Below are 115,343 nucleotides of genomic sequence, written 5' to 3' on the forward strand. Positions count from 1 at the left end.
CCTCGCTTTTTTTCCAAAGTTTGGAAAAGAAATCCAACTCTTGGTAGTAGCAAATTTTTTGTTTATTCTGTAACTTAAATAAGTTAATCGCTAAGGCTTTATTCCACAAGAATCGACAATTCCCCGCATATTGCGCCATTTTAGCGTTAATATAGGGTGTTGTTTTTAAACGAAATTTATAAGCTTTGCGAATAACCATACTGTTATTATATACAGTTAATCAAAAAGGAACAACCCACTTAGTCGCTTCGCGACTATTGCCTTATATCACCGACCTAAAGGAACGGTGTTTTACGGCAAAAGTTGATAAANACTATTGCCTTATATCACCGACCTAAAGGAACGGTGTTTTACGGCAAAAGTTGATAAAAGAGAGTTTATAATTGCTGTAATAATAAATCCCTTAACCAGAGTTCAAATTAAATAATTTAAAGGACTTATAAATAGTTACAGTCCATAATGGTTTTTCTGTTACGTTATAGTTACGTTAAAGCTAAGTGATTGAAGTAAGGAAGGTCATAATGCAAGTAAAGCAACTCCCAAGTATAACTTTAACTGGTTTAAAGGTAAGAACGTGTAACGCCGATGAAATGAACTCTGGCACTGCAAAAATAACGGAGCTTTGGCAAAAATTTGGTGAAAAGCATGGACAACAGCTAACAAAAAATACAAAAACGTATGGTGTTTACACTAACTATGAAAGCGATGTAACCGGTGAATTTGATGTAATAGCCTGTTGCGACGACTTATCGATTGGAGATCAAAAGTCAGTAAAAGTAACTACCGAGGCAGGGAGTTATTTAGTATTTAACGGGACAGGTGAAATGCCCGATGCGGTAATCGACCTGTGGGGCGAAATTTGGCAATACTTTAGCTCAGACGACTGTCGTTTTACCCGTACCTACAGCAGCGACTACGAATATTACAAAAGTGCTGATGAAGTAGAAATAGCCATAGCGGTTAAAGAATAAAGCTTTAGGCTTTAGGCTTTAGGCTTTAGGCTTTAGGCTTTAGGCTTTAGGCTTTAGGCATAATTAAAAACGCTAGCTTAACTTGCTAGCGTTTTTTTATGCGCGTAAATATTAATTTTAGCGACTAGCACTTTTAAAGCCCTATATTACTAAGCTTCTAGCGCCATTGCTGCCATTTTCATCGCACTTGCAAACGACTTTACGCCAGCAATAAATAAACCGTTATGACAAAAAACAGCATCTTCAAGCCCAGTTTCGTCCTGAAATTCTTTATCAGATAAACCAGCCCACGGTTTTGGGAGTGACTTGCGGTCTTCAAACGATCCTGGCTCAACCGGTACAGTTTGCACAATCCACTGGCCAGAGTGCGAAGGATAAACCATATATAATGCTTTATCAGAAAGCGCATGCACGGTTTTTTTCCACGGTGTGTATTGCTCTAACACAATTACGCGTGGATCAGCTGCATTTTCAATCGCTTTAGCAACAATTGCTTTTGCATTAATGCCACCGTTAGCCGCAGCTATAAAGCGAGTTAAAATGCGCGATGCAAACTCAACCGCTTCATCAAAACAGGCATCAAAGTTACTCTCTTCTTGCCACGTTGGGTTAAACATTGAAATAGTTTGGCTAAGGCTAATGCCTTTAGCAACGCCTTCAACATGGCCGCAGTCAATTGCATCAATAGTAGAGACTAAACCAGAGTCAATTGCATTGGCTGTTTCTTGGCTTCCTTGGCATATTTCAAGGCCATATTTTTGCCAAATTAAACCAAATGAAGAAAAAGGAATACCATTTTCACGCGCCCCGGCACCGCCACGTTGGTGGTGATCAAAACGGCCTGTCTCTGGGTTATGCTCGCCACCTACATCAATCACAACATCGGCTTTGCTTATAAGCTCCATATCGCGGGTGCGTATAAGTTTAAAAGAAGGATAAATATACTTAAGTGCAGCTACACTAAAAACATCATCTGCATGAAAAGTACCGTTGTGGGTTGCTATCGTTATATCATTCATTGGTTTTGTATCATTTTCTAAAAGGATAAGAAGGTCTCGCTATTTAAACGTTACGGTTTTGAAAATACTTAACAAGTAAAAATCATAAGGCGGATTCTATCTGATGAACGCTAACAAAAACAGTAAACTGTTTTTTATCCTTGTTAAAGCAATTAAGCTCGCATGCAATAGCCTACTAATTATAGAGAGATGCAAAGCCACACGTTATTATTTTGCTGCGTTATTTTTGTATCAATAACCAAACTTTAGTTAAATTATCAGCTAAAGCATGGCTAAATGCCCTATTTTCTTAAACAACATAATATAAATGCAGATAAAATTATTTTAATTTTTATTATTGCTGTAAGTGCTAAAAAACAACGCATTGCACTTTAACCTTTATAAAAATAAGCTAACCATCTGTTTAAAAACAATAAAAATCACATTTAACATCAAATACTACATTCAGCTATAGGTATATAAATGTTACTAAATAGTTTCATACAAGACCTTTGACTAATCGTAATCTGTTGCTAGCTGCTTTATCCTGCCGCCTCAATTTTTATTTGCTTTAAACAAAGCTGTATTTTTATTTTGAGTGAGCAACTATGTTGCAGGAGAAGCCATGAATACCACGCCGCAAGATGATATTTCATCTGATGCCAAACCAGGAGCGGATACTCAAACCGCTACCAATAGCTATAAAAATCTACACAAGCCTAGCTCTGAGTTTAATAGCCGAGACGAATACCTAGAACACGAGCTGCAAATTATGCAGCCTAAACGCTGGCGCCCAAACTTACCCTTTAGAGACTACAGATTCGAATTTGAAGACGCTATTCCTGCAATGGCTGCCACCATAGGTAAAGTGGTTATGGTTGCCGCTATTGCCGCAACGTTTGCAAGCCCACTGGGTTTAAGCGACGCTTTTGTTTTAGAAAACGTGCGTTACGAATTACTTATCGTCGCCTTTTTTATTATTTTGTTTTCAGGCTTTATTTTACCTACCGCTAACTTAGCCGGTACTCATGGTCCTTTAATTCCGTTAATTCCAATTGTAGTTGCAGCAGGGGGCCACCCTATGGCATTTGGCTTGCTCATAGCAGCCTTTGGTTTAATTTTGGCAATAAGTAAAGGCGGAACCCTACTGGCTAAACTAACCAGTAAAGGCGTATGTGGCGGGCTTTTACTCTACCTAGGGTTTATAGGCATAACCTCGCAAGTTAAAAAGCTGTTTGCATGGGCCGAAGCCATCGATATGACCCACATTGCCTTTATTGTTATTTTTTCCACTATAATTTTATATGCCATGTTAGAGCATTTTAAAAAGCGTTGGTTAGCCGTACCACTTAGCTGTATTTTAGGCGGCGCAATAGCCTTTGCATTAGGCGCACCGTTTGAGTTTCATACTGCACCGGGCCTGCCAAACATGAACCCTATGTACTGGTGGGGCGAAGACACCGGCTGGATGTTAGGCCTACCTACTCTAGAAAGCTTTGTAGTAGTACTGCCATTTGCAGTGCTTGCTGTTGCTATGTGGTCGCCGGACTTTTTAGGCCATCAGGTATTTCAAAAAATAAGCTACCCAAAACGTACCGAAAAAGTACAAATGAACATAGACGACACCATGCTTAGCGCATCAGTTAGGCAAACCTTTGGCTCGCTACTGGGCGGCGCTAACTTTGCATCATCGTGGGGCACTTACATAGTGCCAGCAGCCATTGCTAAACGCCCAATACCAGCAGGCGCTATTTTAACCGCACTATTTTGTATTATTGCCGGCGTATGGGGCTACCCTATGGACCTTGCAATTTGGCAACCAGTGCTATGTGTAGCGCTAATAGTAGGGGTATTTATTCCACTACTAGAAGCCGGCATGGAAATGACCCGCGTAGGTAAAACCACCCAATCAGCTGCTATTGTAGTATTTGCTTCAAGCTTAGTTAACCCAGCATTTGGTTGGTCACTCACCATATTGCTAGACAACTTAGGCTTTATTGGCTGTAAAGAAAGAAGTAAAGAACTCACCCGCATGAGCCGCTGGATCATTCCACTGGTCATGTTTGTACTACTAACCAGCGTAATGGCCATGGTAGGCATGCTGCCAGGTATACCCGCGTTAGTATCAAGCTTTAGGCACTAACTTTAAAAGTTAGCTTAAAGTAAATTACTCCCAGTAAGCGCATTTTATATGCGCTTACTGCGTTTTAAAGCTTAATTTTTTAGGTGGCAGCATAGAGCGATAAGCGGTCAGTCGTATTTTTTACATTGTATGACTGCTTCAAGCTCATAGCTGCCGTTGAACTTTCATTACTTGATGTGAAATTTGAGCCTAAAACTGCAATTTTCACTTAAAAAATTACATCCATTTACAACTGAAGTTTTACCTAACACTTTTGCATGGAGCTAGATCTCAAATTCCCAAAGCGGACATTTCCATTATTCAAGTTTCAAACGAATTTAGAGTATTAAGTCTAAGGCGCTTTCGCCCCCCAAGAGAGTTAGCGCCCCCTTCAAGCTCAGGCTGTGTGAAAACTATTTTGGACTTGCGTAATTTGGAAATAGCAACGGAAAAGGCTCTGTAGATTTAAATCTGTAGTAAGTTTGGTGTCAAACTAGAGGTTTGTTGCCCATCCCCTCGAAATTAACCTTAAGCCTGTTTTTTAAACAGTAATTTGAGGGGTAAACAATTATTAAAAGGTTTACTTAATGATGTTGGCAATAAATATGTATCAAAAGTGCTCTCATAATTAAATTATCAAAATGCTATAAGAGTTTTGACTAAACTAGCTAATTTCATATTAAACCCAAGGTCACTAGGTTTTTCAGTACCTTACCGCAAGTAAGGTTAATATCGAGGGGATGGTCACAAAACCCCTATCTTCTCTGGCAATATGGTTGGAGTACCTATTTATTCTACTTTGGCATAAGTTTAATGATTGTAATGTCAGTATTAGATATTGTAAAACCTATAAAGGTGCGAGTATGCAAAGTATAAAATTAAACTCAACAATAACTTGTCCTGAGTGTGGTCATAGTAAAACAGAAAAAATGCCAACCAATGCCTGTCAGTGGTTCTATAAATGTGAATCATGCAAAGTATTATTAAAGCCTTTAAAAGGTGATTGCTGCGTTTTCTGTTCTTTTGGAACTGTTAAATGCCCACCAATTCAAGAAGGACAAGATTGCTGTAATAGCTAATCATCATAGTCATCCGTCAGATTTGGGTTTACGTAAAATAAATCTGTCAGCATTCCGCTGTAGTAACACTAAAGGCTTCCGCACTAGTAAGAGAAATGGGGTCTCTCAAAAAAACGAGCCTGCAACAGGTTTGGTTAAAATGTCTTTTCATCTTTGAAAGTATTTCTAATTGTTTTTTGAATCTCTACATATTTCGTTTACAAACTCAAATTCCAACGTTGTATGTTCAAGATGAAACGGGCTTAGTCGTGTTGATATTTCATGCTTTATTGCAATATATTCCTGTTGATCAAAATAATGGTTCACTACTAAATGAGCAGTAAGTACATGCCTTTCACCATCAAGGGACCACAAATGAAAATGATGAATATCTTCAATAAATTTCAATGTTGATAATTCAATTTTTATTTTTTCTTGAATGGCTTGCTCTGGTGTTGCCTGCAAAAACAGACGTATTGCAGTACGGAGGTTTTTTAAGACATTAAAAAGAATAAATAAGGTAAATCCGATTGAAAGTATGGGATCAAGTATTGGCAGTTCGACAAACATTAAGACGATAGCAACAATTAGCACAGCTACCCAACCTAAAACGTCTTCCAGTAAATGCCAATTAAGTACACGTTCGTTTAATGTTTTCCCGTCACTTAATTTGAAGGCAGCATAACCATTAACAATCACCCCTAATATCGCTAACCATAACATGCCTTGAGCATCAGGCATCTCTGGCGATAACAATCGAGGGAATGAAATGGTTAACACATAAATTGACCCCGCTATTAAGACAACGCCGTTAATAAGCGCACCAAGTAAAGAAAAACGGTGGTAGCCGTAACTAAACGTTTCATCATGGTTTTTCTTGCTGAGTTTATTTAATACCCATGAGAGACCGATGGATAAACTATCTCCTAAATCGTGAACCGCATCCGCCATGATTGCGGTACTGTTGGTTAACCAGCCGCCAATAAATTCGATAATAGTAAAACAAACATTTAGTATAAATGCCCAGCCAATACGACTTGAAGACATATCTTTAGGAATATGACTGTGTCCATCGCTAGTTGGATGTTGATGTAATTTGTCGGACATTACTTTCTCCTATAAATTGATATCCCGCAGCGAATACCTACGGGATATCGAGTTAAAGCAAACCGTCATATTTGCTTTAGCCAAACAGCACTACCTTCTCATTTCTTCAATCCGACCTTTAGAAAACCAACCATAAAGTACGGGGAGGACAAATAAAGTAAGGAACGTTGCTGTAACCAAACCACCAACAATTACAGTGGCTAATGGTCGTTGTATCTCAGAGCCTACACCATTTGACATGATAATAGGTATCAAACCAAGAGCGGAGGTAATCGCTGTCATCAATACAGGGCGAAGCCTTGATATAGCGCCTTCGTAAACGGCTTCGGCAATACTTTCCATACCTGTTTCAATGCGTAGATTAATCGCTTCAACCATAACCACACCATTGAGAACAGCGACACCAAATAAGGTAATAAAACCAATTGAACTTGGGACAGATAAGTATTGACCAGAAATATACAAGGCGACAACTCCACCAATCATAGCTAAGGGTAAATTGACGAGTATGAGCATAGCTTGACCAACACTAGTAAAAGCAAAATATAGTAGCAACGCAATAATACCAATAGAAAGTGGAACAACGATAGCAAGTCTTTGCTGTGCTCTTTGTTGATTTTCAAATTGGCCACCGATATCAACAGAATAACCGGGAGGTAAATCAACCTTACTTGCAATTGCTGCTCTAATATCTTTAACGACACTCCCCATGTCTCGTCCTTGTACGTTGGCTTGAATAACGACGCGTCGCTGGACATCATCTCGGCGTACCTGAGGGGGACCCGATTCAATGGCAATATCTGCAACATCACCTAACCGTACCCATGCACCTGTTGGAGCTTGTAGCCGTAAGTCAGCAATAGTTTGTTGCTGATCTCTAAACTCTTTGTCTATCCGTAGATAAATATCATAACGTTCATTACCATTAATGACTTGTCCTACTTCCTGACCACCGATACCATTTCGCACAAGTCTCATTACATCACCAACCGATAAGCCGTATCGAGATAATTGACGACGGTTTGGTCTAACGACTAACTGAGATTCACCTGCGATTGGCTCCATAGCGACATCCCTTGCACCATCAACACCTTGAATAGCATTAACTATAGCCTGACCTTGCTGAGCAAGGACATCGAGATCAGCACCAAATAGTTTTATGGCTAACTGCGCTTTAACACCAGAAAGTAATTCATCTACTCTTGTTGCGATAGGTTGAGAAAAATTCAGTAGTAAACCGGGGAATTTCTCAAGTTTTACTTCCATTAAACCTTGTAGTTCATGGCGTGTTTTAGCGCTGGTCCACTCTACAACTGGTTTGAGACCAATATAGATTTCAATGTTACTCACTGGCTCAGGATCACCACCAATTTCTGCTCGGCCAATACGACTGGTAGCATAAGTTACTTCAGGAAATTCAAGTAATATTTTTTCCAATTTAGGGGATACTAAAAGGGCAGTCGCTAAGCTGGTTGATGGGGCCATGGTTACACGTAAATTAATAGTGCCTTCTTCAAGCTCTGGCACAAATTCAGTGCCTAAATTTGGCACTAAAAATAACGTACCAACAAGCAAGGCTCCAGCCCCGATAAGAACTACTTTTTTAGCGTTCATCGCTTTTGTTAAACTACTACGGTAAAGCTTTTCTAGCACACTAACGAAAGGGCTGGTTCGAGCTTTAAAACCTCGTTGAAACAGGTAACTGGCTAACGCAGGTACAACAATGAGTGATACGGCTAAAGACGCAACCATTGCAATCATAATACTAATAGCCATCGGCTGAAATAGTTTGCCTTCAACCCCTTCTAAGCTAAATAAAGGGGCAAAAACCACCATAATAATTGTTACTGCAAAAAATACTGGCTTAGCTACTTCTCTAGCGGCAATTTGTATGCGTAAACTAACATCGACATCTTTTTCGACATCAAAAGGATTCTCACTGTCATGCATTCCTTCATGACTATGTTCGTGACGACGATCGGGCTGACTGAGATGTTTGAAAATATTTTCCATCATCACCACTGCACCATCGACCATCATTCCAATCGCAACCGCTAAACCACCCAGAGACATTAAATTCGCAGACAAGCCATTGTAAGCCATGATCATTAATGCCATACCAACAGAAAGTGGAATAGAAATAAGAACCAGTAAAACTGCGCGTACATTGAGTAAGAAAAGTACCAATACAATAACAATAAAGATAAAAGCCATTGTCAATGCTTGAGCGACTGTGCTAACTGCTTTTTCAATTAAATCTGCTTGGTCATAAATAGGTTCAAACGTTACACCTTTTGGCAGGGCTTGTTGAATGAGCGGGATTCTGTCTTTTATGCCATCAATGGCAACTTTAGTATTTGCGCCCATACGTTTTAAAACAATACCGGAAACAACTTCACCTAGGAATTTACTACCATTAGCACCGACACGTTTAGTCATTGTGACAGCGCCTTGTCTAATTTCGCTTCCAAACTCAACAGTTGCCACATCAGAAAGGTAGACAACAGTACCTTCAATTGTTTTAACAGGGATTTGTTTTAGTTCTTCAATACCTTTTTCATCACTACTTAGCCAACCGACACCGCGTATAATTAGTTGCTCTTGGCCTCTATCCATATACCAACCACCCGCATTATCATTATTGTCTTCTAATGCGTTAGCGATATCTTCTTGGGTCAATTGGTAAGCAAGTAAACGAGAAGGGTTGATATTTACTTGGTATTGTTTAACATTTCCGCCGAATGCTAAGACATCTGTAACACCATCTACAGGCATTAACAATAATTTAACCACCCAATCGTTTAGACTTCGAAGTGACGTACTGTCATAACCAGAATCTTCATCAGCGAGTAGTAAGTATTGATATACCTGCCCCAAACCAGAGGTGTTTGGACCAATTTCAGGTGTTCCAACACCTTCTGGTATTAATTCTTTTGCTGATTGCAATCGCTCAAAAACCAATTGACGAGCAAAATAAATATCGGTGCCTTCTTTGAAGACAACCGTAATACCAGACAGCCCTGTTTTAGAAATAGATCGTACTTCTTCAACATCAGGTAATGCATACATTACCGCTTCAATGGGGAAAGTAATTAGTTGCTCTACTTCTTCCGAAGCTAAACCAGGTGCTTCAGTATTTATGGCAACTTGCACGTTGGTAACATCTGGAAATGCATCCAAATTCAAACGTGGAATAGTAAAAATGGCCGTAGCCGTTAACGCAACCAAGGCAAGTATCACCAATAATCGGTTAGCGACAGACCAGTCAATCAAACGATTTAACATGTGTTAGTTCTCCAATTATCAATAAATTAATGGTTATGTGCGTCAAAACTGCCTTTGGCAATTTCCGCGGCAACATAAAAAGCACCAGTTGTGACAATTTTTGAGCCTGCTGGCAAACCATGAATTTCACGTAATATTCCCAGTTGTCGTCCCAATTCGATTTCAACACCTTTAAATTCGCCATTTTCTTCAACAAACACCATCCAATCACCATCACTACCTCGCATTAATGCTTCTTCAGGTACAGCCAGGACCTTTTTGTCAGTTTCAAGGGAAAAATAGACATCGGCAAATAATCCTGGATGAAGCTTATGGCCGTCATTTTGAACCTGTAAACGTATAATGCGTGTGCGAGTTACTGGGTCTATGGTATGAGCTTTTTGAGTGACCGTAGCTATGTATGTATTGTTACCTACATTTACTTGCGCCTTTGAATTTTTGGGTAAGTCCAATTCCATTGATGGCGCTAAACGTGCTTCAACCCATAACGTATCCTCATCAGCCAGATCAAATAAAGTACCGCCGGATTCTATGCGTTGTCCTTGACGGAAATTATCAGATAATACAGCGCCAGAAGTCTCTGCGTTTAGGGTGTATTGTCCAAGTTTTTTAGTGTTGGTAGCCAAAGAGGTAATAGCGTCAGCAGATAAGCCATACGCATATAATCGTCCTAAGTCAGCCTCAAAATCGGTCTGAGCTTCTATAAAGCGTTTATCACCTACTGCTTTTCGACCAAGTTTTTGAACCCTTTTCCATTCTGAATCAGCGAGCCTATAGCTGGCTTGTGCTTCAGCCATTGACTCACTAAATAGGGTGACTAACGGTTGATTGATTTCAACATGATCACCTAAAGCAACATGGCGTTTTAGTATCACCGAATCTACTCTTGGCGAGACCAAATAACTGGTATAGTCATTCGCTTTTATCTCTCCTTGAGCATAAATACTGTAAGTCATCGCCTGAGGCTCTAGTACGGTTATGTTAATTTCAGCTAAATTTAATTGTTCCTTTGAAAGTTTAACTCCCGCACCTTCTTCTTCGTGTTCATTTTTACCTCCATGTCCATGCCCATCGTCTTTTTCTTCTTCGTGTTCATTTTTACCTTCATGTCCATGCCCATCGTCTTTTTCTTCTTCGTGTTCATTTTTACCTTCATGGCCATGCCCATCGTCTTTTTCTTCTTCGTGTTCATTTTTACCTTCATGTACATGCCCATCGTCTTTTTCTTCTTCGTGCTCATTTTTATCTTCATGCCCATGTCCATCATCTTTTGCTTCAACATGCTTTTCGGTTTTTTCTGCTGATTGAACATTTGCAAATGTCGAAGTACTTATGGTTGTTATTCCACAAAATAGTGCGGCAAGTGTTATTAATTTAATTTGCTTATTCATATGTTTTTCCAAAATTGGTTCATTGACTATTAATTGATTCTTGATAATGCCTTTAATATTCAAAGCTGAGATAATTGCAGAGTCGCGGCCTTAATTTGGCCTACCTGTAATAGCCAGTCGATTTGGCTTAATTGAAATTGACTTTGTAATTCAATACCAGCATTAAGACCTTCAGCACGTTGTTGTAATGCAAGTAAATATTCGGTAGTACTTACATCACCGCTTTGCCATTGCTTTTGCAGTAAATCGCCACTACGTTTTCCTCTTCCATCCATCAATTGTTGCCATCGTTGATAGTTTTTTTGATAAGTGATTAAGGTGTCAGTGCTTGATTGGATAGCAAATCTCTGTTTGCGCATAACGGAGCGAAAATTTGCTTCAGCAGCTATTGCTTGTTGATTCGCAGCTCTTGCTTGTGCTGAATAATTGTTACGGATATTCAAAGGCATTGAAAAAGTTACGCCTAACACGTTTTCCCTATCATTTTTTCCTGCGTTAAAACCTATAGTTGGGTCAGCTTTAGTTTCTAACAAAGCTAGTTGAGCATCACTTCTAGTTATTTGCCACTGTGCTTTTGCCGCTAAGACTAAGGGATGTTGTTCAAGCCATTGAGGTGAAAGTTGATAATTAGTGATAGTTAAACCTTGCGCAGGTATAACCTCTTTATCTGGCGTCCAATCTCGTAATAGCTCTTTGGTTTGGGCTTCGGCTTGTTTTAATTGAACTTGTACCTTTGCGGTAACATTCAACATTTGGGATAAACTTAAAAAAGTAAGTTCGGCATCTACTTGCCCTAGATCTCCTGCTTTTTGACGGTCTTTAACGATATCAAGTAAGGTTTCTAACTGCTTTTCTTGCTCTTGGGCAATAACCGCTTGTTTTTTAGCTGCTTGCCAAGTAATTAACGCTTGTAAAGCTTGCGCTGTCTTTTCTTGAACAAGAAAGTCAAAGTGTTTGCTTGCTTGGGTTAAACTAAAGTTAGCTTGTTGCTCTTTCGTTTCTCGCTTATCCCACCAATCAATCGTTTGATTAATACCAATAGAATAATTATTAGCGTCACCTTCTCGTTCATAACCTGTCTCTAATTCAGGATTATAAAGTGGTTGCTTGTTTCCTTCAGCATTTGAAAAAACAGCATTCATTTCTTCTTTGGCGGCAATAATATCGGGATGTTTGTTTATTTGCATCGATAACCAAGATGTCGATGTTGTTTGTGCATTTACGCTTTGTATATTAATTAAAATAGCCAAAGACATACTGACGCATAGCACAGCGCCAATATTTTTTTGAAAAAATATTTTCATAAATTAAACTCATATTTATTTAAATAGTGTTAACTAACGACAGTGAAATCGTAGTAGACACGAATATAAAGATGCTCAGCTAAACTGAGCTATTCTAATAGAGTTAACTTATAGGGGGGATTATTGGGTTATCGTGAGGAGGGCTTGAATATTGAAATAAATACCCATACTGATGTCCTATTTGATTTGGACGCTCAGTAAAGGTTTGAGCTTGAACGAGCCACTGAATATGAGATCCATGGCAATGACCACAATGATGACAATCTTTAGCATTATGTTCATTGTCTGTTGGTAATTCTTTGTCAGCTACAAAGCGATCAGATTCATGTGAATGTTCAATTTGGATATGCTGAATATCAATTTCATGAATTTCTTGTGAATTTGCAATAGCTACAAATGATTGTAATACAATCAAAATGACTAAAGTAAAATTCAAAAGCACATTTTTCACAGCAAAGACCTTTAAGGATACATAACACAAATTTATTGAGAAGGTATTTAGAAAATAATTAAATTTAAGAATATTCAAAATAACCGCACAACAATAACATCTATAGTAGCTATAGAGTCAAGAAATATTTTCAGAATTAGCTAGATAACCCTTTTTTCATTTTATAATGATTATTTAATTAGTTTTCTAATGCTTTCTACATTTTTATTGATTAGATGTCGAATGACATTTTTATATAGCCAATTTTTAATGCCAGACAAATTAGTGCCATATTTCTCATAGAATTCATCTGGGGTGTTAAAAATACCAAAGTCATCATGTATACCTTCTTTTTGAATAAACGTATCTTTGCCTGACCATTCCACTTGTGGATCTAATAAACACTTTGTTGCAATACCATATCCGCAAAAATTATTTTTCACATTTTTAAACTTAGATTGAATAGATTTTAGATATGGGTCATCAATAATAAAGCCTTCTAGATTGATCCAATTATCTTCAAAAAGCACTTCAACCCAGCTATGAATAATGAATTCTGGAGCAAGCCACATAATGTAATTGGGTATAGCACCTTTTTGTAAGCTTTTCTCAATAGTAAATCCGTGAAATCTACAAGGAATATCCAATGCTCTTAATAAAGCCATTAAAAGAGTTCCTTTAGTATTGCATTGACCATACCCATCAGCTAAAACAAAGCTCGCACTTATATCATCACGACTGTTATACCCAAACTTTATTTCATCTTTAACAAAACTGTAAGCAGCCCCTATTTTTTCAAAATCATCAAGAGAATTCCAGCCTCTATTTTTAATCAAGTCTGTAATTAGAGGGGTATCGTAATCTAGAATATTCGATTTCTTTAAATATATATGTGATTTCATAGGATTCTGCTTTACTAATTCAGTTGCTGGCTAAAACGAGCAATAGTCATTAATATATGCTCGTTATTTATCTTGTTATTAACAGCTTATAGGTCAACACATCAACACTATAATCTCTATAGTAACTATAGGGTCAAGGATGAATTGACAGAATTAGCTAGATAGATATTTTCAATGTTCATTTTAAAACCATTAGTCAGCGATTTTTCTAATGTTCTCTACATTTTCATTGATAACACCCAGTTATAAAAATATTTTTTAATACTTTACTCTATAGTAACTACAGGTATTGCAATTGATAATAATTATCATTTAGGCTGTAATATTTAAGGTTCATAGTATGCAATTTTTTTGGAACGTGCGATTAATAAGTCAAAAACATATAGGAATAAAATCATCATTCTATTTAGTGTTGATGGCGACTATTTTATTTTCGACATTGAGTATAGCGTCAACGGTTGATGAGGTTGCTCAACTACGCCAGATAGCACAGTTGGCAGAATATGTGGGGGTCGATTACGCATCAGCGGTTGATAATGGCCAAGTAATTAACGATGATGAATATCAGGAAATGCTTGAATTCTCTCAATTGATAGTTGATAAAACGTCAAGTGATAATTATGTTATGCACTCTCTCAATGAGAAAGCATCGGCCTTACAAAAGGCTATTTCAACTAAAGAAAATGTAAATATTGTCAGGCAATTTACTTCTGAACTGCGAATTTCATTATTGGCTATGATGCCTGAGTTACCTCTCCCTAAAAGATTACTGTCTAAAGAGGCGACGTTTTCTTTATTTGAAAATAACTGTGCGAGTTGCCACGGTCTTTCAGGTCAAGGAAATGGTGTTTTAGCATCGGGATTAGAGCCTGCACCTACCGATTTTACCGATAAAAACCGTGCAGAAAACCGTTCACTTTTAGGCTTGTTTGATGCCATATCTAATGGGCTTGATGATACGGCTATGCCTGCATTTACACAACTAAAAGAACAGCAGAAATGGTCCCTTGCATTTTATGTCGGTGGTTTGGCATTCCAATCATCAAGCGAATTCATCAAACCATCGCAATCAATTTCATTACAAAACTGGATAAATTATAGTCCATTAAAATTATCTACAGAAACTGACGGATTAACGAAAAATGAAATTGAAGGGTTAAGAGCCGATCCAAAATTATTGTTTACCAATCAAAGTGGTCCTTTAGCTATAACCAAAACTCAATTAGCTGCCGCAAGCATTGCGTATAAAAATGAAGAGTATGAGAAGGCCAAAACACTTGCTGTGAGTGCTTATCTAGATGGTTTTGAATTAATTGAAAATAGTTTGGATGCACGAGACAAAAATTTACGTAAAAGCATCGAAGGAAACTTGATTAAGCTTCGTCAAGTGTTAAGTAACGCACAACAGGTTAATCAACTTGAAAGCCTTATGGAAATTACTGTGAGGCAACTCAATGACGCGGAAAAACTTCTGACAGAAACCACTTTATCAAATGAGGCTCTTTTTACTGCAAGCTTAGTTATTTTGCTAAGAGAAGGTTTAGAAGCCTTGCTGGTTGTGCTGGCTTTGATAACAGTGTTAATTCGAACTAAACGTCATGATGCCTTAAAATATGTCCATTTTGGTTGGCTCAGTGCGCTACTAGCGGGTTTTGCTACTTGGGCGGTAGCCCAGTCAATGATCAATATCAGTGGTGCAAGTCGAGAAGTCATGGAAGGTATTGCTGCAATGCTTGCAGCGTTAATGTTGTTCTATGTGGGGATCTGGATGCATAGCAAAACGAATGCTGAACACTGGCAGGCATACATTCAAAAGCACATTAATACACAATTAGAAGCAGGTACACTTTGGGGATTAGCCGTGCTCTCATTTATCGCTGTTTACCGAGAGGTTTTTGAAACGGTTTTATTCTATCAATCACTGTTAACACAAGCCTCAACGACTCAATACTCATTTGTTATCGGTGGACTTTTATTCGGGATAGCTGTGTTATCGATTATTGCATGGGGAATGTTTAAATATTCTGTAAAATTGCCAATTGCTCGTTTCTTTTCAACAACAACATATCTCTTATTAGCACTGTCATTTATATTGATGGGAAAAGCAGTTTCAGCATTACAAGAGGCTGCCATTATTGGAATTTCTCCATTGCCAATTACTGTAGAGGTTGATTGGATTGGTGTTGGGTCTACTTGGGAAGGCATAATGGCACAGTTGACAATATTGGTTTTATTTATAGCCTATATGTATAGATCTAGAAGAAAACAAATAATGATTTAAGATCAGCATTGTATCTAAACATTTTTAGCTACGTCACTGGTAAGCTTTTGTAAAATACCACACTGCTCAATTGTTCCATTATTTGAGCATGTGTTACTTAAGTAATTTAATTGTTCTTTTAGGCTATTAAGTTCTTTAATACGTTGTTCAACTTGCTGAATATGACTATCGATCATGTTGTTAACTGAGTTGCATTGAATCGAGGGTGAACTTTGTAACTCAAGCAGTTGACGAATTTCCGATAAGGTTAAATCGAGCGTTCTGCATTGTTTAATAAACATCAATTGTTTAAGTGACGATTTATTATATAAACGAAAATTTCCTTCACTTCGCTCTGGGGATTTCAAGAGTTGTTCTTTTTCATAATAACGGATCGTTTGTACTGAACAATCTGTTAATTTTGCTAGTTCGCCAATTTTCATAATATTAAATTTCTTTGTTGACTCTATAGTTACCATAGACTTTATACTTTGTAAAAATGTGTTTAGCAAGGTTTTTTATGTCAAATAAATGTAGTGGCCAATGTGAGTCAGTTGTTACTGACTCTAGTATTAAAAATACTGATGCTTTTGATGGGCGTTTCACCACTGATTATAAAGTGCCTAAGATGGATTGTCCTTCTGAAGAACGATTGATAAGGTTAGCGCTCGACGGTATTGAGCCATCTGTTGGATTAAAATTTGATATTCCTAATCGGCTAGTTAAAGTTTTTCATGATGCTCATTTGGATGAGATAACTACGAAGCTTCAATCATTGAATTTAGGTGCTACGTTAGAAATAACCAGAGAAAGTTGCAGTGTTGAAGCAACCCAAGCCAAAGTATCTGCTAAAGAAAATGAAGGGAAAGAAACCATTATTCTTAAGTGGTTACTGATCATTAACGGGTTCATGTTTTTTTGTGAATTCATCGCGGGTTGGATTGCTCAATCCGCTGGACTGATTGCTGACTCGTTAGATATGTTTGCAGATGCTGCTGTATATGGATTAGCGATATATGCGGTTGGGAAAAGTATTAAGATGAAACTCAAAGCAGCCCACATATCGGGATTGCTACAAGTTATCCTTGCGTTAGGTGCTTTAAGTGAAGTGTTAAGGCGATTTATATACGGAAGTGAACCCGTATCAAATTTAATGATGATTTTTGGTGCACTTGCGTTAATTGCCAATGTTACATGTTTGTTTTTAATATCTGATAGTAAAGAAAATGGCGCTCATATGAAGGCTAGTTGGATTTTTTCAGCTAATGATGTTATTGCAAATGTTGGCGTTATATTAGCAGGACTACTGGTAACACTGACAGGATCGCGTTATCCAGATCTTGTTATTGGATTTATAATTGCCCTTGTTGTATTAAGTGGTGCTCGTCGAATTTTACAGTTAAAAGCGTAGTTGAAATCAAATAAAAAAGTCTCTGTCACAACATTAATAAGCATCAACACTCAAGTATCTCGTATTAACACGATATATCATTAGCCAAGACGTTCTGGTCAAGTGACATAAGTTATGGTGTGGTAAAAACTTACCGCACCAACATCAATTGTTGCCTTTTAATGGTTTTCCTTTGGTTATTAAATGAATATTTTAAGCCGTTTATTTCAAACCGATTTTAGGAACGTCCGCTTTTCCAATAATTTTCAATTTTCAATTCTGCTGTCGGTTATATTAGGTCAACTAACTGGTACTAAGTTGATCTCGACAAACACTCTCAATTTCAAAATATTACTTCCGATTTGCGCACAAAGTGCTCCTAAATCCTGTGGCGCAATGTGCCCCAAACCGGCATAGTACTATTAAAGGTTTAGTACATAAGAATCATGTGAATTGAATGTCCGCTTTCGGTAATTTAAATCAATATTAAATATTAAGTGTTCAAACTTCACGCTGAGAAACTGGAACGACTTTAAGATTTCCTGTAGTGCTGCTTTATCGGAAGGGTTGTCACTTTAATTTAAAGTCTCAATGACGGGTTTGGTGGCTAACTCGCCTGTCAAAGGGATAGTCTCAGGGTTTGAGGTTTAATGGCTCCTGCAAGCTCAAAGCTGCCGTTGACGACTCGTATCTGAACATTCACTTTTGCCACTTTGAAGACCTAAGGTTTTAGCACCTATCGACATCTTTTGGGCTGTAAGCGGTCATAAATTAAGAGCTGAATCAATATATCTAGCAGTCACTATGAGCCTTCAGCGGACATTTTTTGGATTGATTTACCTTTAAAATCATTTCGTTTCGATACCAAAAGCAACATTAATCTATCGCTACAAGAATATATGCTTTTGGCTTTAAATTGTTCATTATGGCTACGGACTATTAAACTAATACTTAAATAATTGATGTACAAGATCTAAAATATCAGAGAGTTATATAGTCCAATAAGGCGTTCGGGTTGAGTATCACCGTGTTGTTAGGACGAATTTCACTAACAAATATAAAGCGTTCGGTTGATTGTGAAACGATGTTTATTTTTTGAAATTGAATATTATTTTCGTTTACGGTCGCAATCGCGGCTCCACCTTTATGATAAGTAAGCGCTGCTAACGGTGCTTGCCATTTAGGTTGTCTGAGCTTTTGGTTATTAATATTAATGGAAATGGTTCCGTTAAGGCCGGTTGGTAGATTATGCTCGCGATTATCAAACTCAGCTTCAACAAGCATGGTTCCGGATAAAACACTTATTGCTTGCGCCTTACGAGTAATGGTCGCAGATACAAAGATGCCCTCATAGCCTGTAAACGTGGCGTCGATTGTATCTCCAATTGATATTTTACTAACTTCGCTTTGTGGCACATAGGTGATTAACTTCAATTCGTTTATGTTTTGTAGTTTATAAAGGTAGTTATCTAATTGATTGTTAACGCTATTGACAATGTCGCCTATCTCAATATTTTTATCTGTAATATAGCCAGCAAATGGAGCCGTTATAATAAGTAATGACTGTTGAAATTGGTTTTGTTCTTTTTGTGCGAACAAACTTGCTATTTTAGCCTTTGATTTTTCTGTTTGAACGGTCAACCTATCTAATTCAGCTTTGCTAATTAAGTTATCTTTTATTAACTGCTTGGCTCGTTTCAACGTTAATCGATTTAATTCATGCTCGGCTTTGCCAAACTCAATGTCAGCCAGTATTTGTTGCTCTTGTAGTTTAATCTCAGGAGCATCAATTACTGCAAGTACATCGCCTTTACTGACCGCACTACCAATTTCTACATATTGTTCTTTGATATAACCACTGGCTCTAGAATGTAACTTTGTCGTTTGTTTAGCCTGTGAAACGGTTGGCAGACTCACCGTTCTTTGATCCAAAACTTTGGTCAGCGTGGCGGTTTGATAACTTGATGGAGGATTCGTTTCTGCGTGCACCGTTAAGGTTGTTAATATAAGTAGGCCAATAAGTGCAATGATGTGCATTACTTTATGTAATACGGAATCTTGGGCTTTAGATTGGGCGCTATGTCTGATTTTATGTTCTGTCATTTTAGTTTTCCTCGATATCTTGAAACATTGGCTTATTTCGAAAGCTCAGTATTAGTGGTACTAATGTCAAAGTTGCTGGTGTGCCAAAAATTAAGCCTCCAATAACAGCTCTTGCAAGAGGAGCGTTTTGTTCTGCTCCTTCTCCCAATGCTAATGCCATGGGGATCATGCCAACCAACATAGCTATAGCTGTCATAATTACCGGTCTAAACCTTGTCTTTATCGCAGACAATGCTGAATTTTTTGCTAGTTTTCCCGCAAGCATTTCAGCCCTGGCAAAGCTAACAACTAAAACACTATTTGCCGTTGTTACTCCCATTACCATAATCATGCCCATAAATGCGGAGACACTTAACGGCGTATTTGAGAGGAATAGGGCAAGCAAAGAGCCGCTAATGGCCATAGGCATTGCGCTTAAAGCCACAAGTGGCAAGGCCCAAGATTGGAAATTTATTACCATCAATAGAAATACTAAAATTGCAGCCATCACCATACCCGTAGCCAAGTCACTGTAGGCTAAAAGCATGTCTTTTGCTTGCCCTTCAATAATGATTTTATTGCCAGCTTTAAGAGTAGCCTTTGTCGACGCAACGTTTTTTGTGATGTCGGTATAAACCGAACCCAAATCGCGTTGATCAACGTTAATCAATATACTGATTGTCGGGGCTAACATTTGCCGTTTAATTAATGCAGGTCGAGCGCGTTTTTCTACACTCACTAGGCTTTTTAATAATACGGTTCCCTGAGCTGAATTAGTGGCTTTAACTGGCGTATTTAACAAAGTGTTTAACGAGTCTAAACGATAGGGTGGAACTTGAGCCGCAACAATATAACTGATGCCATTATTTGCCCATGTGTTTGGGAATAAGTTTGCACTCGAGCTTAGGCTCACTAATAGGGTCTGACTGATGTCAGTCATATTCACACCTAGTTTTTTTGCAAGTATTCTATCAATATTGAGATTGATATCAGGCCAGGCCGTAACTTGATCAATGATAATATCAGCAACACCTTCAACATTTTTTAACTTGCTCATTAGTTTTGTGGCGGCCTGTAAATTTCCTTTTATATCTCGGCCTGTGATTTTTACTTCAATGGCAGAACTAGCAGTGCCATTAAGTGTTTGGGAAATAATATCAGCAGGACGAAATAGCACTTGGTAGTCAGGGAATTGTAACGCTAACTGAGCTCTGATTTTTCTAATATAAAGGTCAGTTGGTGCATGATCAGGGGTTAACTGTACTAATATCTCGCCTTCTGAAGACGTGCTAATCATAGAACTAATCCAAGTTCGATTTATAGCATCTGGAGGTCCAATATTCTCAACAATGGCCTGAATTTCGTTAGCAGGGATTATCGTTCTAATTAATTGATGAACATTCGCAAACTGTTTTGCAGCCACTTCTAGTCGTACACCATTTTCAACTCTAAGGTGTAATCGAATTCCGCCCGCGTCAGATTTAGGAAAGTAGTCTTTTCCAAGCATCATAAACGAAGAAGTTAATATGATACTTGCCACGATACTCACTCCAGTGAGTACTAAGATGCGGCAACTCAATAGTCGCTTTAAGTTTAATAAATGCACCGCAATAATTCGGTCTAATTTTTTTTCAACCTTAATGTGGACTTTGTGCACTAACGAATTTCGGTTTACATTTTCACGTTCATTTTTCAGTAATAAAAATGCGAGTATGGGCACCAATGTTCTTGAGAGTATAAAAGATGCAATCATAGCGAGTAGAACCGCTAAGGCTAAAGGCTCAAAAACGTATGCGCTTGTACCACTTAACAAAAATATAGGCATTAAAACGATACATATGCTCATCGTTGAAACAAGCTCAGGAAATACCACCTGCTTGGCGCTATCAATTACGGCTTGTCGAATTGATTTGCCGTAATCTAAGTTGCGGTTAATATTCTCAATTTCCACCAAGGCATTATCGACTAATATACCGATTGCTAATCCTAACCCTCCTAATGTCATGAGATTTAATGTGTGACCAAAAAAAGTTAACCCTGTAAGAGAAGCTAAAAGGGCTAATGGAATAGAAGTAAGCACAATGGCTGTGCTGCGAACACTGCCAATAAAAATTAAAACGACCAGAGCGACTAAAAGGGCGACTATTACCGCTTCAATTAACACTGCATTTCTAGAAGCCACAACAAATTTAGATTGGTTAAATATAGGCGTTAAGGTTAAGCCTTTAGGCGCACCTTTTTGTATGTTTGGTAAACGACGGTTGATTTCATTAATGATATCTACGGTAGATGAATTCCCTAGTTTTAAAATAGAAACAATAACGCCTGCTTGCCCATCTACACGAGCTAAACTAGTTGCAACAGCGCCACCATCACGAACCGTTGCAACATCTTGAAGTTGAATTAGACCATGTTCGCTATATTTAATGGGGATAGCTTTAAACTCAGCTACACCTTCCGGACTCCCATTAGTTGAAACGGTAAAGGCCACTTTTCCTTCACGTAAAATACCAGTCGGTAACGTAATGTTTTGTTGCGAAATAGCCATGGCTACTTCTTTTGCTGTTAGTCCATGCACCTGTAATCTATCGGGATCAATATCTACCATTAGTTGTCTAGGAGCTCCACCAAAAGGTAGGCTCAATCGTAAGCCAGGTATTGACTGCAATTGTCGTCTTAGAGTTAGTCGAGCGTAATCATACAGTTGAGACTGAGTCATCGTTTGAGAAGAAACGGCGAGTTGAAGTATAGGTACGCTTGACGTCGTATAATTAACTATTAACGGTGGGGTCATTCCCTTTGGTAGCCGCTTTAAAATGGTTTGAGAGACACTGGTAATTTGCGATAGTGCAACAGCTAACTTTGCTCTGGGGTGAAAACTGACTTGGATGAGCGAGTAGCCATTACCATTTTCAGATTGAACACGCTTTACATCGTCAACGTTATTCATGATGGCAATTTCACTAAATGATGAAATTTTTGACGCCATTTCAGAGGCACTAAGACCTGGGTATTGCCACAATACGTTGACATAGGGAATATCAATTGAAGGTAAAATGTCAGTAGATGTTTTTTGTAAAGACCTAATGCCAAACAGCAACAACAGTATAACCAATACGCCAACCGTATAACGTTGACGAAGAGCGAGCTTAACTAACCACATTTATTTAGCCTCTGTTAATAAAATATAATTCATCTGACTAAACTCTACTTACCGTCATTTGGGGCAAAAATATCGGCTAATATTGACTCAGGAGGCAAGCCAATTTGTTTATTAAATTCTCCGTCTGCATTTAGATAAAAAGTAGCTGGAGTTGCACGGGCACCTAAAGACAGCATGGTTTTATAGTTGTTAATTAGCTTGTCACGGATCGTTTTTTCTGGGTTCTCAATTGGTTTTATAGACTGAAATAATCCTGAGCCAGCTAATTTTTTCAATTGTTCTTCAGGATTATCCGCGCTTAATATGGCCGCGGCTTTTCCTAAGCTGTCTGCTTTTAAAATACCGACTAAAATATGACGAATTTGCACTTTTCCTGAATCAACCCAAGGCCGTGCCTTATCCCATAACTGCTTACAATAAGGACAATTGGGATCCGTAAAAGTGTAAACAATACGCTTGGCTGACGCAGAGCCATCTCTTACCCAATGACTGTTTTCAAGGGCTTGCCAATTCTTAACCGCCTTTGGACCATTAACATAAGCATTCAGCTTTTCTTCACCTACAGAATTACCTTCAGTATCCACTAATGGGCCGGTAAATAAGTACTTTTCGTCTTCAGTGACATACAAAGTAATAGTCTCATTTTGAAAGTTAGCGATATAGCCAGTCATATTTGCCGGCGCTTTAAAAGAACTGACCACTTCACCACCTTGCTGAGTGAATAACGTTAAGGGTGCTGGGTAGTTAACTGTTTCTGTAGCAGTAAGATTTAACGGCAAAAAAATGTAAATAAAATTGATATTTTCATAGGTTTATCCTTTTTTTAAAGGTACGACGGAATTAATTTGATTAAGGTAATAACGCAAGCTAGCTTGAGATAATTCGCCCATATGGCTAGTAACTAACTGCCCTTTTTCATTATAAAATAATGTGGTTGGTAGCCCTGCGGCGCCAGTTTCTCGGCTAACATTGCTAGTGGGGTCGATGAAAACATTTTTTAAATCCAACGCTGTTGAATCAATAAAATTTTTAACACTAAGCAGGCTTTCGCCTTGATTAACAAAGACAAAAACAAGCTCAGGGTTATGTTTTTGAGCGGCTTCTAATACCGGCATTTCTCTACGACAAGGTGGGCACCAAGATGCCCAGAAATTAATAACAACTGGCGTGCCCTTATAGCGTCTTAAATCGACTTCATGGCCTTCAATATTACGTAAAGGTGAGCTAGGCAGTTCGACTGCTGCTTGATAAATAACAGCAAAAAAAGTAGGAATAATTAAACAGAAAAAAGTAATTAATGCCGATGTAAAATAAGCTTTAATGAACAATTTATTACGTCTAGCATAAAACATCAGTACCAAGGCACCAGCGCCCCAACCTGTGCTAGGTATAAAGCCACCATCACTTATATTTACTAATTGCCACCAATTCTCTTGGTAGCTTTGCCACATAGCGATTATAAAGGTCAATCGTGCGGTTAAAAAACCAATAATAATGGCTGTGAATATATACTCTAAAAACTGTTTCTGTTTTGCATTGTTACGTGTTTGAAGATAAGTTATTCCCCAAAACATAAATAACCCTACCAGAGTAATTAATTGTGAAATTGAGAGAACTATCGGCCCTACAGCAATACTTAGCATTTATTTACCACATCTTTTTTCCATTAACTTACCAATGATAAATCGCTAATATTAAGCCAACATTAAGAAAAAGTTCATTCGCTAAACCCTGCTAAAAACTTAATTTATCGCTTGTTCTCCTGCGCTTTTTCACGTTAATCTTAGCGGCATAAGAATTGTATTTGAGCAAAAATGTATATTTTATTAGTTGAAGATGATGCTGTTATTGCTGATGCCATTAGCACTTTTTTATCGGGTGAAGGTATGGCTGTGGAACATGTTGCTTCAATAAGTCATGCAAAAAATATCTTGAATAAAAGCAACTTCGATCTCTGTATTCTTGATCTAAATTTACCGGATGGAAATGGTATAACGTGGCTAACATGGCTGCGAAAAAATCAACACTCATTGCCGGTACTAATACTCACGGCGAGTAATTCAATTGACGACAAAGTAACAGGATTAAAGAATGGCGCTGATGATTATTTGGTTAAGCCATTTGACCTAAGAGAGTTATTAGCGCGTTTGTACAGTATAAAGCGACGCACAACCGACAGACTAACAAACACCATTTCACATGGCCTGCTGACTTATCACTTAGAACAACACAAACTATTAATTAATGACAAACATATCCCCTTATCTCGGAACGAAGATTTACTTTTAAAAATATTTCTTAACAATCCACAACGTATTTTATCTGAAAGCCAATTAAAAGATGTTTTATACGGCACATGTGACGACGTAGCCAGTAATGCCCTGAATGTACATATATTTAATTTACGTAAAAAAATAGGAACTAAAGGCATAGAAACTATTCGGGGTTTTGGATTTCGACTAGGCTCAATTGAAGTAACTGAACAATGAGCTTGCGCCTTCGCCTAACAATATTAGTGGCAGCCGTATTTATTGGTTTTTGGCTATTAGCCAGTGTTTGGATGGTGACGGGTCTTAGTCATAAATTAGACGTCAGCTTTGATAAACGTCTAGAATCTACCGCTATAATGCTAAGTAATATATTAGCGCATGTGCCACAAAGTGCTATGTCAGCCTCTTTACCAGCAATAATGGAAGCCAATGAAGTTGGTACGGCAAAGGGATTAACCTGTCAAATAAGCTCTTTGCACGGCAGTATTATAGCAACAAGCAATAGCAGCACTTTTCCCAATAGCACAGCAGTTGAATCTGGGTTCCATTATATTCAAGCTGAAAGTACAGCGTGGCGTACGTTCACTTTAATCACCAGCCAACATAAAATAACCATTGCAGATAAGGTTTCTGAGCGTGATTCTTTATATTATGATCTGCTTAAAAGTATTCTTATTCCCCCTGCATTAGCGATTTTAATTACGTTAGGTTTATTATGGTTTGCAATTGGTACAGGCATAAAACCGATAATGCTACTAACTTCAGCACTCGAAAAACGCGGTAGTGAAGACCTTGCTCCCATTCAAATACAGCAACCATTAAAAGAACTGCAACCACTGATCAACAGCCAAAATGCACTAATGGCACGATTAGCTGAAGTGATATCAAGAGAGAAGCAATTTACCAGTAATGCTGCACATGAGCTTAGAACACCGTTAGCGGGTATATTGGCTCAAGCCCAACTTGCTGAACTAACAACAGGAGACAAGCAACAGCGAGCTTTATTGCAGGTAAGTAAAAGCACAAAGCGTTTAAATTCTATATTAGACAATTTACTTTTACTGGCAAATATTGATGCAATCACCCAAGTCCATACTGACGAAACTTGGTCAGTTGAATTACTCATTAAAAACATGATAAATGAGACAACGCAAGGTAGTGAACGTATAGCTTATTCAATACAAGGAAAAGAACTCATATCCGTTATCCCATCAGCTATGATCGCTATTGTTTGCCGTAACCTGCTCGATAATGCTTTAAAATACAGTCCCCCAAAAACACCTGTTTTAATGGCCATTAACGTTACAGAAAGCCTTTTAAATATTAATGTTAGCAACACGGCTAATGTTACCGCCACAGACATTGACAAAATGACTACGCGCTTTTGGCGTAGCGGTTCAGCAGAGGGTGCCGGTCTTGGCTTATCTATTGTAGATACCATAGCGATAAACTATAAAGGCTCAATTACACTGGCAAATAATGGTAATACTTTTGTAGCTCAGTTCTCAATACCTTTGACAGAAAGTAAAATAGCTTAAAATTAAGAACATATCGTTTTTAATACGTTAACCCTTTCACAGCCAACGAGTTTGCAATTGTATGAACGCAGCAATAGTAGATCTATCGGTCATGGAGCTATGTATAAAGGTGGTGATTATTTCCCTGTTAATTTACTAACAAAATTGCCCGTAAATTTATTAATTAAAGTTGAATCTCATGTTCAGAATTAGCTTAACTTTCAAAGTAATGATTAAATACTTTTCTATTAGGACAAAAAAAATGATGTAAAATCACGGCGACTAGGCTCGCAATTAACGTTGAACAATAGGAATATAATGAGGGCAATAAACAATAAACTTGTGTGTCGATTTCTACAGGTACTTTTAGCTTTCCAAAATACTCATAATAACTTCTAAATACCAATTGTTTTAGGTCACATTTAGCCGTGAATTTTAATGTCTGCTTAGTAGATTAGAAGTCATAAGGGAATCATCAAAATAATGAGCGCACAATATTCGAATGAGATAGGCACATGATCTGAACACCCTAATTATAGGTTTATTCAGACTGAAAGGACTATAAAGCGCACAAAGTTAGCATTAATAATTTGATGATGAACGACCGCAATGGTGGCTTAGCTGTCCAATTCAGAGGTTTTTGAAAAGTAATGTCAATGTCTGCTGTTGGCACTTTCCAGCCACTCGACAACATAAAATGTTGATAATAATTGGCAAGATATTTTACTGTGTCGGATGGCGCTTCGCTTATCCGACCTACAATTGGCACTGCGGGCTAATTTTTAATTGAAAACTACTTGTTTACGTATTACGTGAACGTATAAGTAACTGGCAGTGCAAACGTAAGCTATCCATATTTTCACAAATCTACCCGCTAATGGGTGCTATTTTGCTACTTACAAACCAAATACCCACCTTTAAATGCCATTTATGGGATTTACTGTGCCGTTTATGCTTATTTATAAAATCAATTAAGGTCAATATACTAAGCTAGTATTTTATTAATCGTTTAATTAAATAGCAGGCAATGTTCTGTCGTTAAATAAAAATTGGCTGCCTTGCCTGTTTAACAGCTTAAAACTATTTATATTGCGACTTTCTTATATGGTGTTTTTGTAAGCCTTTATTACCTTATCAATTTTAAGCTAAGAATGGTGCAAGGGATCATGTTGGCTATGCAATTTAATGGCAACATTTCTTAGAGCGGCTACTTCATTCTAATTTATAAAGGAATCATTTAATTATGTGGATAATTTTTGCATTACTCGCCACGGTTTTTTTTGGCGCACGAGGAATAATGTATCAATGGACATCCCAGAAAAAAATTGATCGAAACTTATTATTATTCGGTGTGTTTTTTGTCGGATTTATAATCAGTGTTTTGGGTGTAACCTTGTTAAATCAAAAGTGGTATGGCTGGGCTGATATTGCTGTTGGCTTAGCATTGGGCTTTGGCTCTTTTGCCGCGAATGCTTTTTTGCATAAAGGTTTTTCGGTTGGAAAGGCTTCGCTTATTAGTATTTTGTCGGGTTTAACTCCTTTATTTGTGTTGGTTTTTGCCTTTTTATTATGGCAAGAAACCTTAACAACGCTGCAGCTAATTGGCTTTTTTATTATTTTTGGTGGGCTTTATATTATTCGCTACTCTAATGATATTTCGTTTACTAATTTACAAGGGGCGCAATGGGGGTTACTGGCTGCATTATTCTTTTCATTTAATGACTTACTAGGTAAGCAGTCTACTTTGCTGGAGGCCGATACGTTCGCTACGCTCACCTCTATGTTTGGTTTTGGTAGTTTGCTTTTTGCTATTAGTTGGTTAGTAAGTAACAAAAAACAGGCCAGTGACGCAAATGACTCTCGGCCTAATTGGTCGCCAGTAAAAACGTTTTCTTGTGGGTTACTTATTGGATTGACGAATGTGGCTGGCATGGTTGCAATAATATCGGCTTTTGCAATTGGCAATACAGGGCTGGTTTCTGCTATTTCTGGTATGAATATTTTAATAATTCTTTTGTACTCACGCATTATTTTAAAAGAGTCGTTTACTCGCCAAGAGCTGTTAGGGCTAACGACCGCTTTTATAGGGGTAATTGTACTAAGGCTGAGCTATTAACGCTTAAAACCACACACAGTAAGGACGTTTCGGTAAATAATTAAATAGGAATAGTAAAAATGAAGAAGAAGTTAGCACTAATAGGGTGTGGTTATTTAAGCCAAACTATTGCTCAGGCTGTAAAAAGTGGCTCTCTTGCTGGTTACGAGCTAGTTGCGGTATTAGGCAGAAACCCAATTAGAACCAAACAATTTGCTGATTACTTTAACTGTACACCATGCACAGATATTGATGCGTTTATGGCTTTAAAGCCTGAGTTTGTAGCCGAAGCTGCATCGGCGGTATCTGTAACCGATTATTGTGAAAAAATATTAGCCGCTGGCTCGCACTTAATTGTGTTATCTACGGCGGCATTTGCAGATGTAGCTTTGTACCAAAGAGCCATAGCTGTAGCATTAAAAAATAATACTAAAATATACATTGCCGGTGGTGCAACAGGTGGCTTTAACCTGCTTCAAACCGCTTCATTTATGAGTTCAACACCGATTGATGTAACAATAACATCTAAAAAATCACCTGGTTTTATTGCTCGAACCCCTTTTAACAAAGAGGGCTTAATGAACATAACTGAGCCAGAAAGAGTTTTTAGCGGAACAGCTAAGGAAATTATTGATATTTTTCCTTATGTTTTTAATGTTATTTATGCAACTTCGCTAGCAAGTGCGGGGCCAAAAGCAACTAAATTTAATATTGATGCTGTGCCTAACTTTGCTGGAGATGACTACAGAATTGAAGTTAAAGGTGAACAAGTAGCTTTAGATTTAACAATTAAATCGGGCGATTATGCTATTGCAGCATGGAGTGTGGTGTCTATTTTAAATAATGCGGCTTCTCCGGTCGTTTTTATGTAAAACACTAAGCTGAGCGGCTATAGCAGCCTGCTATTCTCACCTTATAATATTTATTATTCATAAATAAAAAGCCGATACTGCAATCAGTATCGGCTTTTACCTATTTGTAATTCAGGTATTAAAAAACTAATTAGTTATTGCTGAGTTTTAATTAGCTTTGCGGTGTAATTAAGTATTTTTCGCCTGTGGCTTGTTTAGAGTAAGCCGCTATTGATGCTAATTGTAGCGCCTCAGACAACGACACTTCATGGGTGTAATTGCTGGCAAATGTGGTAGTAATTTCATCGGCTATACGTTTACGCATTGCCACTACCGTATTCGTGCCTAATTTACCAAGCGCATTAAATAATAAAAACCCATTTACGCCCCAAGCAAAGCCAAAATTACGATTTAGCGTAATAGGGCCGCGATCAAGTGCGCCATAAATATAAACTTGCTTGAAATTATCTGAGCCATACACGCTATACTCTTCTACGTCGCGAGTTATAGCAGCTTCCATACAGTTAAGAATGTCGCTGGTTAGTTGGCCACCGCCAATTGGATCAAACGCAATTGTGGCACCAGTGGCAATAATTGCTGCGGTTAAATCCTCAAGAAACGACTCACTACTAGAATTAACCACATACTTTGCGCCCATGTTACGTAACAGTGTTTCTTGCTCTGTTTTGCGTACAATATTAACTAAATCAATACCGTCGGCAATACAAATACGGTTTAACATTTGCCCAAGGCTAGATGCCGCCGCCGCATGAATAATAGCTTTATGGCCTTCGGCGCGCATGGTTTCTACCATAGCTAGTGCTGTAAGCGGGTTAACAAAAGACGATGCGCCTTGCTTAGCGGTAGTGCCTTCTTTTAACTCTAAGCAACTTTGTACATTAACGCAGTGATATTGACGGTACGTTCCGCCGCCAATTACAGCAACCATTTTACCCATTAATGCTTGTGCCGCTGGCGATGAGCCCGCAGCAACTACAGTACCGGCACCTTCATTACCTACAGGCGTTGCTTTATTAACACGTGTTTTGAGCGCTGGCATAAACTTAGCTGGCACATTAGCTGTAATAGCTGGGCTTTGCCCAGTACCCGATTGCGTTGCTGTAGACATGTCAGCGGCGCTGAACATAACCGCTAAATCAGATGGGTTTAATGGCGCAGCTTCAATGCGAATAACCACTTCATCGGCACTTGGTTGTGGCATGTCGATGTTTTGTAAGGCAAGCGTTAGTGTGTTGTCTTCGCTGATTGTTGAAGTAAGTTGGATATTTTTGTCTGTCATCGGGATTTGCTCCTGCACATTATTAAATTAGTTAAACCAATAAGGTTAATGAATTGGCTGTTTTATAGCTAAGCATTAGCTGCTTGAATTTGCGCTGTGACCTTTTGCATAAACTCGGGCATGTTTGCGAGCCGATCTACCTCTACTTTTTGCGCAATAGCAGATTGGCGCATGGTGTCGTTCCACTGTTTCATTCCCGGTACATCACCCAGTACATCCCAATTAAGTTGGCTGGCACCAAAAGCGTTAACTATGGTATTTACGTGATAAACGTAAATATCTGCCATAGTAAACTGCTCACCCGCAATCCAAGGTGAAAACTTACATAAGCGACTCAAGGCGGTAACACCACGGGTTAACACTTGGCGTACCTCATTTTTAAGCGATTCTGGCGCGTTTGTACCACTAAACGCATACGGTATAAGGCGTCTGCTTGGCAGTTCAAAGTACAGCTCTGCTATTTTCATAATTTGGCGCACTGCTGCACGCTCGGTGCTATTTTTTGGATAAAGCGGAATATCTGGGTATGACTCTTCAATATAGTCGCAAATAACACTCGACTCTGAAATATTAACGCCCTGAGATGTTGTTATAACTGGCACTTTACCCGCAGGACTCATTGCCAGTAACTCGTCACTACCGCCGTAAATAAGGTGCTCTTTAAATGGCAGTTCTTTATATAAAAGTACATGTTTTACTAGGTTGTAATAGTTGCTAGCAGCAAAACCGTGCAAAGTAATCATAATAAATTTTCCATCATTAACGTGAAGGGACTTTTTAATTACCTAAAATGCAATTAATGCCTCAGTGCTTAATACACTGCGACTGGGCTATTTAAGCTAAACACATTATTACTGGTTTTAATTTGCTTATATATAGGGGTAAATGCTAATCACTTTTGCTTTTAAGACAAAAATAGAAAACTATTTGGCAAGGAAGTAGTGGCGGTACTAGCGCTCCCTATTTACATTTTTTAATAGGGAACCCCAGCTAAAGAAGTTATTTTTGTTGGTAATAATTTACGTTAAATTAAGTAAAACAGGCGAACTCAGCAAAGTTATGCCAACAGGCTAAACTTGGTTATTACAAGCTCGGCGCTGAATTACTGCGGCTCTAATATGGTCGTAACTCAAGTTAAATAAAAAAGCATAAATAGTAATAAAAATAGTCACGCCTAAGTCCATTAAAAAAGCATTCCATAAGCTCACCGATAATAAATAAGCCATAATTGGAATAGTTAACACCAGTAAACCCGCTTCAAATAAGGTAACGTGAAATAGCCGCATTGAAAAAGTACGCTTAGTTTTATCTCCTTTAACATAAAGATCAAAAACCCAATTAAAAGCATAATTCCAAACCATGGCGACACTCGCAATAACTATCATAGTTCCTGATAATGCAGCGATATCGTGCTCAGTAAAAGCAGCTAAACCGGCAATCGATAAAGTTACTGCTATTACTTCAAATGACACAGAGTGAAACACACGCTCTACAGCTCTCATTGTTATATTTCTCCAATAAAGGTCTTACTTTAAAATTAAGTGATTAACACTAGGCAATTAACACAAAGTAATTAATACAAAGGTGATAAAAAAGGATAACGAAATTATTAAGCGGCGATTATGACAGTCAATCAAAACAGATAAAGTTAACAGCTATCACGAATAGTGATAATCTGAGCCAAATACCTGTAACTCTCAGACACACCATGTATAGCTTCGAGCAATTGAAAGTATTTATCACTGTATGCGACACCGGATCTTTTTCAGCTGCTGCTCGTAAATTAAAGCGTGCTCAATCGGGGGTAAGTCAAGCAATTGCAAACCTTGAAATAGCCATTAATCAAGAGCTGTTCAATCGTGATAAAAACACTCCGGTATTAACTGATAACGGCAAAACCTTGCTGCCAATTGCAAAGTCTATTTTGCATCAACAAAAGTATTTTGATCAAACAATAGAATCGCTAGCAAAAGAGCATGAGCATGAAATGGTTATTGCTGTTGATGAGAGTGTAATGAGCCCAGACTTTTTAAATATTCTCATGCCGCTTGCCGATAAATACCCAATAACTCACTTTGATATCATCACCACCTCAACCTTTGATGTAGAACAACTCGTTCGTTCGGGTAGGGCGCAAGCCGGTATTGTTTATGCCGACGGTGAGTTAAAGGTGGATATGGATTTTTTCTTGTTAGGGCAAGCACGCTTTTTAACCGTAGCATCATCGACCCACGAATTAGCCAAACTAGCTAAAGTGCAAGGCTCTGATTTAAAACGTTATAGACAATGTGTACATCGCAGTGCTGAACATAAGGAGTTATGGTTTAGTTACGGTATTAGCTCTATGTTGTGGTATGCCAACACTCACCAAACACTGGTTGAGTTAGTTCATGCGGGCATGGGGTGGGCAAACGTACCTGAGCTATCAGTAAAAGAGCAGATAAACCAAGGCCATATTGTCGCATTGCCTGTTACCCATGAGTACAATGGGTGGTTAACGCCTGTAGGATGCTTAATTTCTCGAAGCCATCAATCGGGGCCTGTACTAACGAGTTTAATTGACACTCTTCAACAGTATCATTTTAGTAAAAACAGCTGGAAAATCAGATAAGCTACCCATTGTTTTGATAGAATAATTGTCACTTTTAAACAAATTAATCTATCATAAACACATAAATTTTAGAGCCTGCTTTATGATAATTTGAGGGCGTTTTTCTGCTTAAATTTTGCATTTAAAAAGCCAGGGATTAATGCTTTCCTTACTCCTGCGTTTAGTAAAATATTAATTTTATTTCAGCTTTTTATGAGCAACGTCCTTTTCAAAGCCTTGTTATTCCCAAGGGCAATTTTAAAGTTGAGTTAAAAACAACAAATGGAGCAGCTCGTTGGATCAACTACGTGCAATTAGGTATTTTAGTAAAGTAGTCGAAACTGGCAGCTTTACCAAAGCAGCCAGTACTTTTAACGTGCCGCCGTCGTCGTTATCAAGGCGCGTTGCAGATTTAGAAAAAAGCTTAGGCGCTACGCTGTTAAAGCGCTCAACCCGACTCGTTAAATTAACAGAAGTAGGGCAAATTTATTATAACGATATACAGCAAATTTTGAGTCAACTAGAACAAAGTAATGAAACCGTACGCAGTTATCAAACAACGCCAATGGGGCGTTTACGTATTAGCTCTATGGTGGGGTTTGGTGAGCAAATATTATTACCTTTGCTAGATGAATTTAGCGCCTTATACCCTGAAATAGTGCTGGATGTTAGTTTAACTGATCAGCTATCGACACTCGGACGCGACGATGTTGATATTGCTATTCGCGGTGGTTACGCACCCAATGAGCGAGTACTAGCAATAAGGTTAATGGACAATGGTTTTATTCCGGTGGCATCACCTTGTTATTTAAAAAAACACGGAACACCTAACAATGCGATGGAACTAAAGCAGCATAATGGCCTTTATTTTAAAGCGCCAACGGGGCCAACGCCTTGGTTATGTAATATGGACGGCCAATGGCATGATGTATCTGGCCCTGCTGTGGCTATTTCTAATAGCGGATCGTGGCTAGCAAAAAAAGCGTGCAACGGTGAAGGTATTTTAATGTCGACTCGGTGGGCGTTAGCCCCTTATATTGACTCAGGTAAGTTGCAACAACTTCACTTTGAACATGAGTTAGCTATAACTCAAAATGCTAATATGGCTGTGTATTTGCTGTATCAAAAACAGCGCTACTTAGTACCTAAAGTAAAAGCGGCAGTAGACTTTTTAGTGCAAAAAATAAAGACAGAAAATGAACAATAAACACAAAGTAACAGATTCCCTAGGCTGATTAATTTACAACTGCGTGGTTTGTTAAACAAAACTAACCGCAGGTTACTTTCGTTTTTTGCTTATGCAAACTGTAAACCCCCATTACAGTTTGCACAAAAGCCACAAATTAACACTGCATTTTACGCTATAGGCACTGTGCTAATAAAAGGATTAAGCTTAACTTTTAACGTGTTTAAAAAACACTTTAAAGCGAGTGTTTTCGTTTGAGGTTACCACTATTTCGCCCCCATTTGCTGTAACTAGCGCTTTTACTATCGCAAGCCCTAAACCCGCGCCATTGCCTTGTCGCTGCCTTGATTTATCGGCTCGATAAAATCGGTCAAATAAATAGGGTAAATGCTCTGCTGCTATTTTTTCGCCTGGGTTGGTAACCGCAATACACACTTGATCATTTCCAGTGCGCTCACTACTAATAGTTATCGATTCGCCTGCTGGGGTATACCTAATCGCATTTGATAATAAATTAGATAACAACTGCCTAAAGTGTAATTGTTCACAATAAAACTCAACATTACTACCTTGTTTAATAAAGGTAATATTGGCATCTTCTGCTACCGCATCAAAGTATTCTAGTAACGCGTCTATTTCTTCATCACTTTGTAATACTTGTTGTTGTGCTTTTATCAGTCCATTTTGAGTTTTTGCTAACCACAACATATCACTAACCATTTTTGTTAGTCGCTCTAGTTCTTCAAGGTTTGAAAACAACAGTTCTTGGTATTGCACAAGGTCGCGCTGTTTTGTTAAGCCAACTTGTGTTTGAGTAATAATATTAGTAAGCGGGGTACGCAGTTCGTGGGCTATATCGGTAGAAAAATTTGATAAACGCATAAACTCATCTTGTAATCTATCCAGCATGGCATTAAATGAATGCACCATATTCACCAGCTCAATTGGCACTTTACTTTCATCTAACCTAACATCCATTTTATGGGTTTGAATGTCATATATTTTTTTGCTTAAGCCACGCAGTGGATTTAACCCCTGATGTACCGCAAACCAAGCAACGAGTAAAATGAGCACAGCTGAGCCAAACATAATCACCCATAGGCTTTGTTTAAATTGGCGCAAAAAATGTTTATGAAAACTCATATCAATGGCGGCGGTAATTTTATAATGCTGTTGCTGCACGTTAAAGTCGCTAACTAATGCGCGATAGGTATGATCATTGGCTTGCCAATGCACTATGTTATCGCGATTAAAACCAAGCGCCGATGGCGCACTCATAATCTGCTTAGTAAAATCGCGACCTGAACTTTGGTAAATTAAGGCTCCTTGCTGGCTATTTACTTGATAATAAACACCATGATGTCCTGCCACAGCTTTAGATAATGCCTGTCCTAAAGGTTCACTTGAGCTATGCTGCTGGGCTAAAACAGCTGCAACTGACTGGCTAATAACCTTTAACTCGCCACTGTCTTGCTCAATAAAGTGATGCTCAATGGAGGAGTTAATTAATGACGCTACTAAGGTTAAACAGGCTATTACAGTAACAGCAATAAACAATACCACCCGCATGGTCAACGACATTGGTCGAGCGTTAATTTTGGGCATTTTCGACCTCTAATTTATAGCCCATACCGCGCACTGTATGAATAAGTTTAATACTATACTCATCGTCAACCTTGCCCCGCAGGCGTCTAATCGCAACATCTATTACATTGGTATCACTTTCAAAGTTCATATCCCATACTTGCGACGCAATAAGTGAGCGAGATAGCACTTCGCCTTCTCGGCGCAGTAGTAGCTCTAATAAGCTAAACTCTTTATTACTGAGCAAAATACGCTTGCCTGCTCGCTGTATTTTACGCTTTGGTATATCCATTTCTAAGTCTGCAATTGTGAGTATGTCGGCCACCTTTTGCACGCCACCACGGCGAATAAGCGTACGTACGCGGGCAAGTACTTCTGAAAAAGCAAACGGTTTTATTAAGTAATCATCTGCGCCAAGTTCAAGCCCTTTTACTCTGTCATCAACACTATCGCGAGCCGATAAAAATAATACTGGCGTGTCGTTTTTGGCTTCTCGTACCGACTCTAAAATTCGCCAGCCAGATACATCGGGCAACATTATATCTAATATAATCACATCAAATAATTCGGTCATTGCTAAATGGTGACCGTCAAGGCCATTGCGCGCCAAACAAACCTGAAAGCCGGCTTCGGTTAAGCCCTGCTTTAAGTAATCACCGGTTTTAATCTCGTCTTCAACGATTAGTAAGCGCATATAATTCCTTTGTTACTTTTATTATAATTTTAGTTATCACTTAAAACAGCACTATGCCATATTAGTTTAAACAACAACATGACGCGAACATTACAACTTTGTAATGTTCGCGTCATGTCGATGTCAGGTTTAAACATTATACTCAATGCATATTTTTCTCTTAAGGTGTAATAAAATGGGTTTTAAAGAGTCATTACAGCACATTTCAAAGCCACGTAGGCGCTTTGTTCAAGGATTAGTTGCTGGCGGTGTGCTGGCAGCTTTTCCAACTGTTTTACATGCAGCATCATCTTTAGCGGCATCAACATTAACAGGTACAGTGCCTGAGTTGAGCGGTAAAGTTATTGACCTGGTTATTGATGAGTCCCCGGTAAACTTTACCGGTGTAGTGCGTATGGCAACCACCATTAATGGCTCTATTCCCGCGCCAACATTACGCCTTAAAGAAGGTGACGATGTGACCATTCGCGTTACCAACAATTTAGCGGTACCTAGCTCTATTCACTGGCACGGAATTATTTTACCGTATCAAATGGATGGTGTACCGGGCATTAGCTTTAAAGGCATTATGCCTGGCGAAACGTTTGTTTATAAATTTAAGTTACAACAAAGCGGTACTTATTGGTATCACTCACACAGTGGCTTTCAAGAAATGACCGGTATGTATGGGGCGTTAATTATTGAGCCTCGTGAGCAAGATGTTATCAGCGCAGATAATGAACATATTATTCAACTCTCTGATTGGACTGATGATGATCCTATGGAGTTATTCCGTAAATTAAAAATTCAGGGGGATGTGTTTAACTTTAATCAGCCCACTGTACCTGAGTTTTTTGATGACATAGCAACAAGCGGCGTTGCTAATGCACTTCAACGACGTGAAATGTGGAACCAGATGCGAATGAGTCCAACCGATTTAGCTGATTTATCGGCTTCGGCAATGACCTATTTAATGAATGGTACTGCGCCAATGGCTAATTGGCGTGGGCTGTTTAAAGCGGGCGAAAAAGTACGTTTAAGATTTATTAATGGCTCAAGTAACACCTTTTTTGATGTACGTATCCCAGAGTTAAAATTAACTGTGGTACAAGCAGATGGACAAAATGTTGAACCCGTTACCGTAGATGAGTTTCGCTTTGGTCCAGGTGAAACCTACGATGTGGTTGTTGAACCTAAGAATGACGCATACACAATTTTTGCACAAAGCATGGACCGCTCAGGTTATGCCAAAGGGACTTTGTCTGTCGCTGCTAATATTGATGCGCCAGTGCCTGCACTTGACCCCGTTGAGTGGTTAGCAATGCGAGATATGATGGGCAATATGGATCACTCTGCTATGCCTGGAATGGATCACAGCGCTATGGGCCACGCTAGCATGGACAAAACCAGTATGGATCAGGGGGCAATGGATCATAGCACAATGGATCACGGTGCAATGGCAATGGACCATAGTAAGCATAATATGGGTAAAAATCCACTGGCTGTTCCAAGTCAGAAAGTTCGCCACGCTAAAACAGAATATGGCGCCTCAGTTGATATGCGCGTTGATACGCCACGCACAAACTTAGACGATCCTGGTATTGGGCTGCGCAATAACGGCCGTCGTGTTTTAACACTTGCAGATTTACGCTCTCTTGATGGCATAGTTGACCACCAAGCGCCTGAAGCCGAAATTGAGCTGCATTTAACCGGCAACATGGAACGCTACAGCTGGTCTTTTGATGGCTTAGAGTTTGGTAAAAGTACCCCTGTGCATATGAAGCATAATCAGCGGGTACGAGTTATTTTACAAAACGATACCATGATGACACACCCTATGCATTTACATGGTATGTGGAGCGACTTGGAGAACGATCAAGGTGATGTGTTAGTTCGCCGCCATACCATTATGGTACAGCCCGCCCAAAGAATTAGCTTTTTAACTACGCCACATGATGTTGGTCGTTGGGCTTGGCATTGTCATTTACTGTTTCATATGGATGCAGGTATGTTTAGAGAGGTGGTTGTATCATGAGAAATTTAACCTTATCAACTGTACTTACTAGTGCACTATTAATTAGCGCACCGTTATTGAGCCTGCATGTGTTTGCTCAAACTGAAATGGGCGACATGGCGGGCGATATGGCGGGCGATAAAATGCAGCCGCAAGGCGGCGATGCCCCTAAAAATGCTCGCGATCCACACGCTTATGCTAATGGCACAACCTTAACGCAAGGGCCATATGCTTTAGCTGATGGCGAGCGCTTAACCCTTGCGGATGAGCATAAGTTTTACGCTATTTTAGGTGATCGCCTTGAGTATAACGAACAAGCCGATGCTGCTGTTTTCGATTTACAAGCTTGGTACGGCACCACCTTTAATCGATTAGTGATAAAAACCGAGGGCGATGTTAGTGATGGCAAGCTTGAAGAAAATCAGACTGATATTTTATGGGGCCATGCAATTTCGGCTTACTGGGATACGCAAGTTGGTATTCGCTACGATTATTATAAAGAGGGCAAAAACCGTCAATGGTTAGCGTTTGGTATTCAAGGCTTAGCACCTTATTGGTTTGAGCTTGATATGACAGCGTATGTAGGTGAGAGCGGAAACACAGCATTTACAGCAGAAGCTGAATATGAGCTGCTTTTAACACAAAGGCTCATTATACAGCCTCGTGCTGAAATAACATTTTATGGTAAAGACGATGAACAAAATGAGCTAGGCAGTGGGCTATCTAGTACTGCTATTGGCGTTAGGGTTCGTTATGAATTTACTCGCCAATTTGCACCTTATGTAGGTGTAGAGTGGACTAATAAATTTGGTAGCACAGCAGATTACGCCAAGCTAAACGAGCAAAGCAGCAACGACACTGAGTTTGTTGCCGGTATAAGATTTTGGTTTTAATATTTAAAAATAAGAGGTAATTATGAAATTTATAACTATTGCGGCAATTTTAGGCTTAGCTGTAAGCTTTTCGGCATCAGCTCATATTTCGCTAAAGCAATCAACACCACAAAATAGTGCGATGCTAATGCAAAGTCCAGAGCAACTTACGTTAACGTTTAGCGGCGAAGTACAACTTGCCAAAGTACTCTTAAGTGATGCTGCAAACAAGCAAGTAGATTTTAACTTTAAACCCAGTGCAAAAGCTAATAGTAACTTTAGCTGGCCTTTACCCAAGCTTGAAAAAGGTAATTACACAGTTAAATGGATAGCGCTTGGTGGCGATGGCCATAAAATGTCAGGCAATTTTGACTTTATATTACACAGCAGCGACACACATTCTAAAATGAAAGACATGTCTGCTCCGCATAAACAACATAATCATTAGGTAGTCATATAATGCAATTAAGTGATTGGTCAGTGCTGTTACTATTATTAAAAATAGTAAGCTATTTAGCTATTGCAGCCCTTGCGGGCTGCTTGCTAATGCGCTTACTTAATAATGAGAGTACAACGCCAGATACACAATTAAGCTGTTTTAATCGGTATTTAAAGCGCTGGCAAATCACCCTTGTTATGGTGGGCTTTATTGGTGCAATATTACAAATACCAATTGAAGCGGGGGCCATGGCTGAATCTGGTTTTGCTGGCATGATAGACCCCTTCATGGTGGATATAATTTGGCAGTCAGTAATTGGTGAGCAGGTAAGTATTAGAGTGCCTGCATTTATAATTGCCTTGTTTGCGGTGTGCACTTGGCGCACCCATTCAAACTCAGCTAACGTGGCTAATTTTGTTATTACACTATTAGCACTTATTATCCTTACCTATAGCTTTACCTTAACCGGCCACAGCGCCGAAAAAGACCTATTAATTAAAAGTATATTAACACTGCATTTAATTGCCATTGCTAGTTGGATTGGCTCACTATGGCCTCTTTATAAAAGTTGCCAACTGCTATCGTTAAATACGATAAAGCATTTAATGGAACGCTTTGGACAGCTAGCAATTATCATAGTAACGGTACTGCTTATATCGGGTATAACCTTATTATGGCAATACTTAAATTCATTTTCTGTATTATTTACTTCAAATTATGGCCAGCTAATAATGTTAAAACTGTTGTTAGTGAGTGCTATGTTACTACTGGGTGCTTGGCATAAACTACGTTTAGTTCCGCAAATTACACAGCAACATCATGTTGTTACTTTAAAGCGTTCTATTTCTGTTGAAATGGTTATTGCCGTGTGTGTATTGCTAACCACCAGTGTATTTACCACGCTCGTTGGACCGCCCGTATAATTTATCTTATAAAGAGAAAAACATGTTAATAAAACACCCTAAATTTGGATTGATCTCAGCGCTGTTACTTACTGCAACAAGCTCTTTTACTGTAAACGCGCATGGTGATGAAGAGCACGCAAAAAAATCAGCTTTATTTGTTAATGTAAGCAGTGCTGCAGCAAAAGTTGTTAGCTCGTTTCATACTGCGCTTAAGCAAGGCGATAAAGTAACTGCTCGACAATTACTAGCCGATGATGTGATTATTTTTGAAGGTGGCGGCGTTGAGCGCTCAGCCGATGAATACGCTAACCACCACATGTTAGCTGACATGAAATACCTAAGTGCAATTAACAGCGACCTATTAGAGCACCAAGTGTTTATTAATGGTGATATGGCTTACTCGGTATCAAGAAGTAAAAGTCATGGCAACTATAAAGGTAAAGAAATAAGCGCCACAGGTATGGAGTCAATCACCTTAAAAAACACCGATTCAGGCTGGAAAATAACTCATATTCATTGGTCAAATTAAGGCGTTAATTATGCGTATAATTAAAATCACCTCAAGCGTGCTTTTAGCACTAGCACTGCCTCTTATGGGGGCGTGCTCTGAGCAATCACCGCAAGTACATAAAGCAACTAGCTCAGCCGATAGCATCAAAAAGCAGGAGTTAAAGCTTACTGTTTATAAAGATAAAAACTGTGGCTGTTGCAAAGGCTGGATTGAGCATATAAATCAAAGCGACATTAATACAAAAGCCATTGATGCAGACGATATGGGGTTAATAAAATCGCAATATCAAATAAAGCCTAACCAGCGCTCATGCCATACAGCTGTGTCGGCCAACGGTTTTGTGTTTGAAGGCCACGTACCGGCTAAGTTTATTAAACAATTTTTATCGGAAAAACACCCAGCGCATATTATCGGTTTAACCGTACCCGCAATGCCACTAGGCACACCAGGTATGGAAATGGGTGATGCATTTCATAAATACAACATTGAATTTATTACCACAAACACCACCACAGGTGTGTACAAGCACATTAGTCAATACGACGAGCAGTTTTAACTGTTGTGGCATAGTTTGTGAAACAAACATTACAAATAGGCGTTTTAAGTAGCATACCCCCCTAATTAAAACGCCTAGGTGTGTAAAAGTATCTCTCTCGTGTAAAAAATACATAATTAATCTTTAAGGAGAATGTAATGCCCCAGTATTTAAAATTTGTTTTAATGATTGCGACATCCACTCTAATCATGTTTGTATTAATGTATTTAAACAGTTACCAACTTAGTCATGTGTTTTTTAGTGAAACGCGTACCTATATGGCTATCTATATGGGCGCTGCAATGGCGGTAGTTATGCTGTTGTTTATGCTAAATATGTATAAGGATAAAAAGAAAAACAGCGTTGTTTTAGGGATCAGTATTATTACCTTTGTAGGCGCACTATTTTTAGTACGTTCGCAAATAACGGTCGACGATCAGTCTTGGATGTCAGCCATGATCCCGCATCATTCAATTGCGATTCTTACCAGCGACAGAGCAAACATTAACGACAAGCGCGTGCAAGAACTAGCAAAAAATATAATAGATGCGCAACGCCGTGAAATAAAAGAAATGCAGTGGTTGTTAAAAGACATTGAGCAAAATGGCATTGCCAACACAACAGCACAAGCACAATCTAGAGCAGTACCCGACTTTAATTCTCAGTAAATAAATCACCGATAAAAAGGAGCTTATAATGAGTAAATCAGCGCAACTATACAGAATGGCAACCGATGAACATATTTGCCCGTTTGGTTTAAAGTCAAAAGATTTACTAGAACGAGAAGGTTATGATGTTGACGATAAATTACTTACCTCTCGTGAGCAAACTGATAAATTTAAACAGCAACATAATGTAGAAACGACCCCCCAAACTTTCATTGACGATAAACGCATTGGAGGCTACGACGAGTTACGCGAATACTTTAATAAACCACAAGCCGCTCAGCAAGGTACTACTTACACTCCGGTAATTGCTATTTTTGCTGTTACTTTTTTGCTCAGCTTAGCGTTTAGTTTTGCTACCAATAATAGTCTTTTATCACTAAAAACCGCAGAGCTGTTTATAGCCTTAACCATGTCGGTGCTTGCAATACAAAAGCTACAGGATTTATTTAGCTTTACTAACTCATTTATAACTTACGATTTAGTTGCTATGAAAGTGGTTAGGTATGCCTATATTTATCCGTTTTTAGAAGCCTTTGTTGGTATAGGTATGATTGCGGGACTACCTGCTTATAGCGTAGCGCCAATTTCTTTATTTATAGGTAGTGTAGGTGCTGTGTCTGTAATTAAGGCTGTTTATATTGATAAACGCGAGCTTAAATGCGCCTGTGTTGGAGGAGACAGTAATGTGCCTCTAGGCTTTATTTCACTCACCGAAAACTTATTTATGATCGCCGCTGGTGTATGGATGTTTGTAAGATAACGTAAATATAATTTACGCGATTAAATTTAATACTGGTAGCTAGTTAAAGCACTGTCAGCTTTAACTAGCCCAATAATAATTTTATTTTTAAATTTATGGGCCATTTTTAAACCCACAGATTCAACCTTGAAGTGCATAACCGCTGAGTAGCTATAGCTAATCATATGCTCAACCATTAATTTGGCTGGCGTTTTATACTGTAGCTTTTTCTTGGTTTATCATTTAGCTTTACTATGGCATCTTCAATTTCTGATACTGTTACTTTTTTTAAATCAGTTGATTTAGACTAATACCGTGGCAGTAACCCACCCATGTTTTCATTCAGCCTTAGCAGTTATGTAAATACAGCACCATGCAAAGGTGCTAATAATGTAGTTGTAGCGGCAGCGACTGAATTAACTGCTTTATGATTCAGCTGTATTGATACAGTAAACTAGTTTGTCGCTCTACTATTGTTAGTAATGCGCCACTGTGTCCTCGATACACCAGTAAACTGGACTGCCTTATAACTGCATTTATCATTTGGGGTGTCAGTTGCGACTCTTCTGCTGTTACGAATTATTTGGCGAGTAAAAAATGACAAACAATAAAAACAAAAATCCGAGATACCTTAAAACCTAGTGCGGTAAAACTGTAAACCCCCATTACAACTTGCACAAAAAAGCCACAAATTTAAATTGTGGCTTTTGTTTTTTAATAATGAATCAAAAATTATTTTAGTAAGTTTTTCTCAAAAAATTCGGCCATCATAGTGTGGTAATGCAAAGCCGTTCCTTTGCCTTCTTTTAAGCTGTGTGAGCGATTAGGATAAGCAAAAAACTCAAATTGTTTATTGTGCTTAACAAGCTCGTCAATTAAACGCTCAGACCCCTGATAGTGCACGTTATCGTCGCCAGTACCGTGGATCAGTAATAATTTACCGCTGAGGTTTTTAGCAAAACTAATTGGCGAGGTATTATCATAGCTTTGTGGGTCGGTGTTTGGGTTACCCGAATAACGCTCTTGATAAATAGTGTCATATAAACGTATATCGGGCACAGGTGCTGAAGCAATACCTACTTTAAATTTGTCGCCGTGACGAAATAATAAATTAAGTGTAGAGCTGCCGCCGCCAGAGTGTCCCCATACGCCAACCCGCTCTGTGTCTATTACATCCCAGCGTTTAGCCATCGCGTCGAGCGCGTCAACTTGGTCTTGCACTGTAATTGAGCCTATTTTTTTATAAATAGATTTGCGCCAATCTCGGCCTTTTGGTGCGCGTGTACCGCGGTTATCAACTGATGCAACAATAAAGCCTTTTTGAGTTAATAACGATTTGTATAAATAGCTATTACCTTCAAAGCGATCTTGTACGGTTGATCCCCAAGGTTCGCCATAAACATAAAATACGATTGGGTACTTTTTATTTAGATCCATATCCGCAGGAAACATAATATAACCATCAAGCTCGGTGCCATCACGCGCGGCTACTTTAAAAAACTCATGGTTTGGTAAACTTTGCTCTGCTAATTTTTGTTTCAGCTCGCTGTTTTCGACCAAGGTTTTTACATTACTGTGATCGCTCACCTTAATAATTTGCTTAACGGCCGGCTGATTAAATTTAGAATAGGTATGCATGGCCCAAGAAGCATCCTTTGACACGTAGTAACTGTTGGAGCCGTTAAACTGCTCAGGTGTTACTCGTACTGGTTTACTGCTGCCATCTATTGCTGTGCGATACAAATAGCGCTGAGCTGCATCATCTGGTGATGCACTAAAATACAATACGTTTTTGTCTTCGTTGATTGCAAGCATATCAACAATGTCGTAATCGCCAGGGGTTAGGTCGATAATTTTTTTGCCATCGCGAGATATGCGATATAAATGACGCCAGCCGTCGCGTTCGCTGTGCCAAATAAAAAACTCACCACTTTTTGACCAATTAGCACTATAAAACCATTCAATAAACGCATCGTCTTTTTCTGCCAGTATTTTAGTTAGCTGCTGCTTTTGCCAATTAAATAACCATAAATTATTATGGTTTTGTGGGCGGTTTAAGTCTTGGATAAGTAACGACTCACCATCGCCTGCCCAGCTAATGCGTGGTATGTAACGATCGCGGTTATCGCCCTCAAGTTTAGCCCACCGGGTTTGCTTGTCACTCAGGCTCACTACGCCTACGCGTACAGCTGAGTTAGTTTCGCCCGCTTTAGGGTATGGAAATTCAGTAAGGCTAGGGTAGAGCGCTTTGGTGTTGTTGATCATGGTAAAGTATTTAACGCCGCTAGTATCGAGCTGCCAATACGCGATTGATTTATTATCTGGGCTCCAACTAAAGCCATCACGAATAGAAAACTCTTCTTCGTATACCCAATCGAAATTACCATTAACTGTGGTAGCGCTGCCATCGGTTGTTAATGCGCTAACGGTATTGCTGCCAACTGCTTGCATATAAATATTATTATCGCGCACATACGCTACTTTTGAGCTGTCGGGGGAGAACTTAGCAAACATAAGCTTTTTGGGCTCAGGGTTTTCGCCGCCCAACTGCGAGAGTTTATTCGTATTTAAGTTAAGTAACCAAAAATCCCCTCGGCTGCGCGAACGCCATACTTGCTCACTGTTGGTAAATACCATGAGCCACTGGCCATCTTTAGAAAATTGATAACTCTCAATTGCAAACGCTTCATCTGCGCCCTCTGGCAGTAACTTTTCAAAAGCAACCAGTACTTTTCGCCCTGTGCCATCGGCGTTGTAAAATACAATGTCGTTGCCTTTTACACCGTGCTCTTTTTCGTCGTCAGCTTTAACGCCTACTTTTTTATCGGCTTCACGTTGCTCAAGTACTGTGTAGCCAGTGCCATCGTCTAACCATTTAAAGTAAGTACTACGCTGTGCTTTAAAGTATTTATCTTTATAAATTTGCTCAAGAGTAAGCGGGTTACTAATAGGTGTAACTGTATTACCTGTTGTTGATGGTGATGTATTTGATGTCATAGAACACCCTTGTATGGTTATACCCGCCAGAATGGCAACTAACAGTGCTGAGGTTTTAATTATTTTCATCGTGTTTCCTAGGGGGGGTTATTAAATAAATACTGACCCCGCTACTTTAGCAAATAAGCAAAATAGGATCTGAGCGTTTATCGCGTTATTAAGGGATTAAGCTTAAAAACGGAATTAATACGCCATGTTAATTAAAAGTAGGCATTAGCTGTGTAATGAAGGTTACCGTTTTTAAATACCTAACCCTTTTGCTACGCAGTTAATCTAATTCTAAATTTGCACGTTCAACACTCTCTGCTGGCAGCTCTTTTTGTACCGATACGCCCAGCTCTTTAAACTCGCTTGCCTGTTTAATTAGGTTACCTTTACCTCGGTAAAGCTGCGAAAACGCTTTGTCGTAGCTTTCTTTAGCACGATCGAGCTGTTTGCCAACCCCTTCCATACTGGTTAAAAAGCCATTGAGCTTGTTATAAAAACGCTCGGCTCGAGCTGCCAATTCTTTTGAGTATTTAGTTTGTTCTTCAAAGCGCCATAGCTGTTTAACTATATTTAAACTAGTGAGTAAGGTAGTGGGGGTTGCCACTAGAATATTTTTTTCGATTGCTTGCTGGTAAATATCACTTTGGTATTTAAGCGCTTCAACAAAGGCTGACTCTATTGGTACAAACATCACCACTACTTCAGGCGAGTTAAGCCCAGGTAGACGGTCGTACGATTTACTCGCAAGCTCGTTTATACGCGCTTTAACAGCCTCAACGTGCTCTTTAATAGCTTGCTGTGCTTCTAGCTCGTTATCGGCGTTAACATAGCGTGTGTAGGCGTTTAACGAAGTTTTAGCGTCAATAACTAAATGGCGACCTTGGGGTAAATACACAACTACATCGGGGCGTAAGCGGCCGTCTTCGGTGTTAAACGACACCTCGCGTTTATAGTCTACGCCTGCGCGTAAGCCTGCGCTGTCGAGCACGTTTTCTAGCATTAACTCGCCCCAATTGCCTTGGGTTTTCTTTTGCCCTTGTAGAGCGTTACTGAGCCTGTCGGCTTGCTCGGTTATGGCTTGGCTTTTTGCTTGTAAATGTAATAACTCGGTTTTAAGCGCGGCGCGTTGTTTTAAGTCTTCAACATGGATTGACTCCATTTTGTCGCGAAAGCCTTTTAGCTCGCCTTGCACTGGTTTTAATAGTTGCTCAATGCTTTCTTGATTGAGCACTTTAAACTTTTGAGACTTTTCTTCTAAAATTTGATTCGCTAAGTTTTCGAACTCTTTTTTAAGCATCTCTTTGCTTTGCTCTATTTGTGCAAGTTGTTCGCTAAAGTGTTGTTGTTTTTGCTCAAGCGTAGTGCGTATATTATTTAGCTCTACATCGCGTTGGCTATATTGTTTGCGCAGTGCACTTAGCTCGGCTTCGGCTTTTTGCCAAAACTGATTATATTGCTGGCTTTGTTTTTCTTGTTCGGTAAAGCGGGTTTTAAAGTGCTGCGCTTGGTCGCGTTGCTCTTGATGGGTATGCTCTAAAAGTTCGTGATCATCCGCTAATTGGGTGTATTGCAGGGTTTTGTTATCAAACTGACTTTGCAATAACGACAACTGCTGTTGCTGCTCACTAAGTTGTTGTTTTAATTTTTTACTAAGCGATGCAGATACTAGGCTACAAAGTACGCCACCTGCGGTAACGCCTACGCCTACACTTAGCCAATCAATGCTAGTTAATAACTGAGAAAACATAAAATAAACTTATTAAATTTAGAGACATGCCATCATAACGAATAACTATCGATAGCAGTAGGGGCGGGATATAAATTAAAGGCATAAAAAAAGCCAACCTATAAAAGGTTGGCCTAACATTACTAAAACTAGTAACCAAATAGGGAAATCAACATGAAACTTGCGTTAACAACAATTCATCACAAGCATAATAGTAGACGGCAAATTGAATATTTAGTTCAACAATAATTTAAATTTATTTATATGTTGTTTAAGAAGGCTACTAAGTAAATTTTTTGCAAAAAAAAGCCAACTCAAACGAGCTGGCTCAATCATTACTAAACTTAGTAACTAAATAGGGGAATCAACATGAAACTTGAATTAACTGCAATGTAATCACAAGCATAATAGTAGACGGCAAGTTGAGTATTTAGTTCAATAATAATTTAAATTTATTTATATGTTGTTTAAGAGGGCTACTAAGTAATTTTTTGCAAAAAAAAAGCCAACTCAAACGAGTTGGCTTAATCATTACTAAATTTAGTAACTAAATAGGGGGATCAACATGAAACTTGGTTGAACTGCAATTCAACCGCTAGCAAAATAGTAGACGCTGCATATTTAATTAAGTTCAAAAAAAGTATAAAAAAATTAAACTTAAGTTTTGTGTAAAGCAGCCGTGTAAAAAAGGCATAAAAAAAGCCAGCCCTAAAGTGGGCTGGCTAAATCATTACTTATTTAAGTAACTAAATGGGAAATCAACATAATGCTTGGTTAAACTGCAATTTAACCGCTAGCATAATAGTAGACGCTGCATATTTAATTAAGTTCAAAAAAGATCAGAATATTTACAGACATTTTTAATCTTTAATTAAAGAGAGCATTTGTTGCTCGTCAAACTGGGTAAAACTCATTGATTTTTCGGTAAATAATGCATCTACAAGAGCTTGTTTATCTTGTTGCATTTTAAATACTTTTTCTTCAATTGAATTTGCCATAATAAGTTTATACACAAACACAGGATTAGTTTGGCCAATACGATAAGCACGATCTGTCGCTTGTTTTTCTACTGCTGGGTTCCACCAAGGATCGTAATGAATTACTGTGTCGGCTTGCGTTAAATTAAGCCCCGTTCCACCGGCTTTTAAACTAATTAAAAACACCGATGTTGCACCACTGGTAAACTCATCAATCACTTTATCGCGCTGGCGCGTTTGTCCGGTTAGTAAACTAAAGTTTATATTTATTTCTTTTAGGCGTTCAGCAATAAGATCGAGCGCAGAAGTAAACTGACTAAATATAATTACTTTTCTACCTAGGCTTAGCATTAGCGGTAAGCGATTACTTAGCCATTCTAGTTTTGCACTGCCAGCCTGAGTTGTTGGCTCTATTAATTTAGGGTGACAACAAATTTGCCTTAATTTTAACAGCGCTTCTAAAAAGGCGAGTTTACTTTTTTTCATACCTTGTTCAGAAAACAGATCAGTTAGTTTTTCTTCTAATGCCTGAGTAATACTGTTGTACATTTCTTTTTGTTTTGGCTCAAATTCAAACTCTTTAATTAACTCTGTTTTTAGCGGTAACTCTTGTGCAACTTGCGCTTTAGTACGGCGTAATATAAACGGCATAATTAAGTCTTTAAGTTGCTGTGCTCGCTCTGCATTGCTCTCACGCTCAATTGGCGTTTGGAAGTGAGTTTTAAAATGCGTTTGCGAGCCAAGTAATGACGGCATAGCAAAATCAAGTAATGATTTAAGCTCGAATAAGTTGTTCTCTATTGGCGTACCACTTAAGCAAAGCTTAAAGTCGGCATTAAGGCGCTTCACTAAACGCGATACCTGCGCGGTATCGTTTTTAATATATTGCGCTTCGTCGAGTATAATATTTTCAAAATAAAGTGGTGAATAATACGCAATATCGCGTTTAAGTAGCGGATAAGTAGTTAATATACATTGTGCTTGCGCTACATTTTGTAATAACTCATTACGCTGGGCACCAAAAATAGTGGTTACTTTTAAGTTTTTAGCAAACTTGGTTATTTCTTTTTCCCAATTGCTTACTAGGCTTGTAGGGCACACAATGAGTGTAGGGCCTGCTTGCGCATTATTATAACTACTTGTTAGATAGGCAATAACTTGCAGAGTTTTACCTAATCCCATGTCGTCTGCTAAAATTCCGCCAAGCTGATGGCGTTTTAAAAAGTTTAACCACGCAACGCCTTGCTGCTGATACTCGCGCAATACAACTGAGTCATTTAACCCTTGTATAAGCGTAGTGGGGCGCGACTGGTCATTACTATTTAGCTCTTCTAAATAACGTGACAATGACTCGTCGTGTAGTTCAACATTTATAGCAGTATGACTTACCAGTTCAGGCAAGTATGAAAGCGGAATATTAAATTCATCTCTGGTTTTTATAAATTCAAATCGTTGTTTAAACTCATTTAACAAATGCAACGCTGCTTTATTTATAGCGCCAAACTCACGACCTATTGGGTAGTAATAAAACAACTCACTTTGACGATTTAACGATTCATAATGAGCATCTGTTTGATTAAATAATAATGTAGCTTTAGCATCGTTTAATATAATTTTGCACTGCATTTGATGCCCCGCAGTACGGTGTACATGCAAAGCTACTTGGCTTTGTGGGTTAACAGCATTTACTTTACTAACCGATACTTTCCAGCCTCGTTGAACAAAGCTAGGAAACACCTCATACACTAACCAGTGTAAGTGAATTGGCGATTGTTTATTAAAAATAAACTCACTTTGTAAACCCCCTTTACAAAAATCGAAACCTAAGTTTATTAGCTCGTTTTTTACGGTGTTTTCAAAAGCACTATTTACTAGGGTTTCTGGCGCTGTGCCTGCCAAATAATTTTTATTTTTATATTTAAACAATAACGAAAGCGTTAATCCTTCCGCCGACATTGTTACTTTTAAAACCGCATTACTAGAGAGTTTTGAAGTATTGTTTTTTTCATTAGTGGGGTGCGGAATAACACCTGAGCCAAAGTTATCGGCGAGTTGTTTATAAATACGGTCAAAATTAGTGTCGTGTAATGCTGGAATTGTTTGTAAATGAGCAATTTCGTCTGCACTTAAAGGGGTGCGAATGCGTCCTACTTTATAAGTATCGAGATCTAAATAAGTAGGTGGCGTTGTTTTAATTAGTGTCCAATTTTTGCTGTTTTCTAAATTAACTTTTAATTGGGTTAGATCTTTTACTTGCTGCCAACTAAAGCTTAACGCTTGCCCTGTTTGCGCTTTAATTGATACGCGTGATCGTTGTAAAAACAATCTTTCAGTTGCTATAAGCTGTTGCAGTGCGTTAAAACCCCATTGCCCTTTAAGCTCAATATTACCTACTGCATTTTGTGAACGTATCCAGCTAAATAATCTAAAGTCGCTTTCTAATAAATCGCTAGGAGTTACAAAGCTGTTTAGCTGTTGCTCGGTAAGGTTACGGCCTAAGGCATAGCTTTGATTTTCATCGTAATTAGCTATTTTGGGCGTTAAAAACACTTTATTATTTTCTACATCTAATACAAATAAAAGCACTTGTGAAGGCGGTTGTTCGGTACTGTTTTTAAGTGCTCCGAGTTCAGTAAACCAATCATTAATAAAGTAGTCTTCGCCGTACTCACCCGAGTGTTCTATTTTAAGTTTGAGCAAAATAGCAGCTAAGTGACGGCATTTTGTTTTAACGTTACAGGTACAGTGAGTATCTACCGAATAACCAGTAGGTACTTTACTGATCTCAATACGTTGATTAAACGAAATACCTTTGTCGCCACGTACTGTTGAATCCACAACTGAAAAATCGCTATTATGCTCTAACCAGCTAATTTGGCCGTTTTTATAATACGCTTTACCTTTAGCCAATACGGCGGGCTTAAACAATTTTTTAATGAAGCGTTCAGAAAGAGGAAACTGGGTAGCCTGCTCATTTTTAATTTCTTCAAAAATAGCCATTAGATCAGTTTTAGATAAGTTAGCAGACATGTCACTCAAAGTATTAAATTTTAAAAACAATTTTTTTAGTATATGCCTTATATGCTCTGAGCTAAAGCAATATTAACGTTAAATAAACTGGTTGGAGCTGAGCGCTTAGTAAAAAATTGCTTTATAGCTAAATAATGCGCTAATTATTATTTATTTAAAATAAAACACACAGCTAACTCACAAGTTAAAAACAACTTACTAACACAAGGAGGGGGTTTACAGATCAGCTTTATACTAACAAAGCGCAAAACAGGTAGGATCTAAGATAAAAAGGTAATTTAGTTAGTAAAAAGCTGATCTAAAATAGGCAAGTAACTCTTTTATGCTTAAATTTTGCTATATGGGATCAGTTTTTTACTAACTTAAAGGGTGTACAGATCAATATTTAACTAAGCTAACACCCTTATAGATCATTATTTTACTAACTAGTTAAATGCAGCTAATAGCTTAGTAAGTTGTTCTAAGCGTTTGTCTGTCATAACTTTATTGTTTATTTTTACTGAAACATCACCATTTTTTAAACTGCGCTGTACTGAAACAAAGTTACTCTCAAGCACAACTTCACGTTTAACGGCTATTTGTGGCTCGGTAGTTAAATACTTAGTAATGGCCATTGCACGCTTGTCATCGCTTGCTGCTGCGTTTATGTCTTCATGGTTAGCAATGTCAGCAACTAGCAAGTTAAAGGCTGCTTGGTCGCGCTCCTTTGCGCTAATCAGCTTTTTAGCCACTTCACGGCCAACATGATTAGCTGTAGGGTAAAGTGCAACAACATCTGCAGGGATTTGCTCGAATGCTTTTATTGCATCGGCAACCGCGGTATGCGATACGCCTTCAATAACTGCAATTTCACGGTAAGAGCCTTTTTTACCTTGCTCAATTAATTCATTTTTAGTGTTTTGATAAGCTTGTCCAAGTTCCCACAAGCTAGGTGCTATGTATTGATCAGACGAAACAGCTAAAATTTTTGCATCTTGATCAGTAAAGTCGCTAGAGCTCAACACTAAATAATCGGCATTACCCAAAATGCAGGCTTTACGGCGGCGTGATCCCGCAAGTACTAAGCTTGTATCGCCTTGATCCCAAAGAAGTGCCGGGTGTTGATTACGGCCATCTTCTTTTATTGCCGGTAGAATATCGGATACCGACTTTTCATTTAACAGCGACTGTACACGGCGGTTTTTGCCATATACCTGGGTTGTTGACTCAATGTCACTATGGGAAATCACTTTACAAACTAGGGTAATTTCTCTGCTAGGATCGCTTGGCGCTGGCATACGAATTACATCGCCCGCATTTGCTTGCTCTAATAAAGCATCAAGACTACTACTACCAACCGCTGTTGCAAAAGGGTCTAAGCGGGTGTCATTTTTACGTTTTTTAGCCATTTTTGTTTAACATCCTTACTTAGGGGTATTTAGTTTTGATTGTGTAGATTGCCAATTAGAGCGGATCAGCATTTCGAGCTCATCAACTACATCTTTTATATTTTCTTGCGCACGCATTAACGATTCGCGACTCGCTAAACTATCTGATGCTTTTTGATCAAAAATAGTGTTAAACGAAGACGAACTCGCTGTAATTGCTGAGCTATGATTAATTGGGTAACTCATTACTTGGCGACCAAAGGCACTACGAACATCTTTAACGATATCGCGTTGCGAGTGGTTACCTTTTACATAGTTAGTTACTAAAAACTGCATAAAGTCCCATCCTTCATGGCCTAGGGCTGCAACTGTATGATAAATCTCACCTAAACGTTTTAAATATTTATTATTTGCATCAAAGTCTACTGCTTCTGGATGAACCGGTATTAGCATTGCTGTAGATGCCATTAACGCATTATAAAACATAAAGTTAAGTGTTGGAGCTGTGTCGATTAATAACACATCAAACTCATCTTTTACTGGGTCAATTACTTTTTCAAGTAACTTATGATAATGACGGGTTTGTTCATAATTTGAGGTGTCTTTGAGTAAAGTAGCTGTTTCATGTTCAAAATAAAAATCATCCATACCAGATGGTAAAACACGAATATTTGGAATATGCGTAGGTAAAAATGAGTTTGATACAAATTCAGGCCAGGTTTCCCCTTCGTCTAAATCAATACAATCACGCATTAAATCGCCAACGGTAATTGGATCGGGCTCTGCCGATGGAAAAAAGCTAGATGATGAACCTTGAGGATCTAAATCAATAATACCGATACGATAGCGTTTAATATTTGTAGTTGCCAGTGCTGCTGCAATATTAACCATACTAGTTGTTTTACCACAACCGCCTTTTAAGGAGTTAATTACAATAACTTGCAGTTTGTCATCACCAGTACGGTGATCTGGCTGAATATCCATAATATCGGCCATAGCAAAAATATTTACTAAAGTGTAAGCGTAATGACCATTTGCACCACGTTTGATATTTAAATTATCAAAATCACCATTGTCGTGGCGTCTTTTTAAGGTACGATTGTTACAACCTAGCAGATCGGCAGCTGCTTTTTGCGTATAAGTTCTTAATTCTTTTTCTTCAGATTTAAGATGAGCGCGATAATGTTGTATACGTCCTTCTAGTGACTTTTCGGCAACTTCAGCTGTTGCTTTCAAAAGCCGGTAGGTACTTAGCGCATTATTATTGATAGACATACTTAATTCCTCAAAGTTAGGCTGTTAGTATAATGTCCATTCAATTTGCTGTAAACAACTATTTATAGTGACATGTGTTTTATAAACAAGACATCTAATAATATTTTTACATGCTTAATATCTCTTAGTATAAATAGAGAGGTTAAGTATGGTTAAGTATATAAGGTATTAAAGGATAGAGGCTTAAATAAAGGTCATAAATACATGATTTATATGAATAATAATAAAATAAGCAGATCAGCTTTATACTTGGTTAAGATCAGATCTTTATCTACTAGCAGATCAGCTTTTTACTAAGCTGAAAATTAAAACAATAGTTACGCACAGGTTAATCATTAAGTTGTGCACAAAAAAGGTCTGGTAGATCAGTTTTATACTAAGTAAATTATAAAGTTATACACCGACTCTGTAGTAAAAGAAGGCTTTTAATTAGTATAGATCTGATCTGTAGTAGGTACAGATCAGATCTATGCTAACTCAATATGTGCTTATCCACAGGGCTTTTAGTTTTTTAGTTAATTTGTCGTGTTAAATATTAAAAATTTAGCTTTGTAATGGACAAAAATCTCACTGAGTTAGTAAAAATGAGATTTGTAACTGCCTAGTTAGTAAAATAATGATCTGAAATTGAGTTAATTAGCATCCGCTTAGTATAATAGTGATCCGAAGGTTTTATTTTAGCTCAGATCACTTTTATACTAACTTAAACATTTAACTTTTTTGTCTTTATGTGTTGTTATTAGCTGTCGCAATAAAAATGGAAATAACAACAATGAGCCGAAAGGTCAACATCTCGGTAGATAACTTGCCCGATACACTAAGGGGCCAAATTCACGGGGTGGAAAGTGCAATTGATAATGAAAGCTTAGCACTGTTTACAGATAATAAAGATGTGCGGATTTCGATAGAAAATGCAGCTCATGGATTACGTGCTTATTCGAATACTTTTAACCATTATGATTTATGGGGACGCTTTGTCCGTTCGGGGCATAAAAAATTACCATTAGAAGAAGCACCTAAAAAAACAATAATTACACGCAAAATATCTGAAAAAATAGATGGTATTTTGTACGACGGTGAATTAAAAATAACGCCGGCGGTTGTTAGCACACGCAAAGATGGTGAAGACGTAGAATATTTGGTTTGGCCATCAGATCGAGAAGAAAAAGTAGAACGTGCGCTGATCCGTTTAGCTTCTAAAGGTAAAATAGTAAAAATAAATTTTAAGTCCGGTATTCAATATGCTGTTGTTTTTTCAATGAACGAATTAGCACAAGAGCTGAAAACCGTTGGCCAATCTATGCCATATCCACAAATTAAAGAATCACTTGAAGCATTACAAGGCTCGAAACTTTCGTTTAAATATTCAGCAACAGACACCAAAAATACAAATATTGATGATTCATTTTACGAGTCGAACATGAACTTTTTATCGTCACTGCATTTTAGTGGAAAAAAAGGTCAAGGTGGAAATGTTAAATGTGTTGCGTGTTTAAATGCATTTGTGCATAACATGATTGATAACCTTGAATACAAAGGATATTACTTTAACAGCGCCCAAGAATTAAAACGCGGATTGTCGCGTTGGATGATGCTGCGCTTATATCATCTTTGGCGTTATGCAGCGCCGGGTAAAACATACCATTTTAGATTACTGTCTATTATGGAAAAGTACGGCTCAATTTATTCAACGGATAATATTACCGAAAATAAATTAAAAGCGCTGCGTCGTGATATGACCACAACAATGAAAGATTTGATCGAGAAAGGAGCTATCTCTGAGTACAGTATTACCAATGTTAAAGACGATAAAACCGGTAATATTATTGACTACACTTACGAAATGCATCCATCAGACCAATTTTGTGATGAGATACTTACTCTGAATAAACACAATAAACGTATTGAAATACAAGGCGGTAAGCGTATTGTTGAAAATGCTGTGCTTATTGATGAAGACAAACTTGTTGAAATAGTAGATAAGTAATTTTTATTACAGAGTCCAATAATAACAAAGGTCACCTAGCGTGACCTTTTTAACATAATCACTTTTCTACTTGTTCTAAATAAAGTCGATCTACTAAAAAATCATAGTCACGTTTTCGTGGATGACTTAATGGTTTTTCGTAATTTGGTAATATCCCAAGCTTTACGTCTGGTTCTGGGTTTATTAAAATAAAAGGTAGCGCCGCACTGACGTGATAACGGTTTTGCGCGGTATAACGCACATTTACCTGAGGGCTAACTCGAGTAGGGCGCCTAATTCTAAGTTTTTCTTTTTCACCTAAACTTGCTACCCGTAATTGCTCTTGTGCTACTAGCGCCTGCCATTTTTGCTGGTCGATCATTCTGGGGTTTCTATAACTAGCTGACTTTTGTAACATTTCGAGGGCCATTTTTTTGGTCAGTGTTTTAGTTGCATGTTTGTGCATCCAGGTAAATCGTACTGAAAAAGGCGATTCATGTTCACTATGAATTTTTCGATAAGCAGCCAAAGTAATTAAGTTGGGTACTGCATTATGCACCGCTTCAAAACGAGCATCGTTGTTATCAATAGCTAAAATACACTCTTTAAACGCTGCTTTTGCCTTATTTACTTGAGCAATTCGATTAATTAGTGCTTGTTTGTCAGCATTTTTTATAACTAATAGGCCAGGATGACGCTTTAAAACTCGGCTACTTAGCCCTTGTTTTTTATAAATGTCAGTAAAGGAATTTAATATAGCTTTATGTGCTAGATCGCCTGATATTTTAGTAACTTTAATCGATTCGGCCACTTTATCTTCATCAACAGTGCTTATATCAGGAAGTTGATAATATTCGGCTTTTGTATATTCACATAGATTAAGCTCTTCTATTAGCCTTAATGTTAGTTCGCTCATTAAATCAAACTGACTTCTTATTTGTACTTTAGTTACCATGCAACCTCCAAAGAACACATCTTACCTAACTAATTATCGCACATAACCTTATCTTTGTTTAGCAAATAATTTTAGTTTACTCGGGGCTAAGTTAATTTAATATTTAATTAAAGTATGATGTGTTCTTTACAGCTTTGGTTAATTTTAAAATCTCGTGCTTATGCATTTGAGTAGCTTAACTCTTAATAATAATTCCCCAATACTCACATTTGTATACCGTTATAGGTTACAGCTAATAACGGCCTACTAGCTTCTGAGTGCAATTTAACTTTAGCCATGATTTGTGGTGAGGCTTTAAAATGAGGTTGATATAATTAACCGGCTCATACTTTGGGATACTTAAAATGTTTAGCTTGTGAGAACTGAATATACATTTATTAGGGTTTGAGTTGCCTGTAGCTTAACTAATTAAGAAGCAAGTGGTGTTAATTAGCGCCGCTCTCAACATTCATACAAAGAGCAATTTAATACATTGCTGATATAAGCTTTACGACTTGTATTATGTATGGGGGGAAATGCAATACGTTGTCATGTCTATTTATACTGCCGCATAAGATCTGCAAAGCGTAAAGATTATACATATTACAATTTTTAACCTAAGTAGTAACTACCACTATCCACATTTTTATAAAAACTTAGTACAGAACCAAAAGAAGTCTTTGTACTTTAACCTTAGCCTAATAAACCTACTGTTTATAGATCTCTAGTATGTGTTGCAGTGGCAAATAAAATGCGTCATAGCATGTATTTTTAAAAGCGCATAGTTATTGCTCAACTTTTATTAAAGTAACTGTAAAGCTAAGAATACACATGATGCAATTTAAGTATGATGTGTTCCTAGTTTGACCTGTTATAATAATTAACTCGGATTGAATGTAAGTCAACAACTCAAAAGTAACCATATAGAAGCTTAACTATATGTTTTAAATAGGTTATATGTTTTCTATTTGTCATTTTGTATTTGCGCTAAGGGCCCAACATATACGGCTAAATATATTAATTACCTAACCCATAACTAAATAATTAGTAAATAGTGAATTTAGTCCTTGAACAAACAGCCCTGCATACGTTAATTTCGTTGTATCAGGTAAATAGGAATGAGGAATGAATATGCAAACGTGGAACCCAAATAGCTGGAGAGAACTGCCAATATTGCAGCAGCCAAACTACCCAGATCAAGAATCACTTAAATCAGTAGAAGCGCAATTAAAGAGTGCTCCGCCTTTAGTATTCGCTGAAGAGACCAGAAGTTTATTTAAGCAGCTAGAAGATGTATGCGAAGGGCGCGCTTTTTTATTACAAGGTGGTGATTGTGCTGAGTCGTTTAGTGACTTTAATGCCGCTAACATTCGCGATACTTTTAAAACAATTTTACAAATGGCCGTGGTATTAACTTACGGCGGTAAATGCCCAGTAGTTAAAATAGCGCGTATGGCAGGGCAGTATGCAAAACCACGTTCAGCAGATTTAGAAACGATTGATGGCGTATCACTACCGTCATACCGTGGCGACATTGTTAACAATTTTGAGTTTACCGAACAAGCGCGTATTCCAGATCCACAACGCCTAATGACAGCGTATCATCACAGTGCCGCTACGTTAAACTTACTGCGTGCATTTGCACAAGGTGGCCTTGCTGACTTACACCAAGTAAACCGTTGGAATATGGGCTTTGTTGCGGCTAATCCACAAAAAGAAAAGTATCAACAGCTAGCTGATAAAATTCAAGATGCGCTTGAGTTTATGGAAGTGTGTGGTATTAATTCTACTATTGCACCAAGCTTAAAAGAAACCGATTTATACACCTCTCATGAGGCGCTATTACTAGGCTACGAAGAAGCACTAACTCGCCGTGACCATTTATCTGGCGATTGGTACGATTGTTCTGCGCACTTTGTGTGGATTGGCGAGCGTACGCGTCAGCTAGACCACGCGCATATTGAATTTTTTAAAGGAATTAAAAATCCAATCGGGGTTAAAGTTGGCCCAGGCATGGACCCAGATGATTTAATACGCTTAATTGATGCATTAAACCCAGATAACATTCCAGGTCGATTAACATTAATTACCCGTATGGGCGCAGATATACTCCCTGAAAAACTACCGGCACTGGTACGCAAAGTACAACAAGAAGGCCGTAAAGTAATTTGGAGTTCTGATCCAATGCACGGTAACACCGAAAAGGCGAGTTCAGGATACAAAACACGTAGCTTTGATAACATCATGCGTGAGATCAGCCAGTTTTTTGCAGTGCATAAAGCCGAGGGCAGCTATGCAGGCGGCGTGCATTTAGAAATGACAGGTCAACACGTTACTGAGTGTACTGGCGGTGCGTACGGACTGTCTGACGACGATTTAGCACAGCGCTATAAAACCCAGTGCGACCCACGTTTAAATGCCGATCAAGTATTAGAACTAGGCTTTTTAGTTGCCGATTTATTAAAAGACGCACGCAAATAAGTAAAATGAATCCCCTAAATACAAACGCCGCTAATTAAGCGGCGTTTTTTTATACTTTCTAGTTAAGCTAACCACACTGTAAGTTAGTACTTACGGCGCTCTAAATCAGTATCAGATATAATCTTCGCCGATATTTCTTCAACTGAGTGATGAGTAGAGTTTAAAAATGGAATTCTATTACGCTTATACAGCATTTCTACTTCGCGCACTTCTATACGACATTGACGAATAGAAGCGTATTTAGAATTAGCCATACGCCTGTCTCTAATGGCAGCAAGGCGCTCAGGATCAATAGTTAAGCCAAAGAGTTTATGTTTAAAAGGTATTAAGCATTTAGGCAAGCCTTCAGTTTCAAGGTCGTCTTCGGTAATCGGGTAGTTAGCGGCTTTAATACCATATTGTAGTGCTAAATATAAACTCGTTGGGGTTTTACCACTGCGGCTCACACCGATTAAAATAATATCGGCCTCTCCATAGTTTTTAATATTACCGCCATCATCATTCATCAGCGCGTAGTTAACCGCATCAATTCTAAAATCATAGCTTTTTTCATGAATAGAGTGAGTTCGATGAATTTTTGGTACTGGCGCCACATTTAGTTCTTTTTCTATTTTTTCGCTATAGGTTGTCAAAAAGTCATAACACACTGCATTAGCAGAGCTAATAATTTCAGTTAAGTTGTAATTTACAAAGGTAAAAAATATTAAAGGCTTTTCACCGTCTCTTTTAGCCGTTGCATTAATTAACTCTTTAATTTGATGCGCTTTCTCTTCTGTTTCTACAAAGGGAATGGTTTTATGATTAAATTCAACAGGGAACAGTGACAAAGTAGCATGGCCAAAAACCTCAGAAGTAATTGCTGTGCCATCTGAAATATAAAAAGCAGTTCTCATAAATCCTCTTTTTTATTACTTTTAATTTTAAAATTAAGTTTCTCACGGTTTACGTGAGGACTGTTGCCAGTGTAGAATGGGTGTGACCTTTATAAAAGGTTTTCTTTCTTAACTCTCACAGTTATATCGATTGTATTAAGTAAATAGTCAATTATAGCGATAGGAAGCGCTTTATTAGCAACATAAAAATTAACAGGTAGTTGTTCTACATGAAAATTTTTAACTTGTTAATACAATGTCTAACTCGCTAAAATGATTAAATGTTAATTAGTTGGTATTTAGTACTACAATTTGTTTTTTTGGAGAAAGATCCGTGCAAGAATACGTTCTCTGGTATCAAGAGCTTGGTATGCAAGATGTTCCTCGTGTTGGCGGTAAAAACGCTTCACTTGGCGAAATGATTTCAAACCTAGCAAACGCAGGTGTACAAGTGCCGGGTGGTTTTGCAACTACCGCTGATGCTTTTAATGAGTTTTTAGATCAATCAGGACTCACCGCAAAAATTCACGATATTCTAGATACACTTGATGTTGAAGATGTGAATACACTCGCTAAAGTCGGTGCCGATATCCGCCAATGGATAATCGATACACCATTCCAACCTAATCTAGATAAAGCCATTCGCGAAGCATACAGCCAACTCCACGGCGACACAGCAGCCGATGTTTCATTTGCAGTACGTTCATCAGCTACTGCTGAAGACATGCCAGACGCATCATTCGCAGGCCAGCAAGAAACTTTCCTAAACGTTGTTGGTATCGACTCAGTAATGGTCGCTATTAAACACGTATTTGCTTCATTATTTAACGACCGCGCTATCTCTTACCGTGTTCATCAAGGGTACGATCACCGTGGTGTTGCACTGTCTGCTGGTATACAACGTATGGTTCGTTCAGATAAGTCAGCATCTGGCGTTATGTTTAGTATTGATACCGAGTCTGGTTTTGAAGATGTTGTATTTATCACATCAAGCTACGGGCTAGGAGAAATGGTTGTACAGGGCGCAGTAAACCCTGATGAATTTTATGTTCATAAACCAACATTACTTAAAAACAAACCTTCAGTAGTACGTCGTAACATTGGCTCTAAAGCCATTCAAATGATTTACTCAGAAGACAAAGCACATGGTAAGCAAGTAGACATCGTTGATGTTGCCCCTGAGCTTTCAAATAAATTTTCGATTACAGATGAAGAAGTGCAAGAACTTGCCAAGCAAGCTGTAATCATCGAAAAACATTACGGTCGTCCAATGGACATCGAATGGGCAAAAGACGGTAACGACGGCAAACTATATATAGTTCAAGCTCGTCCAGAAACGGTTCGCTCAAACGAAGATGCCAACGTAATGGAACGTTTTCAATTAAATGGCACCAGCAAGGTTGTTGTTGAAGGCCGTGCAATTGGTCATAAAATTGGTAGCGGTGTTGTTCGTGTTCTTAACTCAATCAAAGAGATGGATCAGGTTCAAGTAGGCGACATTTTAGTTACCGACATGACCGACCCAGATTGGGAACCAATCATGAAACGTGCAGCAGCGATTGTTACAAATCGTGGTGGCCGTACTTGTCATGCTGCAATTATTGCACGTGAACTTGGTATTCCAGCCGTTGTTGGTTGTGGTAACGCAACTGATTTAATAACAGCTGGTCAAGAAGTTACCGTATCATGTGCCGAAGGCGATACAGGTTTCATCTACGAAGGTATTTTAGACTTTGAAGTACTTACTTCACGTGTTGACGAAATGCCTGAGCTACCAATTAAAGTAATGATGAACGTAGGTAATCCAGATCGTGCATTCGATTTTGCTCGTTTACCACATTCAGGTGTTGGCCTAGCCCGTGTTGAATTTATTATCAACCGTATGATTGGCGTTCACCCTAAAGCACTACTTAATTTTGATGCACAAACTGATGCATTAAAAGCAGAGATAACCGACATGATGGCCGGTTATGAATCTCCAGTAGAGTTTTATATCTCTAAATTGGTTGAAGGTATTTCTACTCTGGCGTGTGCATTTGCACCAGAGCGTGTAATTGTTCGCATGTCTGATTTTAAATCAAACGAGTACGCAAACTTAGTTGGCGGCCAACAATACGAACCGGAAGAAGAAAACCCTATGATAGGTTTTCGAGGCGCCGCTCGTTATGTGTCAGAAGCTTTCCGCGACTGTTTTGCTCTAGAGTGTGAAGCAATTAAACGCGTAAGAAACGGCATGGACATGACCAATATCGAAATCATGATCCCATTCGTACGTACCGTTGAAGAAGGTAAACGTGTTATTGAACTACTTGAAGAGCATGGCCTTAAACGTGGCGATAATGGTCTAAAAGTAATTATGATGTGTGAACTGCCTTCAAACGCACTATTAGCTGAAGAGTTTTTAGAGCATTTTGATGGTTTTTCTATCGGTTCAAACGACTTAACTCAGCTAACGCTTGGATTAGATCGTGACTCAGGTTTAATCGCACATCTATTTGATGAACGCGACCCTGCAATCAAAAAGCTACTTTCTATGGCAATTAAAACAGCTAAAGAAAAAGGCAAGTATGTAGGTATTTGTGGTCAAGGTCCTTCTGATCATGAAGACTTTGCAGCATGGTTAGTAGAGCAGGGTATCGACTCTGTTTCATTAAATCCAGATACAGTACTAGAAACATGGTTATACTTAGCTGAAAAACTAGCTAAATAATTACTTTGTTTAATAAAAATGCCAGCAAAAGCTGGCATTTTTGTTTGTGTAATTTAAAACAAAGTTTTAACGTGCTAATTTTTTATCTAAATATCGGCACGATTTAGTTAACGCTTTTTGACAAAGCCCCAAATAATGCCTTGCTTTTGGGTAGTCAAAAGAAAAACACAATAACCCTGCCATAAAAAATATTAACGATGGTCCAGGTACAATCGCAAAAAATAAACCCAGTAACATGCACAATACACCGGCTAAAAGTAATAGTATTTTTTTCATAGTTAAAGCCCTCTAGTAACTGTTAACTTGAGTATAATTGCAGTGCGAATAAAATCGATTAAAAGTGTGTTACAAACTGTAAAATCTTCAATTTCTATTACCCCGCAGCATGATATAATTAATCAAATGCCTTAAAATATCGCCGTCATGATAGCAACTATTACACAGCAAGATGCCGCGACAGAAGTTGTCGCAAATTACTTAAGTACCATTAAAAATCAAGGGTTTACTGGAGACACTGACGCAAGTTATGCAACCCGCATAACAGCTTCAACCGATAACAGTATTTACCAAGAGCTACCGCAAGGTGTTATCTTTCCTAAAACCGAAAAAGATATTCAACTTGCGTTGCAAACAGCATCTCGCGACCCCTTTTTATCGTTAACATTTGGTCCGCGCGGCGGCGGCACTGGGACTAACGGGCAATCATTAACCCCTGGCATTATTGTCGATTTATCACGATACATGCGTGAAATACTCGAAATAAACACACAAGAAGGCTGGGTGCGTGTACAAACTGGGGTAATAAAAGATCAGCTTAATGACTTTTTAAAACCTTATGGGTTTTTCTTTTCACCCGACTTATCTACCAGTAATAGAGCAACCATTGGCGGTATGATCAGCACTGATGCTTCGGGTCAAGGCTCGCTAGTTTACGGTAAAACGAGTGACCATGTTTTAGGGCTAACAACTTATTTGGTCGATGGCACACCTATGTGTACTGCAGCTATTGATACAGAGAAAGCAAAGGTAATCGCAGAACAAGACACATTAGTTGGTCATTTATACAAAACCGTTTTAGCTATCGCACTAAATGAGCGCGAAGCTGTATTAGCTAAATTCCCTAGATTAAACCGCTTTTTAACCGGATACGACCTAGAGCATGTGCTAAGTGATGACTTACAAACTTTTGATATGAGCCGCTTAATTACCGGCTCTGAAGGATCATTAGGTATAGTTACCGAGGCTAAATTAAAGCTAACCCCCATTGCTGAATTTAAAACTTTAATTAATATTAAGTATGATAGTTTTGATTCGGCACTACGTCATTCACCATTTTTGGTAGCTGCGAGAGCAACCTCAGTTGAAACTGTCGATAGCAAAGTTTTAAACTTAGCCCGCCAAGATATTATTTGGCATTCAGTATCGGACTTAATAACCGACATTCCTAATAAAGATATGCAAGGGCTCAACATGGTTGAGTTTAATGCTGTATCACCAGAGGATATAAAAGACAAAGTAGACACTTTGTGCAAACTATTAGATCAGTGCGTGGCACAACAAACTAATGGTGTTATTGGTTACCAGCTAACCAGTAATAAAAGTGATATTTTAACAATTTACGCCATGCGTAAAAAGTCAGTCGGGCTTTTAGGTAATGTAAAAGGCAGTCAGAAACCACTCGCCTTTGCAGAAGACACTGCGGTACCACCAGAAAACTTAGCTGATTATATAGTAGAGTTTAGAGCATTACTCGACAGCCATAATTTACAATATGGAATGTTTGGCCATGTTGACGCTGGCGTTTTACATGTTAGGCCTGCGCTCGATATGTGCGACCCAGAACAAGAAAAACTATTGCGTGTTATTTCAGATGAAGTGGTAAAACTCACCGCTAAATACGGTGGTTTAATGTGGGGCGAACACGGTAAAGGGTATCGTAGCGAATATGGCCCAGCGTTTTTTGGCGACCATTTATTTACTCAGTTACGTAAAATAAAAACTGCATTTGATCCAAATAACCGAATAAACCCGGGTAAAATATGTACACCTATCGATAGTGAAGACTCACTAGTAAGTGTTGATGGACAAAAACGTTCATGGTTCGATAAACAAATATCTATTGATGTAAAAACAAGTTTTAATAATGCCATGACTTGTAACGGTAACGGAATATGCTTTAACTACGATGAAAACTCACCAATGTGTCCGTCGTATAAAGTAACCGGCGATCGCCGACATTCACCTAAAGGCCGCGCAAGTTTAATGCGCGAATGGTTGCGCCTGCAAGAAGCAAAAAATGTAGATTTACTTGAGGTCGAAAAGCAACTTAATAAAGGCGAAGTAATTACCTGGTGGGAACGTTTTGTTCACAGCCGTGAAAAAAACAAAGGCATTTACGACTTTTCTCACGAAGTTAAAGCTTCGATGGACGAGTGCTTAGCCTGCAAAGCATGTACTACTGCTTGCCCAATTAAAGTAGATGTACCTACTTTTCGTTCGCGTTTTTTAAATTATTATCATAGTTACTACGCACGTCCACTCAAAGATTACCTAGTGGGTAATATAGAAGTTAGTGCGCCATTAATGGCTAAATTTGCACGTATTATTAATCCTATAGTAAGTACAGACCTAGTTAGTAACATAATTAAAAAAACCGTGGGTTATGTAAATACACCACAATTAAGTATTCCCGCACTAACTAATCGAGTAAACAAAGCTCATACTTTTAATTTTGAATTACTAAATAAATTAAGTGCTGAGCAACAAAACGAATATGTATTAATAGTACAAGACCCATTCACTAGTTTTTATGAAGCAGAATTAGTAGAGAGTTTTATTACGCTTATTACCCAGCTCGGCAAAAAGCCAATGTTATTACCTTTTAAACCCAATGGAAAACCACAACATGTAAAAGGGTTTTTACATGAGTTTAAAGTAACAGCAAAAAACGCCGCGGAGTTTTTAAATAAACTTAACGATATTAATGCGCCACTGGTTGGTTTAGATGCTTCATTAGTTATGTGTTACCGCGATGAGTACAATACAATTTTAGAAAATAATCGTGGTGATTTCCATGTGCAACTTGCTCACGAGTGGTTACAAACTCAATCGTTTACGCAATTAAAAGCAAAACAAAATACTAATACTAATACTGAATTTACTTTATTAAGCCACTGTACCGAAACTACCGCCTTACCAAAAGCTGCGAGTGTTTGGCAAAATATTTTTAGCGATATTGGCTTAACATTAAAAACAACCAGTACTGGTTGTTGCGGCATGGCGGGTACTTATGGTCATGAAGCACAAAACCAAAACAACTCGCGCGCACTATACGAAATGAGTTGGAAACCTATTGTAGATAAAAATAAACCCGAGCAACTGTTATCAACAGGATTTTCTTGTCGTAGCCAAGTTAAACGATATGAAAAATTTAAACCTAAACATCCAATTGAGTTACTTGCACACCTACTTAGCAATTAAACTTTATTAGGCTGATTAAAAAATGCGTAACTTTATAAATAAAATTACGCATTTTTACTTTTTACTTTTTAGCAAAACTATCTGCAATTGGCTTAGTAGTTATACCATGAATAAATACACTAAATAAAATAGTGGTCATAGCAATAGTTGCAATCTGATATTTATTTTCTATTTGAGTATCAATTACCATTAACGTAAATACTATCGATGCGAGTCCTCTTGGTCCAAACCAAGCAAAAGTAAATCGCTCTTTTATATTCAGTGCAGTAAATTGCAGTGACAACATAACCGGAATTATTCTGATCAAAGTTGCACTGAGTAAAGCATAAATTATTATTTCAAAACTGAGTTTTGGTAAAACCAAATAGGCACTTACAAAACCAAATAAACACCAAATTAATAATGCTGCAAAATCGGCTATGTGCTCTGAGTCTTCAACAATTTCACAACGTATCGACTCTGGAGAATATCGGTCAAACAATAAACCTGCTACAAACACTGCAATAAAACCACTACTATGAAAATACTGTGTAATAGAAAATATCGCCATTGCAAAACCTACCAGCAAAAAAGGACTGGTTTTTTGTGCAAAATAATGGCGTTGCATAGCAAAGTTTAAAGTGGGAATAAATATCGCAACACTCGCAATTGCAATCAATAGCGCTATACCAAGTTCCCGAGTAAAAATAATCATAGTTTGTGAAGCGGTGATCCCAAGCTCTGGGTTATTAGCTAATAACAAAAAAATTAAAAATACAGGTACACATAAACCATCATTTAAACCACTTTCAGTATTTATTCCTTCACGGATATTTTCGGGCACTTGTGTACTTTCTAATAGTCCTTTACTTAGTGCTGCATCGGTTGGTGTTAAAATAATTGCTAATAATGCAGCTTGAATAAGTGTTAACTCTGCAAATAAAAATAATGCAGTGCCAATACCTAACAACAAGGTAAGGGGTAGGGCAACAAATAATAATAAACTTGGATACTGATAACTGTGTTTTAAAACGCTTAGTTTTGTTTTTGTAGCGTCGGTAAATAAAAACAAACTTAAAGTTAATTCAATTAAAGGTAATATATAAGCTCCACCATTTTTTAATTGTTCAACTTCCTCAGGTATAAACCAAGCCAGTGCTATTCCTCCAATCACAAAAAACATTGGGCCAGTGATTTCGGTTCTTTCTAATTGCCGGATTGTTAATGAATAAATCAAAAACAAACTGCCAATAAAAGTAATGACTAAATATTCCATTATATTTTCCTTTTTAAACCAGATTTTGCACGTTCTTTTATATTTGTTTGAATATAAATTTGATCTGTAGTTGCTATTTTTGCGTGTCCTAAATCTTCAGATAAATGTTTGAGTGGTCGTGTTTGTGCATCGTGTGTTGCACCTGTATGTCTAAGCCAATGTGCGGTTGCAGCTTCAAGTTGTTCAGAGTCATCTTTAAAACCATCATCAAGTAAAGATTGCTGAGCTAAATCAAAACTTTGTTGTACCAAACGTCGTATTTGCCTAACTGTCATGCCACCTTGGCCACGAATTTTATGCACCAAAGGTTCAGATTCATCAACGCGTGGTAGGGCAGGTAAACCACGATAAAGTCGGTAGCGTTTTAAATATTCAACAAAATCATCGCTTAGAGTTACATCTCGTAATTTATTACCTTTACCCATAATACGTAAAAACCAAAAGCCATCGTTGTCTTGCCAAAAATGCGACATAACGGGCGACCATTGTGGCCGCTCTGACAATTCGGAGATCCGTAAATATAATCCTTTTAAACATGCCAGAGTAAATAAATTTCTTTCTAGATCAGGTTGTTGCTCACATAAGTCGCGCGTTACCCCAAACACATATTCCCATTGTATATCGCTTAGCGTATCGGGGATCTGTATTTGCGATTGAACCACTAAATAGGGACTATTCTTTTTTACTACAGGCACAAAATTGGCAAAGGTTTTTTCTTCTAAAATAGCAAATTTATAAAATACGTTAAGTGCAGTAAACATTGCCGATAATGTTTGTTGGCTAGCAATTGATTCTTTTTGGATGAAAGGGCGCCAATTTGTATTTAAACGACGAATACCTTGCTCGTCTTTATAACGCCATTGTACTGATGTTGTAGCCCAAGCTTTATCTGGTTCAACAACAAAATCTACATAACCTTCAATATCTTCGCGCTTTAAATCAAATACTGATTTTTCAGCCACTAACCATGCCCATAAATAAAAACGTTCAAGCTCACTTCTAAACCGACTATAGGTTGCTTCCGATTTGCGACCATAAACATATAAAAACTGGTATAAGAAGGTAAGATCTTGTTTTGATTCAGTTACAGTCAAGCCAACTTGCTGTATAAAGGTAGCCAGTTCTGGATATTCTGAATTTAAAGTATTATCTTCAAGATGAGCAATTTGATATCTCAATTGTTTTAACGTATCAACCAAAGCAACTAGCATAGTAATAAAATATTCAATAAAATAATAGACTTATAGATTAACCATAAAGTCCGATACTGTCTAGTATTGGACATAAATAGATTCTATTATTTTGTAATTATATACTTGCTAGTTATAAATGTTATTTAAGGAAAATTCATGAAAAGATTTATTTTGCTAAGTATGGTCGTATTTACACTCGCGCTCACAGGTTGTGCAACAACAGGCAGCGCCTCACCAAGCGAAAAACGTGCATTAGTGCATAGCATGGAATCAAATACATTAAGTAAACTTTACACGATAAAACCAGATGTTAAAAAGCAAATTGCTAACTCTGCAGGTTATGCTGTTTTTGATAATGCCAACGTCAATGTTGTTTTAGCTAGTTTTGGTGGTGGTTATGGTGTTATTAAAAATAACCTAACGGGTAAATCTACATACATGAATATGGGCGAAGCCGGTTTAGGCCTAGGTTTAGGTGTTAAAGACTTTAACGTTGTTATGGTTTTTCATAACCAAGCGGCACTAAACAGATTTATTGAACACGGTTGGGCATTTGGCGGAAACGCAGATGCAGCAGCTAAATATAAAGAAAAAGGCGGTGCATTAGTTGCCGAAGCAATAGCAGACCAAGTTACTGTGTATTCTTTGACCGAAAGCGGCCTTGCACTACAAGCAGTATTAAAAGGTACTAAGTTTTGGGTCGACTCCGAGCTTAATTAACCCCTAAATTACTCTCCTAAAAGCGAGCTGATTTGAATAATCACCCTCGCTTTCTTTTAAATATATCAATTTAACATAACATAACTTATAGGTTATCTATTATGCTGTAAATGAGAGGTTACTAGCTGATTAGCAATGGCTGTTAATTTCATAAACTTTAGAGAAATTAACCAATATTTCCCTCGTTAGCCATATAGTTCTCTCTTTATTTAGACATTAATTAAGAGTAGTCTAGCTATCTGAAAATTAATGTCTTTTAAAGTTCTTTTGATCAATCTGTAGGTAACAAATGGAAGTGAATTTAAGTAATAAGCCAAGTAATGTGATGTCAGATAACTTCTTACGTCAACGACGTAATTTGTTTATTATAAATTTATTAGTACTTTTTATGATGTTAGCAGAAGTGCAAGCAAATAAGATTACGCTGGGGGGAGTTAGCTTTGAAAAGTTTGGTAACCCAAAAGCAATATTTCTTTTCTTATGGGTTTCATGGGGCTATTTTTTCTATAGATTTATTCTTTATTTCCTCGAAGATGAATGGTCTAAGTGTAAACATAAATTTTCTGACTCCTTCCACTATTTCCTTAATAATAAATATAGAAAATTATTATTCATTAGTGGTAAAGATCTTAGATTTAATGATTTTTCATATTCTCAACTTAAGCATAATCGTTTCAGATGTTTGATTCCAATGCCTTATAATCCAATTTCTGAATCTCAAAAGAACGATGAAATTCAGTTTTATGAAAAACAGTTCATGTTTACTAAACTAAAGTTTTTTCTGAATTTTTTGTTCTTAACTACAATTTTTACTAATTACTTTCTTCCATTTTTGATTAGTCTTTTTACTTTTGTAGTTGCGTTAAAATCAGATTGGGAAGGTTCGATTATTAAACTAACCACTTTTTTTTGAATAGAATTAATAATAGTAAAATTCTGTCCAATCAAATCTCCCAACTGACAGGCTGTCAACCATGACAGCATTGTAACTAATTAATAAAAAAGGGCTTTTCGCCCTTTTCTTTAATGTTACGTACCGTAATTTATGGGCTGTAATAACTATACAATAAATAAGTATAAGATCCAGATGCCCTGTATTATACAGAGCGTCTGGATCTTAATTATAACTTTTATTAACTAAGAATAGTGTAAAGTAACGCAGCTAAAGTACCACCTATAGTCGGACCTAACACTGGAATCCATGAATAACTCCAATTACTATCTATCTTACCTTTGATCGGTAACAAAGCATGTACAATTCTAGGCCCTAAATCTCTAGCTGGATTTATTGCATATCCTGTTGTACCACCCAATGAAAGCCCAATTCCCCACACAACAAAAGCAACTGGAATTGCACCTATAGAGCCCAAACCAATTTTAGTCCCAGTACCATTGTCGATTTCAGCCGCCGAAAAATAAAATACACAAATCAATAAAACAAAAGTACCTACAATTTCACTAATTATATTTCTAAATGTATTTGGTATTGCTGGTGCTGTACAAAAGACTGCTCGTTTTAATTCTGCATCATCTGTAGCATCAAAGTGATCTTTATATATTACATAAACTAAAAAAGCTCCAATCATTGCACCAATAAATTGTGCAGCAATGTAAGCAGGGACTTCAGTCCAAGAAAATTTTTCAGCTACTGCTAAGCTAAGTGTTACAGCTGGGTTTAGATGTGCTCCACTATAAGGGCCAGCGACAACCACACCAATAAATACAGCAAGACCCCAAGCTGTAGTAACAGCCATCCACCCTCCTCCTTCACCTATTGTTTTTTTTAAAATATTATTAGCAACTACACCGCCTCCAATTAAAATTAAGAGGGCCGTTCCTAATATTTCTGCTATAAATGGTGTCATTTTATATTCCTTGCTAAAAGCTAAAATTAAATCTACCTTAATGAACATGTCTTTTTATAAGCGAATACTATCTACACTATGAAACTATTTTTGTTTAAATGTTGTAATTCAAAGTGCTTGATATCCTTAAAAGCATCTATAATGGTCACTAATAAAACTATCCTATTGAGCTTAGAGTTTATGATTGCGAGTTTGAATAACTTTACTTACATCCATAAACTCTAATCAAACAAGTTTGGTATGAATTTATATTTAAAGGTAAATTAGTAACTTATCCTTCACTTTGTACTTTTTTAACTGATTTACACCAGCCATCATAAAGCTCATCACGTTTTGTTTTGGTCATGCCAGGTTCGAATCGTCTTTCACAATTCCAATTAGTTGCCAATGACTCAAGTGATGAGAATACACCAGCCCTGAGTCCTGCAAGATAAGCTACACCTAAAGCAGTCGTTTCACTAATAGTTGAACGGTCAACCTCTGCACCTAAAACGTCTGACAAAAACTGCATAAGCCATCCATTTATGACCATACCACCATCAACTCTAAGTACCTGAGGCCTTACGCCGTCTGATTCCATAGCCTTTTGAAGATCTTTAGTTTGAAAACAAACAGACTGTAATCCTGCTGTTACTATCTCTTTAATACCCGTATCTCTAGTTAATCCAAATATAGCCCCACGAGCATTTGGATCCCAATATGGTGCACCCAAACCAGTAAATGCAGGAACCATATATATTCCATGATCTAGGGAGGTATTGATAGCGAGTAATTCTGTTTCATCTGCTTTTTCAATTAACTGTAAGCCATCTCTAAGCCATTGAATTGCTGCGCCAGCTATAAAAATACTGCCCTCTAATGCATAGGTTGGTTTGCCATTCAAACGATAGGCGACAGTACTAAGAAGTCTATTTTTAGATTGAAGAACTTGATCACCTGTATTAACCATCATAAAGCACCCTGTTCCATAGGTACTTTTAGCCATACCTGCTTGAAAGCATGTTTGGCCAAACAGTGCTGACTGTTGATCACCTGCCATACCTAAAATAGGCACTTCGTAACCTAAATATTTTTCACTCGCCATACCAAAGTCATCTGATGAATCCATTACTTCTGGTAGCATATTTAATGGAACATCAAGTAATTCAAGTAGTTCGGTATCCCATTCTTGCGTATGAATATTAAATAGCATAGTTCTCGATGCATTAGTTGCATCTGTGCGATGTTCTTTTCCGCCTGTCAACTTCCATAACAAATAAGTATCGACCGTACCAAAAATTAAATCACCATTTTCTGCTTTTTCACGAGCGCCTGGACAACTTTCTAAAATCCAATTTATTTTAGTCGCAGAAAAATACGGATCGATTAATAACCCCGTTTTTTGCATAATTAGTTCTTCTTTTCCTGCAAGCCTTAAACTATCGCATAGTTCTGTTGTACGCCTATCTTGCCAGACTATCGCATTATAAATGGGTTCACCGGTTACTTTATCCCAAACGATTGTAGTTTCGCGTTGATTAGTAATACCAATAGCAATAACTTTATCATGCTCAGGATCTAGGTTCTTCATAACAGCATTAATAGTATGAAGAACAGACTCCCATATGTCCTCAGGCTTATGCTCAACATAACCATCTTTTGGAAAATGTTGTTCAAATTCTTGTTGTTCTATATATGCAACTTTGCCATTTAAATCGAATAAAACACTGCGAGAGCTAGTCGTACCTTGATCAATTGAAAGGATATAATTATTCATTATTTTTTACACTTTAACATTCGGTTATTTTCGTTTTTGTACTATTACATGAATTAAATGTAACATACAACAAATATCAAACTTTTATATACAATTATTTAATGAAATAATTTCTATAAAATTCTCATTTACTTCTTTTTCACTTATAATAGTTTTACTAATTAAAATTAAAATTATGCTAAATAAAAATGACCCAAGATCAGAGACACGAATCTATATTAAAACTATTAAAAGAAAGAGATTCCATTTCTATTGAAGAATTAGTTGAGCACTATAAAGTCACTCCACAGACGATAAGACGCGACCTTACCCATCTTGCAAAGTTAAACAAATTAAGGCGTCATCATGGAGGCGCTAGTGTAGTCTCAAGCATTCAAAATATGGCGTATCAAACTAGAAAAATCATGGATTTAGAAGCTAAACAAAAAATAGCGCAACATTTAGTTAGTATGATACCAAATGGTTCTTCTTTATTTATAAATATAGGAACAACGACTGAGACTATAGCTAAAGCACTTCTATCGCATGAAAACCTTAAAGTTGTAACTAACAATTTAAATGTTGCTGCTATATTAGGCGTTAAAAAGGATTTTTCAGTTCTTATAGCAGGAGGAGAAGTTAGACATAGAGATGGTGGTATTATTGGTGAAACAACTGAAGATTTTATCAATCAGTTTCGTATGGACTTCGGCATTATCGGCATAAGTGGGATAGAAGAAAATGGTTCTCTACTTGATTTCGATTATCGTGAAGTTCGTGTTGCTCAAGCAATCATCAAAAATTCACGTAAAGTTTTACTCGCCGCTGATAATTCAAAATTTGGTAGGTGCGCTATGGTTCGTTTAGGTAACATTAGTCAAGCAGATGACTTTATTACTGATGCTAAACCACCTAAGAGTATTCTAACCTTACTTTCCGAACATGACGTTAAGCTTCATATAGCACGATAGTAGTCAATCAAAACCATCTAATACATACAGAACAATTCAAATAATTTCAAGTAGATACCATGAATTTCGTTGTTAATGTAGTTAATAATTAAATAATAAATTGGTTAAATTAATATATAACTTTGTAATTCCCTCCTCTATTTCACTCCTGTATACCAGAATTTATTTTCTTTTATGTACTTTAATGTTTGCAAATGTTCGCAAATAAGTGATACTTTTAAAAATGAACATAAAAGCAAATTAAAACCATGTATTACTCTTTAGTATTAATGTTATCGATAAGGCACCAATGAAAAACCTATATACACAATTAGAGCAGGATAACGTTCCAAAAACACTCACACTGCTGCTCCAAAGCATAGTTGGTGCATGCACAGAAATAGCTACTCGTATTAATCATGGTGCATTATCTGATGTGCTTGGCTCATTGCCTGATCACAATGTACAAGGAGAGGTACAAAAGAAGTTAGATGTTATCGCTAATAATATTTTGATTGAATCTCTAAAAAAGAATAAGCAGGTTAGAGCTGTCGCATCTGAAGAAGTAGAAGACATTATATTATGTAATAGTTTTGGCAAATACCTTATTTGTTTCGACCCATTAGATGGTTCATCTAATACTGATGTAAATGGTTCATTAGGTACTATTTTTTCTATAACTTCAGCTTCTCCTGCCCAAACAGAAGTTAGTGAAGAAGACTTTTTTTCTACAGGAAGATCAATTATCGCTGCAGGCTATGTTCTATATGGCCCATCGCTTATGCTTGCCTTATCAACAGGTTCAGGAACACATATTTATACATTAGATCCCTCAAATAATAACTTTATGCTCACACATCCTAATTTAAACATTCCAGAAGATACGAATGAATTTTCATTTAATTTATCAAACCAATTTAAGTGGCCTGAAAATGTACAAAAATATATTGTTGATTTACAGCTTGGTACCGATGGTATCCGAAAGAAAAACTTTAATATGAGATGGTTGGGAGCCATGGTAGGTGATATGCATAGAATTCTATGTAAGGGAGGTATATTTGGGTACCCTGAAGAAAAAAACTTTAAATACGGTAAATTAAGATTACTTTATGAAGCAAACCCAATTGCATTTTTAGTAGAGCAAGCAAATGGTTTAGCAAGTAATGGGACTACTTCTATTTTAGACACTGTGCCTTCAAGTATACATCAACGGATCCCTGTATTTATTGGTTCTAAGAATGAAGTTCTACTTATAGAAAAGTATGCTTTAGGAAAATAAAAAACATACATTATTACTTTAAGAGTGACATCTGTATTTATATAGAAATTGTATCTAACTTTACTTTTGTTAAGAAACATATCTGCTTTCAATTATTTAAAGGTTAAAATCATGTCAATAAGACTTAACATGCTAGAAAAAATAAAAAATAGTCAAGGCTTTATAGCTGCACTAGATCAAAGTGGTGGGAGTTCACCAAAAGCTTTAGAGCAGTATGGTATCTCATCTAGTGAGATTTCATCTGATGAGGAGATGTTTAAATATATACATTCTATGCGAGCACGAATAATTTCAAGTAGTCCATTTAATTCACAAAAAATATTGGGCGCAATTCTATTTAAAGATACTTTAAATCGTTACATTGAAAATATTCCAACAGCTGAATATTTGTGGAAACATAAAGAAATTGTACCATTTTTAAAAATAGATGAAGGTTTAATGCCTGAATCTGACGGTGTACAGTTAATGAAACCCATTAAAAACCTTGGTTCAATACTAACGGTTGATACTAATTTTGTTTTTGGCACAAAAATGCGGTCTGTTATAAAACAAGCTAGTCGTATTGGTATCCAAAATGTTGTTAAACAGCAATTTGAAATTGCAAAAGAGGTAATAAATTCAGGGCTAATGCCTATTATTGAGCCTGAAGTTGATATTTATTGCGAAGAAAAGCAATCTGCAGAACTCATGTTGCATGATGTAATTATTGAAGAGCTGAATAACCTTGAAAATGGACAGCAAGTAATATTAAAACTCACGTTACCTGAAGTGCCTAATTTATATAAAGATCTTGCAACACACCCAAAAGTTTTAAAATTAGTTGCTCTATCTGGTGGTTACTCTATTACACAAGCCAATGAAAAGCTAAAAAGAAATACTGGTATTATTGCTAGTTTTTCAAGAGCATTATTGATTGGCCTACATCATGACATGTCTGATAAAAAGTTTGATGAAAAATTAAATAATTCTATAGAAGCCATTTATGAAGCTTCAATATATAAATTATAAGTAATCCAACTTCCATAAGCATAAAAACTTTATACGTAATCTTTTATAGCTCTAGCTTGTACGAAAATAACCTAACCAAGTAGATATAAAAGGCTAGTAATTAATAATAGGTAATCCAAAAAATGAGCCAACTGAGAAAGAATAATATAAAAAAACTTCCTCAAGATATATTCGATGTATTGATAATTGGAGGGGGTATTAATGGTGCAGTATCAGCTGCAGCATTAGCTGCAAAAGGCGCCAAAGTTGCATTAATCGATAAAGAAGATTTCGCTGGTTTCACTAGTTCAAACTCATCTAACTTGGCCTGGGGCGGCATAAAGTATTTAGAAAGCCATGAATATAACTTGGTAAATAAACTATGTAAAAGTAGAAACCATTTAATGCGCAGCTACCCATCGACAGTTAAAGAAATTCGTTTTTTTACCAGTATTCAAAAAGGCTTTAGATTCCCAGCTTTCTTTGTCTATTTAGGAACAATCGTCTATTGGTTTATGGGCCGATTTTTTACGCAATCGCCTCGCTACCTTAATGCAATAAAAATTAAATCATTAGAGCCAGTCGTCAACACTACAAATGTAGAAGCCGGTTTTGAGTATTCAGACAGCTTTTTATTAGACAACGATGCCCGGTTTGTTTTTAACTTTATTCGCTCTAGTATGAGCCATGGCTGTATCGGTGCTAACTATGTAAGTGCACAAGGCTCAAACCGTACAGGTGATATTTGGACAACAAATGCAATGGACGAAATAACGAAAGAACAATTTTCGATACGTTCTAAAGTAATTATAAACGCCGCAGGCCCTTTTGTTGATCCTATTAATATTACTAACAGTCAAACTACAGCACATCACCATTTATTTTCAAAAGGTATTCACCTTATTGTTGATAAAATTACTAGCAGTAATAAAGTACTTACATTTTTTGCTGACGATGGCAGACTATTCTTCGTGATCCCTATGGGACCTAAAACTTGTATTGGTACAACTGATACACAAGTTGAGAGCCCACATTCGCATGTTACTGATGAAGATAGAAAGTTTGTGTTAGATAATGCGAACAAGTTACTAGAACTGGATAAACAGCTCACAAAAGACGATATAATAGCTGAACGATGTGGTGTAAGGCCATTAGCAATTAAAAAAGATGGTAATGGTAAGGCTGACTGGGTGCAATTATCGCGCAAACACGCAATCGACACTAACTATGAGAAACAATACCTTTCTATATTTGGTGGGAAATTAACTGATTGTATCAATGTCGGTGATGAAGTTGCTGAGTTAATCAAAAAGCTTGGTATTAACCTTCCTTACGAGGATTACAAATGGTACGGCGAGCCTGACGATACTGTCAAAAATGAATTTATGCATCGTGCTAAGCTAATGAATTTAGACGGCTTAACTCCCAAAACATCTACTGAAGTACTCAGCAAACGCTTTTGGAGACGTTACGGAAGAAATGCAATTAACATGTTAGAAAAAATTCGAGAAGTTCCTGAAAAAGCTGAGCTTCTAATTAAAAATTCAGAGTATTTACGTGTTGAAATTGAACATGCTGCCGAACGAGAAATGGTAACTAAACTAAGTGATTTTTTACGTCGCCGCTCTAAAATATCACTGGTTGTACGTAAAGAAGATATCCTCTCTGATCCGGGGCTACAAGAGGTATGTCATATTCTATTTGGTGAAGAAAATGCGCAAGCCAGGCTTCAAGAATATATAGAGGAAATATCCCAATAACCCATCGATTCCGTGATTTTATTTAAATACACAGCAATCAAAACCAACCATAGGGCTAATTTACATCACTATATAATCGCGATGTAAACTAGCCCTTTTATATAACAATAAATGCTTCATTGCATCAGCAAAATTGGCAATTTATTCAATTGGTATTATTTTAAAATTATTATATAACTTCTCATCAAACGCCTCTGCTAATCTTTCTGTTTCACTAAAAACGGTATTCCAATATTTAATGCGTGTGTCGGCATCTAGATCGGTAAAATCATTTCTATCTGGAATTTTCCCGTAGGGTAAGCCTGCTATAAATTCTTTTGATGGCGTGATCATCACCACGTTATCGTAATTAAGTGGTGAGACTTTACGTTTTAAATTTTTATCGAACCATCCTGCTTTTGGATCGCTATTAAAGTGTGGATATAAAATGAGTCCTGGGTTGTTAATTTTTAAATCAAAGTGGTAATCAATAATGCCGCCATCGCGATAAATGCCTGCGGGTGTTCCTGCAATATTTTTAATTCCTTGCATAACTAACGGTATTGAACCCGATGCAAGTAATGCCTCTTTTAAATTATTTTGGGTAAGCGCTATTTTTTGTGTTTTAAAATTATAGCTGTCGGTAATTGATAAGTCGCTTGTTGCGGGGCCAAATATAAAACGCTCATATTGCGATCCTAAATATTTTCGGTTTACTCGATTAAGCATATAACTTTTTGATAAACCCATAAGCTGTAATAATTTATTTTCACTGGCTATAAATCCATTCGATTTTGCCACTATAAAATGTGCTTTAAATACGGGGTTATTTATGATTTCAGCCACGCCGTTATTGCCAAAAACATCTTCAAGCAGTGCGCGGGCTTTTAATGTTATTTCTGCGGGGGTAGGTTTATTACTAGAATAGCGCGTTTGCGAATACGATGTTGCTAAGCGCTCAATTGCTGCAACCGGATCATTTTGCGCAAAACACGCTGAGCGAAATGCCCCGGCCGATGAGCCAATTAAGTTAAGCGGTTGGCTATGGTTTTTAAAAAACTCACCAAATATATACTTGTCTAAGCCAAACAAGGTAAACCATTTTGGCCCGCCGCTGGCACCTAAAAATGAGCTGAATAATTCGGGTTTAAGCCCCTGTTCGTTTATTATTTTTGCAGCAGTTTTACCTGCGTAAATGTTGATCATCTAAAAATTTAGCCTATAAAATCTGTGTTTAATTGCGCTGCTTATTTCTATTTAATGGTATATATTTGTTACTTACTTTGTATATAACCAGGCTAAAAATAGAATAGTTATGCAAAAATAAAAACGATTTTATGCTGCCATAAAACCGTTTATTAATGCTAAAAGTGACTTAAAATACGTTAACTAGTCCCAAATGCCGGTTTCGCATTTACCCTGTACTTTTACATCATTTACTTTAAATTCGGGCTCTAAGCCTTTTTCGCGTTGCGTATGATAATCGCGAGTAACCGCTAATATTGTTGGGGTTAGCAATATAATAGCGATAACGTTAACCACTGTCATTAGACCTAAAGCAATATCGGCTAAATCCCATACTTGCTTTAATGTGGCCGACGCGCCCCACAACATCATTGATAAATAAAGCAAAGTATAAATACCACGACCCATTTTGTTATCGAGTTTAAATAAGTGCAAGTTACTTTCTGCGTAAGCATAGTTGGCTACTACAGACGTAAAGGCAAACAAGGTAATAGCGGCTGCTACAAAGTACACACCCCCTTGCGCTAAATGAGCGGTCATGGCGCTTTGCGTTAAACGTATACCTTCCATTTCGCCGCTTATGTCTATATCGGCAAGTAAAATAATAACCGCAGTACAACTACACAATACTATGGTGTCGAAAAACACCCCTAACATTTGAATGTAGCCCTGTGTTACCGGATGATTAGGCAGTGGGCTTGCACTGGCTGAAGCATGTGGCACACTGCCCGCGCCCGCTTCGTTTGAATAAAGGCCACGTTGAATACCATTTTTTATTGCTGCGCCCATCGCGCCTGCACCTGCTTCTTGCAGCCCAAATGCTGATAAAAATATATCTTTAAGCATAGCAGGCACTTGGGTGAAGTTTATTAAGGTAATAATAACTGCAACAAGCACAAACACTATGCCCATTACCGGTACTACGCACTCAGCAAAGCGAGCGATTGCTTTAAAACCACCCACAATAATAGAGCCGGCTAACACAGTGATCACTAATCCAGAGTAAAAGGTTGGAATTTCGAAGGCAAAATTAAGTGCATCGGTAATGGTGTTGGTTTGCATGGCGCTAAAGGTAAAGCCGTAACCTAAAAATAAGCACAGTGCAAAAGTAATAGCGAAGGCTCGATTGCCTAATCCTTGTTGAATATAATACGCAGGGCCGCCTCTAAACTCGCCTTGGCTGTCGCGCACTTTATATACTTGACCTAATACACTTTCGGCAAAGCCTGTGGCCATGCCTAATATGGCAATAACCCACATCCAAAAAATGGCACCACTACCACCTAATGATATAGCAACGGCAACACCTGCTAAGTTACCCGTGCCTACCCGCGCACATAAACCAGTACACAGCGCTTGAAATGATGATATGTCGCCTTTTTTACATTTGCTGCTGCCTTTTAGTAAACTAAACATATGTTTAAATTTAAGTATTTGAATGGCTTTTAAACGCACCGAAAACCAAATACCAGCAAACAATAAAATGTAAATGAGGACTTGGCCCTCTCCCCATAAAATACCATTTACACTTTTTACTACGGTATCGAACATTGCTAATTCCTTGTTATATTTCTTATTTAAATAGGCACTGCAAGCGACACAAATATACGTTATAAAATAATAAAGGCAGTAACACTGCCTTTATTATTTTATACATTTACTTTGTTGGTAAATGAATGCCAGCGATCATACACCTTACTGAGCCACCAGCAGATTCAATGGTAGGAATAGGTAAAGGCACCAATTTGGCACTTTTTTCTATTACCTTAATTTGCGCTGCAGTAAGTGCTTTAAAAGCCGTTGCTGATAACGCTAAAATCCGTCCGCTTTTACCCTGTAACTCAATGGCATTGCCGCAAAAGTTATTAATTTGATCGCCCGATAACTCAATGACTTGATGATAGCTTTGCAATAAATGGCTTACTAGCTGCCTGCGCTGTTCGTTTGGCACCATGTCTAAGCCAATCATGGCAAACTCTGTAGCAACACACATTAATACATTGGTATGGTAAACCGCTGTGCCTTGCATATCGTAGGCATTAAAAACCACCGGGGTTAGCTTTAATTGCTCGCATACTGTGTTAACAACTGACTGTGTCGTTCGCTTTGATTCAACCGCATAAGCAAACTTATATTGATGATCAATAACCAGTGAACCAGTGCCCTCTAAGAATGAATTTTCTTTCGCTAAAAATGAATAATCAGTCACTGCAGACACTTTATATTGATCCGTTAAAAAATCAATAATATCTTTGCGATATTCTGCTCTTCTGCTTTGTGCGTACATTGGATAGGTTAGTATTTCGCCATTTTGGTGAGTAGTAAACCAATTATTAGGAAATACCGAGTCGGGTGTACCTTTATGCTCATCTTCAAAAAGGTGAACGAGGATCCCTTCTTGCTTTAACACTTCGACTGCATTGGTTACTTCGTTATACGCGTGTAAGCTTTGATCTGTTGTTAAACAGCTGCGTTGAAATGTGTTATCACGCATGGTTTGCGGGTTAGAAGTAAAATGATGTGGGCGAACCATCACAATACTATTTGGTGCTTGGTTTACCATACTTATGCCACACTCTCTTGCTGCGTATGCTCAGCGGTTAAAACTGAAAACAAATTACGCGGATCGGCTTGCTGGGTAATTAAATCAAGTAAGCTGTACTGCCCCGTTGCAATGAGCTGATCGCGAATAAATGCCAATGCCGTAAAATCTTCGCTAGCAAAGCCCACACCATCAAAAATAGTAAGTTGTTGCTGACTCTCACGCCCGCAAGCTTGCCCATTAATAACTTGATGAAACTCGGTTACAGCAAAATCAGCCCTCATTTGTTGAATTTCACCTTCAATACGTGTTTGTGGCTCGTACTCTACAAATACAGCAGCGCGTTCAAGCAGCTTTGCATCTAATTCTGTTTTACCTGGGCAGTCGCCACCAATAGCATTTATATGCACGCCTTGTGGGATCATCTCGCTGGTTAAAATTGTGGCGTTGGTTTTATCTGCAGTGCAGGTTGTTATTATATGCGCACCTTTTACGGCCTCTGCAGCACTGTTACAAATAGTGACGTTTAAGCCATAGGCTGTGAGGTTATTAAAAGCTTTTTGCGACGCACTCGGGTCTATATCGTATAAATGAATATCAGTAATACCTAGTACACTTTTAAATGCCAACGCCTGAAACTCAGACTGCGCACCGTTACCAATTAGCGTTAGTGTGGTTGCATTTTTAGGAGCTAAGTATTTTGCGACTAATGCTGAAGTGGCTGCAGTTCTGAGTGCGGTAAGTAGGCACATTTCGCTGATCATAATCGGATAGCCGCTATCTACATCGGCTAAAATTCCAAATGCAGCAACGGTTTGCAGTTCTCTAAAAGTATTTTTAGGATGCCCGTTTACATACTTACAGCTAAATAGTTCGCCGTCGCTCACTGGCATAAGCTCTATTACGCCCTCTGGTGAATGCGCTGCATAACGTGGGGATTTATCAAATTGCTGCCAACGAGTAAAGTCTGTTTCTAGTCGCTTTGTTAGCTGTTGTAAAACATTTTCTATGCCGAGTTTATTTATAAGCTGTGCCATTGTTTGTACGCTAACAAAAGGAACGCCTTGTTTTGGCTGTGCTATAAAATGCGTCATTAAAACCTCTATAAGTAAGTGTGTGCAATTATTTATAGACAGTTTATCGCTCTGGTGCGCCAGTTAAAATGGCAATTAGTTATACAAATAGCATTGTTTTTTGTCATTTTGCTAGGCGGCAATGGTTAAATTTAGTATTTTGATTAAAACTTACCTAAGGCTTAACCTATGACTCCCTATATTTATGACGCCCTCGACAAAGCATTAATAGCTGAACTTAGAAAAGACGGCCGCGCTTCTATTTCAACCTTAGCCACTACATTAAACGTGTCGCGGGGCACAGTACAAAATAGGTTAGACAGATTACTTTCATCAGGGGCAATTTTAGGTTTTACCGTGCGTGTACATCAGCACATTGAAACCGAAGCAGTCAGAGCAATTATGATGGTAGAAGTGGTAGGTAAGTCGACCTCGCAAGTTATAAAAACGATGCGCGGTATTCCTGAGCTAACTAAATTGCACACCACTAACGGTGCATGGGATTTAGTAGCCGAAATTCAAGCTGCTAACTTAAGTGAATTTGATGGGGTGCTTAGGCAAGTAAGGGAAATAGACGGTATTTTAAATAGCGAAACCAGTATTTTGCTTTCGTCTACTTAAAATAAAATGCTGGCGTGCATTACATACGCCAGCAAAGAGGTTATTTATTACCTCAATTCAATTGAGTAAATAACCCCCTTAGTTTTAGTTATATTTAGTTATAACAGTACTGCAATGCTTGATTATGGCTATGATCCCAAATTTGCGGGTTTTGCTCTGCTAAATAAGCACGCCCTGCCTGTAAACCAAGTTTGTGATCAAAACGTAAATCGTTATCTGAACTGCCAAGTAATTTGCTATGCAGTTTTTCGGTTGCAAAAATTTGTATAATTTCAACATCCTCTGGTGGGTTTGCAATAAACTCCAACTCTTCTTGGTATGCTTGTTCGTGCTGTAGTAAATAATCTATGGTTTTAGGACAATAGCCTGACGCGCACACAAATGCTCTTAGTTTATTTACCCATGCCGATTGTACTTGAAAGTTAATATCGACCGTGCGGATCACCACTATTTTACGTGCGCCTCGGTTATAGGCTTCACGTACAGGTAAAGGTGCTGCAAGGCCGCCATCTAAGTAAAAGTCGGCTACTGCTGGTTCTACTTGCTCTAAGGCAAGCTCGGCTTCGTTAGCTGCTAAAGTATTCATCCAAGGTGTTAGTTTTACACCTTGCTTATACAAAAATGGTAACGCACTTGATGCTTTTAATAGCTCACGCCATTGCTTGCTCTCGCCTGTAGGCGCTAAAAAGTACGGTTTGCGGTCTCGTGAGTTAGTTGCTGTAATAAGCAATTCACGATCCCCTAAGTTATTTTTGGCTGTTTTAAAATCTAAACTACGATTTACCTCTGTGGTTTTATCAAAGTACCAGTCTAAATCCATTATGTGCTTACCAATTAAACCACGGCTTAATTGAAAAAAATTTTTATTACGCGACAACCCTCTTATCAAGCGTTTTGCATAGCCTTTTTGCCTGGCTAAAAAACTAGTTAAGTTTTGCGAACCCGCAGATGTACCAATAAATAAATCAAATGGGTCGTAGTCTTGCTCTAACCACGCATCGAGTACACCGGCTGTAAATATACCTCGCTGTCCGCCACCTTCAGCAATCAGCGCAATTTTTGGCAGCGCTGCTTTATTAACTGAATTAGGGATTACATTATTTAGCGAGTTCACGATGCACCTTCCTGTAAAAAGTAGAGTTATAGAGTTATAACGTTTTGTGGTTTTAATTATAGCGGGTAAGTTATCACTATAAAATTTGATTAAATCTATTAGTTTAATCGCTTAAAGCGAATACGGTAGGGTAATTTATTTGCTGTTATTTGGGAGTAGCTTAAATGAGCAGCCAAAATACAGATTGATGTTGCCTATAAGCAAAACTAGTTTAGATTTCGCGTATAATATAGCAGGCGTAAGGTGTACGCCTGCTTAACTAAATGAAACTTAACGTTTTAATTCCATTAAAATTTCGATAGCTCTATGGCGTTTTTCGCTGTCGTATAAATCGTTGGTAAATATAAATTCATCAACGCCCAGCTCTTTTACTATCATTTCTAACTTGTGTCTTATACTTACATGCCCGCCTATTACACTTAAACTTAAAAAGTTTTCCACTTGTGCACGCTCTTGCTCGCTCCATAGGCCGTCCATAGAGTCAACAGGTGGTTGCAGCCATAATTCACTGCCACGCATTAGCGCAAGTACCCGCTGTTGCGAAGTGGTCGATAGGTATTGTGCTTCTTCGTCGGTATCGGCTGCTATCAGCGGTAACGCCAGCATTATGTATGGCTTATCAAGTACCTTTGAAGGTTTAAATTCACGCTTATACAACTCTATGGCATCGTACAAAAAGCGCGGAGCAAAGTGCCCTGCAAATACATACGGTAACCCTTTTTGCGCTGCAAGTTGCGCGCTAAATAAGCTTGAGCCTAATAACCAAATAGGTATATTGGTATCCTCACCGGGTATAGCCCGTATTGGGTGAGTGCCATTATAAGGCCCTAATAAGGTTTGCAGTTCGGTTACTTCTTGAGGGAAGCGCTCTGCTCGGCTCATGTCTGAATTTAAAGCTCTACTCGTAATAGGATCGCTTCCTGGTGCACGGCCAAGCCCTAAATCAATACGCCCTGGGTATAAGCTCTCTAATGTACCAAATTGTTCGGCTACAACTAATGGCGAGTGATTCGGCAGCATAATCCCCCCCGAGCCTACACGTATTCGATCGGTTTTACTGGCTATATGGCCCACTAAAATAGAGGTAGCTGCACATATAATACCTGGCATATTATGGTGCTCTGCTAACCAAAAGCGATTAAAACCTAGTTCGTCGGCTCTTTGTGCGTATTTAGTACTTTTATGTAGTGTTTCGGATACCGTTGCCCCTTTGGGCATCGGGGCAAGCTCTAATAACGAAAAGGGAATATTAGATAACAAAATAGCAGCTCCTATAAATGGCATGCTTATGGTGTGCTATAACCACAAGCATAAAAACTAGAGATGGGTGTGCGTTACCTGTAATTCAAGATACTAAAGGTGCTAAACACTAAATAACCTGAGCATATTTAAGCGGGTTGTGCCGCTTGCTGACGTTGCTGTTTATAGCTCTCTGAATTTAGTCCCTTTTTCCAATAACCCGATGCCACAATATGCGCACGTGGTATGGCGTATAGCTCATTAAGTTTAGTTTTTACTTTGCGCACTAAGCCTGCCTCTAGCGCCATAAAAACAATTGGAGGTTGTGCGCCTACTTTTAAATTGTTTAATGCCGTTAGCATGCTTTCATCTGGGCTATTGGTAACTAGCCAATTTACAGTGCGCGGCGTATCTAAACTAATAATGTCTTGCTTGCTAGGAGCATGAATAAACATATCAATTTTCGCGCTATGCGGTAACTGCTGAGCATAGCCTTTCACTGCATTAACTGAAGTTAAGTCGCCAAGGAGTACGTAGTGCGAATGGCTATAATTATCGAGTTTTTTAGGGCCCGGGCCAGCTATGGCTAGGGTGTCTCCTACTTTTGCTGTTTGCGCCCAGTTTGTAGCAGGACCTTGATGCATATTAATTACAAAGTCGAGCGTGAGCGCCCCCGTTTGCTCATTAACATGGTTAATAGTATAGGAGCGCATAAGCGCCGTTTTTATGTTTAAATCAAGTTCACCATTATGGGGCAGTAACACTTTTACATAGTGGCCTATGTAACTTGGCGTAAGATCTTTAAATTCATCAGAACCTACCACAATGCGTTGTAAGTGCGGTGTAATTTGCTTCGTACTTAGCACCTGCGCTTTGCGTATTTGTCTACTCATGTATTACCTCGTTTTACAAAAAGTTTAAATTGCATGCAGCAACATTTGCACAACGCCCCATTGGTTGATAAAATCAACTATAGCAATTTAATTGATATTGTCAACCATTTGGTAATTACTATGAAATCATCTCTACCTAATACACTCTTTATGCTAATGCAAAGCTACCGCGTAACAACGCGTGATGCGATTAATGCGAACGACCTTGGTTTAAACGCTATGCATGTGCGTTGCTTGCATATTATTGCAGCAACGCCGCAGTGTACTGCTAACGATATTGTTACCCAAACTCAACGCGACAAAGCACAAATTGCCCGTTTAATTAAAGAACTTTTAGCGTTAAATTTAATCAACAAATGTGCCAGTGAGCACGATAAACGCTGTTTTATTGTTTCTTTTACTGCCTTTGGCACTGCGCTTTTTAACAAATTACTAAGTGCCGAGCGCCAGGTTAACGAGCAAATGTGTAAAAATTTAAACTCGACGCAAATCAACGACTTCTTAAATACCGCACAAACAATGATCAAAAACATGCAGTGATCTTTCATTCATTACTTGGCAAAAGTAAAACAAAACGCATATACTGTATGCTTGTACAGTATATGCGTTTTGGTTGATCTTTATGTTTGTTATTCCCATTTATATAGAAGCGGGTGTGTGCGGGTTTGAATCGCCTGCTGCGCCATATAGCGAGCTTGGTGTATCGCTTGATGAGCTATTAATAAAGCACCCCGACGCCACTTTTATTGGCGTTGCCTCTGGCAGCTCAATGCAAGACGTGGGTATTTTTGAAGGTGACTTGCTAATAGTAGACCGCGCTGAACAGGCTAAAAATGGCGACGTTATAGTTGCTAATTTAAATGGCTTATTTGTGTGTAAGCTACTTGATAAAACCAATGCTCGGCTGCTCTCGGCATCCCCTTTGTATAAACCAGTACAACTAACCTCCTGCGATGAGTTTCAGCTTGAGGGCGTAGTGACACGCTCAATTCGCCTGCACCGCCAAAGCCCTGAGTTACTGTTATGTATGCCCTAGTAGACGCGGTGGCCTTTTATGCCAGTGCTGAAAAAGTATTCGATCCGGCTATTCGCTCAAAACCTGTGGTGGTGCTTACCAATAACGACGGTTGCATATGCGCGGTGTGCCCCATTGCTCGGCGTTTAAATATTCCTAAATTTGCGCCTTACTTTAAAGTTAAGCAGTTACTTGCGCAAAATAATGTAGTAATTCGTTCTAGTAATTATGAATTATATGCAGATTTAAGCGACAAAATGATGAACGTTATTGGCCGCTTTTGCGACGTGCAACACGTATACAGTATCGACGAATCATTTTTACACTTTAACGGTTACACCCCTATTATTAATGACTGGTTTGCATACGGGCACACTATTAGGCGCACCGTATGGCGCGAAACTAAGCTCCCCGTTGGTGTTGGCTTTGGCTCTACGGCTACTTTAGCAAAAGCGGCAAACCATGCCGCTAAAAAATTATCCGGATTTAATGGCGTTGCTGTTATTAACTGCGAAGCAAGCCGTAAAGCTATTTTACAAAGAATGAGTTGCCAAGATATATGGGGTATTGGTAAGCGTTTAGCCAAAAAATTAAAAGTAATGAACATACACACTGCATGGCAATTAGCGCAGCAAAACCCTAACAGTATGCGCCGTGCATTTAGTGTGGTGGTAGAGCGCACTGTAAATGAGCTTAATGGCATACCTTGCTTAAATTGGGACGACGTACGCCAAGATAAGCGCGAGATATTTTCGACCCGAAGCTTTGGTGAGCGTATATACGAGCCAACGGCACTTAAAACCGCGTTAATTAATCACGTTACTGTGGTTGCTAGTAAATTAAGAAAGCAAAAATCGCTTACCAAACAACTTTATATTTTTGCGGCGAGCTCGTCTCACGAAAACGTTTTTTATAAAAAGTCGTATATGTATACATTTGCCAGCCCCACTAACGACACCTGCGTAATGGCTAGTGCTGTATCGCAAGTGTTTGAGCAAATATACCAGCCGGGTATTCGCTATTATAAATGTGGTGTAGGTGCTTTAGAGCTTATTGCGCAGCAATTTCAACAAGACGATTTATTTAATAAACGCACCGACAATCCACCATTAATGAATTGTCTTGATGCAATAAATAAACGCTATGGTAAAGGAATGCTAAGTTTAGCAAGCAGTAAATTAAATGAAGGTTGGCATATGAACAGGAATTTTTTATCCCCGCAGTACACCACGCGCTGGCGTGATATACCCAAAATATATTGTGAGTAAGTATAGCTTACCTATGCGTTACTGACTGTCGGGCACTTTTTTAAAAGTGCATGCAACGCTTGGCTGGCTTAAAGTATATTTAAGTGTGTCGTTAGCTAAAAAGTAAATGCTTTGGCTAATTATTTTTTCGTTAGCTGGATTTTCGCAGCGACTCATTCTTAAGCCGTTTTCAATGCCGTCGCTTTTGTATTTTAATGAGCTAGTAACAAAACAAAAATCGGGCTTTTTAACCGTTTGTGTTCCGTTATGTAATGAGTCAAAAATAATTTGCTCACCTAAAGTAAAACCGGCATCTTCATTATCTGGATTTACTAAACTCAATTGGCTATTAACGCATAACGCTGAATTAGCCGACACCACCTCATAGGCACCCAGTTTTGTTTTTAAAAGCGGAATAAAACGGCTTTTATTACTTGGGGTTGCAACTGCATGAGCGCTGGTAAAAGCAATAGCTAATAAAGCAAGTGTTAAGTATTTCATTAAGTGGTTGTATCCTCGAATTAGTGGGTTAAATAATAGCGAAATGCTTGGTTGCTTAATTTTTATAACTTTTATAACTATAACAGAGATTTACTTTAAAAGGAGAGAAGTCGTGTTGCTTTAAAAAGGCGCTACACACCCTAAGCGTTTTTATACGCAGTAAAAAATAAAACGATTAGGGTGTGAAAATATTACTGCCAGTACTTAGCAAATAACAGCGGATAGCTTTGCTTTAAAAACTTAGCTTTGTCTTTAAAGCGTTTGCCTCTTGGCTCGTCACTTCCTGAGGGAATAAATGGCAGTTCGTCATCGTTACGCTCCTCGTAAAGTAAACCAGCAATTAAGTCGTATTCATCAATGTACGGATAAGGCTGCTCGTTAACATGATACACAGGCGTACAGGCGGCAATTGAATCAGGGTTTAGTAAAGCGTTTTCGAACACGTCTGCACCGCGCGATATTAACCAGCATCTAAACTCACTAAAACCATATTCGTCGTTACAACCGGCCATTACAAATGCTGCGCCAAATAAATCCCAGGTGTAGCATTTACGCATACAAATACCAAAGAATTTATCAAACTCAATTAACTGCTGATCGGTTAAATCGTGCAGTTTAAGCTTTAAGTTATCACTCACATTTTGCGGATCGAGCCCTAAATCGGGGGCGGTTACTAAATCCCAAAAAGCCTGTTCTGTTAAAGTGCTCATTATAAGATCTCTTTCACTCGGCCTACTTGGCCATCGTCTAAACGTACTTTAATACCATGAGGATGGTTTGGTGACTTTGTTAATAAACGCTCAACCACACCTTGCGTTAATGTGCCACTGCGTTGATCTTCTTTTAATACGATATTTACTTTTGTACCAAGGGAGATTTGCGAACGAGTAGGGACAGCCATAATTTATACCCTAAAAAATAATTTGGCCAATTATAGCCTCCAAGCATACACAAACCAACCTAACAAAGGTTAATCGACTAAAAACGAAATATTCGCTGCTTTAATAGCCAAACCAATTGTTGCAAGCTGTTGTGTGATCTCATTTTTAAGCGCGTCAAAATGTAACTCGCTTTTTTGATACGCTAGGTCATCGTTAAAATAGCATTGAACTTTTAAGGTGTTAGCTTCGTTATTTAAATCAACGGTATGTGTTAAATAAGCAAAGCCAAAATCGGTTTGTTTTATATTTTCACAGGCAATTGTCAGTACTTGGCGTATTTGTTTATCACGCTGTTTTTGAGTTTTTGTCATAATGTGTTAGCCATAACCTCTTAATTTATTAATATTTGAAATTAAATAGTAATAACGCTTAATAGCCGTTATTTAATAAGAGTGATTAAATAAGCGTTACTGAGTGTTTTCGGCTCGTTGTTTTTTAAACTCTTCAAAATTAGCCTCTTGTAATTTAAGGCATTCGTAATATTCTTTGTCTGCTTTGTAGTTACACTCATCAAGACGTGCAGATTGTATTTCATGAAAGCGTGCATCAGAGCTGCAGCCAGCGAGCAAACTCAAACCGGCTACAAACAGTAAACTCGCGTTTAGTTTATTAATAATCATTAAAATTCCTTACACTTTAGAAGGTAAAAACTGTATATTAAGCGCCTCAAAAAACCTTACTTTGTACAGGACTTATTATGATGTTGCCGCAGTTGCAAAAGCAGTTTCAGCGTATAGATAAAAGCAAACTATTTCAATCATTTGTTATTGCTGTAATTGTTGTTTCTGCTCTTACCGTAGGTGCTCACACCTATTCTCTTCCGCCAACGGTAGAAATTGTCCTTAATTGGATGGATATAGGCATTACGGCGTTCTTTTTAATTGAACTCGTAATTCGCTTTATTGCCAGTAAAGGTATCAAAGATTTTTTCTCCAAAGGTTGGAATATTTTCGACACCCTTATCGTACTAGGTAGCTTATACCCTGCGGCAGGCTCAAGTATGCTAATTGCACGCTTATTGCGAATATTTCGTGTATTGCGGCTGGTGTCTATGGTCCCCGAGCTGCGTTTATTAGTTAACGCTTTACTTAAAGCTATTCCGCAAATGGGTTACATAGCCCTGCTGATGTTTGTTATTTTTTATATTTACGCCGCTATAGGCAGTATGATGTTTGCACATATAAACCCCGTATTGTGGGGTGATGTATCAATATCTATGTTGACCTTGTTCAGAATTGCCACGTTTGAAGATTGGACCGACGTAATGTACGAAACCATGCTGGTTTATAAACTTAGCTGGATTTACTACTTAACCTTTATATTTTTAACTGCGTTTGTATTTTTAAATATGATGGTTGGCGCTATTTTAGAAGTGATGTCGCAAGAGCACAAAAATGCCCGCGATGATCTGGCCGATAACGACTCACTGCCCGCGACACAAGGGCAAGTAAACGCCTTGCAAGCACAAATTGCTGATCTAAAGTCATTACTCAAAGAAAAAGAGTATTAATTATTTACAGCCACCAGCTTAATAATTCTAAATTGAAAAATAATTAATTTAGCATTTAAAATAAAAAGGGTTAGCCAATCGCTAACCCTTTTTTTATAAAACAATTTAAGCGTTTATAGCAGTTACATTAAATTGCTATTATTCGCTATCAACAATTATGCGAAGCATACGACGTAGCGGCTCTGCAGCACCCCATAACAGCTGATCGCCAACAGTAAAGGCGCTAATATATTTAGGCCCCATGGCTAATTTACGAATACGCCCAATTGGAATACTCAGTGTACCGGTGACTTTAACTGGGGTTAGGTCGGTAGTGCTAATGTCGCGCTCATTAGGAATAACCTTTACCCACTCGTTATGCGATTCTAAGATTTGCTCTATTTTGGCAACGCTAATATCTTCACGTAATTTAATGGTCATTGCTTGTGAATGACAACGCATAGCACCAATACGCACACATAAACCATCTATTGGAATAGGTTGCTTAGCCGAGCCTAAAATTTTATTCGCTTCAACTTGCGCTTTCCATTCTTCTTTACTTTGGCCACTTGGCATAGGCACATCAATCCATGGAATTAAACTTCCCGCGAGTGGCACACCAAACTGATCTTGCGGCAGTGAATCTGATGCCATTTTTTCACTGACTATTTTATCTATTTCTAAAATAGCAGCGCTTGGATTTGCAAGTTGCTCGGCAACACTTTGATGAATTGCGCCCATTTGTGCAATTAACTCTTTCATGTTGCGCGCACCCGCGCCCGACGCAGCTTGATAGGTCATGGGGCTTACCCATTCTATTAAGTCTTGCTCAAATAAACCGCCCAGTGCAAGCAGCATAAGAGAAACCGTACAGTTACCGCCTACAAAGGTTTTAACACCTTGTGATAAACCTTGCTCAATAACGTCTTTATTGACCGGATCGAGTACTATAATGCTGTCGTTAGCCATACGCAGTGCCGACGCTGCATCTATCCAATAACCATCCCAACCCGACTCGCGCAATTGTGGATAAACAGCATTAGTGTAATCGCCACCTTGGCAGGTAACAATAATATCCATTTTAGCCAGTTCGGAAATATTGCTGGCATCGAGTAACGGCTTTGCTTCGCCCGCAATATCTGGGCCTAATTGGCCCGCTTGTGAGGTGGTGAAAAAGGTGGTGTCGATAAGTGCAAAATCACTTTGTTGCTTCATACGCTCTAATAACACAGAGCCAACCATGCCACGCCAACCGACTAATCCTACTTTTTTCATTGTGAGTTCCATTATTTGATTCATAAAAGATGCCTTAATACATTAAAAATTAAATTCATTGCGTGAGATTTAATTTTCATTAACGCTAAACTAACACTCGTAGACGGCTAAAACTAGTGAATAAAGTAGAACTCAAATTTTTTTCATAGTGTAAAAAATGCAAAGGCATGCAGTGCTTATTTTAAACTTTAATAAAAGCTTAACCTTGTTGAAACTTATATTTACCACGCTTAATAGACACATTGAATAAAGATGTTTTGTGTAATTCTACATTTAACTAAAGGAAAAGATAATGAAGACATTCACTCTTGCTCTACTTACTTTAAGTTCAGTATCACTTAATGTATTTGCAGATACTACGCTTTCAGCAAGCACAGTAACGCTAAAAGAAAATGAAAAAGTATCCTTTGAGCGCGCAGAAATAAATATGGAACAGCAACAAGGCATATTGGTAAATACTGCAACAACCTATTACGCACCAAAGGTTTGAATAAATGGGCGCTTAGAGCTGTTTTTTGTGGGTTCTACAAATGGAAATCAATTTTGTGAAGAGCGTGGTCACAATCAAGAAATTTCTGGAAGCACAATTACCTGCGGAGAGGATGAAAGCGCTTATGGTAACTTTGATTGGTATAACCAATTATGGACAATGAAAAGCACTGGTAGTAAAAACCAATGCTATCAACTTTATGCAACTATAAAGTGTCAGTAGTATATAAAATTGTAGCCCTATACTAATTATGGGGCTACAAACAATTTAGTACATTAGAAGCGATGAACTGATCCTATATAGTCAGTAACGCTATCACTACAACTGCGCGCATCATCACCATTAAACTCCTCAAGTATATAAATTTTTACAGGCGTTTCTAAACTTTTTGCTTCAGCAAGCTTTTCTAAGATCTGGCCAAATTGAGTGTCTTGATAAGCTAAAGTTAACTTGTCATTAGCCATGTGAGTAATACTATTAGTTGTTTTCACAATTACCTGAGAATGATTTAGCTGGATATCATCAACAATAACAGAACATGATCTTGCAGCTAGAGCATCATTCGCAAAACCAAAAGAACCAACTATAACAACTGAGCTAATAACCTTTCTTATTAAATTCATGGATATTATTCCTTTTAAAATAAAATTATAAAACTTAATTACAGCCTGTTAAATATAAACAACAATTATGTGTTATTTGTTAAAGAGTTATTAAAGTTAAATGATTTAGAGAGAGTGTGTGTATGAAGTGAATAATGTTTAAGTTAAAAGAGATATAAAAACATCATTTATATAATCAATATTAAACTATAACTGCGTTTAAAACTGAGGTAGTAAAAAGCCCTACATATGGCAGGGCTAGGTTGTAACGGCTTATTTTAGTCGTTCAAGGGGTTTAAAACTCATAGCTAAAGCTTAAACTCAGCTCTCTAGGCGTTTCTTGAGAACGAATTAGCACATCATTTTGTTCTACTTCAAAGTTTTGTCCCAACATATTTTTCACTTTAAGTGTTAATGTAGTATTGAACGTTGGGTAGTAACTATAAACCATGTCTAACGAGTTTAAAGGTTGTTCGTAAGCGTCATCAAAATTGTTAACACCCGCAGCTAAAATACGGTCACCAAATACGTTATAAATAACTGAAGCTTGGTGCATGCCATCATGCGAATCGTAATTCAATTGTAAGTTGGCAACATACTTTGAGTGGCCAGTCATGCGTCGCTTTAGATTAGTAAGGTCAGCGCGCTGCTCTTGTGCAATTTCAACTTCTGAATCACTTACTGTTAAATTACCAGAAGTAAAAAAAGCACCTCCTAATAAATCACTATGCAACTCAGTTAACCATTCTGCTTCTATACCGTAAACATAGGCTGTATCTGCATTGTCAAACTGCAGCGTAAAACGGCCGTCACTTTCGGTTAATAATGCTTCGATTGGGTTATCTATATCTTTATAGAATGCGCCAACTGAGTAGTTATCACCATTGTCCATATAAAATTCGATACGTGCATCAAAGTTATCTAGGTAACTAGATTCTAAGAATGGATTACCAAGCGTTCGATAACCGGTCAACGGATCTTGGAATTGAACAGGGCTTAACTCACGCAAGTCAGGACGAACAACCGTGCTGCCATAGCCAAAACGAACCTGGTACGACTGCTGACTGTATGTCATGGATAATGAAGTAAAATACTCATCTTCCATCACACTTGCTTGTTTTATTGCATCTGCACTTAATTTATCTGCCAATAAAGCAGGATCGAATGCTGAGCGAGAAAAAGCGAGGGCAACTTGGCGGAAATCCTCGTAACGCACACCACCACTTAAACGCCAATCTTGAGCAAAAGTGATATCAAAAGAGCCATAATAAGCATCAATCATTTGCGCTGCTAAGTAATCATCGGCTGTAGGTTCTTGAAACAATAACTCTAAATCCGTTGAATCGATCACAGCATCATTTGCAAAGAAACTACCAATTGACAGTGCTTCTTCTTCACTTTGTGCTAAATCTAAAGACTGTGTTTGGCTAAAACGATAGTTAAAAAAGTCTGTGCGGTAATCACGCGTTTTTTCAACAAAATAGCCGCCACCCGCGATTTCAACTTCGGCGTTCTCAAAGTAAAAAACTTTATTAATATTAACGCCCCAGTTTTCAACATCGTCTTCTAGCTCAACAAATCGATACAAATAAGGGTTGCCACCTAAGCTACCATTATAAAAAGTACGTTGATATTCGCCATCGGCGTACTCATCACGCACCGTTACTTCAAGCTCGCCGGGTATACTCGTCGTCGCTGTTGAATCAGTGTATTGCCAATCTACACCGACACCTTCAAGAAAACTCCACTCTAAATTGTGCATTCCACGAAGTTGAAGTATTTCAAGTTCCCGTTCCTCAAAAGAGGTTAAGTGGCTTCGCTGTAATTGCCCAGCATCAATGCTTAATGACTTTGAAGGCTCTTGGTAAAGCGAAACAGAAGCTTCATCTTCAGTATCTCGTAGCATCATATAGGTAGCTGTTAAATCATGGCCGCCAATTTTATAACCTAAATTTAGAGAGCTATTTAATTTTATATTATGCTTGGTTGATACTTCTTTCTCTGTGGCAGAGTAACAAGTAAAATCATCTTTTGAACATTCAGATTCAGATGCGTCAACAGAAGAAAGTACTGCGCTAAACTTCTCTGCATTAGACCATTCATTTTCATAAGCAACTGATGCTAAGAAACCAAAAGATCCGTCTAGGCCAAATAAGTTATCAAATCGGTCGCCATAAACAGCTTTAATGTCTGCATCAGGGTTTAAGCTTTCTTTTTCTAAGCCAAAATCTCTTGGTAGTGCTTTTGATAAACTTTTATTTAAGTCTATTGCAGCTGCTTGACCAATATCAGTCCCCTGACGTCTTGACTCGACATCTCTTATATTTCTGTATGAGATATCAGACAAGCCATTGATATAGGTATTTAGCGCCGTTTTAACGGCTCCAGGTAATGCGCGTGTACCATCATCTTTACCTAACCAGTCGTCACTGCCGCCATTGTATGTGTAGCCTTCATCGTTTGTATCTTTATAGCTAGCACCAATCTCAACTTTAAATAAAGTATCACTTGGAATGCTTTTCGTCCTGATATTAACGTCACCACCACCAAAAGCCGCAGGCATATTAGGCGAATAGGCTTTTTGAACAGCTAAAGATTCAATAATACTTGATGGGAAAATATCAAGTGGAATTACATTTCGAGTCAGATCTGGGCTTGGAACAACCGCGCCATTTAAACGCACGCTTGAGTAACGCTCACCTAAACCGCGTACATAAATAAACTTATCGTTAACTAACGATAAGCCTGTAACACGGCGAAGTGCAGAAGCGGCATCGCTATCACCTGTTCTAGATATTTGCTCTGAACCCATTATATCAGCAACAAATGCCTGGTTTTTACGTTCATCAATTACGGCACTAGCACTGCCTTTAAGGCGTGTACCTGTTGCAACAACTTCTTCTATCGCTTCTTCATTGATTATTTCTTGTGCCTGTTCAGCAAAAGAATTAAATGAAGAAAAAAGGGAGAGCAGAGATAACGTTATTAGATTAGTTTTAAACTGCTTTTGATGTTTCATATTTATATCCTCTAAACCTAAAATTCCCTTAAAAAAGGCGCCAGAGCGCCTTATAATTAGAGCCGGTCTAGATTAATTACTAGCGCGTTGTAAAGATGCAGCTACAAAATCAGCCCATTCACTTGATTCACCTTCTTTAAGTGCACCAATGTAGCCTGCGTTAGTAAAGAAAGAGTCAACCTCACTCATGTCTTTAGCTGTTGTAGCTACCGCAGTACCTTGTGAATCTGTAATAGTTGCTGCAGTTGAAACACCATCAGCACCAAGCACATTTGCAAAATCAGCAAAACCAATCAGCTGGTTATTTTCGCCACCAGTAAACCAGGTATTGATATCAAAGCTTGCTAACGCGCCTGTTAAAGGAGTATTTACGTCTTCAAAATTCTTACCACACGCAAATATTGAACTCATAAATGCGATATCACCGTTGTTTGCATTGGTATGCACACCAGCATCTCCTGATTTATCTTTTTCATTATATAAATCAAAACAGCCAGCACCATCTACAGATGATGAGTTTACAAACAGCATATTAGCTAATTGCGCTTTACCCCATTCTTTCATTTCCATACCGGCACCAGTACGACGCCCTTCAGCACCTTGGTCACCAGTAGTAACAACGGTTGCATTAGCAATAGTTGGATTAGAAACAGTCGTTACTAAATCTTGTGCGTCTGCAGATAATGGATCAACTTTTGCGCCATCTGTTTCAAAACCATGATTTCCATATTCATTTGAACGGACAAGAATGTACTGTCCATAGCCTTTCCAACCCTCATCCCAGTCAATACCATCATCGCCTGTATCAGTAACAACGATGTGTTTAAGGTTAACACTACCACCAAAGAGCTCTATACCATCATCAAAACCATTATGTACATGGACATAATCAATTGTTGTGCCTGAGCCAACAGCATTTAGTGTTAAACCATTTAGCTCATCACCTTCAACACCAAATCCTGCATACTTAATAACAATATGCTTTAGAATACCGCTACTATCTTGCGGATCATTACCACCGTAATAAGATACAATACCTTCAGCTGAGTGGTTACACATGTCTTGTGCCGCAGCTGTTGCTGTACAACGAATAGAATGACCACGTCCATTTACCTGAACACCACCCCAATCCCCAATTTGAGCGGTGGTAGAATCATCACCATCAACTTCTTTAATGCTTGTGAAAATAATTGGCTTATCTACTTCACCAATTGCTTCAATATTTGCACCGCGAGCAATACGAATAAAACTCTCTGGCTTGGTAAACGCAATGGTAGCGCCTGCTTCAATAGACAATGTTGGGCCATTAACATCAATAGTGGCGCCAGTAGATGTGTCTACATCGTCACCAATAAATAAAGCACCTTCAAATACATGGGCACCGCCATCGTCTAGCGCAGGGATAACAAAAGAGCTTGTAATTTCTTTTGCATTACTTGCAAATGCTTGGCTGTATAAACAGTTAATGCCTTCTGCTTCACCCGTAAATGTAGCTCCATCTAATGTGTATGTGGCACAACTTATTGTATCGCCACCATTATCACCACCTGGGTTAGTCACTGAATTGTCTACACTGTTATCAACTGTAGTCGGTGTAACGTTAATATCACCACCGCCACAGCCTGCTAAAGTCATTGCAGTAGCCACTAGACTAACCTTAAATAAGCCAGATAATGTCATTGTTCACTCCGTTAAAGTATTTAATTATTTTGTTAGCGCATTAAGTAATAACTTAAGTCACTTTAAGGCACGACACTCATGCATTAAGGTCACTTGAGTTATCGAATAGGAGTACAATACGGGAGAGATATGACAGTGCCGTTACATTTTAATAAACACTATGTGACAATAATAAATTAAATATATTCATATGGTTAACTTTACAGAAGTAAAAAAACCGCACTAAATTAATATTAGTGCGGTTTGGCGTTGCGATTATAAACTGTTTTTATGCGCTATTAATTTAGCACCTAGCGCAAAAGTAAAACATTAAAGTAATGCTGTTTTTAGGGTTTCAGCATGTATTTTTTCGCGCTTTACATATTTAATCCATTGCTTGGCTAAGCGCTGCGACTTTTTATGTATTTGCGCTTGTTCAAACGCTAAAATAGAGGCATCAAAGTTTTGTAAATTGAACTGTGCCATGCCCAAAGCTACAAATGCGTTTGATTCAAAATCAAGGTTGCCTTTATCAAGTGCTTTACGCGCAGAGTCGGCAGCTTCTTCATATTGCTCTGTATTTACATACACTTGTGCTAAGCGCTGATCGTAGTTACCACTGCTTGATAACTGCGCCGCTTTTACAAAGTATTTAATCGATTGCGCATCTTCTTTAGCTTGGATCATGGCTTCAGCTACAAAGGCATAGTTTTTAGCGGTTTGCTCTGCTATTCCTGCCTCAATTGCTTTACTCATCACTATGGCTGCTTTATAAGCCAAGCCATTGTATAAATACACCTGGGCTAATTGGCGTAAATCTGACTTGGAGGTTAAAAAGCCTTGCTGATATGCCGCTTCAATAATTGCTAGTTGTTGTTTTTCTCGACCTGTTTCGCCATACATACCTGCTAACTGCACCCAGTATTCTGGTTTGTTATACAGCTTAACCATGCGCTCTAGTACCTTTACCACTTTATCGGACTGATTAAGTGAGTAGTACATAGCACGCTGTAATACTAGCCAGTTCTCTTTTGGTACTTTGCCTTCGCTGTCACTTAGTGTAATAGCTTGCGTTATATAGTTAAGGCCTTGCTGGTAGTCTTTTAGCTGATAATAGGTTTGCGCTCTTAACACATAGTAGCTCTCTGGCTTATCTTTTGTATTAATAGCATCCCATTGATCTAAAAACGTAATTACTTTGTTGTAGTCACTGTTAGCCATTGCCAATTGAGCCAAACTAAACGTAGTGCTTAAACGTAATGTTTCTGGAATACCCTCCTCAGCGACTACTTTTTCAAACGCGGCTATTGCTTTGGGTAAGTCGTTTTCGTTGTAATAAATAAAGCCATAAAAGTTATGCATCATTGCAATTTCGTAGGAGTTCATGCTTGATGCGCGATCTTGTATAGAATCAAGCGCTTCAAGGCCTGCTTTAACATCGCCATCGTCGGCAAGCTTTTGGGCTCGCGCTAACTGGCTATATACTTTTTCACGCAGGGCCGGTACTCGTTTGGTTTTTTGCTCTGCGGCTTGCGCTGTAAAAGCACTCACACCTGGTAATAAACTAAGTGCACTGGGGGTTACAATACTTGCGCTTATTGTTACGGTGCAAAAAAGTGTTAATTTAAAAATAACTGCTATTGGTTGTAATTTCATCATCGCCTCGCTTTTCTATCCATTAATAGGTTGAATTAATTAATCCAAAAATTAACCGCTTATCTGGAAAGATATTTTGTTCTGCACTCCCGCAACTTCAACGGCTTCACCATTGACTACGCGGGGCTTATATTTAAATTTAAGGGCTGCATCCATCGCCGCTCGGTCAAATAGCGATTCAGGCTCTGCCTTTAATACCTGAGGGTCGCGAACAGTGCCTTGTTTGGTTACTGTAAACTCAACAATAACGTAGCCTTCAATCCCACGAGACAGTGCGCGCCTTGGGTACACTGGCGCCACTTTTACAATGGGCAGGTATTCACCATCACTTGATTCAAGGGCTAAACCACCGGCTAAATTCACCTCGGCATCAACATTGGCCGCAAAGTCAAAATTATTAGCTTTTGCATTGGCATCGCTGTTTTGCATTTTTGGTGACTCCATTGGTGGTGGCGGCTCTTTGGGTGTGGGAGGTTTTTGAGGTTTGCGCTGTTTTGTTTGTAAGCTTTCTTCTTTTTTAAGCCGTACAAAGTCAAGCACGTTCCCCTTTGCTGGTTCGCTCATTGCGCCCTCACCACCAGTAATAAGTGCCTGCATGCCTAAAAACAGCATAAAGGTCACTAAAATGGCTATTACAAATGCTATTAAATAACGCATGGCTAACCCTTAGGCTTCTTGGGCCGCAATCGACACATCAAACACACCCGCGGCGCGCGCTGCATCCATTACTTTAATTAAAGTATCCGTGGTCGACTTTTTATCTGCTTGAATAACCACGCTCCCTTGTGGGTTTTCGGCTTTTAAACGCTCAATATTTGCCTGCACCGCACGCACATCTATTTGGCGTTTATTAATCCAAATTTCACCTGTGTCTGAAATAGCGACCAAAATATTAGCGCGTTCTTTTTTAACCGCAGTGGCGGCTTCGGGGCGGTTAACATCAATACCCGACTCTTTTACGAATGAGGCGGTCACAATAAAGAAAATAAGCATGATAAATACCACATCTAGCATGGGGGTCATGTTTATTTCTTCTGCTTCGTCTTCTTGAAATAGGTTTCCTAATGGGGCTCTCATTTTTTATTCTCCTGAAATAAGTGGCTATAGATAGAGCCACTTATTAATAATTGCTTAATGGTCTAAAACCATGCTGTCTTCAAGTAGCGCTACTTCACGTTTAGCCCGGCGTTGTAAGTACGTTGAGGCAAATACCCCAGATAACGCACCGACCATGCCTGCCATAGTTGGAATAGTTGCTTTAGATACGCCCGACGCCATAGAGCGCGCACTGCCTGTACCTGTAATAGCCATAACATCAAACACTTCAATCATTCCTGTTACTGTGCCAAGTAAGCCAAGTAGCGGACACAATGCAACCATCACATTAATAAGTGCTAAGTTAGCGTTAAGACGCATACTGGCGCGTGAGATCATCGCTTGGCGAATTTGTTCTGCATTCCAGCTATTACGCTCGTTGCGCTTAAGCCAACTGTTTTTGATGGCTTTTTTGTAACCACGAAAACCATTAAAAAAGTAAATGAATCGCTCGAGTATCAATAACCACATCGCGAAGATTAACACCCCAATGACCAAGAGAACTTGGCCACCAGTGTCGAGAAAATCACGGATAGCATTGATTGAATCAATCAATAGCACCATGGTTTATGCTCCTTTTTCACTTCGTTTTGCAATAATGCCCGCGCTTTGCTCTTGTAAAATAAGCAGTAAGCTTTTTGCTCGGGTGTTGAGTATGGTGTAAATAAATACTGTGGGTATTGCCACAACTAAGCCAAGTACTGTTGTTACAAGCGCTTGAGAAATACCGCCTGCCATGAGCTTAGGATCCCCGGTGCCAAACAAGGTAATGGCTTGGAAGGTATTGATCATCCCGGTAACTGTACCAAGTAAACCAAGCAGCGGAGCCACTACTGAAATAATTTTAATCAGGGTTAAGTTACGGGTTATTTTTGGCATTTCGCGCAGTATAGCTTCGCTTAATTTAAGCTCTAGGGTGTCGTAGGCTACATTTGGGTAGTCGTCTTTTACTTTCATAACACGGCCTAGTGGATTATCGTCGCGAGCAACCGTGTCTTTAAGTTGACGGCGAATTTTGCCACCCACTAGCAATAAAGATACAAAACGCTCAATTGCAATTAACAGGGCTAATAAACCCACACCTAAAATAACGTAACCCACAGCGCCGCCTTGGTGAACTTGCTCAGCGGTATCTGGGGCTTGTACTAGTAAACCTAAAATTGAGCCACCGGTTGGGTCTAGTGCAAACTGCACAATACCGTTTTTAGCCTGCTGTAACTCGCCTGCGGTTGATGTATAGCGCGATACGGGCTGGCGAGTAAGCTCACTTAGCGTATTTGTACTTGGGCTGTACTCTAAATATTTACCGTTGGAAATAAGGTTAAAAGCACCAACACGCACAACTTCTTGCTCTGCTTTGTTACCACCTTCAATAATAACCTGAGTATTAAAGCGGCTCACTTTGCCTTGCTCGGTCATTTCACGTTGTAGCTCGTACCACACTTTTTCAATATCTTCGATTGAAGCAAGTTGTGAAGTAGATCCCATTTTTTGTGCTAGATCGTCCATAAAAACACTTCGACCAGGTATTTCTGCCGATACCACAGAGGTAGCAAACTTATTGCTTGAATCGCCTGCCACTTGTTGCAACACACCAAACAATTCTTTAAGTGATCCCATACGCTTTGATAGGGTATCGGTTAAATTAGCCAGTTTAATTTCGTTTTCTTCAAACTGTGTTTCTAAACGCTCTGATTCACTAAGCATTTGACTACGCTTTGCTTGCGTGTCTTTTAGCATTTGTACTTGCTCGTTTTGACGCGCAGTAAATTGTTGTTCACGCTGAGTATTTTGCACACTTTGCGCAGATTTACCTTGTTCAAGGTTTTTAAGTAATGAATCTAAATCCATTGGCTCAGCTGCTAAACTTGCGCATGTAAAACTTATACTTGCAGCAAGTACGGCCATTTTTGTCATTTGAGTAAACAATTTCATTTTCGACCTCTTATCGTGCTGCGTGAACTGGCAGAGTTAACATATCTGGGGCAAGTTGCTTACGCGCAATGCGTAAACCTTTATTAATTTGGCTAATGGTTGAGTCTGGAAGTGCTGCAAACGTTTTTGTTTGTGTATCCCAGCTACCAGCTAATTTACTATCGCGGGTTAAGTAAATGAGCTCTAAGCGACCAATGCGTAAAAAGTCAACTTCGCGTTCTTTACCATTTACCTCAAGCAGTGCGCTGTAAGCTTCAATAGTGCGGCCATAATCAACTTCTACTTGGTAGGCTTCGAGTACGCGGCGGAACTTTTCGCTAGAGGTAATATCGGCACGTTCCATCATGGCTTTTAAAGAGGTTAAACGTTTTTCACGCTCGTCTTTTAAAAATGGCACATCGAGTAATACAAACTGTTCAAGGCCGGTGATCATGCGCATCATTAGTGGCGTAATTTGACGCTCAATAATTGAAACCTGATCCATAGAGAGATTCATCGATTGCATTTCTGCAATTTGGTTATTTAACTGTTTTGTAAGCTGAGCGTTATACACAGCTAAACCATCAATTTCTTTATTAAGAGTTTTAAACTGTTGCAGACGCCCTTGCATTGAATCTGCAATCTTGTCTATTTTTGTTTGTGATTGCGCAGCCGATTTAGTAATTTCACTGCTTTTATCAATAACCTTATTTAAATCGTTTGCGTGTACAGCGGCACTTGCGGCCACAATACCAGCTATAATTAATGGTTTAACGCCTTTCATCGCATACACCTTTACTCGTTAGTTAGCAGATTTGCTAGTTTGTTTTTGTTAGCTTTAAACGTTTGATACAAACAATTAAAAACTAAATATTTTCAATGAGCGAAAGTGTATAGATGAAAAATGACAAGCATGTTGCGCAAAGAAGTCGCTTTTATGACAGCGTTAATAAATAGCCTGTCTAAGGGTGCTGTGTAAGGGGTTGTGTAAGGAGTGCTGTGTAACAAGTGTTATAAGAGGAGTGAGTGTTTGGCAACCAAACACGCATAATTTAGCAATACTTAACCTGAGTTCAGGCTATTTAGCTTAAAATAGCATTAATTTGATTTAATGTTTTTTGCCAGTCGGTGTAGTTTATTGCTATTGGGTGCACTTTATTGTCATTTATAAGCACTAAAGATGGAAAACCCTGAATGGGCAAACTATGTACATAATTAAGCTCTGCAATTAACTCATCATTAAGCTCTTTTGATTGAAGCCTATTTGCAAACTGCGCTTTATTTAAACCTATTTGCTCGGCTAAGCTAATTAATGTGCTTTCATCTGAGGGGTTTTGAGCATTTAAATAGTAAGCTTGCTGAATGGCTGCAACCATTGCACTTTCTTTGCCCGCTTTACGCGCAATAAGCGCCGCCCTACACGCTGGGTACGTTGAGCGCCTTGGTTTACAGTTGCGCCAAAAATCAAAATTAAACTCAGTGCCCAATTGCGCTGCTATTTTATGCCAGGTGTTTTGTAGCATATCTTGCATGTTTTGTGGCATGGGATCTTGGCTGTCAGGAGCAAGCCCTCCAACTTTGTATTCAACTACTAGGTTACTCTCAAGAGCGGCTTTTAACTTAAGCCAGCTCGGCGCATAACCCCAGCACCAACTGCACATAGGGTCGTGTACATAAACAAGTTTACTTTGAGCCATTTGCTCCTCCGTATTAACAGCTCGTGCTTAATGTAAGCCACCAACATTTACACATACTATAATGATTAATAGCTAAACTGTTGTTAGCGTTTGTTTTTAAAATTTAAACTTTAAACTTTTTAACCATACGCTCTAAATCGCTAAATTGTTGTTTAAGCTTGGTGCATTCATCCAAGGTACGGTTTAAATTAGCTTTGCCCTGTATTGAAAGCTCACTAATATTGTGAATGTCTGAATCGAGGGATTTAACAACCTGATTTTGCTCATCGGTTGCACTAGCTACAACATGATTCGCATCGCTAATTTTTTGTATTGCATCTATAATCTGCTGCATTACAACACCTACTGCATCGGCTTGTTGCACGCTTGTTTCGCTGTCGCTTAAACTGGTTTTCATTAGTTCTACCGCTAAATTAGAGCCTTTTTGTAATTGGCTTACGGTGTCTTCTATTTCTTGGGTTGATTGCTGGGTTCGGTGCGCTAATTGACGAACTTCATCAGCAACTACAGCAAAACCTCGCCCAGCTTCACCAGCCCGTGCAGCTTCTATTGCAGCGTTAAGGGCCAGTAAATTTGTTTGCTCGCTTACCCCTTTAATTACCTCAAGCACTTGGCCAATACTGGCTGTATGCACGTTTAAGCTATTAATAGTTTGCTGTGCCTGTTCCATATTTTTTGATAACTGATGAATACTGGCCACATTATTACTGAGTGTTTGCTGGTTTTGCGCTGAGTGCTGATCGGCATTTTTAGCTAACTTAGAGGCACGCTCAGCACTGTTTGATATTTCCATTGCGGTGGCAGAAAACTGATTAATAGCGGTAGCTACACTGTCGGTACGTTTAGTTTGGTCTTCGTACATTAATAATGTTGAGTCGGTTTGCGCCACTAAACTCGAAATAGCCACATCTAATGACTCTGTGGTGTGCTTTACTTGCTCAATAGAGTGCTGTATTTTTTCAATGAATAAATTAAAAGAATGACTTAACTCGCCGAATTCGTCTTCATTTTCAACTTCTAATCTACACGTTAGGTCGCCTTCACCTTGGGCAATGTTTTTAATAGCGTCGTTTAATCGCTGCATTGGGCGCATTAAATAGCGCAATAATAGTTGCATCATAATAATGATAACAACTATACCAATAAGCATATATATAGCGGCCGTTTTACCAAAGGCCGATACACTAGCAAAGGCTTTATCTTTATCGATTACCACGCCTAAGTACCAGTCAACGTTTTCTATACCGCGTATTTTTGTATACGATATAAGCTTACTTTGCCCTGCCACTTGATACTCTGTAAATTCGCTTTGCAAAGCAGTGTGGGTAGCAAATAACTCAGTAGTATTTTTTAAATTAAGTGCTCTGTTAGGGTGGCTTAACACTTGGCCGTTACTGTCAATTAAAAAGCCGTAACCTAAGCCTAAAAAATCTATATCGTTAATAATTTTTGTAATAATGCTCATTTCTATATCGGCGCCCGCTACACCAATAAACTGCTCATTTTGCTGCATCGGCACAACCGCAGATATAGTAAGTTCATTGCTGGTTACATCTATATAAGGGGTAGTAAAGGCAGTATTTACTTTGTTTTCTACTAGCTTGTACCAAGGGCGAGACGTGGCATCAAAATCAGCGGGCAATACTACGCTTTGATCGTTTAATATAAACACGCCATTGGATTTACCAATATAGGTATTTTTAAAGTTTCCGGCCAACTCAGCGGTATTAAGCTGTGTAAGGGTAAGCGCTTTGCTATCACCAGATTGGTGCGTTTTTGCTATGGCAATAACAATTGCCAGTTTGTCATTTAGCCAATTAGCAATGTTTTGCGAAACAGATTCTGAACTTTGTTGCAGTACGAGAGCAAGTTGCTGCTCGGTTTGATTACGCATAGATACATAGTTATTAATTGTAAAAACACCAAGTACCAACACTAATACCAGTGATGCAGCAATAGTGACCTTAGAGGTAAATTTTAACGAGCCAAGCATAAGTGCCCTTTTTTAATTGTTATTATTAGCACCTACAGTTTTAGCAAATATTTAACTAAATGTCTTAGTTATTAAAGCTTACGAGCAACAAAAGAGCTAAAACAGTAATAAAGGCTTAATTATGATTATTCATGAACTTAGAAGGATCGGGAAGATTAAGGCGTGTTGTTTAAATTGTGTACTTAAAAATACAAGCCCCTTGCGAGGCTTATTACTGATTGGCGCTTAACTGCGGGAGATTTATGTCGTTTTAAAATACGCTGCACAGCGACTAAAACGCTATGCTTTTTCCCATTTCATTTTATTATTGGTGTCGCGCGAATTGATAATTGTAGTATCACTGCTCTCTACGCCGCCTAGTTTTGCTAAACGGTCGTATAGCACCACGTTACAAGTGGCGGCGAGGTTCATGCAGCCAATAGTAGGAATATACACGACTTCGTCGGCCCACTTTAAAACGTCTTTAGACACTGAGCCATCCTCTGGGCCAAACACATAAAATGCGTTTTCTGGGTGGGTAAACTCAGGCAGTGGCGTTGCACCTTCAATTAGCTCAATAACCACAACCGTGGCACCTTGTGGCTTTACTTTTTCTAAATTATCGGTGGCAGTTAGTGAAATTCGCTCAACCACATTTTTTGTATCGGTATGAAACTTTTGTGCATTTAAATAACGGTTTCCGGTAAAAAACACCTGCTGTGCGTCGTAGCAACCTGCAGCACGTAATACACCGCCCACATTAGTTGGGCTTTTGGGATTTAATAAACCAATAACAGCCTGTTGCTTGCTCATTAATCACTATCCTTGGTTGGCCACTCTGCTATATATAGGTCAAAGTCATCGAGCTTAACGTCGCAATCTTTTACGGTTTTGTCTTTTACCGAAATGCCCTGCTGATGCATTTTTGTTTTGTCGCCATTATTTAACAGCGGATGCCACGAGGCCAACCCTCGCCCTTCGTGCAAACGGCGATAGCTGCAACTTTGTGGCATAAAAAAGATATCTTTGAGGTTTTCTTTGGTAAGTTTTACACAAGATGGTACCAGCGTTTGACGATTTTCGTATTCGCTACAACCACAGGTATTATTATCGAGATACTGACACACAATATTAGTAAATATTAACTGCTCACCTTCGCGTAGCTGATCGGTGGCGGTAAATTCATCTTCATCTTCGCTATCAATAAAGGTATTTAAGCAGCATTTCCCGCAGCCGTCACAAATGGCTTCCCATTCATTTTGGTTCATGTCGCTTAGGCTTTTTTCAAGCCAAAATTGTGTATTTGCTAATTGTTGATCAAACATAATGTACTCGCGCCCCTAAAGAGCGCGCATTCTACCGTATTGCTGCAAATGGCGCAAAGCCAATACCTTGCAGGTAAGGGCTTTGCCTAAGCATTATTGTACTGATTTAACCCAGCGCTTTATTTTCTGTTCTAAAATTGGCATAGGTAATGCGCCATCTATGAGTATTTGCGTGTGAAACGCTTTAATATCAAACTTATTACCTAGCTGTTTATGTGCGTAGTCGCGCAGCTCACTAATTTTAAACTCTCCTAATTTATATGACAGCGCTTGGCCTGGCCATGCTATGTAACGCTCAACTTCGGCTATTACATCACTTTTAGCCATAGACGAATTAGCTAGCATGTAATCAATACCTTGCTGACGCGTCCAGCCTTTTGCATGAAAACCAGTGTCGAGTACTAAACGCATAGCGCGTAATTGCTCATCTGATAAACGCCCATACCACATATACGGGTCGGTAAATAAGCCAAGCTCTTTCCCTAAACTTTCAGCGTACAACGCCCAACCTTCGGCAAATACGGTGTAGCCACCAAATTTACGAAAATCTGGCAGGCCATCTATTTCTTGCTGTAATGCTATTTGAAAGTGATGCCCAGGTGCTGCTTCGTGAATCGAGAGCGTTTCGAGTAAAAACTTAGCCTGCGCCTTTAAGTTATAGGTATTAATATAAAAAACACCTGGGCGAGAGCCATCTGGTGCTGGAGACGCATAAGATGCGCCCGCAGCCGACTGTGCTCTGTAAGCTTCTACTGCTTTTACAACGTATGGCGCTTTTGGTGCTATGTTAAAAAGCAGTGGCAAACGCGCATCAATTTTTTGTTTTACGTTTTCGTATGCCGCTATTAACTCTTGCGGCGTGTTGTAATAAAATTCGTCCGAATCACGTAAGTGGTCAAAAAATGCAGATAAGTCACCTTTAAAGCCAACTGTTTCTTTTACTTTTTTCATTTGCGATAAAATACGCGCTACTTCACTTAAACCAATATCATGAATTTCGTTAGCAGATAAACTAAGTGTAGTGTGTTTTTTAATTTGGTATTCGTACCACGCTTTACCGTTAGGTAAATCGCTATAACCAACACTTTCTCGGCTATTAGGAATATATTGATTAGCTAAAAACTCGCTCATGCTGTTATATGCAGGTACTAAACGCTCTATAATCAATTTCCTATATTGTACTGTAATTTGTTGCTTTTGCTGCGCTGTAAACGACTCTGGGAAGTTTTTAATTGGCGCCCAAAATAGTGAGTCTTCGGCGTCAGTTACCACATGGGCTGCAAATTGTGGTTGCAGCTTTTTAGCCAGTGGCGTTGGTAATACTACGCCCAGCTTTATGCCTTGCGCCATTGATTCTTGCACACTTACAAGCCAGTTAATAAAGCCCTCACTTCGGGCTAAAAAGTTGCTGTAATCTTCAACTGTATTAAAAGGTTGTGCACTTTGTCCCGAGCCAAAACCAGCAAAGGTGTTATGTGCCCCTGCCATTTGATTAATTGGCAGTAAATAATCTGGGTATTGCATTCCTTCAAGCTTAAGCGCTAAGTCTTGGGCTAATACTTCAAAGCTTAATAATGCTTGTCCTACTAGCTGCTCTTTATCTATAAGTGTTAAGCGCTGTTGATATTTTTTATAAAAAGCGGCTTTTTTATCACGGCTAGCCGATGAAATAACAGGCGTAAATTGGTTATTAAACTCATTACGGCCATTGTAAGTGGCACTGAGAGGGCTAAACATAAGCGATTCATCGTAATATTGAGCTACCAGTACATCAAGCTGTTGTTGTGCTGAAAGCTCTGACACCACTGCTTTGGCAGTATTAGCCATGCTCAATTGCGCGTGGCTACTGGTGGTGTTACTTTCATGCTTACTTTTATTTATATTAGTGCAACCACTTAAAGCAAGCAGTACACCACTGGCTATAACCGCCAAGTTTATTAATTTCATGCTGATACCTTGTTAAAATTTACTTATCGAGTATGCGTAGTTACATCAACTAAATAAAGAAATTACGATAGATAACAGCCATCGCTATTTATTTGCAGTTTGTGCTTAGCTTGGTAAAGTCGAGTTAATTTAAAATACTAATAAAAGACCCCCTAATATGAAAAAACAACTACTGTCTGCTTCTATCGCACTTTTATGTTTAAACAGTATGAATGCCTATGCTGTTACTTATGTATCTGCTAAGGCAATGCTTGATGTTCAAAGTGGTAAGTTAATACAGTCACCCCTTATTACCATAGATAATGGCGTGATCACCGCTATTGATAGCAATAAAACGCCTAAGCTTAATAAAGGAGATGAACATATTAAGCTGCCTGAACTGACACTTATGCCAGGATTAATGGACATGCACGTGCATTTAACCAGCGATCCAACGGTACCTCGCAGTGAGCGTGTAGGACAATCGGTACCGCGTATGGCTGTAAAAGCAGCGTACTTTGCGAAAAAAACCCTTGAAGCTGGATTTACTACCGTGCGCAACGTAGGCGCAGAAGGTTACAGCGTAATTGCAGTACGCGATGGAATTAATGCAGGCGATATAATTGGCCCTCGTATTTGGGCAGCAGGCCCCTCTTTAGGTATTACCGGCGGCCATTGTGATAACAACCGTTTGCCACCTGAGCTTAAATATACCTCGCAAGGCGTTGCCGATGGTCCATGGGCGGTACGCGTTAAAGTGCGCGAAAATATTAAATACGGCGCCAACGCCATTAAATTTTGTGCCACAGGGGGAGTATTTTCAAAAGGGACTAAATTGGGCGCACAGCAGTACTCGTTTGAAGAAATGAAAGCCATTGTAGATGAAGCGCACCTTCGCGACTTACCAGTAGCCGCGCATGCTCATGGTACAGATGGTATAAAAACCGCAATTAAAGCCGGTGTTGATAGCGTAGAGCATGCCAGTTATTTAGATGACGAGGCAATTAAATTAGCTAAAGATCATGGTACTTGGCTTTCAATGGATATTTACAATACCGAATATACATTGAGTTTTGGCGAGCAAAATGGCGTAGATGAGGAAAATCTAAATAAAGAACGCCAAGTATCTAAAGTACAGCGTGATAGCTTTAAACGTGCAGTGAACGCCGGCGTTAATATGGTATTTGGCACTGATGCTGCTATTTACCCACATGGCGATAATGCTAAACAGTTTTCTCGCATGGTTGAGTTTGGTATGACTGAACTGCAAGCAATTCAAGCATCTACTGTAAATAGTGCAAAGCTATTAAAAATGGATAAGCAATTAGGCCAACTTAAAACAGGCTTTGCAGCCGATATTATTGCAGTAAAAGGTAATCCGCTTAAAAATATTGCAACACTTGAGCACATTCCTTTTGTAATGAAAGCAGGGGTAGTTTACAAAAACTAGTAACTCTTTTTAAGTAGATCTACATAAGGCTCGCTTTTAGTTTACAGCGGGCCTTTAATTTTTAAGCCTAAACAATTTATAGCTGAAACTTTGGCCAACCCAGGCTGATAAAGCTAAGCGTATATTTAAAAAGCATAAGTTACGCTTACCAATTCCAACACGCTTAAAAAACCAGCAAACAGATTGTTATAAAAGCTTTTTTTAAACTTTTTATTTATTTTAATAACGATAACCATTATCATTCGCGCAACTTGTTAAATACGAATACTTACCATTATATGCATAACTTTAAATATTCTTTACTTACCCTTGCTTGTTTAAATGCACAATTAGCCTTTGCTAATGATATAAAAGTTGAAGACAACATAGAGCGCATTAGCGTTTACGAAAAACAAAACCGTGTTGTTATGAGCTCTGGCTTAGCTACTAAGTCAAACATGTCGTTAATGGAAACCCCAGCTCCTGTGGTTATTATTGACCGTGAACTTATTGAATCACAAGGGGTTAATAGCCTGCAAGATTTAGTACGCAACGTAAGTGGTTTAACTCAAGCCGGCAATAACTACGGTATTGGCGATAATTTAGTAATTCGCGGCTTAGATGCCAATTACACCTACGACGGTATGTATGGCGGTGCTGGGCTAGGTAATACCTTTAACCCTACTCGTTCACTTACTAATGTTGAATCGGTTGAAGTACTAAAAGGCCCTGCTACTGGTTTATATGGTATAGGTAGCGCTGGTGGCGTAATAAACCTAATTGAAAAAAAGCCTGAGTTTAACGAAAAACATAAAGTGGGCGTAGAGCTTGGCCAGTGGGATAGTTATGCACTTTCGATTGATAGCACCAATGCTATAACCGATAATTTAGCCTACAGGGTCATGGCTAAAACAGCTTCAAGTGCCGGCTTTCGTGACTTAAAAGAAGATCGCGACGAAATTTATACCTCGCTTAAATATGTATTCGATAACAAACAAAATATTATGCTCTCCGCGGCCTACATTAAAGATGCCATTGCAGTGGATTCAATTGGTCACCCTATTCGTATTTACGATGCAAATTCGGTAAATGGACTAACGTCAGATCAAGTAACCGGTGCTGATTTAGTAAATGATCCGTCTGGCAATGGCTTGCAATTATCTGAAGCGCAGCGCATTGAGCTTGCAAATTCATTATCGTCTTCAGATGGTTTAACGCCTTACAGCTTTGGTACTAATGGTATTATTTCACCTATGGCTAAAGATAACGAAGGTGAGGAGCTGCGTTTTAAATTAACCCACAACTACTTTATTACCGATGATTTATTTTTGAATCAACAATTGCAGTATCGTAATTACACCTCAAGCTTTGCTCGTCAAACCGGGGCTTATAATTACGTGTATTCAACTCGCAGTGGAGTAATAAACCAAGATCCGCGCGCGCCACTAGTTGAAGACGGGGTACTTTACCCGTTTGCAGCACGCCGCCAAGAGTATCGCCAAGTGGAGGCCGACGAAAAGTCATGGCAGTACTTTGCCGATTTGCGTTACGACTTTTCAGTAGCCGATATAGACAACGAGTTATTAGTAAACGCTAATTATGAAGATAGAGATATTGGCTTTAAACAATATTCTATTTATGATGCCGATAAAGTGATTAACGATAGCGACGGTAACTTACTTTACCAAGGCACACTGCCCTACATTTACGATATACGAGAGCCTAACTGGCCAACCGGTAACTTTGCCGATTACGACCCACTTAAAACCAGCGACTACAATAAAAAAGTACAAGCTTGGGGGTTAGGTATTCAATATGTAAGCTATATAAATGAAGCCCTTACTACACGTATTGGGGTTGCCTATAACCGTATTAAACAAAGTTACGAGCATTTAGGTGTAGATGAGCGCTACAGTTCAAGCCGTGCAAACCCAACCCCTGAGGCAAATACATCTGACAGTGGTTTAACCTATAATTTAGGTGCAACTTATCAACCAACTGAAGATTTCTCGATATTTGTTAATCATTCTAAAGGGCGAACAGCCTACAGTGTTTTAGGCTCTGTAAGTGGTAACGAAGCCGACAGAGAAGATTCTGAATCGTTAAGTAACGATTTAGGATTTCGCTTTAAGGCCTTTGACGATCAGTTATTAGCGTCTATTGTGGTATTTGAAAGCGCGCGAACTAATTTAGAGTATGCTAATCCTCTTTATGAAGCGGGTGTATCTGCAGAGGGTGTAGTTGAAAGCTTTTATAATGGTAAAGAAGAAACCAAAGGTGTGGAGCTTGATTTAAACGCTTACTTAAACGATAAATGGAAAATAAACGTCAACGGCGTATACCAAGATGCACGTGATCAAAGTAATCCTAATAGCAGCAGTTTCGATACTCGCCAAAAAGGCGTGCCCTATGTAACTGCCAGCACTTGGGTAACTTACTACGCAAACATGTTTAATTTACCAGAGGCGGTAAATATTAGCGGCGGTATTACTTTTGTAGATAACCGCAGCACTAACTCTAGCTCGTTTTCGATTCCGGATGGTTATGTACCTAGCTATACAATTTATGACACTGCCATTTCGTACACAACTGATAAATGGCATATGCAGCTAAATCTTAATAATTT

At 38.4% G+C, this 115,343-nt stretch carries 94 protein-coding genes (1 of these 94 running past the window's edge); 37 read left to right on the forward strand and 57 right to left on the reverse strand.

The window, feature by feature from the left end; genetic code table 11:
- On the reverse strand, positions 1 to 199 hold a 199-nt coding region (locus tag I6E78_RS12260; RefSeq protein ID WP_197182622.1), incomplete at its 3' end, for a helix-turn-helix domain-containing protein.
- A gap of 322 nt (positions 200 to 521) precedes the next feature.
- Here I6E78_RS12260 and I6E78_RS12265 point away from each other — a divergent pair.
- Positions 522 to 971: a GyrI-like domain-containing protein gene (locus I6E78_RS12265; protein ID WP_011329668.1), complete on the forward strand. Its 450-nt coding sequence runs from the start codon at positions 522 to 524 to the stop codon at positions 969 to 971.
- Between the two features lie 149 nt (positions 972 to 1,120).
- Here the strand turns inward: I6E78_RS12265 and I6E78_RS12270 are convergent, their stop codons facing one another.
- Positions 1,121 to 1,990 carry an MYG1 family protein gene (locus I6E78_RS12270; protein WP_197182623.1) on the reverse strand — a complete coding sequence of 290 codons (870 nt, stop codon included), beginning with the start codon at positions 1,988 to 1,990 and terminating at the stop codon, positions 1,121 to 1,123.
- A gap of 604 nt (positions 1,991 to 2,594) precedes the next feature.
- Between I6E78_RS12270 and I6E78_RS12275 the strand changes: the two genes are divergently transcribed.
- Positions 2,595 to 4,112 carry a DUF3360 family protein gene (locus I6E78_RS12275; protein ID WP_197182624.1) on the forward strand — a complete coding sequence of 506 codons (1,518 nt, stop codon included), beginning with the start codon at positions 2,595 to 2,597 and terminating at the stop codon, positions 4,110 to 4,112.
- A gap of 842 nt (positions 4,113 to 4,954) precedes the next feature.
- Positions 4,955 to 5,170, forward strand: a complete 216-nt coding sequence (locus I6E78_RS18690) for a GDCCVxC domain-containing (seleno)protein (protein ID WP_076915486.1) — start codon at positions 4,955 to 4,957, stop codon at positions 5,168 to 5,170.
- 165 nt (positions 5,171 to 5,335) lie between these two features.
- Here I6E78_RS18690 and I6E78_RS12280 read toward each other — a convergent pair whose 3' ends face one another.
- The 6 genes from I6E78_RS12280 to I6E78_RS12305 form a co-directional block, all read right to left on the reverse strand.
- The gene (locus I6E78_RS12280; RefSeq protein ID WP_024592061.1) at positions 5,336 to 6,256 is read right to left on the reverse strand and encodes a cation diffusion facilitator family transporter; all 921 of its coding nucleotides are present in this window, start codon (positions 6,254 to 6,256) and stop codon (positions 5,336 to 5,338) included.
- Positions 6,257 to 6,346: 90 nt separating this feature from the next.
- Positions 6,347 to 9,541, reverse strand: coding sequence for an efflux RND transporter permease subunit (locus tag I6E78_RS12285; RefSeq protein WP_024592060.1), 3,195 nt, complete (start codon positions 9,539 to 9,541; stop codon positions 6,347 to 6,349).
- A gap of 26 nt (positions 9,542 to 9,567) precedes the next feature.
- Complete coding sequence (locus I6E78_RS12290) at positions 9,568 to 10,932, reverse strand: efflux RND transporter periplasmic adaptor subunit (RefSeq protein WP_197182625.1); 1,365 nt, start codon at positions 10,930 to 10,932, stop codon at positions 9,568 to 9,570.
- 59 nt (positions 10,933 to 10,991) lie between these two features.
- Positions 10,992 to 12,236: a TolC family protein gene (locus tag I6E78_RS12295; RefSeq protein ID WP_024592058.1), complete on the reverse strand. Its 1,245-nt coding sequence runs from the start codon at positions 12,234 to 12,236 to the stop codon at positions 10,992 to 10,994.
- A 103-nt stretch (positions 12,237 to 12,339) separates the two neighbouring features.
- A complete protein-coding gene (locus I6E78_RS12300; RefSeq protein ID WP_024592057.1) occupies positions 12,340 to 12,687 on the reverse strand; it encodes a hypothetical protein in 348 nt (115 codons plus the stop codon).
- Positions 12,688 to 12,857: 170 nt separating this feature from the next.
- Entirely contained in the window at positions 12,858 to 13,568 is a 711-nt protein-coding gene (locus I6E78_RS12305; protein ID WP_024592056.1) for a transglutaminase-like domain-containing protein, read from the reverse strand.
- A gap of 340 nt (positions 13,569 to 13,908) precedes the next feature.
- Here I6E78_RS12305 and I6E78_RS12310 point away from each other — a divergent pair, with 340 nt between their 5' ends.
- On the forward strand, positions 13,909 to 15,849 hold the full coding sequence (locus tag I6E78_RS12310; RefSeq protein ID WP_024592055.1) for a cytochrome c/FTR1 family iron permease: 1,941 nt from the start codon (positions 13,909 to 13,911) through the stop codon (positions 15,847 to 15,849).
- Between the two features lie 14 nt (positions 15,850 to 15,863).
- Here the strand turns inward: I6E78_RS12310 and cadR are convergent, their stop codons facing one another.
- Positions 15,864 to 16,271, reverse strand: coding sequence for a Cd(II)/Pb(II)-responsive transcriptional regulator (cadR, locus tag I6E78_RS12315; RefSeq protein ID WP_024592054.1), 408 nt, complete (start codon positions 16,269 to 16,271; stop codon positions 15,864 to 15,866).
- A gap of 77 nt (positions 16,272 to 16,348) precedes the next feature.
- Between cadR and I6E78_RS12320 the strand changes: the two genes are divergently transcribed.
- Positions 16,349 to 17,239 carry a cation transporter gene (locus I6E78_RS12320; RefSeq protein WP_024592053.1) on the forward strand — a complete coding sequence of 297 codons (891 nt, stop codon included), beginning with the start codon at positions 16,349 to 16,351 and terminating at the stop codon, positions 17,237 to 17,239.
- A gap of 960 nt (positions 17,240 to 18,199) precedes the next feature.
- Here the strand turns inward: I6E78_RS12320 and I6E78_RS12325 are convergent.
- From I6E78_RS12325 to I6E78_RS12340, 4 genes are read right to left on the reverse strand one after another with little or no spacing between them, the layout of a single operon-like run.
- Entirely contained in the window at positions 18,200 to 19,321 is a 1,122-nt protein-coding gene (locus I6E78_RS12325) for an efflux RND transporter periplasmic adaptor subunit (RefSeq protein WP_024592052.1), read from the reverse strand.
- Between the two features lies 1 nt (position 19,322).
- Complete coding sequence (locus I6E78_RS12330; protein ID WP_024592051.1) at positions 19,323 to 22,463, reverse strand: efflux RND transporter permease subunit; 3,141 nt, start codon at positions 22,461 to 22,463, stop codon at positions 19,323 to 19,325.
- A 44-nt stretch (positions 22,464 to 22,507) separates the two neighbouring features.
- Positions 22,508 to 23,242, reverse strand: a complete 735-nt coding sequence (gene dsbG, locus I6E78_RS12335; protein WP_024592050.1) for a thiol:disulfide interchange protein DsbG — start codon at positions 23,240 to 23,242, stop codon at positions 22,508 to 22,510.
- Positions 23,243 to 23,275: 33 nt separating this feature from the next.
- A complete protein-coding gene (locus I6E78_RS12340) occupies positions 23,276 to 24,106 on the reverse strand; it encodes a TlpA disulfide reductase family protein (RefSeq protein WP_024592049.1) in 831 nt (276 codons plus the stop codon).
- A gap of 171 nt (positions 24,107 to 24,277) precedes the next feature.
- On the opposite strand from I6E78_RS12340, the gene I6E78_RS12345 reads away from it, so the two are divergent.
- The 4 genes from I6E78_RS12345 to I6E78_RS12360 all read left to right on the forward strand — a co-directional run bounded on the left by I6E78_RS12345 (position 24,278) and on the right by I6E78_RS12360 (position 29,217).
- On the forward strand, positions 24,278 to 24,952 hold the full coding sequence (locus I6E78_RS12345) for a response regulator transcription factor (RefSeq protein ID WP_024592048.1): 675 nt from the start codon (positions 24,278 to 24,280) through the stop codon (positions 24,950 to 24,952).
- Positions 24,949 to 26,271 carry a histidine kinase dimerization/phospho-acceptor domain-containing protein gene (locus tag I6E78_RS12350; protein ID WP_024592047.1) on the forward strand — a complete coding sequence of 441 codons (1,323 nt, stop codon included), beginning with the start codon at positions 24,949 to 24,951 and terminating at the stop codon, positions 26,269 to 26,271. The genes I6E78_RS12345 and I6E78_RS12350 overlap by 4 nt, the downstream gene beginning before the upstream one ends.
- Positions 26,272 to 27,493: 1,222 nt before the next feature.
- The gene (locus tag I6E78_RS12355) at positions 27,494 to 28,366 is read left to right on the forward strand and encodes a DMT family transporter (protein WP_197182626.1); all 873 of its coding nucleotides are present in this window, start codon (positions 27,494 to 27,496) and stop codon (positions 28,364 to 28,366) included.
- 59 nt (positions 28,367 to 28,425) lie between these two features.
- Complete coding sequence (locus I6E78_RS12360; protein WP_179807983.1) at positions 28,426 to 29,217, forward strand: aspartate dehydrogenase domain-containing protein; 792 nt, start codon at positions 28,426 to 28,428, stop codon at positions 29,215 to 29,217.
- 151 nt (positions 29,218 to 29,368) lie between these two features.
- On the opposite strand, the gene I6E78_RS12365 is transcribed toward I6E78_RS12360, so the two are convergent.
- From I6E78_RS12365 to I6E78_RS12375, 3 genes are all read right to left on the reverse strand, one after another.
- Positions 29,369 to 30,496, reverse strand: coding sequence for a zinc-binding dehydrogenase (locus I6E78_RS12365; RefSeq protein ID WP_197182627.1), 1,128 nt, complete (start codon positions 30,494 to 30,496; stop codon positions 29,369 to 29,371).
- A 68-nt stretch (positions 30,497 to 30,564) separates the two neighbouring features.
- Positions 30,565 to 31,239, reverse strand: a complete 675-nt coding sequence (locus tag I6E78_RS12370; protein WP_086996222.1) for a glutathione S-transferase family protein — start codon at positions 31,237 to 31,239, stop codon at positions 30,565 to 30,567.
- A 327-nt stretch (positions 31,240 to 31,566) separates the two neighbouring features.
- On the reverse strand, positions 31,567 to 31,998 hold the full coding sequence (locus tag I6E78_RS12375; protein WP_182678680.1) for a PACE efflux transporter: 432 nt from the start codon (positions 31,996 to 31,998) through the stop codon (positions 31,567 to 31,569).
- Positions 31,999 to 32,204: 206 nt separating this feature from the next.
- Between I6E78_RS12375 and I6E78_RS12380 the strand changes: the two genes are divergently transcribed.
- A complete protein-coding gene (locus tag I6E78_RS12380) occupies positions 32,205 to 33,107 on the forward strand; it encodes a LysR family transcriptional regulator (protein ID WP_011329658.1) in 903 nt (300 codons plus the stop codon).
- Positions 33,108 to 33,381: 274 nt separating this feature from the next.
- Positions 33,382 to 34,293: a LysR family transcriptional regulator gene (locus tag I6E78_RS12385; protein WP_011329657.1), complete on the forward strand. Its 912-nt coding sequence runs from the start codon at positions 33,382 to 33,384 to the stop codon at positions 34,291 to 34,293.
- Between the two features lie 186 nt (positions 34,294 to 34,479).
- On the opposite strand, the gene I6E78_RS12390 is transcribed toward I6E78_RS12385, so the two are convergent.
- Positions 34,480 to 35,877 (reverse strand): heavy metal sensor histidine kinase, encoded by a 1,398-nt coding sequence (locus I6E78_RS12390; RefSeq protein ID WP_231618001.1) that lies wholly within the window; start codon positions 35,875 to 35,877, stop codon positions 34,480 to 34,482.
- On the reverse strand, positions 35,864 to 36,550 hold the full coding sequence (locus I6E78_RS12395; RefSeq protein WP_086998455.1) for a heavy metal response regulator transcription factor: 687 nt from the start codon (positions 36,548 to 36,550) through the stop codon (positions 35,864 to 35,866). Before I6E78_RS12395 ends, I6E78_RS12390 begins: the two co-directional genes overlap by 14 nt.
- A gap of 175 nt (positions 36,551 to 36,725) precedes the next feature.
- Here I6E78_RS12395 and I6E78_RS12400 point away from each other — a divergent pair, with 175 nt between their 5' ends.
- From I6E78_RS12400 to I6E78_RS12435, 8 genes are all read left to right on the forward strand, one after another.
- The gene (locus I6E78_RS12400; RefSeq protein ID WP_197182628.1) at positions 36,726 to 38,564 is read left to right on the forward strand and encodes a copper resistance system multicopper oxidase; all 1,839 of its coding nucleotides are present in this window, start codon (positions 36,726 to 36,728) and stop codon (positions 38,562 to 38,564) included.
- The gene (locus I6E78_RS12405; RefSeq protein WP_197182629.1) at positions 38,561 to 39,436 is read left to right on the forward strand and encodes a copper resistance protein B; all 876 of its coding nucleotides are present in this window, start codon (positions 38,561 to 38,563) and stop codon (positions 39,434 to 39,436) included. The genes I6E78_RS12400 and I6E78_RS12405 overlap by 4 nt, the downstream gene beginning before the upstream one ends.
- A gap of 22 nt (positions 39,437 to 39,458) precedes the next feature.
- Positions 39,459 to 39,863: a copper resistance CopC family protein gene (locus I6E78_RS12410; protein ID WP_197182630.1), complete on the forward strand. Its 405-nt coding sequence runs from the start codon at positions 39,459 to 39,461 to the stop codon at positions 39,861 to 39,863.
- A gap of 11 nt (positions 39,864 to 39,874) precedes the next feature.
- Positions 39,875 to 40,777 (forward strand): copper resistance D family protein, encoded by a 903-nt coding sequence (locus I6E78_RS12415; RefSeq protein ID WP_197182631.1) that lies wholly within the window; start codon positions 39,875 to 39,877, stop codon positions 40,775 to 40,777.
- A 22-nt stretch (positions 40,778 to 40,799) separates the two neighbouring features.
- Positions 40,800 to 41,288 carry a YybH family protein gene (locus I6E78_RS12420; protein WP_011329650.1) on the forward strand — a complete coding sequence of 163 codons (489 nt, stop codon included), beginning with the start codon at positions 40,800 to 40,802 and terminating at the stop codon, positions 41,286 to 41,288.
- A gap of 10 nt (positions 41,289 to 41,298) precedes the next feature.
- Positions 41,299 to 41,826, forward strand: coding sequence for a DUF411 domain-containing protein (locus I6E78_RS12425; protein WP_197182632.1), 528 nt, complete (start codon positions 41,299 to 41,301; stop codon positions 41,824 to 41,826).
- A gap of 137 nt (positions 41,827 to 41,963) precedes the next feature.
- A complete protein-coding gene (locus tag I6E78_RS12430) occupies positions 41,964 to 42,473 on the forward strand; it encodes a DUF305 domain-containing protein (RefSeq protein WP_197182633.1) in 510 nt (169 codons plus the stop codon).
- 28 nt (positions 42,474 to 42,501) lie between these two features.
- Positions 42,502 to 43,233: a MauE/DoxX family redox-associated membrane protein gene (locus I6E78_RS12435; RefSeq protein WP_197182634.1), complete on the forward strand. Its 732-nt coding sequence runs from the start codon at positions 42,502 to 42,504 to the stop codon at positions 43,231 to 43,233.
- Positions 43,234 to 43,944: 711 nt separating this feature from the next.
- On the opposite strand, the gene I6E78_RS12440 is transcribed toward I6E78_RS12435, so the two are convergent.
- The 5 genes from I6E78_RS12440 to I6E78_RS12460 form a co-directional block, all read right to left on the reverse strand.
- On the reverse strand, positions 43,945 to 46,278 hold the full coding sequence (locus I6E78_RS12440; protein ID WP_197182635.1) for a S9 family peptidase: 2,334 nt from the start codon (positions 46,276 to 46,278) through the stop codon (positions 43,945 to 43,947).
- 199 nt (positions 46,279 to 46,477) lie between these two features.
- On the reverse strand, positions 46,478 to 47,944 hold the full coding sequence (gene rmuC, locus I6E78_RS12445) for a DNA recombination protein RmuC (protein ID WP_192532220.1): 1,467 nt from the start codon (positions 47,942 to 47,944) through the stop codon (positions 46,478 to 46,480).
- Between the two features lie 839 nt (positions 47,945 to 48,783).
- Complete coding sequence (locus tag I6E78_RS12450) at positions 48,784 to 51,930, reverse strand: DEAD/DEAH box helicase (protein ID WP_197182636.1); 3,147 nt, start codon at positions 51,928 to 51,930, stop codon at positions 48,784 to 48,786.
- Positions 51,931 to 52,355: 425 nt separating this feature from the next.
- Entirely contained in the window at positions 52,356 to 53,318 is a 963-nt protein-coding gene (locus I6E78_RS12455; RefSeq protein WP_011329645.1) for a transcriptional regulator, read from the reverse strand.
- Positions 53,319 to 53,333: 15 nt separating this feature from the next.
- Positions 53,334 to 54,572 carry an AAA family ATPase gene (locus I6E78_RS12460; protein ID WP_011329644.1) on the reverse strand — a complete coding sequence of 413 codons (1,239 nt, stop codon included), beginning with the start codon at positions 54,570 to 54,572 and terminating at the stop codon, positions 53,334 to 53,336.
- 772 nt (positions 54,573 to 55,344) lie between these two features.
- Here I6E78_RS12460 and I6E78_RS12465 point away from each other — a divergent pair.
- Positions 55,345 to 56,559 (forward strand): hypothetical protein, encoded by a 1,215-nt coding sequence (locus I6E78_RS12465; protein ID WP_011330184.1) that lies wholly within the window; start codon positions 55,345 to 55,347, stop codon positions 56,557 to 56,559.
- A 58-nt stretch (positions 56,560 to 56,617) separates the two neighbouring features.
- Here I6E78_RS12465 and I6E78_RS12470 read toward each other — a convergent pair whose 3' ends face one another.
- Entirely contained in the window at positions 56,618 to 57,493 is an 876-nt protein-coding gene (locus I6E78_RS12470) for a DNA replication terminus site-binding protein (protein ID WP_197182637.1), read from the reverse strand.
- A 1,110-nt stretch (positions 57,494 to 58,603) separates the two neighbouring features.
- Between I6E78_RS12470 and I6E78_RS12475 the strand changes: the two genes are divergently transcribed.
- Positions 58,604 to 59,953: a class II 3-deoxy-7-phosphoheptulonate synthase gene (locus tag I6E78_RS12475; RefSeq protein ID WP_172459254.1), complete on the forward strand. Its 1,350-nt coding sequence runs from the start codon at positions 58,604 to 58,606 to the stop codon at positions 59,951 to 59,953.
- Positions 59,954 to 60,036: 83 nt separating this feature from the next.
- Here I6E78_RS12475 and ppsR read toward each other — a convergent pair whose 3' ends face one another.
- Positions 60,037 to 60,846, reverse strand: coding sequence for a posphoenolpyruvate synthetase regulatory kinase/phosphorylase PpsR (gene ppsR, locus I6E78_RS12480; RefSeq protein WP_011330181.1), 810 nt, complete (start codon positions 60,844 to 60,846; stop codon positions 60,037 to 60,039).
- A 313-nt stretch (positions 60,847 to 61,159) separates the two neighbouring features.
- Between ppsR and ppsA the strand changes: the two genes are divergently transcribed.
- Positions 61,160 to 63,535: a phosphoenolpyruvate synthase gene (gene ppsA / locus I6E78_RS12485; protein WP_041454953.1), complete on the forward strand. Its 2,376-nt coding sequence runs from the start codon at positions 61,160 to 61,162 to the stop codon at positions 63,533 to 63,535.
- Between the two features lie 66 nt (positions 63,536 to 63,601).
- Here ppsA and I6E78_RS12490 read toward each other — a convergent pair whose 3' ends face one another.
- On the reverse strand, positions 63,602 to 63,811 hold the full coding sequence (locus tag I6E78_RS12490; RefSeq protein ID WP_041454951.1) for a PGPGW domain-containing protein: 210 nt from the start codon (positions 63,809 to 63,811) through the stop codon (positions 63,602 to 63,604).
- 147 nt (positions 63,812 to 63,958) lie between these two features.
- Between I6E78_RS12490 and ydiJ the strand changes: the two genes are divergently transcribed.
- Positions 63,959 to 67,015, forward strand: coding sequence for a D-2-hydroxyglutarate dehydrogenase YdiJ (gene ydiJ, locus I6E78_RS12495; protein WP_197182638.1), 3,057 nt, complete (start codon positions 63,959 to 63,961; stop codon positions 67,013 to 67,015).
- A 61-nt stretch (positions 67,016 to 67,076) separates the two neighbouring features.
- Here ydiJ and I6E78_RS12500 read toward each other — a convergent pair whose 3' ends face one another.
- Both I6E78_RS12500 and I6E78_RS12505 read right to left on the reverse strand, forming a co-directional pair.
- Positions 67,077 to 68,270, reverse strand: a complete 1,194-nt coding sequence (locus I6E78_RS12500; protein WP_086998423.1) for a cation:proton antiporter — start codon at positions 68,268 to 68,270, stop codon at positions 67,077 to 67,079.
- Positions 68,270 to 69,481 (reverse strand): tyrosine-type recombinase/integrase, encoded by a 1,212-nt coding sequence (locus tag I6E78_RS12505; RefSeq protein WP_011330177.1) that lies wholly within the window; start codon positions 69,479 to 69,481, stop codon positions 68,270 to 68,272. Before I6E78_RS12505 ends, I6E78_RS12500 begins: the two co-directional genes overlap by 1 nt.
- Positions 69,482 to 69,619: 138 nt before the next feature.
- Here I6E78_RS12505 and I6E78_RS12510 point away from each other — a divergent pair, with 138 nt between their 5' ends.
- Together I6E78_RS12510 and I6E78_RS12515 are read left to right on the forward strand one after the other, a co-directional pair.
- On the forward strand, positions 69,620 to 70,183 hold the full coding sequence (locus tag I6E78_RS12510) for a YSC84-related protein (RefSeq protein WP_089369312.1): 564 nt from the start codon (positions 69,620 to 69,622) through the stop codon (positions 70,181 to 70,183).
- Between the two features lie 289 nt (positions 70,184 to 70,472).
- Positions 70,473 to 71,096: a hypothetical protein gene (locus I6E78_RS12515; protein WP_197182639.1), complete on the forward strand. Its 624-nt coding sequence runs from the start codon at positions 70,473 to 70,475 to the stop codon at positions 71,094 to 71,096.
- Between the two features lie 220 nt (positions 71,097 to 71,316).
- On the opposite strand, the gene I6E78_RS12520 is transcribed toward I6E78_RS12515, so the two are convergent.
- On the reverse strand, positions 71,317 to 72,048 hold the full coding sequence (locus tag I6E78_RS12520; protein WP_033103174.1) for an MIP/aquaporin family protein: 732 nt from the start codon (positions 72,046 to 72,048) through the stop codon (positions 71,317 to 71,319).
- Positions 72,049 to 72,319: 271 nt separating this feature from the next.
- Entirely contained in the window at positions 72,320 to 73,804 is a 1,485-nt protein-coding gene (gene glpK, locus I6E78_RS12525) for a glycerol kinase GlpK (protein WP_192531716.1), read from the reverse strand.
- Between the two features lie 188 nt (positions 73,805 to 73,992).
- On the opposite strand from glpK, the gene I6E78_RS12530 reads away from it, so the two are divergent.
- From I6E78_RS12530 to I6E78_RS12545, 4 genes are all read left to right on the forward strand, one after another.
- Entirely contained in the window at positions 73,993 to 74,754 is a 762-nt protein-coding gene (locus tag I6E78_RS12530; RefSeq protein WP_011330173.1) for a DeoR/GlpR family transcriptional regulator, read from the forward strand.
- A 289-nt stretch (positions 74,755 to 75,043) separates the two neighbouring features.
- Positions 75,044 to 76,012: a class 1 fructose-bisphosphatase gene (locus I6E78_RS12535; protein ID WP_197182640.1), complete on the forward strand. Its 969-nt coding sequence runs from the start codon at positions 75,044 to 75,046 to the stop codon at positions 76,010 to 76,012.
- 111 nt (positions 76,013 to 76,123) lie between these two features.
- Positions 76,124 to 77,020 (forward strand): fructose bisphosphate aldolase, encoded by an 897-nt coding sequence (locus I6E78_RS12540; protein ID WP_011330171.1) that lies wholly within the window; start codon positions 76,124 to 76,126, stop codon positions 77,018 to 77,020.
- 122 nt (positions 77,021 to 77,142) lie between these two features.
- Complete coding sequence (locus tag I6E78_RS12545; protein WP_197182641.1) at positions 77,143 to 78,759, forward strand: glycerol-3-phosphate dehydrogenase/oxidase; 1,617 nt, start codon at positions 77,143 to 77,145, stop codon at positions 78,757 to 78,759.
- A gap of 141 nt (positions 78,760 to 78,900) precedes the next feature.
- Here the strand turns inward: I6E78_RS12545 and I6E78_RS12550 are convergent, their stop codons facing one another.
- The 4 genes from I6E78_RS12550 to I6E78_RS12565 all read right to left on the reverse strand — a co-directional run bounded on the left by I6E78_RS12550 (position 78,901) and on the right by I6E78_RS12565 (position 83,619).
- A complete protein-coding gene (locus I6E78_RS12550; RefSeq protein ID WP_197182642.1) occupies positions 78,901 to 79,944 on the reverse strand; it encodes a patatin-like phospholipase family protein in 1,044 nt (347 codons plus the stop codon).
- Positions 79,945 to 80,127: 183 nt separating this feature from the next.
- Complete coding sequence (locus tag I6E78_RS12555; RefSeq protein WP_197182643.1) at positions 80,128 to 81,534, reverse strand: alanine/glycine:cation symporter family protein; 1,407 nt, start codon at positions 81,532 to 81,534, stop codon at positions 80,128 to 80,130.
- A gap of 106 nt (positions 81,535 to 81,640) precedes the next feature.
- Positions 81,641 to 82,552 carry a citrulline utilization hydrolase CtlX gene (gene ctlX, locus I6E78_RS12560; protein WP_193038656.1) on the reverse strand — a complete coding sequence of 304 codons (912 nt, stop codon included), beginning with the start codon at positions 82,550 to 82,552 and terminating at the stop codon, positions 81,641 to 81,643.
- Positions 82,549 to 83,619 carry an ornithine cyclodeaminase gene (locus tag I6E78_RS12565; RefSeq protein ID WP_197182644.1) on the reverse strand — a complete coding sequence of 357 codons (1,071 nt, stop codon included), beginning with the start codon at positions 83,617 to 83,619 and terminating at the stop codon, positions 82,549 to 82,551. The genes ctlX and I6E78_RS12565 overlap by 4 nt, the downstream gene beginning before the upstream one ends.
- Positions 83,620 to 83,787: 168 nt before the next feature.
- On the opposite strand from I6E78_RS12565, the gene I6E78_RS12570 reads away from it, so the two are divergent.
- On the forward strand, positions 83,788 to 84,219 hold the full coding sequence (locus I6E78_RS12570) for an Lrp/AsnC family transcriptional regulator (RefSeq protein WP_011330165.1): 432 nt from the start codon (positions 83,788 to 83,790) through the stop codon (positions 84,217 to 84,219).
- A gap of 94 nt (positions 84,220 to 84,313) precedes the next feature.
- On the opposite strand, the gene I6E78_RS12575 is transcribed toward I6E78_RS12570, so the two are convergent.
- From I6E78_RS12575 to I6E78_RS12585, 3 genes are all read right to left on the reverse strand, one after another.
- Positions 84,314 to 85,333 (reverse strand): patatin-like phospholipase family protein, encoded by a 1,020-nt coding sequence (locus I6E78_RS12575; RefSeq protein WP_011330164.1) that lies wholly within the window; start codon positions 85,331 to 85,333, stop codon positions 84,314 to 84,316.
- A 270-nt stretch (positions 85,334 to 85,603) separates the two neighbouring features.
- A complete protein-coding gene (locus I6E78_RS12580; RefSeq protein WP_041455000.1) occupies positions 85,604 to 86,593 on the reverse strand; it encodes an LLM class flavin-dependent oxidoreductase in 990 nt (329 codons plus the stop codon).
- Positions 86,594 to 86,721: 128 nt separating this feature from the next.
- Positions 86,722 to 87,465 carry a siderophore-interacting protein gene (locus tag I6E78_RS12585; RefSeq protein ID WP_197182645.1) on the reverse strand — a complete coding sequence of 248 codons (744 nt, stop codon included), beginning with the start codon at positions 87,463 to 87,465 and terminating at the stop codon, positions 86,722 to 86,724.
- Positions 87,466 to 87,585: 120 nt separating this feature from the next.
- On the opposite strand from I6E78_RS12585, the gene I6E78_RS12590 reads away from it, so the two are divergent.
- The 3 genes from I6E78_RS12590 to I6E78_RS12600 all read left to right on the forward strand — a co-directional run bounded on the left by I6E78_RS12590 (position 87,586) and on the right by I6E78_RS12600 (position 89,748).
- On the forward strand, positions 87,586 to 88,005 hold the full coding sequence (locus tag I6E78_RS12590) for a MarR family winged helix-turn-helix transcriptional regulator (RefSeq protein ID WP_197182646.1): 420 nt from the start codon (positions 87,586 to 87,588) through the stop codon (positions 88,003 to 88,005).
- An 82-nt stretch (positions 88,006 to 88,087) separates the two neighbouring features.
- Positions 88,088 to 88,501, forward strand: a complete 414-nt coding sequence (gene umuD / locus I6E78_RS12595) for a translesion error-prone DNA polymerase V autoproteolytic subunit (RefSeq protein WP_011330160.1) — start codon at positions 88,088 to 88,090, stop codon at positions 88,499 to 88,501.
- Positions 88,489 to 89,748, forward strand: a complete 1,260-nt coding sequence (locus I6E78_RS12600) for a Y-family DNA polymerase (protein ID WP_192531722.1) — start codon at positions 88,489 to 88,491, stop codon at positions 89,746 to 89,748. The genes umuD and I6E78_RS12600 overlap by 13 nt, the downstream gene beginning before the upstream one ends.
- An 18-nt stretch (positions 89,749 to 89,766) precedes the next feature.
- Here the strand turns inward: I6E78_RS12600 and I6E78_RS12605 are convergent, their stop codons facing one another.
- The 5 genes from I6E78_RS12605 to I6E78_RS12625 all read right to left on the reverse strand — a co-directional run bounded on the left by I6E78_RS12605 (position 89,767) and on the right by I6E78_RS12625 (position 91,789).
- Positions 89,767 to 90,228, reverse strand: coding sequence for a hypothetical protein (locus I6E78_RS12605; RefSeq protein WP_011330158.1), 462 nt, complete (start codon positions 90,226 to 90,228; stop codon positions 89,767 to 89,769).
- 191 nt (positions 90,229 to 90,419) lie between these two features.
- The gene (locus I6E78_RS12610; RefSeq protein WP_086999126.1) at positions 90,420 to 90,938 is read right to left on the reverse strand and encodes a DUF4240 domain-containing protein; all 519 of its coding nucleotides are present in this window, start codon (positions 90,936 to 90,938) and stop codon (positions 90,420 to 90,422) included.
- Positions 90,938 to 91,129 carry a YwbE family protein gene (locus I6E78_RS12615; RefSeq protein ID WP_197107473.1) on the reverse strand — a complete coding sequence of 64 codons (192 nt, stop codon included), beginning with the start codon at positions 91,127 to 91,129 and terminating at the stop codon, positions 90,938 to 90,940. Before I6E78_RS12615 ends, I6E78_RS12610 begins: the two co-directional genes overlap by 1 nt.
- Positions 91,130 to 91,198: 69 nt before the next feature.
- Complete coding sequence (locus I6E78_RS12620) at positions 91,199 to 91,480, reverse strand: hypothetical protein (protein WP_011330155.1); 282 nt, start codon at positions 91,478 to 91,480, stop codon at positions 91,199 to 91,201.
- 96 nt (positions 91,481 to 91,576) lie between these two features.
- Complete coding sequence (locus I6E78_RS12625; protein WP_011330154.1) at positions 91,577 to 91,789, reverse strand: hypothetical protein; 213 nt, start codon at positions 91,787 to 91,789, stop codon at positions 91,577 to 91,579.
- An 80-nt stretch (positions 91,790 to 91,869) separates the two neighbouring features.
- Between I6E78_RS12625 and I6E78_RS12630 the strand changes: the two genes are divergently transcribed.
- Positions 91,870 to 92,679: an ion transporter gene (locus I6E78_RS12630; protein ID WP_197182657.1), complete on the forward strand. Its 810-nt coding sequence runs from the start codon at positions 91,870 to 91,872 to the stop codon at positions 92,677 to 92,679.
- 138 nt (positions 92,680 to 92,817) lie between these two features.
- Here I6E78_RS12630 and asd read toward each other — a convergent pair whose 3' ends face one another.
- Positions 92,818 to 93,957 carry an aspartate-semialdehyde dehydrogenase gene (gene asd / locus I6E78_RS12635; protein WP_058375120.1) on the reverse strand — a complete coding sequence of 380 codons (1,140 nt, stop codon included), beginning with the start codon at positions 93,955 to 93,957 and terminating at the stop codon, positions 92,818 to 92,820.
- A gap of 268 nt (positions 93,958 to 94,225) precedes the next feature.
- Between asd and I6E78_RS18695 the strand changes: the two genes are divergently transcribed.
- Entirely contained in the window at positions 94,226 to 94,423 is a 198-nt protein-coding gene (locus tag I6E78_RS18695) for a hypothetical protein (protein WP_231618002.1), read from the forward strand.
- A gap of 275 nt (positions 94,424 to 94,698) precedes the next feature.
- Here I6E78_RS18695 and I6E78_RS12645 read toward each other — a convergent pair whose 3' ends face one another.
- The 14 genes from I6E78_RS12645 to I6E78_RS12710 form a co-directional block, all read right to left on the reverse strand.
- Positions 94,699 to 95,046, reverse strand: a complete 348-nt coding sequence (locus tag I6E78_RS12645; protein WP_089369299.1) for a hypothetical protein — start codon at positions 95,044 to 95,046, stop codon at positions 94,699 to 94,701.
- A 274-nt stretch (positions 95,047 to 95,320) separates the two neighbouring features.
- Positions 95,321 to 98,044, reverse strand: a complete 2,724-nt coding sequence (locus I6E78_RS12650; RefSeq protein ID WP_197182647.1) for a TonB-dependent receptor domain-containing protein — start codon at positions 98,042 to 98,044, stop codon at positions 95,321 to 95,323.
- A 72-nt stretch (positions 98,045 to 98,116) separates the two neighbouring features.
- Positions 98,117 to 99,724: a hypothetical protein gene (locus tag I6E78_RS12655; protein ID WP_197182648.1), complete on the reverse strand. Its 1,608-nt coding sequence runs from the start codon at positions 99,722 to 99,724 to the stop codon at positions 98,117 to 98,119.
- A 309-nt stretch (positions 99,725 to 100,033) separates the two neighbouring features.
- Positions 100,034 to 101,359: a tetratricopeptide repeat protein gene (locus I6E78_RS12660; RefSeq protein WP_197182658.1), complete on the reverse strand. Its 1,326-nt coding sequence runs from the start codon at positions 101,357 to 101,359 to the stop codon at positions 100,034 to 100,036.
- Between the two features lie 51 nt (positions 101,360 to 101,410).
- Complete coding sequence (locus I6E78_RS12665) at positions 101,411 to 102,016, reverse strand: energy transducer TonB (RefSeq protein WP_011330148.1); 606 nt, start codon at positions 102,014 to 102,016, stop codon at positions 101,411 to 101,413.
- Between the two features lie 9 nt (positions 102,017 to 102,025).
- Complete coding sequence (locus I6E78_RS12670) at positions 102,026 to 102,436, reverse strand: ExbD/TolR family protein (RefSeq protein ID WP_011330147.1); 411 nt, start codon at positions 102,434 to 102,436, stop codon at positions 102,026 to 102,028.
- A gap of 54 nt (positions 102,437 to 102,490) precedes the next feature.
- Entirely contained in the window at positions 102,491 to 103,018 is a 528-nt protein-coding gene (locus I6E78_RS12675; RefSeq protein WP_011330146.1) for a MotA/TolQ/ExbB proton channel family protein, read from the reverse strand.
- 3 nt (positions 103,019 to 103,021) lie between these two features.
- The gene (locus I6E78_RS12680) at positions 103,022 to 104,389 is read right to left on the reverse strand and encodes a MotA/TolQ/ExbB proton channel family protein (RefSeq protein ID WP_197182649.1); all 1,368 of its coding nucleotides are present in this window, start codon (positions 104,387 to 104,389) and stop codon (positions 103,022 to 103,024) included.
- Positions 104,390 to 104,399: 10 nt separating this feature from the next.
- Positions 104,400 to 105,152 (reverse strand): DUF3450 domain-containing protein, encoded by a 753-nt coding sequence (locus I6E78_RS12685; RefSeq protein WP_011330144.1) that lies wholly within the window; start codon positions 105,150 to 105,152, stop codon positions 104,400 to 104,402.
- A gap of 298 nt (positions 105,153 to 105,450) precedes the next feature.
- Complete coding sequence (locus I6E78_RS12690) at positions 105,451 to 106,065, reverse strand: DsbA family protein (protein ID WP_197182650.1); 615 nt, start codon at positions 106,063 to 106,065, stop codon at positions 105,451 to 105,453.
- Positions 106,066 to 106,168: 103 nt separating this feature from the next.
- The gene (locus tag I6E78_RS12695; RefSeq protein WP_197182651.1) at positions 106,169 to 108,058 is read right to left on the reverse strand and encodes a methyl-accepting chemotaxis protein; all 1,890 of its coding nucleotides are present in this window, start codon (positions 108,056 to 108,058) and stop codon (positions 106,169 to 106,171) included.
- 279 nt (positions 108,059 to 108,337) lie between these two features.
- Positions 108,338 to 108,850, reverse strand: a complete 513-nt coding sequence (locus I6E78_RS12700; RefSeq protein WP_011330140.1) for an RNA methyltransferase — start codon at positions 108,848 to 108,850, stop codon at positions 108,338 to 108,340.
- Positions 108,850 to 109,362, reverse strand: coding sequence for a YcgN family cysteine cluster protein (locus I6E78_RS12705; RefSeq protein WP_011330139.1), 513 nt, complete (start codon positions 109,360 to 109,362; stop codon positions 108,850 to 108,852). Before I6E78_RS12705 ends, I6E78_RS12700 begins: the two co-directional genes overlap by 1 nt.
- A 93-nt stretch (positions 109,363 to 109,455) precedes the next feature.
- Entirely contained in the window at positions 109,456 to 111,309 is a 1,854-nt protein-coding gene (locus tag I6E78_RS12710) for a DUF885 domain-containing protein (protein ID WP_197182652.1), read from the reverse strand.
- 157 nt (positions 111,310 to 111,466) lie between these two features.
- Between I6E78_RS12710 and I6E78_RS12715 the strand changes: the two genes are divergently transcribed.
- Positions 111,467 to 112,738: a Xaa-Pro dipeptidase gene (locus I6E78_RS12715; protein ID WP_197182653.1), complete on the forward strand. Its 1,272-nt coding sequence runs from the start codon at positions 111,467 to 111,469 to the stop codon at positions 112,736 to 112,738.
- 278 nt (positions 112,739 to 113,016) lie between these two features.
- Positions 113,017 to 115,343 carry the 5' portion of a TonB-dependent receptor gene (locus I6E78_RS12720; protein ID WP_197182654.1) on the forward strand. The gene runs 94 nt beyond the window's last position, so 2,327 of the gene's 2,421 nt are visible here — the first part of the coding sequence; its start codon is at positions 113,017 to 113,019; the stop codon falls past the right edge of the window.

The organism is Pseudoalteromonas sp. NZS127 (assembly GCF_015864805.1).
Lineage (GTDB): Bacteria > Pseudomonadota > Gammaproteobacteria > Enterobacterales > Alteromonadaceae > Pseudoalteromonas > Pseudoalteromonas nigrifaciens.

Bases quoted from the DNA above. Each gene is read 5' to 3' on its own strand.
- I6E78_RS12715 (WP_197182653.1), top strand. From the start codon at position 111,467: ATGAAAAAACAACTACTGTCTGCTTCTATCGCACTTTTATGTTTAAAC.
- I6E78_RS12475 (WP_172459254.1), top strand. From the start codon at position 58,604: ATGCAAACGTGGAACCCAAATAGCTGGAGAGAACTGCCAATATTGCAG.
- I6E78_RS12540 (WP_011330171.1), top strand. From the start codon at position 76,124: ATGTCAATAAGACTTAACATGCTAGAAAAAATAAAAAATAGTCAAGGC.
- I6E78_RS12650 (WP_197182647.1), bottom strand. From the start codon at position 98,044: ATGAAACATCAAAAGCAGTTTAAAACTAATCTAATAACGTTATCTCTG.
- I6E78_RS12680 (WP_197182649.1), bottom strand. From the start codon at position 104,389: ATGAAATTGTTTACTCAAATGACAAAAATGGCCGTACTTGCTGCAAGT.
- I6E78_RS18695 (WP_231618002.1), top strand. From the start codon at position 94,226: ATGAAGACATTCACTCTTGCTCTACTTACTTTAAGTTCAGTATCACTT.
- I6E78_RS12415 (WP_197182631.1), top strand. From the start codon at position 39,875: ATGCAATTAAGTGATTGGTCAGTGCTGTTACTATTATTAAAAATAGTA.
- I6E78_RS12565 (WP_197182644.1), bottom strand. From the start codon at position 83,619: ATGACGCATTTTATAGCACAGCCAAAACAAGGCGTTCCTTTTGTTAGC.
- I6E78_RS12710 (WP_197182652.1), bottom strand. From the start codon at position 111,309: ATGAAATTAATAAACTTGGCGGTTATAGCCAGTGGTGTACTGCTTGCT.
- I6E78_RS12550 (WP_197182642.1), bottom strand. From the start codon at position 79,944: ATGATCAACATTTACGCAGGTAAAACTGCTGCAAAAATAATAAACGAA.
- I6E78_RS12320 (WP_024592053.1), top strand. From the start codon at position 16,349: ATGTCAAATAAATGTAGTGGCCAATGTGAGTCAGTTGTTACTGACTCT.
- I6E78_RS12425 (WP_197182632.1), top strand. From the start codon at position 41,299: ATGCGTATAATTAAAATCACCTCAAGCGTGCTTTTAGCACTAGCACTG.
- I6E78_RS12670 (WP_011330147.1), bottom strand. From the start codon at position 102,436: ATGAGAGCCCCATTAGGAAACCTATTTCAAGAAGACGAAGCAGAAGAA.
- asd (WP_058375120.1), bottom strand. From the start codon at position 93,957: ATGAATCAAATAATGGAACTCACAATGAAAAAAGTAGGATTAGTCGGT.
- I6E78_RS12345 (WP_024592048.1), top strand. From the start codon at position 24,278: ATGTATATTTTATTAGTTGAAGATGATGCTGTTATTGCTGATGCCATT.
- I6E78_RS12310 (WP_024592055.1), top strand. From the start codon at position 13,909: ATGCAATTTTTTTGGAACGTGCGATTAATAAGTCAAAAACATATAGGA.
- umuD (WP_011330160.1), top strand. From the start codon at position 88,088: ATGTTTGTTATTCCCATTTATATAGAAGCGGGTGTGTGCGGGTTTGAA.
- I6E78_RS12340 (WP_024592049.1), bottom strand. From the start codon at position 24,106: ATGCTAAGTATTGCTGTAGGGCCGATAGTTCTCTCAATTTCACAATTA.
- I6E78_RS12400 (WP_197182628.1), top strand. From the start codon at position 36,726: ATGGGTTTTAAAGAGTCATTACAGCACATTTCAAAGCCACGTAGGCGC.
- I6E78_RS12605 (WP_011330158.1), bottom strand. From the start codon at position 90,228: ATGAAATACTTAACACTTGCTTTATTAGCTATTGCTTTTACCAGCGCT.
- I6E78_RS12590 (WP_197182646.1), top strand. From the start codon at position 87,586: ATGAAATCATCTCTACCTAATACACTCTTTATGCTAATGCAAAGCTAC.
- I6E78_RS12440 (WP_197182635.1), bottom strand. From the start codon at position 46,278: ATGAAAATAATTAAAACCTCAGCACTGTTAGTTGCCATTCTGGCGGGT.
- I6E78_RS12350 (WP_024592047.1), top strand. From the start codon at position 24,949: ATGAGCTTGCGCCTTCGCCTAACAATATTAGTGGCAGCCGTATTTATT.
- I6E78_RS12695 (WP_197182651.1), bottom strand. From the start codon at position 108,058: ATGCTTGGCTCGTTAAAATTTACCTCTAAGGTCACTATTGCTGCATCA.
- I6E78_RS12290 (WP_197182625.1), bottom strand. From the start codon at position 10,932: ATGAATAAGCAAATTAAATTAATAACACTTGCCGCACTATTTTGTGGA.
- I6E78_RS12360 (WP_179807983.1), top strand. From the start codon at position 28,426: ATGAAGAAGAAGTTAGCACTAATAGGGTGTGGTTATTTAAGCCAAACT.
- I6E78_RS12675 (WP_011330146.1), bottom strand. From the start codon at position 103,018: ATGGTGCTATTGATTGATTCAATCAATGCTATCCGTGATTTTCTCGAC.
- I6E78_RS12455 (WP_011329645.1), bottom strand. From the start codon at position 53,318: ATGGCTAAAAAACGTAAAAATGACACCCGCTTAGACCCTTTTGCAACA.
- I6E78_RS12365 (WP_197182627.1), bottom strand. From the start codon at position 30,496: ATGACAGACAAAAATATCCAACTTACTTCAACAATCAGCGAAGACAAC.
- I6E78_RS12705 (WP_011330139.1), bottom strand. From the start codon at position 109,362: ATGTTTGATCAACAATTAGCAAATACACAATTTTGGCTTGAAAAAAGC.
- I6E78_RS12355 (WP_197182626.1), top strand. From the start codon at position 27,494: ATGTGGATAATTTTTGCATTACTCGCCACGGTTTTTTTTGGCGCACGA.
- I6E78_RS12490 (WP_041454951.1), bottom strand. From the start codon at position 63,811: ATGAAAAAAATACTATTACTTTTAGCCGGTGTATTGTGCATGTTACTG.
- ydiJ (WP_197182638.1), top strand. From the start codon at position 63,959: ATGATAGCAACTATTACACAGCAAGATGCCGCGACAGAAGTTGTCGCA.
- I6E78_RS12685 (WP_011330144.1), bottom strand. From the start codon at position 105,152: ATGAAAGGCGTTAAACCATTAATTATAGCTGGTATTGTGGCCGCAAGT.
- I6E78_RS12405 (WP_197182629.1), top strand. From the start codon at position 38,561: ATGAGAAATTTAACCTTATCAACTGTACTTACTAGTGCACTATTAATT.
- I6E78_RS12295 (WP_024592058.1), bottom strand. From the start codon at position 12,236: ATGAAAATATTTTTTCAAAAAAATATTGGCGCTGTGCTATGCGTCAGT.
- I6E78_RS12615 (WP_197107473.1), bottom strand. From the start codon at position 91,129: ATGGCTGTCCCTACTCGTTCGCAAATCTCCCTTGGTACAAAAGTAAAT.
- I6E78_RS12375 (WP_182678680.1), bottom strand. From the start codon at position 31,998: ATGAGAGCTGTAGAGCGTGTGTTTCACTCTGTGTCATTTGAAGTAATA.
- ppsR (WP_011330181.1), bottom strand. From the start codon at position 60,846: ATGAGAACTGCTTTTTATATTTCAGATGGCACAGCAATTACTTCTGAG.
- I6E78_RS12520 (WP_033103174.1), bottom strand. From the start codon at position 72,048: ATGACACCATTTATAGCAGAAATATTAGGAACGGCCCTCTTAATTTTA.
- I6E78_RS12625 (WP_011330154.1), bottom strand. From the start codon at position 91,789: ATGATTATTAATAAACTAAACGCGAGTTTACTGTTTGTAGCCGGTTTG.
- I6E78_RS12330 (WP_024592051.1), bottom strand. From the start codon at position 22,463: ATGTGGTTAGTTAAGCTCGCTCTTCGTCAACGTTATACGGTTGGCGTA.
- I6E78_RS12620 (WP_011330155.1), bottom strand. From the start codon at position 91,480: ATGACAAAAACTCAAAAACAGCGTGATAAACAAATACGCCAAGTACTG.
- I6E78_RS12510 (WP_089369312.1), top strand. From the start codon at position 69,620: ATGAAAAGATTTATTTTGCTAAGTATGGTCGTATTTACACTCGCGCTC.
- I6E78_RS12325 (WP_024592052.1), bottom strand. From the start codon at position 19,321: ATGACAGAACATAAAATCAGACATAGCGCCCAATCTAAAGCCCAAGAT.
- I6E78_RS12585 (WP_197182645.1), bottom strand. From the start codon at position 87,465: ATGAGTAGACAAATACGCAAAGCGCAGGTGCTAAGTACGAAGCAAATT.
- I6E78_RS18690 (WP_076915486.1), top strand. From the start codon at position 4,955: ATGCAAAGTATAAAATTAAACTCAACAATAACTTGTCCTGAGTGTGGT.
- I6E78_RS12665 (WP_011330148.1), bottom strand. From the start codon at position 102,016: ATGCGTTATTTAATAGCATTTGTAATAGCCATTTTAGTGACCTTTATG.
- I6E78_RS12380 (WP_011329658.1), top strand. From the start codon at position 32,205: ATGTATAGCTTCGAGCAATTGAAAGTATTTATCACTGTATGCGACACC.
- I6E78_RS12500 (WP_086998423.1), bottom strand. From the start codon at position 68,270: ATGGAATATTTAGTCATTACTTTTATTGGCAGTTTGTTTTTGATTTAT.
- I6E78_RS12275 (WP_197182624.1), top strand. From the start codon at position 2,595: ATGAATACCACGCCGCAAGATGATATTTCATCTGATGCCAAACCAGGA.
- I6E78_RS12305 (WP_024592056.1), bottom strand. From the start codon at position 13,568: ATGAAATCACATATATATTTAAAGAAATCGAATATTCTAGATTACGAT.
- I6E78_RS12515 (WP_197182639.1), top strand. From the start codon at position 70,473: ATGGAAGTGAATTTAAGTAATAAGCCAAGTAATGTGATGTCAGATAAC.
- I6E78_RS12370 (WP_086996222.1), bottom strand. From the start codon at position 31,239: ATGATTACTTTGCACGGTTTTGCTGCTAGCAACTATTACAACCTAGTA.
- I6E78_RS12530 (WP_011330173.1), top strand. From the start codon at position 73,993: ATGACCCAAGATCAGAGACACGAATCTATATTAAAACTATTAAAAGAA.
- I6E78_RS12390 (WP_231618001.1), bottom strand. From the start codon at position 35,877: ATGCCCAAAATTAACGCTCGACCAATGTCGTTGACCATGCGGGTGGTA.
- I6E78_RS12545 (WP_197182641.1), top strand. From the start codon at position 77,143: ATGAGCCAACTGAGAAAGAATAATATAAAAAAACTTCCTCAAGATATA.
- cadR (WP_024592054.1), bottom strand. From the start codon at position 16,271: ATGAAAATTGGCGAACTAGCAAAATTAACAGATTGTTCAGTACAAACG.
- I6E78_RS12505 (WP_011330177.1), bottom strand. From the start codon at position 69,481: ATGCTAGTTGCTTTGGTTGATACGTTAAAACAATTGAGATATCAAATT.
- I6E78_RS12435 (WP_197182634.1), top strand. From the start codon at position 42,502: ATGAGTAAATCAGCGCAACTATACAGAATGGCAACCGATGAACATATT.
- I6E78_RS12600 (WP_192531722.1), top strand. From the start codon at position 88,489: ATGTATGCCCTAGTAGACGCGGTGGCCTTTTATGCCAGTGCTGAAAAA.
- I6E78_RS12570 (WP_011330165.1), top strand. From the start codon at position 83,788: ATGACTCCCTATATTTATGACGCCCTCGACAAAGCATTAATAGCTGAA.
- I6E78_RS12555 (WP_197182643.1), bottom strand. From the start codon at position 81,534: ATGTTCGATACCGTAGTAAAAAGTGTAAATGGTATTTTATGGGGAGAG.
- I6E78_RS12450 (WP_197182636.1), bottom strand. From the start codon at position 51,930: ATGTCTGCTAACTTATCTAAAACTGATCTAATGGCTATTTTTGAAGAA.
- I6E78_RS12630 (WP_197182657.1), top strand. From the start codon at position 91,870: ATGTTGCCGCAGTTGCAAAAGCAGTTTCAGCGTATAGATAAAAGCAAA.
- I6E78_RS12690 (WP_197182650.1), bottom strand. From the start codon at position 106,065: ATGGCTCAAAGTAAACTTGTTTATGTACACGACCCTATGTGCAGTTGG.
- I6E78_RS12660 (WP_197182658.1), bottom strand. From the start codon at position 101,359: ATGAAATTACAACCAATAGCAGTTATTTTTAAATTAACACTTTTTTGC.
- I6E78_RS12535 (WP_197182640.1), top strand. From the start codon at position 75,044: ATGAAAAACCTATATACACAATTAGAGCAGGATAACGTTCCAAAAACA.
- I6E78_RS12265 (WP_011329668.1), top strand. From the start codon at position 522: ATGCAAGTAAAGCAACTCCCAAGTATAACTTTAACTGGTTTAAAGGTA.
- I6E78_RS12465 (WP_011330184.1), top strand. From the start codon at position 55,345: ATGAGCCGAAAGGTCAACATCTCGGTAGATAACTTGCCCGATACACTA.
- I6E78_RS12655 (WP_197182648.1), bottom strand. From the start codon at position 99,724: ATGACATTATCTGGCTTATTTAAGGTTAGTCTAGTGGCTACTGCAATG.
- I6E78_RS12470 (WP_197182637.1), bottom strand. From the start codon at position 57,493: ATGGTAACTAAAGTACAAATAAGAAGTCAGTTTGATTTAATGAGCGAA.
- I6E78_RS12285 (WP_024592060.1), bottom strand. From the start codon at position 9,541: ATGTTAAATCGTTTGATTGACTGGTCTGTCGCTAACCGATTATTGGTG.
- I6E78_RS12270 (WP_197182623.1), bottom strand. From the start codon at position 1,990: ATGAATGATATAACGATAGCAACCCACAACGGTACTTTTCATGCAGAT.
- rmuC (WP_192532220.1), bottom strand. From the start codon at position 47,944: ATGTTTTCTCAGTTATTAACTAGCATTGATTGGCTAAGTGTAGGCGTA.
- I6E78_RS12395 (WP_086998455.1), bottom strand. From the start codon at position 36,550: ATGCGCTTACTAATCGTTGAAGACGAGATTAAAACCGGTGATTACTTA.
- I6E78_RS12700 (WP_011330140.1), bottom strand. From the start codon at position 108,850: ATGAGCAAGCAACAGGCTGTTATTGGTTTATTAAATCCCAAAAGCCCA.
- I6E78_RS12280 (WP_024592061.1), bottom strand. From the start codon at position 6,256: ATGTCCGACAAATTACATCAACATCCAACTAGCGATGGACACAGTCAT.
- glpK (WP_192531716.1), bottom strand. From the start codon at position 73,804: ATGAATAATTATATCCTTTCAATTGATCAAGGTACGACTAGCTCTCGC.
- I6E78_RS12460 (WP_011329644.1), bottom strand. From the start codon at position 54,572: ATGTCTATCAATAATAATGCGCTAAGTACCTACCGGCTTTTGAAAGCA.
- I6E78_RS12430 (WP_197182633.1), top strand. From the start codon at position 41,964: ATGCCCCAGTATTTAAAATTTGTTTTAATGATTGCGACATCCACTCTA.
- I6E78_RS12420 (WP_011329650.1), top strand. From the start codon at position 40,800: ATGTTAATAAAACACCCTAAATTTGGATTGATCTCAGCGCTGTTACTT.
- I6E78_RS12410 (WP_197182630.1), top strand. From the start codon at position 39,459: ATGAAATTTATAACTATTGCGGCAATTTTAGGCTTAGCTGTAAGCTTT.
- I6E78_RS12645 (WP_089369299.1), bottom strand. From the start codon at position 95,046: ATGAATTTAATAAGAAAGGTTATTAGCTCAGTTGTTATAGTTGGTTCT.
- I6E78_RS12610 (WP_086999126.1), bottom strand. From the start codon at position 90,938: ATGAGCACTTTAACAGAACAGGCTTTTTGGGATTTAGTAACCGCCCCC.